The 111675-nt window shown below is 73.3% G+C and carries 110 protein-coding genes and 1 pseudogene (2 of these 111 only partly in view); 60 read left to right on the forward strand and 51 right to left on the reverse strand.

The genetic code is table 11. The features are described 5' to 3' along the window. On the forward strand, positions 1–606 hold the 3' portion of the coding sequence (locus AAEM63_RS17610; protein ID WP_341359511.1) for a response regulator transcription factor. 33 nt of this gene lie to the left of the window's left edge; the window shows 606 of its 639 coding nt (coding positions 34–639); the start codon falls outside the window, past its left edge; its stop codon occupies positions 604–606. Positions 607–688: 82 nt separating this feature from the next. After that, positions 689–2095 carry a hypothetical protein gene (locus AAEM63_RS17615; RefSeq protein ID WP_341359512.1) on the forward strand — a complete coding sequence of 469 codons (1407 nt, stop codon included), beginning with the start codon at positions 689–691 and terminating at the stop codon, positions 2093–2095. A gap of 3 nt (positions 2096–2098) precedes the next feature. Here the strand turns inward: AAEM63_RS17615 and AAEM63_RS17620 are convergent, their stop codons facing one another. Both AAEM63_RS17620 and AAEM63_RS17625 read right to left on the reverse strand, forming a co-directional pair. Beyond that, on the reverse strand, positions 2099–2947 hold the full coding sequence (locus tag AAEM63_RS17620; protein WP_341359513.1) for an N-acetylmuramoyl-L-alanine amidase: 849 nt from the start codon (positions 2945–2947) through the stop codon (positions 2099–2101). A gap of 146 nt (positions 2948–3093) precedes the next feature. Further along, the gene (locus AAEM63_RS17625) at positions 3094–3231 is read right to left on the reverse strand and encodes a hypothetical protein (protein ID WP_170175219.1); all 138 of its coding nucleotides are present in this window, start codon (positions 3229–3231) and stop codon (positions 3094–3096) included. A gap of 265 nt (positions 3232–3496) precedes the next feature. Between AAEM63_RS17625 and AAEM63_RS17630 the strand changes: the two genes are divergently transcribed. Next, entirely contained in the window at positions 3497–4471 is a 975-nt protein-coding gene (locus AAEM63_RS17630) for a LuxR C-terminal-related transcriptional regulator (protein WP_341359514.1), read from the forward strand. Here AAEM63_RS17630 and mpaM read toward each other — a convergent pair. From mpaM to pdhA, 5 genes are all read right to left on the reverse strand, one after another. Next, positions 4468–5349: a daptide-type RiPP biosynthesis methyltransferase gene (gene mpaM, locus AAEM63_RS17635; protein WP_341359515.1), complete on the reverse strand. Its 882-nt coding sequence runs from the start codon at positions 5347–5349 to the stop codon at positions 4468–4470. The genes AAEM63_RS17630 and mpaM overlap by 4 nt on opposite strands. Positions 5350–5390: 41 nt before the next feature. Then, positions 5391–6626 carry a hypothetical protein gene (locus AAEM63_RS17640; RefSeq protein WP_341359516.1) on the reverse strand — a complete coding sequence of 412 codons (1236 nt, stop codon included), beginning with the start codon at positions 6624–6626 and terminating at the stop codon, positions 5391–5393. A gap of 190 nt (positions 6627–6816) precedes the next feature. Continuing rightward, a complete protein-coding gene (locus AAEM63_RS17645; RefSeq protein ID WP_341359517.1) occupies positions 6817–8322 on the reverse strand; it encodes a dihydrolipoamide acetyltransferase family protein in 1506 nt (501 codons plus the stop codon). Positions 8323–8332: 10 nt separating this feature from the next. After that, on the reverse strand, positions 8333–9331 hold the full coding sequence (locus AAEM63_RS17650) for an alpha-ketoacid dehydrogenase subunit beta (RefSeq protein ID WP_341359518.1): 999 nt from the start codon (positions 9329–9331) through the stop codon (positions 8333–8335). Continuing rightward, positions 9328–10467, reverse strand: a complete 1140-nt coding sequence (gene pdhA / locus AAEM63_RS17655) for a pyruvate dehydrogenase (acetyl-transferring) E1 component subunit alpha (protein ID WP_341359519.1) — start codon at positions 10465–10467, stop codon at positions 9328–9330. Before pdhA ends, AAEM63_RS17650 begins: the two co-directional genes overlap by 4 nt. 329 nt (positions 10468–10796) lie before the next feature. On the opposite strand from pdhA, the gene AAEM63_RS17660 reads away from it, so the two are divergent. After that, a complete protein-coding gene (locus AAEM63_RS17660) occupies positions 10797–11723 on the forward strand; it encodes a YwiC-like family protein (RefSeq protein ID WP_341359520.1) in 927 nt (308 codons plus the stop codon). Positions 11724–11771: 48 nt separating this feature from the next. Here AAEM63_RS17660 and hisC read toward each other — a convergent pair whose 3' ends face one another. Next, the gene (gene hisC, locus AAEM63_RS17665) at positions 11772–12878 is read right to left on the reverse strand and encodes a histidinol-phosphate transaminase (RefSeq protein ID WP_341359521.1); all 1107 of its coding nucleotides are present in this window, start codon (positions 12876–12878) and stop codon (positions 11772–11774) included. A 63-nt stretch (positions 12879–12941) separates the two neighbouring features. Between hisC and AAEM63_RS17670 the strand changes: the two genes are divergently transcribed. Then, positions 12942–13322 (forward strand): phage holin family protein, encoded by a 381-nt coding sequence (locus AAEM63_RS17670; protein WP_341359522.1) that lies wholly within the window; start codon positions 12942–12944, stop codon positions 13320–13322. 4 nt (positions 13323–13326) lie between these two features. Here the strand turns inward: AAEM63_RS17670 and AAEM63_RS17675 are convergent, their stop codons facing one another. Together AAEM63_RS17675 and AAEM63_RS17680 are read right to left on the reverse strand one after the other, a co-directional pair. Continuing rightward, entirely contained in the window at positions 13327–14871 is a 1545-nt protein-coding gene (locus tag AAEM63_RS17675; RefSeq protein WP_341359523.1) for a hypothetical protein, read from the reverse strand. After that, positions 14872–15120, reverse strand: coding sequence for a hypothetical protein (locus tag AAEM63_RS17680; RefSeq protein ID WP_341359524.1), 249 nt, complete (start codon positions 15118–15120; stop codon positions 14872–14874). It lies immediately after the preceding gene. Between the two features lie 185 nt (positions 15121–15305). Between AAEM63_RS17680 and AAEM63_RS17685 the strand changes: the two genes are divergently transcribed. Then, positions 15306–16136, forward strand: a complete 831-nt coding sequence (locus AAEM63_RS17685; protein ID WP_341359525.1) for a fructosamine kinase family protein — start codon at positions 15306–15308, stop codon at positions 16134–16136. A gap of 36 nt (positions 16137–16172) precedes the next feature. Here AAEM63_RS17685 and hemQ read toward each other — a convergent pair whose 3' ends face one another. Genes hemQ through AAEM63_RS17700 form a run of 3 tightly spaced genes read right to left on the reverse strand, consistent with a single transcriptional unit; the run spans position 16173 to position 19515 of the window. Further along, entirely contained in the window at positions 16173–16895 is a 723-nt protein-coding gene (gene hemQ / locus AAEM63_RS17690) for a hydrogen peroxide-dependent heme synthase (protein ID WP_341359526.1), read from the reverse strand. A gap of 41 nt (positions 16896–16936) precedes the next feature. Beyond that, the gene (locus AAEM63_RS17695; protein WP_341359527.1) at positions 16937–18118 is read right to left on the reverse strand and encodes a ferrochelatase; all 1182 of its coding nucleotides are present in this window, start codon (positions 18116–18118) and stop codon (positions 16937–16939) included. Between the two features lie 11 nt (positions 18119–18129). After that, complete coding sequence (locus AAEM63_RS17700; protein WP_341359528.1) at positions 18130–19515, reverse strand: glutamyl-tRNA reductase; 1386 nt, start codon at positions 19513–19515, stop codon at positions 18130–18132. A gap of 98 nt (positions 19516–19613) precedes the next feature. Here AAEM63_RS17700 and hemE point away from each other — a divergent pair, with 98 nt between their 5' ends. The 6 genes from hemE to hemL all read left to right on the forward strand — a co-directional run bounded on the left by hemE (position 19614) and on the right by hemL (position 26537). Next, on the forward strand, positions 19614–20627 hold the full coding sequence (hemE, locus tag AAEM63_RS17705) for a uroporphyrinogen decarboxylase (RefSeq protein ID WP_341359529.1): 1014 nt from the start codon (positions 19614–19616) through the stop codon (positions 20625–20627). A gap of 8 nt (positions 20628–20635) precedes the next feature. Further along, on the forward strand, positions 20636–22081 hold the full coding sequence (locus AAEM63_RS17710) for an FAD-dependent oxidoreductase (protein WP_341359530.1): 1446 nt from the start codon (positions 20636–20638) through the stop codon (positions 22079–22081). Between the two features lie 156 nt (positions 22082–22237). Further along, the gene (gene hemC, locus AAEM63_RS17715; protein WP_341359531.1) at positions 22238–23188 is read left to right on the forward strand and encodes a hydroxymethylbilane synthase; all 951 of its coding nucleotides are present in this window, start codon (positions 22238–22240) and stop codon (positions 23186–23188) included. A gap of 10 nt (positions 23189–23198) precedes the next feature. Further along, positions 23199–24059, forward strand: coding sequence for a uroporphyrinogen-III synthase (locus AAEM63_RS17720; RefSeq protein WP_341359532.1), 861 nt, complete (start codon positions 23199–23201; stop codon positions 24057–24059). Then, the gene (hemB, locus tag AAEM63_RS17725) at positions 24056–25120 is read left to right on the forward strand and encodes a porphobilinogen synthase (RefSeq protein WP_341359533.1); all 1065 of its coding nucleotides are present in this window, start codon (positions 24056–24058) and stop codon (positions 25118–25120) included. Before AAEM63_RS17720 ends, hemB begins: the two co-directional genes overlap by 4 nt. Positions 25121–25178: 58 nt before the next feature. After that, positions 25179–26537 carry a glutamate-1-semialdehyde 2,1-aminomutase gene (hemL, locus tag AAEM63_RS17730; protein WP_341359534.1) on the forward strand — a complete coding sequence of 453 codons (1359 nt, stop codon included), beginning with the start codon at positions 25179–25181 and terminating at the stop codon, positions 26535–26537. An 8-nt stretch (positions 26538–26545) separates the two neighbouring features. On the opposite strand, the gene ligD is transcribed toward hemL, so the two are convergent. From ligD to AAEM63_RS17745, 3 genes are all read right to left on the reverse strand, one after another. Further along, positions 26546–27508: a non-homologous end-joining DNA ligase gene (gene ligD, locus AAEM63_RS17735; RefSeq protein ID WP_341359535.1), complete on the reverse strand. Its 963-nt coding sequence runs from the start codon at positions 27506–27508 to the stop codon at positions 26546–26548. Between the two features lie 149 nt (positions 27509–27657). Continuing rightward, positions 27658–28248: a histidine phosphatase family protein gene (locus AAEM63_RS17740; protein WP_341359536.1), complete on the reverse strand. Its 591-nt coding sequence runs from the start codon at positions 28246–28248 to the stop codon at positions 27658–27660. A gap of 452 nt (positions 28249–28700) precedes the next feature. Further along, the gene (locus AAEM63_RS17745; protein ID WP_341359537.1) at positions 28701–29246 is read right to left on the reverse strand and encodes an SRPBCC family protein; all 546 of its coding nucleotides are present in this window, start codon (positions 29244–29246) and stop codon (positions 28701–28703) included. 163 nt (positions 29247–29409) lie between these two features. On the opposite strand from AAEM63_RS17745, the gene purB reads away from it, so the two are divergent. The 4 genes from purB to AAEM63_RS17765 all read left to right on the forward strand — a co-directional run bounded on the left by purB (position 29410) and on the right by AAEM63_RS17765 (position 34301). Continuing rightward, positions 29410–30846 carry an adenylosuccinate lyase gene (purB, locus tag AAEM63_RS17750; protein WP_341359538.1) on the forward strand — a complete coding sequence of 479 codons (1437 nt, stop codon included), beginning with the start codon at positions 29410–29412 and terminating at the stop codon, positions 30844–30846. 162 nt (positions 30847–31008) lie between these two features. Continuing rightward, entirely contained in the window at positions 31009–31758 is a 750-nt protein-coding gene (locus AAEM63_RS17755; protein WP_341359539.1) for a glucose 1-dehydrogenase, read from the forward strand. Positions 31759–31949: 191 nt separating this feature from the next. Then, on the forward strand, positions 31950–32663 hold the full coding sequence (locus AAEM63_RS17760) for a DedA family protein (protein WP_341359540.1): 714 nt from the start codon (positions 31950–31952) through the stop codon (positions 32661–32663). Positions 32664–32684: 21 nt separating this feature from the next. Beyond that, on the forward strand, positions 32685–34301 hold the full coding sequence (locus AAEM63_RS17765) for a Na+/H+ antiporter NhaC family protein (RefSeq protein ID WP_341359541.1): 1617 nt from the start codon (positions 32685–32687) through the stop codon (positions 34299–34301). 5 nt (positions 34302–34306) lie between these two features. On the opposite strand, the gene AAEM63_RS17770 is transcribed toward AAEM63_RS17765, so the two are convergent. After that, entirely contained in the window at positions 34307–35230 is a 924-nt protein-coding gene (locus AAEM63_RS17770; protein WP_341359542.1) for a Ppx/GppA phosphatase family protein, read from the reverse strand. 144 nt (positions 35231–35374) lie between these two features. On the opposite strand from AAEM63_RS17770, the gene AAEM63_RS17775 reads away from it, so the two are divergent. From AAEM63_RS17775 to AAEM63_RS17790, 4 genes are all read left to right on the forward strand, one after another. After that, positions 35375–36940 (forward strand): hypothetical protein, encoded by a 1566-nt coding sequence (locus tag AAEM63_RS17775; protein ID WP_341359543.1) that lies wholly within the window; start codon positions 35375–35377, stop codon positions 36938–36940. A gap of 396 nt (positions 36941–37336) precedes the next feature. Then, on the forward strand, positions 37337–37618 hold the full coding sequence (locus AAEM63_RS17780; protein WP_123915486.1) for a metal-sensitive transcriptional regulator: 282 nt from the start codon (positions 37337–37339) through the stop codon (positions 37616–37618). An 85-nt stretch (positions 37619–37703) separates the two neighbouring features. Beyond that, positions 37704–37952, forward strand: coding sequence for a cation transporter (locus AAEM63_RS17785; RefSeq protein WP_341359544.1), 249 nt, complete (start codon positions 37704–37706; stop codon positions 37950–37952). 102 nt (positions 37953–38054) lie between these two features. After that, positions 38055–40796, forward strand: a complete 2742-nt coding sequence (locus tag AAEM63_RS17790) for a heavy metal translocating P-type ATPase (RefSeq protein WP_341359545.1) — start codon at positions 38055–38057, stop codon at positions 40794–40796. A gap of 62 nt (positions 40797–40858) precedes the next feature. Here the strand turns inward: AAEM63_RS17790 and AAEM63_RS17795 are convergent, their stop codons facing one another. Further along, on the reverse strand, positions 40859–41527 hold the full coding sequence (locus AAEM63_RS17795; protein ID WP_341359546.1) for an HAD family phosphatase: 669 nt from the start codon (positions 41525–41527) through the stop codon (positions 40859–40861). 68 nt (positions 41528–41595) lie between these two features. On the opposite strand from AAEM63_RS17795, the gene AAEM63_RS17800 reads away from it, so the two are divergent. Together AAEM63_RS17800 and AAEM63_RS17805 are read left to right on the forward strand one after the other, a co-directional pair. Next, positions 41596–42378 carry a CPBP family intramembrane glutamic endopeptidase gene (locus tag AAEM63_RS17800; protein ID WP_341359547.1) on the forward strand — a complete coding sequence of 261 codons (783 nt, stop codon included), beginning with the start codon at positions 41596–41598 and terminating at the stop codon, positions 42376–42378. A gap of 244 nt (positions 42379–42622) precedes the next feature. Then, entirely contained in the window at positions 42623–43090 is a 468-nt protein-coding gene (locus AAEM63_RS17805; protein WP_341359548.1) for a hypothetical protein, read from the forward strand. A 103-nt stretch (positions 43091–43193) separates the two neighbouring features. On the opposite strand, the gene AAEM63_RS17810 is transcribed toward AAEM63_RS17805, so the two are convergent. Continuing rightward, a complete protein-coding gene (locus AAEM63_RS17810; protein ID WP_341359549.1) occupies positions 43194–43781 on the reverse strand; it encodes a DUF308 domain-containing protein in 588 nt (195 codons plus the stop codon). Positions 43782–43901: 120 nt separating this feature from the next. Between AAEM63_RS17810 and AAEM63_RS17815 the strand changes: the two genes are divergently transcribed. Genes AAEM63_RS17815 through AAEM63_RS17825 form a run of 3 tightly spaced genes read left to right on the forward strand, consistent with a single transcriptional unit; the run spans position 43902 to position 48804 of the window. Further along, complete coding sequence (locus AAEM63_RS17815; RefSeq protein WP_341359550.1) at positions 43902–46607, forward strand: lysylphosphatidylglycerol synthase domain-containing protein; 2706 nt, start codon at positions 43902–43904, stop codon at positions 46605–46607. Between the two features lie 14 nt (positions 46608–46621). Next, positions 46622–48121: a DUF2079 domain-containing protein gene (locus AAEM63_RS17820; protein WP_341359551.1), complete on the forward strand. Its 1500-nt coding sequence runs from the start codon at positions 46622–46624 to the stop codon at positions 48119–48121. Positions 48122–48150: 29 nt separating this feature from the next. Continuing rightward, positions 48151–48804, forward strand: a complete 654-nt coding sequence (locus AAEM63_RS17825) for a copper resistance CopC family protein (protein WP_341359552.1) — start codon at positions 48151–48153, stop codon at positions 48802–48804. 65 nt (positions 48805–48869) lie between these two features. Here the strand turns inward: AAEM63_RS17825 and AAEM63_RS17830 are convergent, their stop codons facing one another. Together AAEM63_RS17830 and AAEM63_RS17835 are read right to left on the reverse strand one after the other, a co-directional pair. Further along, a complete protein-coding gene (locus AAEM63_RS17830; RefSeq protein WP_246005986.1) occupies positions 48870–49424 on the reverse strand; it encodes a gluconokinase in 555 nt (184 codons plus the stop codon). A gap of 86 nt (positions 49425–49510) precedes the next feature. After that, positions 49511–50251 carry a 2,3-bisphosphoglycerate-dependent phosphoglycerate mutase gene (locus AAEM63_RS17835; RefSeq protein ID WP_341359553.1) on the reverse strand — a complete coding sequence of 247 codons (741 nt, stop codon included), beginning with the start codon at positions 50249–50251 and terminating at the stop codon, positions 49511–49513. Between the two features lie 90 nt (positions 50252–50341). Here AAEM63_RS17835 and AAEM63_RS17840 point away from each other — a divergent pair, with 90 nt between their 5' ends. From AAEM63_RS17840 to AAEM63_RS17865, 6 genes are all read left to right on the forward strand, one after another. Next, complete coding sequence (locus AAEM63_RS17840; protein WP_341359554.1) at positions 50342–50779, forward strand: CrcB family protein; 438 nt, start codon at positions 50342–50344, stop codon at positions 50777–50779. After that, a complete protein-coding gene (locus AAEM63_RS17845) occupies positions 50776–51129 on the forward strand; it encodes a DUF190 domain-containing protein (RefSeq protein WP_341359555.1) in 354 nt (117 codons plus the stop codon). Before AAEM63_RS17840 ends, AAEM63_RS17845 begins: the two co-directional genes overlap by 4 nt. After that, positions 51126–51500, forward strand: a complete 375-nt coding sequence (gene crcB / locus AAEM63_RS17850; protein WP_341359556.1) for a fluoride efflux transporter CrcB — start codon at positions 51126–51128, stop codon at positions 51498–51500. Before AAEM63_RS17845 ends, crcB begins: the two co-directional genes overlap by 4 nt. A 138-nt stretch (positions 51501–51638) precedes the next feature. Further along, entirely contained in the window at positions 51639–52058 is a 420-nt protein-coding gene (locus tag AAEM63_RS17855; protein WP_123915514.1) for a CBS domain-containing protein, read from the forward strand. Positions 52059–52121: 63 nt separating this feature from the next. Beyond that, complete coding sequence (locus AAEM63_RS17860; RefSeq protein ID WP_341359557.1) at positions 52122–52604, forward strand: DUF4383 domain-containing protein; 483 nt, start codon at positions 52122–52124, stop codon at positions 52602–52604. After that, a complete protein-coding gene (locus AAEM63_RS17865) occupies positions 52601–53194 on the forward strand; it encodes a DUF488 domain-containing protein (protein ID WP_341359558.1) in 594 nt (197 codons plus the stop codon). Before AAEM63_RS17860 ends, AAEM63_RS17865 begins: the two co-directional genes overlap by 4 nt. 131 nt (positions 53195–53325) lie before the next feature. Here AAEM63_RS17865 and AAEM63_RS17870 read toward each other — a convergent pair whose 3' ends face one another. After that, positions 53326–54420: a Gfo/Idh/MocA family oxidoreductase gene (locus AAEM63_RS17870; RefSeq protein ID WP_341359559.1), complete on the reverse strand. Its 1095-nt coding sequence runs from the start codon at positions 54418–54420 to the stop codon at positions 53326–53328. Between the two features lie 23 nt (positions 54421–54443). Between AAEM63_RS17870 and AAEM63_RS17875 the strand changes: the two genes are divergently transcribed. Further along, positions 54444–55052, forward strand: a complete 609-nt coding sequence (locus AAEM63_RS17875) for a protein-L-isoaspartate O-methyltransferase (RefSeq protein WP_341359560.1) — start codon at positions 54444–54446, stop codon at positions 55050–55052. Between the two features lie 66 nt (positions 55053–55118). Here the strand turns inward: AAEM63_RS17875 and AAEM63_RS17880 are convergent, their stop codons facing one another. The 3 genes from AAEM63_RS17880 to AAEM63_RS17890 form a co-directional block, all read right to left on the reverse strand. Further along, entirely contained in the window at positions 55119–56147 is a 1029-nt protein-coding gene (locus AAEM63_RS17880; protein ID WP_341359561.1) for a glycine betaine ABC transporter substrate-binding protein, read from the reverse strand. Positions 56148–56281: 134 nt separating this feature from the next. Beyond that, positions 56282–56998, reverse strand: a complete 717-nt coding sequence (locus AAEM63_RS17885; RefSeq protein ID WP_341359562.1) for an ABC transporter permease — start codon at positions 56996–56998, stop codon at positions 56282–56284. Beyond that, positions 56995–57672, reverse strand: a complete 678-nt coding sequence (locus tag AAEM63_RS17890; protein WP_341359563.1) for an ABC transporter permease subunit — start codon at positions 57670–57672, stop codon at positions 56995–56997. Before AAEM63_RS17890 ends, AAEM63_RS17885 begins: the two co-directional genes overlap by 4 nt. Positions 57673–57806: 134 nt before the next feature. On the opposite strand from AAEM63_RS17890, the gene AAEM63_RS17895 reads away from it, so the two are divergent. Further along, positions 57807–58838, forward strand: coding sequence for an ATP-binding cassette domain-containing protein (locus tag AAEM63_RS17895; RefSeq protein WP_341359564.1), 1032 nt, complete (start codon positions 57807–57809; stop codon positions 58836–58838). A 53-nt stretch (positions 58839–58891) separates the two neighbouring features. On the opposite strand, the gene AAEM63_RS17900 is transcribed toward AAEM63_RS17895, so the two are convergent. Continuing rightward, positions 58892–60106, reverse strand: a complete 1215-nt coding sequence (locus AAEM63_RS17900) for an aminotransferase class I/II-fold pyridoxal phosphate-dependent enzyme (protein WP_341359565.1) — start codon at positions 60104–60106, stop codon at positions 58892–58894. Positions 60107–60190: 84 nt separating this feature from the next. Here AAEM63_RS17900 and AAEM63_RS17905 point away from each other — a divergent pair, with 84 nt between their 5' ends. The 6 genes from AAEM63_RS17905 (at position 60191) to AAEM63_RS17930 (ending at position 63786) form a co-directional block, all read left to right on the forward strand. Continuing rightward, entirely contained in the window at positions 60191–60862 is a 672-nt protein-coding gene (locus tag AAEM63_RS17905) for a helix-turn-helix domain-containing protein (RefSeq protein WP_341359566.1), read from the forward strand. Between the two features lie 74 nt (positions 60863–60936). After that, positions 60937–61356, forward strand: coding sequence for an arsenate reductase ArsC (locus AAEM63_RS17910; protein WP_341359567.1), 420 nt, complete (start codon positions 60937–60939; stop codon positions 61354–61356). A gap of 15 nt (positions 61357–61371) precedes the next feature. Next, positions 61372–62013 (forward strand): arsenate reductase ArsC, encoded by a 642-nt coding sequence (locus tag AAEM63_RS17915; protein ID WP_341359568.1) that lies wholly within the window; start codon positions 61372–61374, stop codon positions 62011–62013. An 88-nt stretch (positions 62014–62101) separates the two neighbouring features. Beyond that, positions 62102–62458, forward strand: coding sequence for a metalloregulator ArsR/SmtB family transcription factor (locus AAEM63_RS17920; protein WP_341359569.1), 357 nt, complete (start codon positions 62102–62104; stop codon positions 62456–62458). Continuing rightward, entirely contained in the window at positions 62455–63510 is a 1056-nt protein-coding gene (locus AAEM63_RS17925) for a permease (protein ID WP_341359570.1), read from the forward strand. The genes AAEM63_RS17920 and AAEM63_RS17925 overlap by 4 nt, the downstream gene beginning before the upstream one ends. Positions 63511–63543: 33 nt before the next feature. After that, complete coding sequence (locus AAEM63_RS17930; protein WP_341359571.1) at positions 63544–63786, forward strand: thioredoxin family protein; 243 nt, start codon at positions 63544–63546, stop codon at positions 63784–63786. A 60-nt stretch (positions 63787–63846) separates the two neighbouring features. Here the strand turns inward: AAEM63_RS17930 and AAEM63_RS17935 are convergent, their stop codons facing one another. Next, positions 63847–64965: an alkene reductase gene (locus tag AAEM63_RS17935; RefSeq protein ID WP_341359572.1), complete on the reverse strand. Its 1119-nt coding sequence runs from the start codon at positions 64963–64965 to the stop codon at positions 63847–63849. Positions 64966–65099: 134 nt separating this feature from the next. Between AAEM63_RS17935 and AAEM63_RS17940 the strand changes: the two genes are divergently transcribed. After that, positions 65100–66686 (forward strand): FAD-dependent oxidoreductase, encoded by a 1587-nt coding sequence (locus AAEM63_RS17940; RefSeq protein ID WP_341359573.1) that lies wholly within the window; start codon positions 65100–65102, stop codon positions 66684–66686. Positions 66687–66987: 301 nt separating this feature from the next. Here AAEM63_RS17940 and AAEM63_RS17945 read toward each other — a convergent pair whose 3' ends face one another. Both AAEM63_RS17945 and AAEM63_RS17950 read right to left on the reverse strand, forming a co-directional pair. Continuing rightward, entirely contained in the window at positions 66988–67389 is a 402-nt protein-coding gene (locus AAEM63_RS17945) for a hypothetical protein (protein WP_341359574.1), read from the reverse strand. An 85-nt stretch (positions 67390–67474) separates the two neighbouring features. After that, positions 67475–68428, reverse strand: a complete 954-nt coding sequence (locus AAEM63_RS17950) for an EamA family transporter (protein ID WP_341359575.1) — start codon at positions 68426–68428, stop codon at positions 67475–67477. 116 nt (positions 68429–68544) lie between these two features. Here AAEM63_RS17950 and AAEM63_RS17955 point away from each other — a divergent pair, with 116 nt between their 5' ends. Next, on the forward strand, positions 68545–69033 hold the full coding sequence (locus AAEM63_RS17955; protein WP_341359576.1) for a MarR family transcriptional regulator: 489 nt from the start codon (positions 68545–68547) through the stop codon (positions 69031–69033). Positions 69034–69113: 80 nt separating this feature from the next. Here AAEM63_RS17955 and AAEM63_RS17960 read toward each other — a convergent pair whose 3' ends face one another. Both AAEM63_RS17960 and AAEM63_RS17965 read right to left on the reverse strand, forming a co-directional pair. Then, on the reverse strand, positions 69114–69614 hold the full coding sequence (locus AAEM63_RS17960; RefSeq protein WP_341359577.1) for a DUF6326 family protein: 501 nt from the start codon (positions 69612–69614) through the stop codon (positions 69114–69116). A gap of 96 nt (positions 69615–69710) precedes the next feature. Then, on the reverse strand, positions 69711–70679 hold the full coding sequence (locus AAEM63_RS17965) for an NAD(P)-dependent alcohol dehydrogenase (RefSeq protein WP_341359578.1): 969 nt from the start codon (positions 70677–70679) through the stop codon (positions 69711–69713). Positions 70680–70869: 190 nt separating this feature from the next. Here AAEM63_RS17965 and AAEM63_RS17970 point away from each other — a divergent pair, with 190 nt between their 5' ends. The 5 genes and pseudogenes from AAEM63_RS17970 (at position 70870) to AAEM63_RS17990 (ending at position 74126) form a co-directional block, all read left to right on the forward strand. After that, on the forward strand, positions 70870–71544 hold the full coding sequence (locus AAEM63_RS17970; RefSeq protein WP_341359579.1) for a TetR/AcrR family transcriptional regulator: 675 nt from the start codon (positions 70870–70872) through the stop codon (positions 71542–71544). A 265-nt stretch (positions 71545–71809) separates the two neighbouring features. Next, a pseudogene (locus tag AAEM63_RS17975) lies at positions 71810–71971 on the forward strand (DUF255 domain-containing protein); the annotation flags it as partial. A 315-nt stretch (positions 71972–72286) separates the two neighbouring features. Next, a complete protein-coding gene (locus AAEM63_RS17980; RefSeq protein ID WP_341359580.1) occupies positions 72287–73048 on the forward strand; it encodes a helix-turn-helix transcriptional regulator in 762 nt (253 codons plus the stop codon). 69 nt (positions 73049–73117) lie between these two features. Continuing rightward, positions 73118–73573, forward strand: a complete 456-nt coding sequence (locus AAEM63_RS17985) for a helix-turn-helix domain-containing protein (protein ID WP_341359581.1) — start codon at positions 73118–73120, stop codon at positions 73571–73573. Between the two features lies 1 nt (position 73574). After that, on the forward strand, positions 73575–74126 hold the full coding sequence (locus AAEM63_RS17990; protein WP_341359582.1) for a PIN domain-containing protein: 552 nt from the start codon (positions 73575–73577) through the stop codon (positions 74124–74126). Positions 74127–74130: 4 nt separating this feature from the next. Here AAEM63_RS17990 and AAEM63_RS17995 read toward each other — a convergent pair whose 3' ends face one another. Together AAEM63_RS17995 and AAEM63_RS18000 are read right to left on the reverse strand one after the other, a co-directional pair. Beyond that, on the reverse strand, positions 74131–74409 hold the full coding sequence (locus tag AAEM63_RS17995; protein WP_341359583.1) for a hypothetical protein: 279 nt from the start codon (positions 74407–74409) through the stop codon (positions 74131–74133). Positions 74410–74414: 5 nt separating this feature from the next. Next, on the reverse strand, positions 74415–74663 hold the full coding sequence (locus AAEM63_RS18000; protein WP_123915579.1) for a helix-turn-helix domain-containing protein: 249 nt from the start codon (positions 74661–74663) through the stop codon (positions 74415–74417). A 104-nt stretch (positions 74664–74767) separates the two neighbouring features. On the opposite strand from AAEM63_RS18000, the gene AAEM63_RS18005 reads away from it, so the two are divergent. Next, positions 74768–75481 carry a helix-turn-helix transcriptional regulator gene (locus AAEM63_RS18005; RefSeq protein WP_341359584.1) on the forward strand — a complete coding sequence of 238 codons (714 nt, stop codon included), beginning with the start codon at positions 74768–74770 and terminating at the stop codon, positions 75479–75481. Here the strand turns inward: AAEM63_RS18005 and mobF are convergent. The 8 genes from mobF to AAEM63_RS18045 all read right to left on the reverse strand — a co-directional run bounded on the left by mobF (position 75430) and on the right by AAEM63_RS18045 (position 91281). Next, positions 75430–77991, reverse strand: a complete 2562-nt coding sequence (gene mobF / locus AAEM63_RS18010) for a MobF family relaxase (protein WP_341359585.1) — start codon at positions 77989–77991, stop codon at positions 75430–75432. The two genes, AAEM63_RS18005 and mobF, sit on opposite strands and share 52 nt — an antisense overlap. Before the next feature lie 302 nt (positions 77992–78293). Further along, complete coding sequence (locus AAEM63_RS18015; RefSeq protein WP_341359586.1) at positions 78294–79121, reverse strand: hypothetical protein; 828 nt, start codon at positions 79119–79121, stop codon at positions 78294–78296. A gap of 199 nt (positions 79122–79320) precedes the next feature. Continuing rightward, positions 79321–81957, reverse strand: a complete 2637-nt coding sequence (locus AAEM63_RS18020) for a hypothetical protein (RefSeq protein WP_341359587.1) — start codon at positions 81955–81957, stop codon at positions 79321–79323. A gap of 61 nt (positions 81958–82018) precedes the next feature. After that, positions 82019–85369 (reverse strand): DEAD/DEAH box helicase family protein, encoded by a 3351-nt coding sequence (locus AAEM63_RS18025; RefSeq protein WP_341359588.1) that lies wholly within the window; start codon positions 85367–85369, stop codon positions 82019–82021. Between the two features lie 9 nt (positions 85370–85378). After that, positions 85379–87142, reverse strand: coding sequence for an AAA family ATPase (locus AAEM63_RS18030; RefSeq protein ID WP_341359589.1), 1764 nt, complete (start codon positions 87140–87142; stop codon positions 85379–85381). Next, positions 87139–88308 (reverse strand): restriction endonuclease subunit S, encoded by a 1170-nt coding sequence (locus AAEM63_RS18035; protein WP_341359590.1) that lies wholly within the window; start codon positions 88306–88308, stop codon positions 87139–87141. Before AAEM63_RS18035 ends, AAEM63_RS18030 begins: the two co-directional genes overlap by 4 nt. Next, on the reverse strand, positions 88305–89759 hold the full coding sequence (locus AAEM63_RS18040; RefSeq protein WP_341359591.1) for a class I SAM-dependent DNA methyltransferase: 1455 nt from the start codon (positions 89757–89759) through the stop codon (positions 88305–88307). Before AAEM63_RS18040 ends, AAEM63_RS18035 begins: the two co-directional genes overlap by 4 nt. A 115-nt stretch (positions 89760–89874) precedes the next feature. Beyond that, entirely contained in the window at positions 89875–91281 is a 1407-nt protein-coding gene (locus AAEM63_RS18045; RefSeq protein ID WP_341359592.1) for a hypothetical protein, read from the reverse strand. A 126-nt stretch (positions 91282–91407) separates the two neighbouring features. On the opposite strand from AAEM63_RS18045, the gene AAEM63_RS18050 reads away from it, so the two are divergent. Then, the gene (locus AAEM63_RS18050) at positions 91408–93408 is read left to right on the forward strand and encodes a thioredoxin domain-containing protein (protein WP_341359593.1); all 2001 of its coding nucleotides are present in this window, start codon (positions 91408–91410) and stop codon (positions 93406–93408) included. An 80-nt stretch (positions 93409–93488) separates the two neighbouring features. On the opposite strand, the gene AAEM63_RS18055 is transcribed toward AAEM63_RS18050, so the two are convergent. After that, positions 93489–93887, reverse strand: coding sequence for a DUF6766 family protein (locus tag AAEM63_RS18055; protein WP_341359594.1), 399 nt, complete (start codon positions 93885–93887; stop codon positions 93489–93491). A 220-nt stretch (positions 93888–94107) separates the two neighbouring features. On the opposite strand from AAEM63_RS18055, the gene AAEM63_RS18060 reads away from it, so the two are divergent. After that, positions 94108–94425: an STAS domain-containing protein gene (locus AAEM63_RS18060; protein WP_341359595.1), complete on the forward strand. Its 318-nt coding sequence runs from the start codon at positions 94108–94110 to the stop codon at positions 94423–94425. Positions 94426–94466: 41 nt separating this feature from the next. On the opposite strand, the gene AAEM63_RS18065 is transcribed toward AAEM63_RS18060, so the two are convergent. Further along, positions 94467–95168 (reverse strand): GAF and ANTAR domain-containing protein, encoded by a 702-nt coding sequence (locus AAEM63_RS18065; RefSeq protein WP_341359596.1) that lies wholly within the window; start codon positions 95166–95168, stop codon positions 94467–94469. 189 nt (positions 95169–95357) lie between these two features. On the opposite strand from AAEM63_RS18065, the gene AAEM63_RS18070 reads away from it, so the two are divergent. Continuing rightward, entirely contained in the window at positions 95358–95837 is a 480-nt protein-coding gene (locus tag AAEM63_RS18070; protein ID WP_341361405.1) for a pyridoxamine 5'-phosphate oxidase family protein, read from the forward strand. On the opposite strand, the gene AAEM63_RS18075 is transcribed toward AAEM63_RS18070, so the two are convergent. Then, positions 95801–96787: a hypothetical protein gene (locus AAEM63_RS18075; protein ID WP_341359597.1), complete on the reverse strand. Its 987-nt coding sequence runs from the start codon at positions 96785–96787 to the stop codon at positions 95801–95803. The genes AAEM63_RS18070 and AAEM63_RS18075 overlap by 37 nt on opposite strands. Positions 96788–96969: 182 nt before the next feature. Between AAEM63_RS18075 and AAEM63_RS18080 the strand changes: the two genes are divergently transcribed. Further along, positions 96970–98091 (forward strand): YihY/virulence factor BrkB family protein, encoded by a 1122-nt coding sequence (locus AAEM63_RS18080; protein ID WP_341359598.1) that lies wholly within the window; start codon positions 96970–96972, stop codon positions 98089–98091. 115 nt (positions 98092–98206) lie between these two features. Here the strand turns inward: AAEM63_RS18080 and AAEM63_RS18085 are convergent, their stop codons facing one another. Together AAEM63_RS18085 and AAEM63_RS18090 are read right to left on the reverse strand one after the other, a co-directional pair. Continuing rightward, positions 98207–99364, reverse strand: coding sequence for a PQQ-dependent sugar dehydrogenase (locus AAEM63_RS18085; RefSeq protein ID WP_341359599.1), 1158 nt, complete (start codon positions 99362–99364; stop codon positions 98207–98209). A 5-nt stretch (positions 99365–99369) separates the two neighbouring features. Continuing rightward, complete coding sequence (locus AAEM63_RS18090) at positions 99370–99501, reverse strand: hypothetical protein (RefSeq protein ID WP_341359600.1); 132 nt, start codon at positions 99499–99501, stop codon at positions 99370–99372. Positions 99502–99564: 63 nt separating this feature from the next. Here AAEM63_RS18090 and AAEM63_RS18095 point away from each other — a divergent pair, with 63 nt between their 5' ends. Both AAEM63_RS18095 and AAEM63_RS18100 read left to right on the forward strand, forming a co-directional pair. After that, entirely contained in the window at positions 99565–100611 is a 1047-nt protein-coding gene (locus tag AAEM63_RS18095) for a zinc-dependent alcohol dehydrogenase family protein (protein ID WP_341359601.1), read from the forward strand. Beyond that, the gene (locus AAEM63_RS18100) at positions 100608–100994 is read left to right on the forward strand and encodes a DUF5655 domain-containing protein (protein ID WP_341359602.1); all 387 of its coding nucleotides are present in this window, start codon (positions 100608–100610) and stop codon (positions 100992–100994) included. The genes AAEM63_RS18095 and AAEM63_RS18100 overlap by 4 nt, the downstream gene beginning before the upstream one ends. Before the next feature lie 124 nt (positions 100995–101118). On the opposite strand, the gene AAEM63_RS18105 is transcribed toward AAEM63_RS18100, so the two are convergent. Continuing rightward, the gene (locus AAEM63_RS18105) at positions 101119–101958 is read right to left on the reverse strand and encodes a nucleotidyltransferase domain-containing protein (RefSeq protein ID WP_341359603.1); all 840 of its coding nucleotides are present in this window, start codon (positions 101956–101958) and stop codon (positions 101119–101121) included. 111 nt (positions 101959–102069) lie between these two features. Here AAEM63_RS18105 and AAEM63_RS18110 point away from each other — a divergent pair, with 111 nt between their 5' ends. The 5 genes from AAEM63_RS18110 to AAEM63_RS18130 all read left to right on the forward strand — a co-directional run bounded on the left by AAEM63_RS18110 (position 102070) and on the right by AAEM63_RS18130 (position 108186). Beyond that, a complete protein-coding gene (locus AAEM63_RS18110; RefSeq protein WP_341359604.1) occupies positions 102070–102840 on the forward strand; it encodes an alpha/beta fold hydrolase in 771 nt (256 codons plus the stop codon). Positions 102841–102852: 12 nt separating this feature from the next. Continuing rightward, positions 102853–103962, forward strand: a complete 1110-nt coding sequence (locus AAEM63_RS18115) for a glutamate--cysteine ligase (RefSeq protein ID WP_341359605.1) — start codon at positions 102853–102855, stop codon at positions 103960–103962. Positions 103963–104323: 361 nt separating this feature from the next. Next, entirely contained in the window at positions 104324–104794 is a 471-nt protein-coding gene (locus AAEM63_RS18120; RefSeq protein WP_341359606.1) for a sigma-70 family RNA polymerase sigma factor, read from the forward strand. Positions 104795–104929: 135 nt separating this feature from the next. Further along, positions 104930–106372 (forward strand): hypothetical protein, encoded by a 1443-nt coding sequence (locus tag AAEM63_RS18125; protein ID WP_341359607.1) that lies wholly within the window; start codon positions 104930–104932, stop codon positions 106370–106372. Positions 106373–106497: 125 nt separating this feature from the next. Further along, positions 106498–108186: a patatin-like phospholipase family protein gene (locus AAEM63_RS18130; protein ID WP_341359608.1), complete on the forward strand. Its 1689-nt coding sequence runs from the start codon at positions 106498–106500 to the stop codon at positions 108184–108186. Here the strand turns inward: AAEM63_RS18130 and AAEM63_RS18135 are convergent. From AAEM63_RS18135 to AAEM63_RS18145, 3 genes are all read right to left on the reverse strand, one after another. Next, entirely contained in the window at positions 108122–109018 is an 897-nt protein-coding gene (locus tag AAEM63_RS18135) for an SDR family oxidoreductase (protein ID WP_341359609.1), read from the reverse strand. The two genes, AAEM63_RS18130 and AAEM63_RS18135, sit on opposite strands and share 65 nt — an antisense overlap. Beyond that, positions 109015–109245, reverse strand: a complete 231-nt coding sequence (locus AAEM63_RS18140) for a hypothetical protein (protein WP_341359610.1) — start codon at positions 109243–109245, stop codon at positions 109015–109017. Before AAEM63_RS18140 ends, AAEM63_RS18135 begins: the two co-directional genes overlap by 4 nt. Positions 109246–109307: 62 nt before the next feature. Next, positions 109308–110297: a threo-3-hydroxy-L-aspartate ammonia-lyase gene (locus tag AAEM63_RS18145; protein WP_341359611.1), complete on the reverse strand. Its 990-nt coding sequence runs from the start codon at positions 110295–110297 to the stop codon at positions 109308–109310. Between the two features lie 89 nt (positions 110298–110386). Here AAEM63_RS18145 and AAEM63_RS18150 point away from each other — a divergent pair, with 89 nt between their 5' ends. Both AAEM63_RS18150 and AAEM63_RS18155 read left to right on the forward strand, forming a co-directional pair. Next, complete coding sequence (locus AAEM63_RS18150) at positions 110387–110515, forward strand: hypothetical protein (RefSeq protein WP_341359612.1); 129 nt, start codon at positions 110387–110389, stop codon at positions 110513–110515. A gap of 108 nt (positions 110516–110623) precedes the next feature. Continuing rightward, positions 110624–110770: a hypothetical protein gene (locus tag AAEM63_RS18155; protein WP_341359613.1), complete on the forward strand. Its 147-nt coding sequence runs from the start codon at positions 110624–110626 to the stop codon at positions 110768–110770. A gap of 591 nt (positions 110771–111361) precedes the next feature. On the opposite strand, the gene AAEM63_RS18160 is transcribed toward AAEM63_RS18155, so the two are convergent. Next, positions 111362–111675, reverse strand: partial view of an ATPase gene (locus tag AAEM63_RS18160; protein WP_341359614.1) — the 3' end only. Its footprint extends 1018 nt past the window's final position; only the last 314 of its 1332 coding nucleotides appear in the window; its start codon lies off the right edge, out of view — the gene reads right to left on this strand; it ends in the stop codon at positions 111362–111364.

Below are 111675 nucleotides of genomic sequence, written 5' to 3' on the forward strand. Positions count from 1 at the left end.
GTGTCCGTCGGGGTTCGCAGCGCCCTCGCGCACGAGCCCGGTTGTGACGTCGTAGGCACCGCGCGGACGGTGACCGAGTGGGAGGAGCGGGACCTGGACGCCGACGTCGTCGTCCTGGACCTCAGCCTCGCGGACCGCTCGGAGCCCGCGGAGAACGTCCGTACCCTGCGGGCCCGCGGCAGCCAGGTGCTCGTCTACACCGCCGGCGACGACGCCCACGCGATCCGCCAGGCGGCCCGCGCCGGCGTGGTCGGGGTGGTCCTCAAGACCGCGCCGCTGCGCGAGCTGGTGGCCGCGGTCCTCGCGGCGGGGAGCGGCCAGCCGGTCCCGACGGTGAGCTGGGCCGCCGCCCTGGACGCCGACCCGGGCCTGGACTCGGCGGGCCTCTCGCCGCGCGAGGCCGAGGTCCTCGCGCTGTACGCGGCGGGCGAGAAGACGGTCCGGGTGGCCCGCGAGCTGGGCATCAGCGAGCACACGGTCATCGAGCACCTCCGCTCGATCCGGGCCAAGTACGAGCGGGCCGGCCGCAGCGCCCCGACCAAGGTCGACCTGTACCAGCGGGCCGTCGAGGACGGCTTCCTGCCCGCCCCGCGCCGCCGGCAGTAGCGCCACCGTGCGGGCTGCCGGGACGCGACCTCGCGGACGGGCTGTGTAGGGTCGGGGCGCGGACCCAGGGAGGAGCACCGACGTGGTTGACGACGACGCGCTGGCCAGGCAGGCGGCCGACCCCGGCACCCCGCTGGCCACGCTCCAGGACCTCGCCGCGCACCACCCCCGCCTCCGGCCCACGATCGCCGCCAACCCCTCGACCTACCCCGACCTGCTCGAGTGGCTCGGACGCCTCGGCGACCCCGACGTCGACGAAGCCCTGGCCGCGCGGGGCGGACCGGCGACCGCCGAGTACCCCGCCGTCCCCGCGGCCGCGCCGGCCACGGTGGAGCAGCCCGCGATGGACGAGCTCGCGCAGGAAGAGCAGCCGGCGCAGGACGGGCCGCCGGCGCAGGAGGAGCCGTACACCGAGGTCCTGCCGGCACCGCGCGCTCCCACGGCGCCCCCGCCGGTCATCCCCCCGGCGACGGTGGCCCCGCGACCTGGGTCCCCCCGGCGCACCTCCGTCATGGGTCGCACGCCCGGGCCCGGTCATCCGCCCGCCGCTGCCCCCACCCGCGCAGCCCCGGCCGCGGGCACGAGCACCACCACGTCGGTCTCCACCCCCGCCGGCGCCGCCGCTCTCGGGGCCGACCGGGGGCCGGCCCGCGAGGCCCGGGGGCGGCCCGCGTGGGCCCTGGTGGCCCTCGCCGTCGTGCTCGCCCTCGCCCTGGTCTGGGCGCTGACGCAGCGGTCGCCGGACCCCGGGCCGACGTCCGCACCCACGGCCGGTGCCCCGTCGGGGCCCACCGCCCCGGACACGGCCGCCCCGGACACCGCCGAGCCCACCACGGCCGCCCCGGACGACGGCGCCCAGGAGCTCCAGGCGGCCCGCGAGGCCCTCACCTCGCTGCCCGCGGCCTCCGCCTGCACGGACCCCGGGGCGGACGCCGGCGTGTTCGACGCGTTCGCCGCCGCGGCGGCCCCCGACGGCGCATGGACCGACCCGGCGGACGGGGACGCCGTCCTGGCGGCGCTCACCGGGCTGCAGGACGCCTGCGGAGCGCCCCACGCCGTGGCGGTCAGCGACGCCCTGGCCGACGGCTCGCCGGCGATCGTCGCGACCCTCGCGGCCGCCCCCGACTGGGTCACCGTGGCGCGCCCGGCCCCGCCGGGCGCGCAGCAGCGCGCGAGCTTCGTCAGCCCGTCGGGGAACATCGCCTGCAGCCTCGGCGAGGGCTCGGCGACCTGCACGATCAACGACCGGACGTTCGCCGACCCGGCGACGTGCGGTCCGGGACCGGTCACCCTCGTGGTCGGGCTCGGCGGCGACGCCCGGAGCGACTGCGCGGCCGCCCCGGCGGCCGGCAACGGCACCCTGGAGTACGGCCAGTCGGCCACCTCCGGACGGTTCGCCTGCACGAGCGAGGAGAGCGGCGTGACGTGCTGGTCGACGCTGTCCGGCCGGGGGTTCACCGTGGCCCGTGCGGCCATCCAGACCTTCTGACGCTCAGCTCCCGGCGGCCCACTCGCGGATCCCCGCGGCGACGGCCTCGGCGTACCGGCGGCGCCCCTCCTCCGACTCGATGAGCGCGGCCTCCCCGGGGTTGCGCATCTCGGCGAGCTCGAGGAGCACGGCCGGGCGCTCGGCCCAGTTCAGCGTGCCGAGGTCCGCCCGTTCGCTCAGGGCACCGGGGTAGCTCGACGACGGCGCGAAGCCGGCGGCGCCGAGGGCGGCCAGCAGGTCGGCCGCGAGCGCACGGGAGGGCTCCGCCTGGGCGTCGTTGAGCGGGGGCTCGGAGACGATCGCGAAGTAGCCGCGCACTGCCGGGTCCGCGGCGCCGTCGGCGTGGATCGAGACCAGCACGTCGGCGCCGGCCGTCTGGGCCGCCTGCCCGCGCTCGTCGACGCACGGCCCGACGCCGGTGTCGTCCTCGCGGGTGAGGGTGACCGTGGCTCCGTCGGCGACCAGGATCTCGCGCGCACGCTGGGCGACGTCGAAGGTGAAGGCGTGCTCGGGGTAGCCCGACGTGGTGCTGGAGCCCACGGTGTTGCAGGCCTTGCTCCCGCCCCGGCCGTCACCGACGAGGGCGTTGATCTCGGCCGGCGCGGCCGCGTTGCCGCCGTTGTGGCCAGGGTCGAGCACCACGTGGAGGTCGGCCAGGGGGCCGGGCTCCTCGGTGGGGTCGGGCGTGGGCGTCGTGGGCGCGGGCGTGGAGGTCAGCGGCGGTTCGGTCGCCCGGACCACCGGTTCGTCCGGACCGAGCGGGCGCGCGCCGAGGACGAGACCGAGGGCGGCGACCGCCAGGACGGCGAGCGCGCCGAGGGCCACGAGCAGGGAGCGCGCACGAGCCGACACGCGGCCCATCCTCACACCGCGGCGGCCACCCGTGCGCGCGGGAGCGACGGGTCACCGCACGTGCGGGCGCTCAGAGAACGCGCGAACGTGGTGCGGGCGCTCAACGCACCCGCACCACGTGAACCGGTCCGGCCGTGGCCGGCTGACTACTTCGCGCCGGGCGTCGGCCAGCACATCACGCACATCGTGCGCATCGCACCGTCGGACGCCGCCGTGGCGGGCGCCACCGACACGCCGACGAGAGCCGCCGCCAGGAGCACGCTGGCACCGAGCTTCTTGATCATGTTGTCTCCCCTCCCCGAAACTGCATGAGGCCCACGGCCTCCTTCCCTGATCATCGGGCCAGAAGCGGCCGGGAGCCGCACCGGGGCGGTGGCAACTTCCGGTCATGGCACAAAGTTCCCGCACATCTCCGTATCTTGGCGGGACCTCCGGCCTCCGTCGGCGCCGCCGGAGCGGCCCGGGGACGCGCGGGTCGCCACCCGCCTGACCCCGGCCACGGACCGAGCCCCGTACCATCTCGACCAGAAGGCGCACGTCAGGAGAGCCATGTTCGAGCCACTCGGTCTCGATGAGACCGCGATCGCGGTCTACCGCGCGCTCCTCACCTCGCCGCGCCTCACCCCGCAGGGCCTCACGGTCGCCACCGGTCTCAACCCCGCCCAGGTGCTCGCCGTGCTGGACCTTCTGGAGGAGAAGGGCTTCCTCCGACGCTCGCACAACGACCCGGGCGAGCTGCGCACCGAGTCCCCCCTCGTCGCGTTCGAACGCCTCATCGGCCGCCACGAGGAGGTGCTGCACCGCTCCCAGGAGCAGCTGAGCTCGATGCGGGCGGGCTCGGCCGAGCTCGTGGAGGAGTACCACCGCGTGCTCGAGCGCACCCGCCTCGGCCAGATCGAGCACATCGTCGAGACCGACGAGATCGTCGCTCGGGTCCTCGAGCTCGGACAGAACGCGGAGCGGTCCGTCGATTCGCTGCTGACGACGTCGCCCACCCAGCACCAGATCGAGCAGGCGAAGAGCGATGAAGCCGCCATGCTCGCCCGCGGTATGCGTCTCCGCTCGATCATTCCGGCTGCCGGTCGGCACGTCGATGGCGTCGTCGAATACGCCGCTTGGCTGCAGGAGCGCGGCGGCGCCGCACGGACGGTGCTATCGGTGCCGAACCAAACTCTCCTCTACGACGGCGAGGTCGCCGTCCTCATGTTCAACCACGCCGACTTCACCCGAGGGGCCATCGTCCTGTCCGCGCCGGGAGCCGTGGTCGCGCTGCAATCCCTCTTCGACCTGCTGTGGGAGTCCGGCACGGACCTCGTCGAGCCGCCCAGCATGGACGAGCTCCGGCCGGAGGAGCGTGAGCTGCTCCAGCTCCTCGGCCGCGGGATGAAGGACGAGGCCGTGGCGCGCGCCCTCGGTATCTCCATCCGCACGGTCCGGCGGATGATCAACATCCTCAGCGAGCGCCTCGACGCACCGAGCCGGTTCACCCTCGGGGCCCGCGCCCACGAGCGCGGACTCATCTAGCCGCGCTCGCCGAGGAGCTCCTCCATCCGGTCACGCGGTCCCTCGGAGCGCGCCGCCTCGACGAGGACCTGCGGGTGGCGCGGGCCGGCGTCGGTGACGCGGTGGCGGGCGACGACGTCGAACCCGGCCGCACGGAGCTCACGCACGACGGTGGCGACGGTGACCACCCGCAGGCGCGAGGTGCACACCACGACGTCCTCGGCGCCCTGCTCGATCGGCAGCACGGTCAACCGCCAGGTCGGCGAGCCGGGCTCCCAGTACTCGTGGACGCGGAAGACCCGGCCGCTCGGTGCGACGACGACGCGCTCGACCTCCACCGGCAGGTCCTCGGCGCCGTGGTCGACGGCGCTCACGACGAGCCGGCCGTCGGGGAGGAGGTGGCGGCGGGCGCAGGCGAACATCGACGCGCGCGCCGCGGGCTCGTACGAGCCCAGGGTGGGCGAGGCCACGACGATCGCCCCGAAGCCCGCCTCGAGGGCGTAGGTCCAGGGGTCCGCCCGGACCACGTCGAAGGACGAGCGCAGCCGGGCCGGGCCGAGGGCCACCCGTCGGCGCACCGCGTCGAGGACGGCCTCCGACCGGTCGAGCGCGGTCACGCGGCGGCCGAGCGAGAGCAGGGGCACGCTGAGGCGGCCCGCACCGACGGCGAGGTCGAGCACGGGCCCGTCGACGCCGAGCACCACCCGCAGCAGGGCGTGGATCTCCCGGAGGTCGCCGTCGGCGACGTCGCCCAGGGTCAGCGCCCCCACGTCGTCGGTCAGCTCACGGACGTCGATGCTCCCGCCGAGGGAGGCGACGATGCGCCCGGCGTGGCCGGGGATGCCGTGCGCCGCCGCGCCGGGGTGGTGATAGGTACGAGCAACGGTCGGGACGGCCATGTCGGCACCTCCTCTCGGCCGGGCGGACCCGGCGGACGGCTCTACCAGAAGAAGGGGACGCGGCGCTCCTCGGGACCCAGGAGGGTCTCGAGGGCGATGAGGATCCCGGCGGCGCCGGAGCTGAGGTCGACCCCGGTGCGGGAGACGTCCAGGTCGGTGCCGCCCAGGAGTCCGAGCCGCTCCAGGTGGGGGCGCATGAGCGCGCGTCGCTGGACGGCGGTGTCCCACGGGGTGCGGCGCAGGTGCCACAGCGCGACGGCGGTGCCCGCCGCCCCGTCGAGGAGACCGGGCCGCTCGGGGACGTAGCACTCGCAGGCCGTGGCGATCCACTCCTGCGCGTCGCCGAGCCAACCGGCGTCCAGGTGGCCCGCGGCCTCGCGCAGCACCATGGCGAGCCCGGCGCTGCCGTTGCCGAGGAGCGGCTCCTGCCACCACAGCGGGGAGGCGTTCGCGTCGCTGAGCGGGCCCCAGCCCAGGAGGGCCAGGTCGTGCAGGAGCGCGACCTCGATGGGGGCGAGGAGCGACTCGTCCTCGGACACCTCGTACAGGTCGAGCAGGAACAGGGCGGCTCCGGCGCCACCGCGGAGCACTCCGGCACCGTGCCGGCCGGCGCCGAGCCGGACCGTGAGCTCGCCGGCGATCGAGGCCAGGCGGTCCATGAGGGCGCTCTCGTCCAGGATCGGGGCGCGCTCGAGCAGGGCGAGGCCGAGACCGGGCAGGCCCCGGGCCACCGAGACGTCCAGCGGCCCCAACGGTGCGGTGTCGACCGTGCGCCACAGCTCCTCGGCGGCGTCCGCGCGACCGAGACGGGACAGCGCCAGGGCCACGCCGCTCGCGCCGTCGAAGAGGCCGGGCCGACGCGGGTCCAGGCGGACGGCGGAGCGCTCGAGCCAGTCCACGAGCTCCGCCGGGACCTCGACGCCGGACTCGGCGAGGGCCCACAGCACGCCGGCGGCGCCGCGACCGAACGTCACCGCCGCCTCGCCCGACGGGCCGGGGAAGAGCCGGTCGGACCGTTCGGGGGTGGCGGTGGCGAGGATCTGCCGCACGAGGCGGTCCCGGGTCGAGCGGTAGGCGGGGGCACCGCGGTCGGTGAGGTCGACCACGGTGCCCCGCCCGCCCCGGCGGACCGGCGACCGGACCGGCTCACGCGTGAGCAGGTCGATCACCTCGCCGGAAGCAGCCCCGGACGGGACCACGAGATTCGCCATGCGGGTGCGCGACCCCGTCACCGCTGCACGGCGCTGCTCGAACGGGTGCGTCCTGGCCTCGATCATGGCGGGCCCCCTCTCGTGTTCCTCGTCCGGGTGATCGCCCCGGACCCCTCCAGATCAGGTGCGACACATCGAAACTACGAGGCGGGGAGAGCAGGTACCAGCCCTGGACGAGGCACGTCCGTGCCATGGCACGTTCATGCCACGGCCGGGCCCCCGCGGGAGGCCCGGCCGCGACCCGGCGAGGGGACCGTCAGCCCCAGACGAGAACCTGGGCGGGGTCCTCGAGGACGCGCGCGACGTCGGCGAGCAGCCGGGAGCCGAGGGCGCCGTCCACGAGGCGGTGGTCCATCGACAGCGCCAGCTGGGTGACCCAGCGGGGCCGGACCTTGCCCTTGTGGACCCACGGCTGGCGCCTGACCGAGCCGAACGCCAGGATCACCGACTCCCCCGGGTTGAGGATCGGGGTGCCGGTGTCGATGCCGAAGACGCCGACGTTGGTGATGGAGATCGTCCCGTCCGACATGTCCTGCGGCGTGGTCTTGCCGGCCCGGGCGGTCGCGGTGAGGTCGGCGAGCGCCACGGCGAGGTCGTGGAGCTTCATCCGGTTGGCGTTCTTGATGTTGGGCACGACCAGGCCCCGTGGCGTGGAGGCCGCGATCCCGAGGTTCATGTAGTGCTTGTAGACGATCTCCTTGGTCTGGTCGTCCCAGCTGGCGTTGACCTCCGGGTGGCGGCGGACCCCGTGGATGAACGCCTTCATGACGATGAGCAGCGGGGTGACCCGCACGTCGGCGAACTCCCGGTCGGCCCGCAGGCGCTCGACGAGCTTCATGGTCTTGGTGACGTCGACGGTCTGGAACACGGTCACGTGCGGGGCGGTGAAGGCGGAGGAGACCATCGCCTCGGCCGTGCGGCGCCGGACGGCCTTGGCCGGCACCCGGGTCTGCCGCCCGTCCTCGGAGACCGTCCCGCCCGCGAGCCACGGCTCCTCGTCGCCGGGGTAGGTGGCCAACGGCCTGGCCTCGGTCTTGGCCTGCTGGGCGACGACGTCCTCGCGGGTCACGATGCCGCCGGGCCCGGAGCCCCGGACCACCGTGAGGTCGACGCCGAGGTCCTTGGCGAGCTTGCGCACCGGCGGCTTCGCCAGGACGCGCAGCCCGGCGGGGCCGCCCGCCGCGGGCGGCGTGGCCGCGGTCCGCTGCGTGGCCGACGCCGGGCGTGCCGGGGCAGCCGGTGCGGCCTGCCCGGGCGCCGGTGCAGGAGTGGGTACCGGTGCAGGCGCCGGTGCTTGGGCCTGCGCAGGTGCCGGTGCCGGTGCCGGTGCCGGTGCAGGTGCCGCAACCGACTGGTCGGGGGCCGCCGCGCGACGGGGCCGTCGCGCCGCCGTCGCCCCCTTGGTGCCGTACCCGACCAGCACGCTGCCGGAGCCGTCCCCCGCCGCCTCGCCGGCCTGCGGGGTCCCGGACGTCTGCGCCGGCCGGTCGGTGGACGGCTCGCCCGGGGAACCCCCGGGGTCGGTGTCGATGACGATGATCGGCGTCCCGACGTCCACCGTCGCCCCCTCGGGGACGAGGAGCTCGTGGACGAGCCCGGCGTAGGGGCTGGGGAGCTCGACGACCGACTTGGCCGTCTCGATCTCGCACAGCTGCTGGTCGACGGCGACGGTGTCGCCCACCGCGACCGCCCAGGTGACCAGGTCGGCCTCGGTCAGGCCCTCACCGACGTCGGGGAGTCGGAACTGCTGGTAGCTCGGCACACGTGCTCCTTCAGTAGGCGAGGGCCCGGTCCACGGCGTCGAGGACGCGGTCCAGACCGGGGAGGTAGGCCTCCTCGTTCGCGCTCGCCGGGTAGGGGGTGTGGTACCCGCCCACCCGGAGCACGGGGGCCTCGAGGGAGTAGAAGCAGCGCTCGGCGACCCGGGCGGCGATCTCGGCGCCGGGGCCGAAGAACACCGGGGCCTCGTGGACGACCACGAGCCGGCCGGTGCGGGTGACCGAGGCCTCGACGGCGCCGAAGTCGACCGGCGAGATCGAGCGCAGGTCGATGACCTCGAGCTCGTGGCCCTCCTGCGCGGCCACCTCGGCGGCGGTGAGCATCGTGCGCACGGCAGGGCCGTACCCGACGAGGGTGAGGTCGCGTCCGGGCCGCACGGTCCGGGCGGAGTGGAGCCCGGTCGTCAGGGCCTCGCCGCCCAGGTCGACCTCGGCGTCGAGGTCGACCTCGCCCTTCTCCCAGTAGCGGGCCTTGGGCTCGAGGAAGAGCACCGGGTCGGGCGAGGCGATGGCCTGCTGGATCATCGTGTAGCCGTCCGCGGCGGTGGCGGGGCTGACGATCCGCAGGCCGGCGGTGTGCGCGAAGAGCGCCTCGGGCGACTCGCTGTGGTGCTCCACCGCGCCGATCCCGCCGCCGTAGGGCACGCGGATGACCACGGGCATGGACAGGTCCCCGCCCGAGCGGTACGTGAGCTTGGCCAGCTGGGTGGTGATCTGGTCGAAGGCGGGGAAGATGAAGCCGTCGAACTGGATCTCGCAGACCGGTCGGTACCCGGCCATGGCCAGCCCGATGGCGGTGCCGATGATCCCCGACTCGGCCAGGGGAGTGTCGACCACCCGGTCGGGCCCGAAGTCCTTCTGCAGGCCGTCGGTCACGCGGAAGACCCCGCCGAGGGGGCCAATGTCCTCACCCATGAGGAGGACCTTGTCGTCGCGCTCCAGGGCGCGGCGCAGGCCGGCGTTGATCGCCCTCGCCAGGACCGTCGTGCTCATCGGGTCTCCTCGAAGGCGGCCTCGAAGGCCTCCGCCTCGGCGCGCTCGGCCGCGACCAGGGGGTGGTCGGCGGTGTAGACGTGGTCGAACATCGCGCCCGTGGGCGGCGCCTCGAGCCCCCGGCAGAAGGCCCGGGCGGCGTCGGCCACGGCGTGGGCCTCGTCCTCGACGTCGGCGAGGAAGGCGTCGTCCGCCAGTCCCTCGGCGCGCAGGTGGACCCGCATCCGTGCGATCGGGTCACGCTCACGCCACAGGTCCTCCTCGGCGCGGTCGCGGTAGCGCGTGGGGTCGTCGGAGGTGGTGTGGGCGCCCATCCGGTAGGTGACCGCCTCGACGAAGGTCGGTCCCGAGCCCGAGCGGGCCCGCTCCAGGGCCGCGCGGGTCACGGCGTAGCAGGCGAGCACGTCGTTGCCGTCGACCCGCACCGACGGGATCCCGAACCCGGCGCCGCGCTGGACGAGCGGGACGCGGCTCTGGGTCGTGGTCGGCACGGAGATCGCCCAGTGGTTGTTCTGGAGGAAGAAGACCACCGGGGCGTTGTTCGAGGCCGCGAAGACCAGCGCCTCGTTCGTGTCGCCCTGGGACGTGGCGCCGTCGCCGAAGTAGACCACCGCCGCCCGGTCCCGGGCGGGGTCCCCGGTGCCGACGTCGCCGTCGCGCTGGATGCCCAGCGCGTAGCCGACGGCGTGCAGGGTGTGCGCGCCGATGACGAAGGTGTAGATGTTGAAGTTGTGCGCGGCGGGGTCCCAGCCGCCGTGCCGCACGCCGCGGAAGACCGGCAGGAGCTCGCCGAGGTCGAGCCCCCGGACCCGGGCGACCCCGTGCTCGCGGTAGGCCGGGAAGACGAAGTCGCGCGCGGCGAGGGCGTGGGCGGAACCGACCTGCGCACCCTCCTGCCCCAGGGAGGGGGGCCACAGCCCCAGCTCGCCCTGGCGCTGCAGCGCGGTGGCGGTGTTGTCGAAGGCGCGGGTGACGACCATGTCGCGGTACATGGTCCGCAGGGCCTCCGCGTCGAGGTCCGCGACGAGCGGCGAGTACGTGGGGTCCTCCACGCGTCGGCCACGGGGGTCGAGGAGCTGGACGGTGCCGGGTTCGGCCTCGTGGGCCCCGGCAAGGGCGGTGAGCGGCTCGGTCAAACGAAACCCTCCTCGAGCGACGGCGCACGGTGCGCCGCACGGTACACCGGGTCGGTCCGCCGCGCCCGCCCCAGGGGTGGCGGGTCGGGCGCGGCGGCGGTCCGGTACCGCATGGTGACGGTCCCCGGACGGACCTACGCCAGCGTAGGCTACGGAACCGTAACCTCGTCTTTGAGGAAACCTCCAACGATCCACCGCCTGGGCTGGTTACGACCCCCAAGAAGTGTGGAGTTCCACAGTGCCAGGGCGCCTGGGCGCGCACAGATCCCGCGGCCGGCCGGGACCAGGGTCCCGGACCGCAGCACCCGCGCAGCTGGTAGACGTGGCGCGTGCGCACCCCCCGTCCCGCCACCCGGCCCGCCGACCGCCCCGGGACGACCACCACCGACCCCGGCGGGCGACCACGACCGGCCCGCGGGCGGCGTCGCCCGCCCGGCTGGGTGCCGGACCAGCACGGCGCCTGGGCGATGATCGTCCTGCCCGTGGGGGTCGGCATCGCCCTGGCCGGCCCCACATGGACGCACGTCCCCCTCCTGGCGACCTGGTGGACCGGGTACTTCGCCTTCTACGCCACGGGCCTGTGGCTGCGCTCGCGGCGCCGGCCGCGCTACCTGCCGCCGGTGCGCGTGTACGGGACGGCGACGGCGGGGCTGGGGCTGGCCCTGCTGGTCCTCGCGCCTGACCTCGCGTGGTGGGCGCTGCCCTTCGCGCCGCTGGTCGCGGTGACCCTGTGGTCCTCGGCGCACCGGCGCGACCGCTCGCTGCTGAACGGCGCCGTCACCGTCCTGGCCGCCGGGCTGACGACGGCGGTGGCCTACGACGCCGGGACCTTCGGTTCCGGTGGCCTGTGGGGCACCGGGTGGCTCGCGGCGGGCGCGACGACGGCGCTGCCCGGCTCGTCCCCCGACGGCTCCCTCACCGGCTGGGCGTGGGCGTGGCTCGTCACGGCGCTGCTCACCGCGTACTTCCTCGGGACGGTCCTCTACGTCAAGACCAACATCCGCGAGCGCGGCAACCGGGCCTACCTCGTCGTCTCCGCCGGCTTCCACCTGCTGGGTGCGGCCGGGACGGCCGCGCTCGCCGCGGCCGGTTCCCTCACCGCCGCCCACGCGGCGGTGTGGGTCGCGCTCGCCATCCGGGCCGTCGCCGTGCCCGTGCTGGCGGCGCGCCGCGGACGTCCCGTGCGGCCGACGGCGCTCGGTCTGGGCGAGGTCGTCCTGTCCGTGCTGGTGGCGCTGACGCTGCTGCTGGGCTGACGCTGCTGCCGGCCCGGGTTGCCGGCCCGGTTTGCCGGGCCGAGCAGGTCAGCGCGCCGCCGGGACGGCGGCGTCGACGCCGAGGTCCGCGAGCCAGTGCCCCGCCACCCTGAGGAAGAGGTCGTTGCCCTCCGGCTCGCCGACGGAGACCCGCACGCCGTCGCCCGCGAACGCGCGCACGAGGACGCCCTGCTGCCGGGCGGCGTCGGCGAACGCGGCGGCCTGCCGGCCGAGCGGCAGCCAGACGAAGTTGCCCTGCGCGTCGGGCACGTGCCAGCCCTGCTCGGACAGCCCCGCCAGGACCCGCTCGCGCTCGCGGACGACGTGCTCGACGCGCTCGCGGACCTCGTCGGCGGCGCGCAGGCCCGCCAGGGCCGCCGCCATCCCCATGACGTTGACGCCGAACGGGGTGGAGGCCGCCCGGAAGCCGCGGGTCAGGCGGCGCCGGGCGAGGGCGTACCCGACCCTCAGTCCGGCGAGGCCGTACGCCTTGGAGAACGTGCGCAGCACGACGAGGTTGCGGTGCCGGGCGAGCAGCGCGGGACCGTCGGTCGGGTCGGGCGTGCGGACGAACTCGATGTAGGCCTCGTCCAGGACCACGAGCACCGAGGGCGGGACGATCTCGAGGAGCTCCTCCACCTCGGTGGCGGTCAGGGCGGGGCCGGTGGGGTTGTTCGGGCTGCAGAGGATCAGCGCCCTGGTCCGTTCGGTGACGGCGGCCGCCATCGCCTGCAGGTCGTGGCGGCCCTCGGCGTCGAGGGGCACGGCGACGGGCCGGGCCCCGGCGACCTGGACGGCGATGGGGTAGGCCTCGAAGGAGCGCCACGCGAAGACCACCTCGTCACCGGGGGCGCACACGGCGGCGAGCACGTGGGCCAGGACGGCGACCGAGCCGTTGCCCACCGTCACCCGCTCGGCGCCGACGCCGTGCGCGGCCCCGAGGGCCTCGGTGAGCTCGGTGGCGTACATGTCCGGGTAGCGGTTGACCTCGGCGGCGGCGTCGTCCAGGGCCGCCACGACGGACGGCAGCGGCGGGAAGGGGATCTCGTTGCTCGACAGCTTGAACACCTGGCGTCCGGCCGCCGGCCGGGCGCCGGGGACGTACGCGGGCAGGGATTCGATGTCCGGCCGCAGGCCCGGACGCGAGGGCGCCATGGCTCAAGGATGCACCACCGTGGCCCGCCCCGGCGGCACGCGTCCGGTGGCAGGATCGGTGCCATGACCTTCCTCGTGCGCCTCGTGGTCAACGGCCTCGCGATCTGGCTGACGACGTTCATCATCGACGGGATCGACCTGCCCGCCGCGTCCACGACCGGTGAGCAGGTGCTGACCGTCGCCGTCGTCGCGCTGGTGTTCACGCTGGTGAACATGGTCGTCCGGCCGGTCGTCGCCCTGCTGTCGCTGCCGTTCTACATCCTCACGCTCGGCCTGTTCTTCGTGGTCGTCAACGCCCTCATGCTCATGCTCACGGGGTGGATCACCGGGTTCACGGACTTCGGCCTCGTCGTCGACGGCTTCGTTCCCGCGCTCCTGGGCGGCATCGTCATCGCGGTCGCGGCCTGGATCCTGCACGCCCTCATCCCGGGCGACCACCGCTGAGGCCTCACCGCACGGTCCGCCAGGCCTCGAAGACGATCGACTCGGTCCGCGTCCCCGGCACCGCCACCGCACGGGCGGCCGCGTCCCGCTCCAGCCAGCGCCGGACCGCGGGGTCGTCGACCTCGTCGAGCCGCTCGGCCGAGCGCGCGTAGCCGTCCCGGTGGTGGGGCTCGTCCGCCCCGCCGTCGACGGCCACCGTGAGGTGGGCGTTGGGCTGGCCGTCGAGGCCGACGGTGATGTCGCGGACGTCCTCGAGGCTGAGCACCGACACCGCCTCGGGCACCCCCACCGGGCCGAGCGGGCTGCCTGCTGTGAGGACGGAGTCGACGGTGAACCGGGCCGTGACGAGCGGGTCCGCGGCGAGGCGGGCGGCCACGAGCCCGCCCTGGCTGTGTCCGACGAGGCTGACGGGCTCGCCGGGCGCGACGCCCGACCGGTCCAGGGCGGTGACGACGGCCCGCTCGACGTCGGTGCGCCGCCCGGCGAGCGCGAGGAGGTTCGTCGCGTTGTCCATGGGGTTCACCCCGCCGGCGAGGGGAGCCTGCGTGCCGGGGATGATGACCGTCCAGTGCCGGCGCCCAGCCGGCGTCGTGGTGCGCAGGACCTCGACGGCGCCGGTGCCACGACGGCGGACGTCACGCTCGAGGGCGGCGAGCCGTCCGAGCAGGTCGGCCGGCGTGCGGGGCGGCTGCACGGGGCGGGCGAGGGTCGTCAGGTGCGCGACCGCACCGAGCGTTCCCGGTGGCCCGACGGTGCCCCGTGGGCCGGGGGGCGCGGGGCCGCGCATCGGGACGACCGGTGCGGGAGCGACGGCGAGGCCGGACAGCCGCCGTCCGCCCTGGGCGACCAGGCCGACCGCGGAGAGCGGGCCGTAGGCGGCGAGCGCGGTCCGCTGGACCGGGGTGAGGCCGGCGACGGCCACCGGCTCGCCGTCGAGCAGCACGTGGCCGCGGGTGACGTCGTCGTCGAGGTACTGGGCGTACTGGGCGAACGCCGCCGTGTGGCGCTGCGCCACGACGGCGCCGGGGAGCGGGCCCGCCAGGGCCGCGGCCGCCGAGCCAGCATGGCCGACCAGGCGCAGCGCGTCGGCACCGACCACGACGGCGCCGGCCTGCCACGGCACGAGCCCGGGCGGCACGACCGCGCCGAGGACCCGCCACCAGGGCGGTGCGAGGAGCGTCGAGACCTCCCGCTCGGCCTCGGCGTACCAGACGCCCTGGAGGTCGAGGTCGGCGGCGAGCCCGCGCACCGCGCCGGCCAGCGCTGGGAGCGACCGGCCGACGCCGAGGACGTCCTCGAGGTGACGGCCGGCCTCGATCGCCGGGAGGACCGCGGCGGCGTGGTAGCGCATCACCTGCCCGGCGGCGACTGCGGCGTGCGCCCGGGACCGGTCGACCTCGGCCGCCGCGGAGCGCAGGAGCGCCGCTCGCTCCGCGAGCTCGTCGGTGTCCACGGCCACCCGCCCCCCGCCGGTGACCATGACCCGCGTGCGCCACGGGTGCGGGGTCCACGCCGGTGTGGTGTCGCCGTCGCGGGCGAGGACCCCCACCTAGGACCACCGCGCCGCGAGGTCCGCGTCGGCGGCGCCGGCCGCGCGCTCGGCGGCGTCGAGCACGTGCCGGAGGGACAGCGCCTCCAGCACCAGCCCCGTCACCGCCTCGGCGTAGGCCGCCGCACCCGGGCCCGTCCAGGCGGCCGGACCGGCGGCCCGGAGCAGGTCGATCGCCGCGTCGAGTGCGTCCCGGGCCAGGAGGATGTCGGTACGCAGCCCCGAGCCGGGGTCACAGACCAGCGCCATCGTCCCTCCTCGTCCCGCGGCGCCTCACGCCCGCCGCACGCCTGACCTCGGCCGCACGCCTGCCCCTCCGCCGCACGCTAGGTGGGGCGGGCCACCGGCCCGGTCCGCGGCCCGCCCGGCCTGTTGACGACGGCGACCGGCCCGCCCCTGTGCGGGGGCGGACCCCGGTGCGGGAGGATCCGGCGGTGGACACCTTCCTCAAGCGCGACCCCGGGCAGGCGGGAGCCACCGGCTTCGAGGCCGCCGGGCTCCGCTGGCTCACCGAGGCCCCGGGCGGCGCGGACGTCGTCACGATCGTCGACGAGGGGCCCGGGTGGCTCGAGACCCGGAGGCTCACCGAGTCCGCGCCCGGTGCCGCCGACGCGGAGGCGTTCGGCCGCGCCCTGGCCCGCACGCACGCGGCCGGCGCCCCGCACCTGGGCTGCCGCCCGCCGGGGTGGTCCGGGAACGGGTACATGGGCCGCGCGCCCCTGCCGCTCCGGGACGCCCCGTCAGGTTCCGACGCCGCGCGGGCGCCGAGCGGGAACTCGTCCGGCTCGTGGGGCGAGTTCTACGCCGCCGACCGGGTCCTGCCGTACCTGCCCGCCGCCGTCGCGAACGGGTCGGTGGACCGCGACGGCGAGCGAACGCTCACCGTCCTGGCCGAGCGACTGTCCGAGGGTGTGCTCGACCACCCGCAGCCGGCGCTCGTCACCGGGCCGGCGGCGCGCCTCCACGGGGATCTCTGGGGCGGGAACGTCCTGTGGGCGGCGGCCCCCGGGGGCCGGGTGCGCGGCACGCTCATCGACCCGGCCGCCCACGGTGGCCACGCGGAGTCCGACCTCGCCCAGCTGGCGGTCTTCGGGGTGCCGCACCGGGAGCGGATCGTCGCGGCCTACGAGGAGGTCTCCCCGTTCGCACCCGGCCGGGTCGAGCGGGTGGGCCTGCACCAGCTCCACATGCTGATCGTGCACGCCGCCCTCTTCGGCGGTGGGTACGGGCGCCGGACCGTCGCGGTGGCCGCCCGGTACCTGTGAGGCACCGGGCGGTCCGCGCTGTCAGGCGCGGGACCGTCAGGCGCGGGGCTGGCGCTCGGCCCAGTCGCCGAGCGCGACGCGCGGCCCGGTGTAGAACGGGATCTCCTCACGCACGTGCCGGCGCGCACCCACGGGCCGCAGGTCGCGCATGAGGTCGACGATGCGGTGCAGCTCGGCCGCCTCGAACGCCAGGATCCACTCGTAGTCGCCCAGCGCGAACGCGGAGACGGTGTTGGCGCGCACGTCCGGGTAGTCCCGGGCGGCCATGCCGTGCTCGCGGAGCATGTCGCGCCGCTCCTCCTCCGGCAGGAGGTACCACTCGTACGACCGCACGAACGGGTACACGCACAGGTAGGCGCCGGGGTCCTCGCCGGCCAGGTACGCCGGGACGTGCCGCTTGTTGAACTCGGCCGGCCGGTGCAGTCCCACGACGGACCACACCGGCGCGAGGTGCGCGCCGAGGCCGGAGGCGAGGAGCCGGTGGTAGGCGTCCTGGACGGCCTCGACGGTCGGGGCGTGCCACCACACCATGAGGTCGGCGTCCGCGCGGAGCCCCGCGACGTCGTAGAAGCCCCGCAGCACCACGCCGGCCCCGGCGACGGCGGCCTCGGCGTCGGCGACGAGCGCCGACCGCTCGGCCGCGTCGTCGGGCAGGGGCTCGGCCGTGGCGAAGACCGACCACATCGTGTAGTCGATGCCGGCGTTGATGGTCTCGACGTCGGCGCCCTCGCCGATCCGTGCGGGGCTGGGCTGGCTCATGGGTCGGGCTCCTCGGGAAGGGTCGTGGTGGTCGGGTCGCCTCAGACGGCGGCGCGGGTGTCGGCCGGCGCGTCGTCCTGGCAGGCGGCGGGGACGCCGCTGTCGACGCCGGCCCGCAGGCGGCAGCACCCCGGCCGGCAGACGTCGCGCCACGGGCCGAGCGCCCCGACGGCGACCCGCTCGGGTGCGTCGCCCCGCACGGAGGCCGCACGCTCGAGCAGGAGGTCGGCCAGGCCCGCGACGAACTCCGGCGCCGTGCCCACCGTGGCGGCGCGCTCCATGCGCAGCCCCAGCTCGTCGGCGGTCTCGCGCGCCTCGACGTCGAGGTCGTAGATGACCTCCATGTGGTCGGAGATGAAGCCGATCGGGGCCACGACCGCCGCCTCGGCGCCGTCGGCGTGCAGGGCGGTGAGCGTGCGGCTGACGTCGGGCTCGAGCCACGGTGTCACGGCGGTGCCGGAACGGGAGCAGTACGCCAGCTCCCAGGGCACCGGGCGGCCCAGCCGCTCGCCCACCTCCTTGGCGACGAGACCGGCGACGTCGAGGTGCTGAGCGGAATAGCTCGCGGCCGTCTCCACGCCCGAGCCCACCTCCATGGGGGTGGGGATGGAGTGGGTCACGAAGACCAGCGGTGCGGCCGGCCGGGGCCGTCGCCGCCCGTCACCGGCGGCGTCGCCCTCGCTGTCACCGCCACCGTCGCCATCGCCGAGGCGCTCGTACGCGGCGGCCACCGCCTCGACGTTCGCGGCGACGAAGCCCGGGTGGTTGAAGTAGGCGCGGACCTTGTCCACCTCGAGCTCGCGACCCTCCGCCGCGAGCGCGGCGAGCGAGGCGGCGATGTTCTCGCGGTACTGCCGGCAGCCCGAGTACGACCCGTAGGCGCTGGTGACGAGCGTGAGCACCCGGCGCGCGCCGGAGGCGTGCAGCTCACGCAGGGTGTCGGTGAGGAACGGGTCCCAGTTCCGGTTGCCCCAGACGACCGGGGTGTCGACGCCACGCCCGGCGAGATCCGCCTGCAACGCAGCCAGGAGCGCCTTGTTCTGGTCGTTGATGGGGCTGCGACCACCGAAGTGGTAGTAGTGCTCGCCCACCTCGGCGAGGCGCTCGTCAGGGATGCCGCGCCCCGCCGTGACGTTGCGCAGGAACGGCACGACGTCCTCCGGCTTCTCCGGTCCCCCGAAGGAGAGCAGCAGCACGGCGTCGTAGGGGGACAGGGAGGGCATGGCGCTCGCTCTCATACGTCAGCCGGCTGGGCCGGCAGGGGGAGGTGGGTGGCGGGCTCGTGCGGGTGTCCGGGGGCGTCCGCGACCGGGTGCACCGCGCCTGCGACCCCGGGCAGGCTCACGCCGAGGACCTGCTCGAGGGCGAGCAGGTACTCCTCGCCGCGACCCTGGCGCCCGGCGGTGCGCGCCCGGACCGTCGGCTCGTGGAGCAGGCGCGCGGCGAGGCGGCGCAGGGCCTGGGCGGCCTTGTCCGCGGGGATGGCACCGTCGGCGGGCAGACGCTCGATCTCGGCGGCGACGGCGTCCGCCACCGACTCGCGCAGGGCCACCACCGCCTGGTCCATGCGCCGGCCGGCGTGGTCCTCGAGGAGCTCGCGCACCGCGTCGTCGACGATCTGGCGGGCGCGGTCGATCTCGGCGGCGGTCGCGGCCGGGGCGTGCTCGCGCACGGTCGGCAGGTCGACGAGGAGGACGCCGTCGAGGTCGGCGACCTCCTCCTCGACGTCGCGGTGCAGGGCGAGGTCGACGACGACGAGCGGCCCGTCCTCCGGCCGGCGGGCGGCGACCACGGCGGCGACGAGGTCGACCCGCAGGACCGGGGTGCCCGTGCCGCGCACGGTCACGACGAGGTCGACGCCGGTCAGCGCGGCGGCCAGGTCCTCCTCTGCGACGACGACGCCGTGGCCGGCGGCGAAGTCCCGCGCCCGCCCGGAGGCCGACCACACCGCGACATCGGTGACGCCGCGCTCGCGCAGCGCGGCGAGGGAGGCGCCGGCGTAGGAGCCGGTGCCGACGAGCAGGGTGCGACGCCCGGCCAGGGAGGCGCGCGGGACGGCGGGGTCGTGGGGGTCGACGGGTGCCGCCTGCTCATGCTCGAGCGCGGCGGCGCGGGCGGCGGCGAGGTCGAGGGCGACCGAGACGACCGACAGCCCGGCCCGGGCCAGGTCCGTGGCGACCGCCACCTGGCGGGACGTGCGGGTGGCGCGCTGGAGGGTCTTCTCGAGCAGCGGCGAGGTCGTGCCCGCCTCGCGGGCGGCGCGCAGGGCCCGGCGCACCTGACCGGTGATCTCCCGCTCCCCCACCACCATCGAGTCCAGCCCGGCGGCGACCTCGAAGAGGTGACGGACCGCGGCATCGTCGGTCTCGGCCCGCATGAGCCGGGCGACCTCGGCCAGGTCGGTTCCCGAGGTGCGCGCCACCGCCTCCTGGGCGGCCCGGGCGGCCTCCTCGGGGCTCTCGGCCTCGACGTAGACCTCGAGCCGGTTGCACGTGGCCAGGACCACGGCGCCGGTCACGGCAGGGGAGGACGCCACGACCTGGGGGCCGACCTCGTGGGCACCCGTGCTCAACCGCTCGACGTCGGTGAGGTTCAGGTCGTGGTGATTCGCCGAGAGCATCAGGAGTACCACGTCCCCCCTAGTGAACCATTTCCCCGGGGGGCGGGCACAATGGTCCGGTGACGGATTCGACGACCACGGCCCCCGCCCAGGAAATGATGACACCCGCCCTGCTCGAGGCCTATTCCGGACGACGCCCGGAGCGTCTGCCGGTGTGGTTCATGCGCCAGGCCGGCCGCTCCCTCCCGGAGTACCGCGCCCTGCGCGAGGGGGTGGGGATGATCGAGTCGTGCCTGCGCCCGGACCTCGCGGCGGAGATCACGCTGCAGCCGGTGCGCCGTCACGGGGTGGACGCCGCGATCTTCTTCTCCGACATCATGGTGCCGCTGCACCTGGCCGGCGTCGACGTGACCATCCAGCCCGGGGTGGGGCCGGTCGTGGCCGAGCCGGTCCGCTCGGCGGCCGACGTCGACCGGCTCGTCGCCCACCAGCCCGGTGACGCCTCCGCCGTGGCCGAGGCCGTCAGGATCGTCGTGGCCGAGCTCGGCGAGACCCCGCTCATCGGCTTCGCGGGCGCCCCCTTCACCCTGGCGGCGTACCTCGTCGAGGGACGGCCATCGCGCGACCACCTCGCGGCCCGCACCCTCATGCACGCCGACCCCGAGTCCTGGCGGCGCCTCATGCGGTGGGCGGCGGACATCAGCGCCGACTTCGTGCGCACCCAGGTCCGCGCCGGCGCCCGCGCCGCCCAGCTGTTCGACTCCTGGGCGGGCGCGCTCTCCCTGGACGACTACGCCTCCCACGCGGCGCCGTTCAGCGCCCGCACCCTGGCCCAGATCCGCTCCCTCGGTGTGCCGGTCGTGCACTTCGGCACCGGCACCGGTGAGCTGCTCGGGGCCATGCGGGACGCCGGCGCGGACGTCGTCGGGGTCGACTACCGCATCCCGCTGGACGAGGCGAGCCGCCGCCTCGGCGGCACCACGGTGCTGCAGGGCAACATCGACCCGGCGCTCCTCGACGCCCCGTGGGACGTCCTCGAGGCGCACGTGCGCGACGTCGTCGAACGCGGCCGCTCGGCGCCCGCCCACGTGGTCAACCTCGGCCACGGCGTGCCGCCGGGCACCGACCCCGACGTCCTGACCCGCCTCGTGGCCCTGGTCCACTCGCTGTGAGGCGGGCGGTGCGCGGCGCCGCGGCCGGCCCGCCCGCCCGCCCGGACGAGCGCGCGGACGTCGTCGTCGTCGGCGGGGGGATGGCGGGGCTGAGCGCGGCGCACGCGTTCCTCGCCGAGGGCCTGCGCCCGGTGGTGCTCGAGGCGTCGTCCGCGGTCGGGGGTCTCGTGGGCTCCGGAGTCGTCGGCGGGTACGAGCTCGACCTCGGCGCCGAGGCCTTCGCCACCCGCCGGCCCGAGGTGGGCGACCTCGTCCGGTCCCTCGGGCTGGAGGTCGTCGAGCCCGGCGCCGGGTCCTGGGTGTGGACCCCCGAGCGGGCCTTCCGCATCCCCGTGCGGACCCTGCTCGGCGTACCGGCGGACCTCGGTGCGGCCGACGTCGTCGCCGCGCTCGGCCCCGAGGCCGCGGCGGCCGCGGCCGTGCGGGACCCCGGCCTGCCCGCCCACGTGGGCGCCGACGCCGCCGACCTCGCCACCCTCGTACGCACCCGGATGGGGCAGGTGGTCCTCGACCGGCTCGTCACCCCGGTGGCGGGCGGCATCCACTCGGCCGACCCCGCCGACCTCGCCGTCGACTCCGTCATGCCCGGCCTGCGGGCCGCCCTCACCGAGCACGGCACCCTGGCCGCCGCCGTGGCGGCGCTCGTCGACGCCACCCCCGGCGCGGCCGCGGCCAGCACCGCCGGCGGGCTGTTCCGCCTGCCCCGCGCCCTCGCCGCGGCGGTGAGGGCCGGCGGTGGTGAGGTCCGCACCGGGGCCACCGTCACCGGTCTCCACGCGGTCGAGGGCGGGTGGACCGTCGATGTCGACGAGGCGGGTGGACGGTCCCGCACCACCGCGGCCCACGTGGTCCTCGCCCTGCCCGAGGGCCCGGCACGGGAGCTCCTCGACGGTGTCCTGACCCTGCCCGACGCCCCCGCGGCGGGCGGGTCGACGATCACCCACGTCACCCTCGTCGTCGAGGCGCCGGCGCTCGACGCCGCCCCCCGCGGCTCCGGCCTGCTCGTGCCGCCGGGCGCGACGGGCGTGCGCGCGAAGGCGCTCACCCACGTCAGCGCGAAGTGGCCGTGGCTGCGTGAGGTCACCGGCCCGGGCGTCCACGTCCTGCGGGTCTCCTACGGCCGGCACGGCGAGCGCACCGACGACGTCGGTGCCGCGGCCGCGCTGGCCGACGCCACCACGCTCCTCGGCGTGCCCCTGGGCCGGGTCCTCGACCACCGGGTCGTGCGACGGACCGGGGTCCTCGCTGCCGCCACACCGGCCCACCGCGCGTACGTCACCACGGTCCGCGCCAGGGTCGCCGAGCGGCCGGGCCTGCACCTCGCCGGCGCCTGGGTCGCCGGCACGGGCCTGGCGGCGGTCGTCGCGCAGGCGCAGTCCCTGGCGCGGTCGGTCGCGACCGACCCGACGGGGCCGGTCGGCGTCGGGCGAGCGTCCGGCGGGGCCGAGGAATGACGTGCTGAACGGCATTTCCTGGAACGTCCCGGACGCCGTGGAGAAATGTGACGGAGGCCGCACATCAAAGGGTCGTGACAATCCGTCAGAAAACGAGATGACACCGTGCCAGAAAACCGCCTCGACAATTCCCCCGGCCCTGGTGACACTGGGGCGGTGAGCACGACCCTGCGCCTCGGCACCCGGGGCAGCGACCTCGCCCTCACCCAGTCCACGACGGTCGCGGAGGCGCTCGCCGCGAGCTCCGGTCTGGACGTGCGGCTCGTGCGCATCCGCACCGAGGGTGACCGCTCCACCGCGTCGCTGACCACCCTCGGGGGCACCGGCGTGTTCGCCGCGGCCCTGCGCGAGGCGCTCCTCGCCGGCGACATCGACGTCGCCGTCCACTCCCTCAAGGACCTGCCCTCCGCCCCCCTGCCCGGGCTGGAGATCGCCGCGGTCCCCGTGCGCGAGGACCCTCGCGACGCCCTGTGCGCCCGCGAGGGCTGGACGCTGACGACCCTGCCCGTCGGCGCCCGGGTCGGCACCGGGTCCCCCCGCCGGGCCGCCCAGCTGCGCCTGGCCCGCCCGGACCTCGACGTCGTCGACATCCGCGGCAACGTGCCCACCCGGCTGGCCCGCGTGGCGCCGGGCGACCTCGACGCCGTCGTCCTGGCCGCCGCGGGGCTGAGCCGCCTCGGGCTCCTGGCCCATGTCACCGACCTGCTGCCCACCGACGTCATGCTCCCCGCCCCCGGCCAGGGGGCCCTGGCGGTCGAGTGCCGGGCCGAGGAGCACGCGCCGCCGCTCGCCGCCGCCCTGCGCGAGGTCGAGGACCCCGCCACCCGCCTGGCGGTCGTGGCCGAGCGGGAGGTGCTGCGCGTCCTCGAGGCCGGCTGCACCGCCCCCGTCGCCGCCCACGCCCGGGTCGACGACGCCGGCCGCCTCCTGCTGACCGCCGGCGTGTTCGGTGGTGACGGGCTCGTCCGGTCCGGTGCCGCGGACGCGGACGACCTGACCACCGCGCGCGAGCTCGGCGCCGCCCTCGCCCACGAGCTCCTCGACGCCGGGGCGGTCGAGCTCGCGGGCCTGCCCCCGCGCAGCGACGCCTCCTCGGGCCGGCTGTGAGACACCGCTGATGACCGACCTCGCCGGCGCGGTCGTCCTCGTGCCCCGCCCGGCGGTCGACGACCCGTTCGTCCTGGCGGTGCGGGCGGCGGGCGGCCGGCCGCTGCCCACGCTCCTCGTCCGCACCGTCCCGACCCCGTCGACCGCGCTCGACGACGCCCTGCGGGCCCTGGCAACCGGCGCCCACACCTGGCTCGCGGTCACCTCGGCGGTGACCGTGGACGTGATCGCCGAGCGGGCCAGAGCCCTGGGGACCACCCCCGCGGAGCTCACCGCCGGCGCCCGCGTCGCCGCCGTCGGGCCGGCCACCGCGGAAGCGCTCGCGGCGGTGGGTGTCCGGACCGACCTCGTCCCCTCCCGCACCGCGAGCGCCGACGCGCTCGTGGCAGCGTGGCCGGAGCCGGACGGCGGCTCCGTGCTGCTCCCCCGGTCCGCGCTCGCCGCGCCCACCCTCGTGCACGGGCTGCGGGCGCGCGGCTGGCGCGTCACCGACGTCGTCGCGTACACCACCGTCCCCACGTCCGAGCCGGACCCTGCCGTCGCCGCCGCCCTCACCGCGGAGCAGGTCGACGCCGTCCTGCTCACCTCGGGGTCGGTCGCCCGGGCGCTCGTGAGCCTGTACGGCCTCCCGCCGGCGCGGACGCTGATCTGCGCGATCGGCGCGAGCACGGCCGCCGCGGCCGCCGCCGCCGGCCTCACGGTCGCCGCCGTCGCCTCGGCGCAGACCCCGGCCGGGCTCGTCGACGCCGTCGCGGCCGCCCTGCACCCGACGCCCCCGACTGCCCCGCCGGCCCCGATGGCCCCGATAGCCCCGACAGCCCCCATTTCCCCGACCAGCCCTACCACCCCTACCCAGGAGGAGCCCCGGTGACCACCCGCGAGGACCCCGCCCGTCCCCGGCCGCCCGCACCGGCACCGGACCCGGCCGCCGCTCACGCCGGCCGGCCGGCTGAGCCGCCCTACCGTCCGGTCGAGCGGCCCCGGCGCCTGCGCGCGACGCCGGCCCTGCGGCGGCTCGTCGCCGAGACCCGGGTCGCCCCCGCCGACCTGGTCCTGCCGATGTTCGTCCGTGAGGGGGTCACCGAGCCGGTGCCCATCGGGTCCATGCCCGGTGTCGTCCAGCACACGACGGACACGCTGCGGCGGGCCGCGGTCGAGGCGGCCGAGGCCGGCGTGGGCGGGGTCATGCTCTTCGGCGTCCCCGCGACCCGCGACGCCACGGGCACCTGCGCGACCGACGAGGACGGCATCCTCAACGCCGGACTGCGGGCGCTCGTGGCGGAGGTCGGCGACGCCGTCGTCGTCATGTCCGACCTGTGCCTCGACGAGTTCACCGACCACGGGCACTGCGGGGTGCTGGACGCCGCGGGGCGGGTGGACAACGACGCGACCCTCGTGCGGTACCAGGAGATGGCGCTCGCGCAGGCCGCGACCGGTGCCCACGTGCTGGGCCTCAGCGGGATGATGGACGGCCAGGTCGGCGCCGTACGTGAGGTGCTCGAGGGGGCCGGGTACACCGACACCGCGATCCTGGCCTACTCGGCCAAGTACGCCTCGGCGTTCTACGGCCCGTTCCGCGAGGCCGTCGACTCCCAGCTCCGCGGGGACCGCAAGACCTATCAGATGGACGTGGCCAACCGGCGGGAGGGCCTGCGCGAGGCCACGCTCGACCTCGCCGAGGGCGCCGACGTCGTCATGGTCAAGCCCGCGCTGGCCTACCTCGACGTCCTGGCCGAGGTCGCGGCGCTCTCCGAGGTGCCAGTGGCCGCCTACCAGGTCTCCGGGGAGTACGCGATGGTCGAGGCCGCCGCGGCTCAGGGCTGGCTCGACCGCCGGCGCACCATCGAGGAGACGGTCCTGTCCATCCGCCGCGCGGGCGCCGACGTCGTGCTGACCTACTGGGCCACCGAGCTGGCCCGCTGGCTACGGTGAGCCCGAGCACCGAGCACCGCCGCACCACCACCACACACCCGTCCCGAGGAGCACGACCATGACCGCCGACCCCACCCACGAGCTCTTCGAGCGGGCCCGCGCCGTCATCCCCGGCGGCGTGGACTCGCCCGTGCGCGCCTACGGATCGGTGGGGGGCGACCCGCGCTTCCTCGCCTCCGCGCGGGGCCCGTACGTCACCGACACCGAGGGACGCGAGTACGTCGACCTCGTCATGTCGTGGGGCCCGGCGCTCCTGGGCCACGCCCACCCCGAGGTCGTGGCCGCCGTGACCGCGGCGGCCGGCCGCGGCCTGTCCTTCGGCGCCCCTACGCTCGCCGAGGTCGAGCTCGCGGAGGCGGTGCGCGGCCGGGTGCCCGCCGCGGCCAAGGTGCGGTTCGTCTCCACCGGGACCGAGGCGACGATGACGGCGGTCCGCCTGGCCCGCGGCGCCACCGGCCGCGACCTCATCGTGAAGTTCGCCGGCTGCTACCACGGGCACGTCGACGCCCTCCTCGCCGAGGCGGGCTCCGGCGTCGCGACCTTCGCCCTGCCGGGCTCGGCCGGGGTGACCGCGGCCAGCGCCGCGGAGACGCTCGTCCTGCCCTACAACGACGTCGCGGCCCTGGAGACGGCCTTCGCCGAGCGCGGCAGCGAGATCGCCGCGGTCATCACCGAGGCCGCCCCGGCGAACATGGGCGTCGTGCCGCCGGTGCCCGGGTTCAACGCCGAGCTGCGCCGCATCACCGCCGACCACGGCTCCCTCATGATCCTCGACGAGGTCCTCACGGGCTTCCGCGTGGGCGCGTCGGGCTGGTGGGGCCTCGACGGCGTCCCGGCGGACGGCGGTCTGGGGGCGACGCTGCTCGGCGGGGAGGGCTGGGTGCCGGACCTGTTCACCTTCGGCAAGGTCGTCGGCGGCGGGATGCCCCTCGCCGCGCTGGGCGGTCGGGCGGACCTCATGGACCTCCTCGCGCCCGTCGGGCCGGTCTACCAGGCGGGCACCCTCTCGGGGAACCCGCTGGCGACCGCCGCCGGCCTGGCCACCCTGCGCCTGGCCGACGACGCCGTCTACGCCCACGTCGACGAGGCGGCCCGGGTGGTCGGCGAGGCCGCTAGCGCGGCCCTGACCGAGGCGGGTGTCGCGCACCGCCTCCAGCGGGCGGGCAACCTCTTCTCGGTGATGTTCGGCGAGGACGCCGCCACGGACGGGGTGCGGACGTACGCGCAGGCCCAGGCGCAGGACACGTTCCGGTACCCGCCGTTCTTCCACGCCATGCTCGACGCCGGGGTGGCCCTCCCGCCGAGCGTGTACGAGGCGTGGTTCCTCTCCGCCGCGCACGACGACGACGCGATCGGCCGCATCCTCGCGGCGCTGCCCGGTGCCGCGCGGGCGGCGGCCGCCGCCACCCCGGCCTGAGCCGCGGGTCAGTCCGGTTCCGGTGGCGCGTCCGCGCCCTCGGCCTCGTCACGCTCCGCCCACGACAGGAGCGGGGCGAGGTCGAAGACGGCCTCGTCGATGCCCGCGTGGAGGTCGCCGCGCTCGGCGTAGCGAGCCGGCATCGTCGCGACCGTGAAGTCCCCCGGGTCGCAGTCGGGCACCTCGTCCCAGGCGAGCGGGGCGGAGACGGTGGCCTGCGGCGTGCCCCGCACCGAGTAGGCGCAGGCGATGGTGTGGTCGCGGGCGTTCTGGTTGAAGTCGACGAACACCTTCGCCGGGTCGCGGTCCTTGCGCCACCACGTGGTGGTCGCATCGCTCGGGGTGCGCCGCTCGACCTCGCGCGCGAAGGCCAGCGCCGCGCGGCGCACGTCGGTGAAGCCGTGCTCGGGCCTGATCCGCACGTAGACGTGCAGACCGTCCCCGCCGGTGGTCTTGGGGAACCCGGTGGCGCCGAGCTCGTCGAGCACCTCGTGGGCGACGGCTGCCACCCGCCGGACGGTCGCGAATTCGCACGCCTCGCCCGGGTCGAGGTCGACGCGCCACTCGTCCGGCCTCTCGACGTCGGCCCGCCGGCTGTTCCATGGGTGGAACTCGACGGTCGACATCTGCACGGCCCAGATCACCTGGGCGAGCTCGGTGACGCACAGCTCGTCCGCGTCGCGGTCGTAGCGGGGGAAGTGCACGCGCACGGTCTCGACCCACGGCGGCGCGCCGTGCGGCAGCCGCTTCTGGTGCACCTTCTCCCCCTCGATCCCCTCGGGGAAGCGGTGCAGCATGCAGGGCCGCTCACGCAGGGCGTTCACCACGCCGTCGCCGACGGCGATGTCGTAGCGCGCGAGATCGAGCTTGGTGTGCCCGGGCCCCGGGAAGTACACGCGGTCGGGGTTGGAGATCCGTACCGTGCGACCGCCGACCTCGAGCTCGGTCGCGGGCGCCGTCGCCTTGGCCATGCACTCACTCCACCACGGACCGCGTCCGCCGTCGACCGTCCCGACGCCGTCGCCATCCCGCCCGTCGACCGTCCCGACGCCGTCGCCATCCCGCCCGTCGACCGTCCCGACGCCGTCGCCATCCCGCCCGTCGACCGGCGCCGCCACGCTCAGGCGTGCGGCGGCACGCCCCAGTGCTTGACGACCGGCGCGCCGCGCTTGTGGCCGAGGACCGCCCAGTGGGCGGCGTCGAGGAGGAAGTTCTCCCCGTACCGGGCGGGCAGCCCGAGCCATCGGACGACGAGCATGCGGGAGAGGTGGCTGTGCCCGACGACGAGCACGTCGCCGGAGTCGAGCAGCCGCTCGGCCCGCGCGATCACCCGGTCGACCCTGGCCGCGACGTCCTCGGCGCTCTCCCCGCCCGGGGCACCGTCGGTCCACAGGTTCCAGCTGCCGCGGCCCTCGGCCTCGCGCCGCTCGTTGTACTCGGCGGTCGTGACCCCCTCGAGCTCGCCGTAGTCCCACTCCACGAGGTCCTCGTCGATCTCGAAGTCGTCGATGCCGGCGAGCTCGGCGGTCCGACGTGCCCGCTGGTGCGGGCTGACGAGCACCTTGGCGAACTCCCGCTCGCCGAAGTTGTCCAGCAGCTCCCGCGCCTGCCGCTCGCCGCGCTCGGTGAGCGGGATGTCGGTGGTGCCGGTGTGCTGGCCGGAGAGGCTCCACTCCGTCTCCCCGTGCCGGACGACGATGAGGTCTGACATGCCGCGCTCCTTCCGGACGTCCCGCCGACGAGCATGCCGCTCCCACCGGCCGGGCGCACCACGGGCGCGGGTTACCGTCCAGGCGTACGGGTGCGGGTGGCCGTCCTGGCGTCGCGCACCACGACCGTGGCCGCCCGAGGTCGCGCACCACGCCGATGGCGTCCTCGCGTCACCGCGTCACCGCGTCGTGCCGCGCCGGAGAGCTCCGTGCCCACTGAGCCCGGGGGTGTTGTTTCGGTGCCTGTTGGCCGCTCGGGAATCGTGCTCGCCCTGGTGATCGCGCGGCTCGTTCCGGTTGCAGGCGTTCGCTGCAGCTGCATGCGTTCGCTGTGGTTGCCCGCGTTCGATGTGCCGACGGGTGCGCATGGACCGGACGCGGATGGCGCCGGGTCGAACGGGACGTCCGGTTTGCCAACAGTGCTCACACAAGGCTCGTGCCGGAGGCCTCGCCCTCACTGCCCCGCGGGCGACCGCCAGCGGCGCTTCTGGCGTGTCCAACGCTTCCGGCGCCATCGGTTCTGGCGCTCCAGGTGTCTCGCGAGCGCCCGCCACGTGGCGCGCTCCTGGCGCCGGCCGAGGACGAGGAGCACGGGCGCCAGTGCGGCCGCGCGGCCGTGGAGGCGGACGTCCCAGTCCCAGCTCAGCCGGGTGCCGCCCTCGGCCGGGGTGAAGGTCAGGGCGCCCGACGTGTCCATCCAGCTCAGGTGCGCCCGCACGGCCAGCGACCGCAGAGGGTCGTACCCGGTGATCTCCGACGACATGTGCGCGGCCCGGCCGGGCATCCGCATCCGCTGGTGGAAGCGCGTTCCCGTGCCGACCGGTCCGGGGGTGACCTTCTCCGCCGACGCCATCCGGCGGTTGTACCTCGGCTCGTTCCGCATGTCGGCGACGAACGCGAAGACCTCCACGAGCGGCCTGCGGACGACGACCTCGCCGGTCATCGTGCCGCCTCGCGGGGCGTCCGCCGTCCGTGCAGGTGTCCTCACGCTGGTGGGCACGACGACCTCCTCCTCGACCGGCCGCGGGCACCCAGTGTCCCCCCGTGGTGACCCACCCCGCCAGGGCCCACGGTCCTCGACGGACGTGACCGACGGACGTGACCGACGGGCCACGGGTGGACGTCGCGGACGCCCGGCGTGATCGGCTGGGATGATGGCGCCCATGACCGACCGCGTCGACCTCGCCACGCTCACCCCGCCCGTCGCCCTCGGCGCCCTCGACGGCCGCTACCGCCGTGCCGTCGCCCCGCTGACGAACCACCTCTCCGAGGCGGCGCTGAACCGGGCACGGGTGCACGTCGAGGTCGAGTGGCTCATCCACCTGACGGACGAGGCCGTGCTGCCCGGCGCGCCCCGGCTGAGCGAGGACGACAAGGCGTACCTGCGCGGCGTGGTCGCCACGTTCGGTGCCGACGAGATCGCCGAGCTGGCCGAGATCGAGCGGGAGACGCTCCACGACGTCAAGGCCGTGGAGTACTTCCTCAAGCGCCGCCTCGACGCCGCGCCGGACGTGCTCGGCGAGGGCACCGTCCTGCCGCGGGTGCACGAGATCGTGCACATCTTCTGCACGAGCGAGGACATCAACAACCTGTCCTACGCGCTCACCGTCAAGGACGCGGTCACCGAGGTGTGGCTGCCCGCGGCCTCGGGCATGGTCGACGAGGTCGCCGACCTGGCCCGCGAGCACGCCGGCGCCGCCATGCTCTCCCGGACCCACGGCCAGCCGGCGACGCCGACCACGCTCGGCAAGGAGCTCGCCGTCCTGGCGCACCGCCTGCGCCGCCAGCTCCGACGGGTCACGTCGGCGGAGTACCTGGGGAAGATCAACGGCGCCACCGGCACCTACGGCGCCCACGCCGTCTCCGTCCCGGGCGCGGACTGGGAGGCGGTCGCCCGCTCCTTCGTCCAGCACCTCGGGCTGACCTGGAACCCCCTGACCACCCAGATCGAGTCCCACGACTGGCAGGCCGAGCTCTACGCCGACGTCGCCCGGTTCAACCGGGTCCTGCACAACCTCGCCACCGACGTGTGGACGTACATCTCGCTGGGGTACTTCCGCCAGCGGCTCTCGGCGCAGGGCTCGACCGGGTCCTCGACCATGCCGCACAAGGTCAACCCCATCCGCTTCGAGAACGCCGAGGCCAACCTCGAGATCTCCAGCGCGCTGCTCGACACCCTCGGCTCGACCCTGGTGACCTCCCGCCTCCAGCGAGACCTCACCGACTCCTCCACCCAGCGCAACATCGGCACCGCCTTCGGCCACTCGCTGCTGGCGATCGACAACGTCCGCCGGGGCCTGGCCGGCCTCGACGTCGACGGCGACGCGCTGGCGCGCGACCTCGACGGCAACTGGGAGGTGCTCGGCGAGGCGGTGCAGCAGGCGATGCGCGCGGCGTCGATCGCCGGTGCGACCGGCATGGAGGACCCCTACGAGCGGCTCAAGGACCTCACCCGCGGGCGCCGCGTGGACGGGCCGGGCATGCGCGAGTTCGTCGCGGGCCTGGGCCTCCCGGGCGACGTCGAGGCGCGGCTGCTCGCGCTCGAGCCGGGCACCTACACCGGCCTCGCCGAGCGCCTGGTGCGCCACCTCGACGCCTGATCCAAGGCTCACCGAGCCGGTCGTGTCCTGAGGCCGCCACGGTCTCCCGCCCTTGTGGCCGGGTGTCGTCGGGAATTCTCCGAGCGTCGACCTTGTTCATGCAAACACATGAACATGGGGGCCGCCACCAGGACGTCCCCCGCGCGAGAGGGAAGTCCGAGAATGTCTACGTTCGACAGCAAGGTCGCAATCGTCACCGGCGCAGGCTCCGGCCTCGGCGCCGCCATCGCCGAGGAGCTCGCCGCCGGCGGGGCTCGGGTGGTCGCCTCCGACATCAACCTGGCGGCGGCCGAGGCCACCGTCGCGCGCATCGCCGAGGCCGGCGGGACGGCCACCGCGGTCGCGCAGGACACGGCCGTCGCCGCCGACTCCGAGAAGGTCGTACGGACCGCGCTCGAGACCTACGGGCGCCTCGACCTGGCGGTGAACAACGCCGGCATCGGCGGCAAGGCTGCACCGACCGGGGAGATCGACCTCGAGGACTGGGCCCGGGTGATCGACATCAACCTCAACGGCGTCCTGTACGGGCTGCGGCACCAGATCCCGGCCATGCTCGCCTCGGGCGGCGGCTCGATCGTCAACATGGCCTCGGTCCACGGCTCGGTCGCCGCACCCGGCAACACCGCCTACACCACCGCCAAGCACGGCGTCGTGGGGATGACCCGCAACGCCGCGGTCGAGTACGGGACCCAGAACGTGCGCATCAACGCCGTCGGCCCCGGCTACATCGCGACCCCCCTGCTCGAGAACCTCCCGGCCGAGCACCGCGAGGCCCTCGCCGCCAAGCACGCGCTCGGCCGCCTCGGCCGCGCCGAGGAGGTCGCCCACCTGGTCGCCTTCCTGCTCAGCGACGACGCGTCGTTCCTCACCGGCGGCTACTACCTCGCCGACGGCGGCTACACCGCGAGCTGACCGCTCGCCCGCGAGTCGACCTCAGCCGGGTGGTCGCTCCCACTGTCCGGCTCCCGGCCCAGGTCCCGCTCCGCCCGTCCCGCGGGTGGGGCGGGACCGACTCGGTGGCACCGCACCTCCTCGCCGCGATGGGCAGCCTCACACCTCTCCACCGACGACAGACCTTCGGCTCCCACGTACCGTTGGGGACCGTGACCTTCCTGCCGCTGAGCTCCGCTGCCGCCTCCGACGCCCCCCTCGAGGGCGTCGCCGCCTGGGCGGTCAGCGTCATGGAGAGCCTCGGCGGCCTCGGCGCCGCGCTGCTCATCGGGCTGGAGAACCTCTTCCCCCCGCTGCCGAGCGAGATCATCCTGCCCCTGGCCGGGTTCACCGCGTCGCAGGGCACCCTCGGCCTGGTCGAGGTGATCATCTGGTGCACCGCCGGCTCCGTCGTCGGCGCCTGGGTCCTCTACGGCATCGGCGCCCTGCTGGGCCGGACCCGGACGCGGGCGCTCATGAGCTGGCTGCCGCTGGTCAAGATCGAGGACGTCGACCGCACGGAGGCGTGGTTCGACCGCCACGGTCGCGGGACGGTCTTCCTCGGGCGCATGATCCCGATCTTCCGCTCGCTCATCTCCATCCCGGCCGGCGTCACCCGCATGCCGTTGCCGCTGTTCACGGCGCTGACCCTGACCGGCTCGCTCATCTGGAACACCGTGCTCATCCTCGCCGGCTACTGGCTCGGCGAGCAGTGGCACGTGGTCGAGACCTACGTCGGCACGTTCTCCCGCATCGTCATCGTCGCCGTGCTGGCCGCTTTGGCGTGGTTCGTGGTCTCCCGCGTGCGGACGATGCGCATCGAGCGCCGCGCCGGGCGCGAGGCCGGTCGCGAGACCGGGCGCGAGCTGGGCGACGACGCCGCCTGACCGACCGGAAGTGAGCAAGACATGACCGACACCGTCCTCGGACTGCCGTTCCTGCCGGTGGTGCCACCGCTGCTGGCCATCGCCATGGTGATGCTCACCCGCAAGGTGCTGCTGAGCCTCGGCGTCGGGATCGTCACGGCGGCGCTGGTGGTCGCCGACCTCGACGTGGCCGGCGCGCTCCGCCTGGTGGCGGAGTCGTTCGCCGGCATCTTCTGGGCGGACGGCGGCGTCAACACCTGGAACGTCTACATCATCGCGTTCCTGCTGATCCTCGGCGTGCTCGCCGCGTTCATCCTGATGTCCGGCGGCAGCCGCGCGTTCGGGCGCTGGGCGATGGCCCGCGTCTCCACCCGCCGCGGCTCGCAGCTGCTGGCGGCCGCTCTCGGCATCGTGATCTTCATCGACGACTACTTCAACGCCCTCGCCGTCGGTCAGGTGGCCAAGCCGGTGACCGACCGCAACCGCGTGTCCCGGGCGAAGCTGGCCTACATCATCGACTCGACGTCGGCGCCCGTGTGCGTGGTGGCCCCGTTCTCCAGCTGGGGCGCGAGCATCATCGGGATCATCGCGCCGATCCTGCTGGCCGCGGGCATCAGCGAGGTCACGGCGTTCCAGGCGTTCGTGGCGATGATGCCGATGAACTACTACGTCTGGGCGGCCCTCGCCATGGTCCTCGCCGTCGCGGTGCTGCGGGTCGACGTCGGACCCATGCGACGCGAGGAGGTCCGCGCCCTCGCCGCGGGCCGGCCGTTCGACCCCACCAAGACGATCCCGGGCGAGCTCTCCGCGGACCTGCCCGTCCACCGGCCGGGCTCGATCAGCGCCATGGTGGTGCCGTTCGTCGCCCTGGTGGCAGGCGTCGTCGGCGCGATCGTGTGGACCGGGCACAGCCAGTCCGGCTCGTGGGACCTGATCGAGATCTTCGCGAGCACGCTCGTGACCGAGTCGCTGGTGATCGGCGGCCTGCTGGGGCTCGGCGCGGCGCTGGTGTACTACGTCAAGGACACGCGGAGCAACGAGCGGTTCGGCTCCGGCACGTTCCGGGACGGCTGGGTCCAGGGCGTGCGCTCCATGCTCCCGGCCGTCTACATCCTCGTGCTGGCGTGGATGACCGTGTCCCTCATCGAGCAGCTGGGGACCGGCGAGTACCTCGCCGGCCTGGTGTCCGACGCCGGGCTCGAGCCGCGGTTCCTCATCCCGACGATGTTCGTCGTCGCCTCCCTCATGGCGTTCGCGACGGGCACCTCGTGGGGCTCCTTCGGCATCCTCCTGCCGATCGCCGGGCAGATCATGACCGAGGTGGGCAGCGCCGAGCTGCTCCTGCCGGCGCTCGCGGCGGTGCTGGGCGGCGCCGTCGTCGGCGACCACGTCTCCCCGATCTCGGACACCACGATCCTGTCCTCGACCGGCGCGGGCGCCAACCTCATGGACCACGTGCTGACCCAGCTGCCCTACGCCGCGGCCGCGGCAGCGGCGGCACTGGTGGGCTACGTCGTGCTGGCGGTGAGCGGCAGCACGTGGCTCGGCCTGCTCACGACCCTGGCCGGGGTGGCCGTGCTGGTGGCCGCCGCCCGGGCGGGGCGGCCGCCGGTGGAGGAGCACCCCGAGGTCGTGGAGAGCGTACGGGTCGCGGCCTGAGGCCCTCAGCCCATGTGGTCCAGGCGCCGCAGCAGGACCCCCTCGCGCAGCGCCCACGGGCAGATCTCGAGCTCCTCGATCCCGAGGTCCTTCATCGCCCGCTGGGCCACGAGCCCGCCCGCGACGATCTGGTAGGTCCGCTCGGGGGTGATCCCGGGCAGCTCCATGCGCTGCTCGGCGGGGATCTTCGCCAGGCGCGGGGTCCAGTCCTTGAGGTCGGCGAGCTGCATGCGCCGGCGCTCCTGCGCCCCGACGACGGCGAACCGCTGGCCGGCCAGCCGCGCGAGCGAGCGGAACGTCTTGGAGGTCGCGACCACCCGGTCGGGCGAGGGCAGCTTCCCCAGCTCCTTCACCAGCGGGGCGAGGGTCTTCTTGATGTGGGACCTCAGGTCGTCGATCTCGTCGGGCTCGGGCGGGTCGGAGCGCAGGAACTCCTTCGTCAGCCGGCCCGCGCCGAGCGGCACCGACGCCGCGAACTCGGGCTTCTCGTCGATGCCCATGGCGATCTCGAGCGAGCCGCCACCGATGTCGAGGACGAGGAGGCGCCCGGCGGCCCAGCCGTGCCAGCGCCGGGCGGCGAGGAACGTCAGCTCCGCCTCCTGCTGCCCCGAGAGCACGCGCAGCGGCACGCCGGCGATCTCCTCGAGGTGGGCGAGCACCTCCGCACCGTTCGTCGCCTCACGGATGGCCGAGGTCGCGATGCCCATCATCTCCTCGGCGCCGTGCTTGCGGGCGGCCTTGGTGGCCCTCGCGACGGCGTCACCGAGCGCCTCCACCCCCTCGCTGGTGATCTCGCCGTCGTCGAGGTAGCGCATGAGACGCACCGTGGTGCGCTCGTCGACGGCGGGCGCCGGCCGTGCGTCCGGCTCGGCGTCGACGATGAGCAGGTGCACGGTGTTCGAGCCGATGTCCAGGACGCCCAGTCGCATGCCGGTCACGGTAGTGCCGTCCCCGGACCCGCGCCCGGGCGCCGCCGTCGCCCCCGCCGTCGCCGTCGCCGGCTTAGGCACCCGGGCGCCGACGACCTAGGCTCGTGACCGACCAGGCGACCCCCACCGGAGATACCCCACCTCATGAGCACCATGCTGCAGAAGGCCGTCACCCCGCAGATGTCCGCCGCCTACCTCGACCGGGGGCTGGACCGCGTCGCGGGCTACGTCGTCCCGGCGGCTGACGTCGCCGAGGTCACGACCACGCAGGGACTGTTCGAGCTCCACGGGCTCGGGTTCGCGGGCACGCCGTTCTCCCCGGACCGCCCGATCGACGTCCTGCACGTCCCCACGGCCCCCACGGCCGTCCTCGTCCCGGCCACCGGCGGCACGGACGAGGCCGGGCGACGCGCCACGGGCGGCACCTTCCTGGAGCGGCCGCCGTTCAACGGCACCGGGTTCGCCGGCACCGGCGACGTCGTCGCCCCCCTGTCCTGGCTCGAGCACACCCGCCTCACGCCCGGCGCGCGGCTGTGGCGCTTCCACCCCGGCGGCGCCGAGCCCGAGCTCATCGGATCCTACCACGGCGTCGCGTTCGGGTGGCAGAACCACCTCTCCGACGACTCCTTCCACGCGCTCCTGCCGTCGAAGTACGTCGGGCCCGTGGCCAAGCTCGCCCTGGGCACGTTCGCGGCGGACGTGCGCGCCGACGACGACGGCGCACCCACCGTCGTCACGATCGTCACGGTCGCGAAGGACCCCGAGAAGCACGGCTTCAGCCGGACGAAGGCGGGCACCTGGGCCAAGCAGCTCGCCGCCGCCGAGGTGCCCGAGCTGTTCGAGATCCACGCCAGCGCCCGCTGGCACGGCATCCCGGTCCGGATCGTCGACCAGGGACCCGACAAGGACGGCCAGCAGATGTGCCGGGTCACCTCCCTCGCCCACGACGCCGACGTCGCCGAGCGGCTGGGGATGGACAAGGTCGACGTCGGCGTCTACGAGACGACCGTGCCGCTCTCGGTCCTCACCGACGTCGTGTACGCCCAGCGCGTGCCGCGTGCCTGGGCAAAGGAGGGCCAGCTCGCGCAGGCCTCCTCGGCCGGGCCGGCGGACCCCGCGGGCGCTCCTGCCCGCACCGCGTCGGCGCCGCGGGTCAACGTCGGCACGCCCGTCGTCACCGTCGCGCCCGGGTCGCCCGAGGCGGACCACCCCATGGCGAAGTTCGCCGCGGAGCTCCAGCGCGTCGCCCAGGGGCTGGTCTCGGTCGCCCCCACCGGGTGGACGCGTGCACGGGTCCTGTGCCGCATGGTCGGCAGCCGCGGGGAGGTCATGGCCGCCGCCACCGGCGCCGAGGGCAAGGAGGTGCCGCTGCCTGGCCTGCCCGGCGACGTCGCGCGCGCCATGTCGGAGATGCGGCACAAGGCCTTCGAACCGGGCAAGGGGACGTGGTTCACCGCCCTGGTCACCCTCGAGCGCAGCGGCAAGCTCTCCCTCAACCTCGACTACAACAACGAGCAGAAGTGGGGACGCCCGCTCGAGCCCGGGCAGTTCGCCGAGGACCTGCGGCGCTACCCCCGCGACGACGAGCACACGCCCGCCTGGCTGCGCGAGCGCCTCGCCGCGGACGCCGCCGCCCAGGCCGCCGACCAGCCCGGCACCGACGACGACGGCCCCACGGATCCGGCAGGCGACGCGACGCCGCGATCCTGACCCCGGCGGCGCTACGCCGCGGCACCGATCCTGACCACAGCGGCGCGACGCCGCGGCACCGATCCTGACCCGGCCGGCGGGACGCCCCCGGCCAGCGGAGCGCCCACGACCAGCAGCCGGCGTCCCGGAGCGCCCACGACCAGCGGCACGCCCCCGACCACCACTCGCCGAAGATTCCGTCTGGATATCCCTGACAGATCTTTCGGCCAGTGGGGGCTGCGGGGGCCGCTGCAGGCGCACGGCCCACCGCCCGCCGCCCGCAGGACCTTGGTCCCGGAGAGGAATACCCCGGGCAGGTACTGTTCTCGGGTAGACGTCGATACCCCCTAGGGGTACGCTCTCGTACTGAGGCAGGAACGAGACCGGCCCGCGAGGGTCGACCGGAGGAGGTCCGTCATGGCCGGCTACAGCGGGACGAAGGACCAGTACGCCAAGCGGTTGCGCCGCATCGAGGGCCAGGTGCGCGGTATCGCGCGCATGGTCGACGAGGACGTGTACTGCATCGACGTGCTGACCCAGATCTCTGCGGTCACCAAGGCCCTCCAGGCGGTCGGCATCGGGCTGGTCGAGGACCACCTCAACCACTGCGTCGTCGACGCCGCCAAGGCCTCGGACGAGGAGGGCCGGGAGAAGGTCACCGAGGCCGCAGAGGCCATCGCCCGTCTCGTCCGGTCCTGAGACATCGTCCGGTCCTGACCCAGCGCACCGCACCGCCCCCTGCCGGACCGCGGCAGGGCCCACGACCCACCACGAGGAGCACAGCATGAGCACCACCGAGATCGAGCGCACCACCGTCATCGACGTCGAGGGCATGACCTGCGGGCACTGCGTCCACGCCGTCACCACCGAGCTCTCGGGCCTCGAGGGCGTCCGGAGCGTCTCCGTCGACCTCAACGCCGGCGGCGTCTCCCCGGTGACGGTCGTCTCCGGCTCCACCATCGACGACGACGCTCTCCGCGCCGCCGTGGACGAGGCCGGCTACGCCGTCACCGCCGTCCGCCGCGACGCCTGAGACACCCCGGTCCGCGGCCGCCGCGGGCGGCCGCGGACCACCAGCGGCGCACCCTTGCGCCGCCGCGCCGGCACCGGTCGGCATGAGAACGGGAAGGCACCAATGACCACCGCCACCGAGCGCACCCCGCTGCCGATCGAGCCGATCGGCGAGGTCGACCTGACCGTCGAGGGCATGACCTGCTCCTCGTGCGTCAGCCGCGTCGAGAAGCGCCTCAACAAGGTCCCGGGCGTCCGGGCGACCGTCAACCTCGCCACCGAGACCGCCCACGTGAGCCTCGCGTCGGACGTCCCCGACACCGATCTCGTTGCCGCCGTCGAGGCCGCCGGATACACGGCGTCCGTGACCCGCCGGAAGGTGGCGACCGCACCCGTGGCACCAACCGGCGCAGCCGAGGCGGCCACCGCCGCGGCCCCGACGTTCCTGCGCGAGCTGGACCTCGCCGTCGAGGGCATGACGTGCTCCTCCTGCGTCGCGCGGGTGGAGAAGAAGCTCAACAAGCTCCCCGGCGCGAGCGCGACGGTCAACCTCGCCACCGAGACGGCACACGTCACCCTCGCCGAGGACGTCCCCGAGGCGGACCTGCTCGCAGCCATCTCCGCGGCCGGCTACTCCGGGCGGGTCACCAAGGTCCGTGGCGGGACGCCCGAGGCGACCACCACCGGCCCGGCCGCGGCACCCGGCGCGGACGTGCCGGTCGCCCCGGGGAGCGACGCCACCACCGTCCCCACCGCCGCGCCCACCGCCGACGAGGCCGCCGACACCTCCTCCCCCGCCGAGCGGCGTGCGGCGGACCTGCTGCGCCGCCTGCGCGTCTCCGCCGTCCTGACCGTCCCGGTCGCGGCGCTGTCGATGGTCCCGGCCCTGCAGTTCCCCGGGTGGCAGTGGGTCGTCCTGGCCCTGGCCCTGCCCGTGGTCACGTGGGGCGCGTGGCCCTTCCACCTCGCCGCGTTCCGCGCCGGCCGCCACGGCTCCTCGACGATGGACACCCTCGTCTCGCTCGGCGTCATCGCCGCGACCCTGTGGTCGCTGTGGGCGATCACGCTCGGCGGCGCCGGCGAGATCGGCATGCGGATGCAGTTCCAGCTCTTCCCCGCCGCCGACGCCCCCCGGTCCCACATGCCCGAGCTCTACCTCGAGGTCGCGGCCGTCGTCACGACGTTCCTCCTCGCGGGCCGCTACGCCGAGTCCCGCTCGCGCCGCAGCGCCGGGGACGCCCTGCGCGCCCTGCTCTCCCTCGGTGCGAAGGACGTCGCCAGGGTGCGCCTCGACGCCGCGGGCAACCGCACCGAGACCCGCGTGCCCGTCGAGGCCCTCGTGACCGGCGACCTCTTCGCGGTGCGGCCCGGTGAGAAGGTCGCCACCGACGGCGTCGTCGTCGAGGGCACCTCGGCCCTGGACACCTCCCTGCTGACCGGCGAGCCGGTGCCCGTCGACGTCGGCCCCGGCGACGCCGTCACCGGCGCCACCGTCAACACCTCCGGCAGCCTGCTCGTGCGCGCCACCCGGGTCGGCGACGAGACGACGCTGGCCCAGATCGCCCGGCTCGTCACCCAGGCGCAGGCCGGCAAGGCCCCCGTCCAGCGCCTCGCGGACCGGATCTCGGCCGTCTTCGTCCCGATCGTCATCACGCTCGCCGTGGCGACCTTCGTGACATGGCTGGCGCTGGGCAACCCCCTGCAGTCGGCGTTCACCGCCGCCGTCGCCGTCCTCATCATCGCCTGCCCGTGCGCGCTCGGCCTGGCCACGCCGACCGCCCTGCTCGTGGGCACCGGCCGCGCCGCCCAGCTCGGCATCGTCATCAAGGGCCCCGAGATCCTCGAGTCCACCCGCCGGGTGGACACGATGGTCCTGGACAAGACCGGGACCGTGACCGAGGGACGCATGCGCCTGGCCGACGTCCTCGCCCCCGCGGCGGCGGACGGCTCGGGCTACACCGACGGCACCCGCGCCGACGTCCTGCGCCTGGCCGGGTCGGTCGAGGCCGGCAGCGAGCACCCCATCGCCCGCGCCGTCGCGGACGCCGCCCAGGAGGCGGCCCGGACAGCCGGCACCACCCTGCCGCAGGCCCGGGACTTCTCCAACCACGCCGGGCGCGGGGTCTCGGCCACGGTGGACGACGGCGGCACCGCCCGCGACGTCCTCGTCGGCCGTCCCTCCTGGCTGGCCGGGCAGGGCGTCGCGGGCACCGGCCCGGACGACGACGTCACCCGTGCCCACGCCCACGCCGAGACCGACGGCGCGACCGCCGTCGTCGTCGCCTGGGAGGGCCGGGCCCGTGGCGTCCTCGTCCTGCGCGACGAGGTCAAGGCCACCTCGGCGCAGGCCGTCGCCCAGATCAAGGAGCTGGGCATCACCCCCTACCTCCTCACCGGCGACAACCGCGCCGCGGCCGAGCGGGTGGCCGGCGAGGTCGGGATCGCGCCCGAGCACGTCATCGCCGAGGTCCTCCCCGAGGACAAGCTCGACGTCGTGCGGTCGCTGCAGGACCGCGGCCGTGTCGTCGGGGTGGTCGGCGACGGCGTCAACGACGCCGCCGCTCTCGCCCAGGCGGGCCGGCAGGGCCTGGGCCTGGCCATGGGCACCGGCACCGACGCGGCGATCGAGGCCTCGGACATCACACTCGTGCGCGGCGACCTGCGCTCGGCCCCCACGGCGATCCGCATCTCCCGCAAGACCCTGCGGATCATCAAGCAGAACCTGTTCTGGGCGTTCGCGTACAACGTCGCGGCGATCCCGCTGGCGGCGTCCGGCCTGCTCAACCCGATGATCGCCGGGGCCGCGATGGCGGCGAGCTCGGTCATCGTCGTGACGAACTCGCTGCGGCTGCGCCGCGCCGGCTGACGGGGTCACGGCGCGGCCGCGCCGGGTCCCCGCGCCGCTGACAAGAGTGGGGGCGCCCGCCCCTACCGGGCGAGCGCCTCCACCCGCTCGACCGTCACCTCGTCCAGGCTGCCCAGGCGCACGGCGGCGAGCTCGAGGGCGTCCGGGGCGACGTCGTAGGCGTCGTGCGGGATGGCGATCACGCGCATCCCTGCCGCCGCGGCCGACCGGACGCCGTTGGAGGAGTCCTCGATGGCGACGGCGGCGGCGGGCTCGACGCCGAGGAGCTCGCACGCGCGCAGGTACCCGTCCGGGGAGGGCTTGCCTGCCGCGACCTCCTCGGTGGAGACCGTCGCGGCGAAGCGGTCGGTCACCCCCAGCTCGGCCAGGACGGTGTCGATCAGCCGCCGCGGGCTGGACGAGGCCAGCCCGAGCGGCCACCGGGCGGAGAGGCGGTGGATCGCCTCGACCGCGCCGGGCATGAGCGGGACGCCGGCACGGTAGTGGGCGGCCATGCCGTCGATCGTGCGGCCGGCGAGCTCGCCGGGCTCACCCCGAAGACCGACCTCGCGCGCGAGGAACGTGGACCACTCCGGGGTGGACATGCCCATCATCGCCTCGGTGGCCCCCGCGGGCCACGGGACGCCGTCCTCGGCGGCCATGCCCCGGCGGACCTCGTCCCAGAGCGTCTCGGTGTCGGTGATGATGCCGTCCATGTCCAGGACGACGGCGGCGATGGCGGCTGCGGTCATGGCACCCATCATCCCGCGCACCACCGGCGCCGCTCGGTGACCGGCGCCCGGTCGGCGAGACTGGGGCGGTGGACACGACGACAACGACCGCACCGACGACGCGCCGACGCCTGCGTGGCGAGATCCTCATCGTCCTGGGCCTCTCCCTGGGCGAGGCGGCCGTCTACGCGGTGGTCAACATCCTCGCCCGCCTCACCCTCACCACGCCGCTCGGCGAGCAGACCACCGCCCTGAACCCCTCCCGCTCGCCGCGGCCGTACCTCGACCTCACCTACCAGCTCCTCGGCATCGGGTTCGCCCTCGTCCCCGTGGCCCTGGCCCTGTTCCTCCTGTCCGAGCCCGGCCGGCGGGCCACGGCGCGCATCGGCCTCGACGGCGCCCGGCCGTGGCGCGACCTCGCCGCGGGCGCGGGCCTCGCCGCCCTCATCGGTGTCCCGGGCCTCGGTCTGTACCTGCTCGGCCGCGCCCTGGGCGTGACCGTGGAGGTCCAGGCCTCGGCGCTCGCGGAGCACTGGTGGACCGTGCCCGTCCTGGTCCTCGCGGCGCTGAAGAACGCCCTCCTCGAGGAGGTCGTCGTGGCCGGGTACCTCATCGAGCGGCTCGAGCAGCTCGGCTGGGGGCCGCGCGCCGTTGTCGCCACGAGCGCGCTGGTGCGCGGGGCGTACCACCTGTACCAGGGCTTCGGACCGCTGCTGGGCAACGTCGTCATGGGCGTCGTGTTCGGCGAGTACTACCGCCGCCGACGGCGCACCATGCCGCTCGTCGTCGCGCACACCCTCATCGACGTGGTCGCCTTCGTCGGCTACGCCCTGCTCCCGGCCGCGGCGCTCGCCGCCCTCGGACTGGCCTGACTGTGGACGGGCCCGACCGCCGCCGAGGTGGACCGCCCGGACTGCCCGTCTGCCGCCCCGGGGAGCAACGCAGGAGCGGGTCCTGAGCAACGCCCCCGGGGAGCAACGCCGGAGCGGGGCCTGAGCAACGCCCCGGCGCGCTTCTGAGCAACCGTTCCCCTGTCCGGTGCCGGTCGCGCCGCCCTACCGTTCGTGGCGGCCCGCCGACGGCGGCGGGTCCCGCCCGAGCAGAAGAGGTTGCCCCATGACCGCCGCCCTCCGCGCCCTCGCCGGGGCCGCCGCCGCCCTCATGATCGGGGTTCTGGCCGGCGTCACCGCGCGTGTGCTCATGCGTCTCGTCGCCGTGGTCGCCGGCGGCGAGACGGGCTTCTCCCTCAGCGGCAGCCTCGCCATCGTCGCGCTCTTCGTCGTGGCCATGCTCCCCGGGGCGGTCGCCCTCGGGCTCGGCCGGCGCCGCACCGGTGCGGTCCTGCTGTGGACGGGCGCCGCCCTCCTGCTCTTCCAGAGCGCGGTGATCCCGCTCCAGGAGGACCGGGCGGCCCTGTTCGGGGCGGGCACCGTGACGACCGTCCTCGCCGTCGTGCTCCTCCTCTCCTTCCCCGCCCTCGTCCTCGCCCAGACGGTGGCGACCGCCCGGGCCGCCCGGCTGCTCGCGGCGCGGCTGGTCCCGGCCGCACCGAGGGCCGAGGCCACGGTCGGCGCGGCACGCTGAACGGGGCGTGCCGGCGGGGGGCAACCGGCGCCACGGGGGCAACCGGCGCAACGCCGCCTACGGTCCAGCGGGGTCACCACGGGCCCCACCGCTGCCACGCCGCCTACCGTCGCAGCCCGACCCACATCCGCCGCAGGCGCAGCCCCTCGGCGAGGTTCACGGCACCGACGACGATCGCGAAGACCCCCACGAGCGCCGCCAGGGTCCCCACGACGGCGGCGGGCACGAGCAGCAGGACCACCCCGAAGACCGCGACGACGACGACGCCGGCCGCCGACCACGTCCACACGGGCGAGAGGTCGCGTTGGCCCGTGGCGAGGACCACCGTGACCACGCCCACGACCACGGCCCCGAGCCCCGCGAGCACGAGCACCGCCTGGGCGGTCAGCGCCGGCTGGAGCAGGAGCAGCAGCCCGGCGCCCAGCCCGCCGACACCCTGCACGAGGAGCAGCCCGGCGCCGGGCCACCCCCAGGACCGCGCCGCACGCAGCACGCCGAGGACGCCGTCGAGCAGGACGAAGACCCCGAGGAGACGGACGAGGGCGACGACCGTGCCCAGCGGCGCGGCGACCGCGACGACGCCGAGGCCGACAGCCAGGAGCCCGCGCAGCACGGGGAACCACCACCGACGCGCGGTGTGGACCGCGAGCTCCTGGACGAGCCGCCGCCGGGGGTCCACCACCCGCACCATGACGCCTGCCTCGCGGTCCGTCCCATCGCCTCGGACCCACGATAGGCCCGCGCTGGCGCGGCCGCAGGCCACCGCCCCACCTGCCCGGCTGCGCGGGGGCCCGCACGTAGACTCCGAGCCATGAGCCAGCACCCGGGGGAGAGCGGGTCAGCCGCGCCCTCGCGGCCCGACGACGCCTCCCCACGTCGCCAGGTGCTCCTCGTCGACGCCCCCCTGACGCGGGTGCGCCGGCCCGCGGACCTCGTCGCGCTCGTCATCGCCGTCCTCGCGATCGTCTTCGTGCTCCTGCTCGCCGTCTACGGCAACGCCACCACCCAGGGCGTCACCGAGGACGTCCAGTCCGCCGTCGCCAACGTCCTGCGCCAGGTCCTGCTCCTGCCCGTGACCGTCCTCGAGGGCCTGGTCACGTTCTTCCTGCCGATCGTGGTGCTGGTGGACCGTGTGATGCGCCGGAGCTGGCGCTCCGCCCTCGAGGCGCTCGCGACCGGGCTCGTCGCCGCACTCCTCGCGCAGGGGGCGCTGCTCGTCCTCGACACGATCGGCCCGAGCCCGCTCTCCTCCGGCCTGACGATCACGAGCGAGGGCTCGCGCGTCATCGCGATGAACCCCTACGCCGCGGGCCTCGCCGGGCTCCTCACCGCCGTGGGCGACCGCTCCCACCACCGGCTCCTGCGCTGGTCGTGGTCGCTGCTGTGGGTCGTGCTGGGCCTGGCGATCGTCCAGGGCGACCAGACCCTGCCCGGCGCGCTGGTGGCGGTCCTCCTCGGGCGGGTGGCCGGCCTGGCGATGCGGTACGCCTCGGGGGTCCTCCACGAGCGCGCCACCGGGCTCGCCCTCGTCCGGGGGCTGCGCCGGGCGGGCATCGACGCCGTCACGGTGGTGCGGGTGGACCACCTGCCCGGCGACACCGCCGCCCGGTCGTGGCTGGTGACCACCTCCTCCCCCATCGGCTACACCGAGCAGCTGCGCGAGTCCTCGCACGCGGCGGCCGCCCTCGCGGAGCAGGACGAGCCCGCCCGGGCCGCCCACCACCCGCACCCGACCACCCCCGCCGACCTGCTGGCCGCCGTCGACCGTGAGGGCGAAAAGGGCGACGTCCTCGTCCCGGACCCGCTCACCGAGCCCGACGAGGCGATCGCCGGCGCCCGGGCGGGCCTGGCCGACATGCCGGACGGCGAGAGCGCCCACCGCCTCTACGCCGTCTGGGACGCGGCCGGGGCGCGGCGCGACCTCACCGTCCTCGACGGCGACCGGCACGTCGTCGGCGTGCTCGCCAGCCTCTGGGACAGCGCGCGGATGCGCGGGCTCGACCGGCGTCCGGCCACCAACCTGCGCGAGGCCGCCAACCGCGCGGTCCTCATGTCCCTCTCGGCCCGCTCGGCGGGGGTGCGGGTCCCCGAGCTCGTCGGCGTCACGGAGTCGCGCGACTCGGTCCTCATCGTCACCGAGCACGTCGACGGCGCCCGCCGCCTCGACCAGCTCGCACCGGAGGAGCTCGACGACGAGATGCTCGACCAGGTGTGGGCGCAGGTCCGTGCCGCGCACGCGGCGGGCCTGGCCCACCGGGACCTCCACGCCGCCGCCGTGCTGGTCGACCCCGCCCGCCGGGTGTGGGTGCGCGACTGGGAGAACGGCGAGATCGTCTCCTCCGAGCTGAGCCGGCGCATCGACCTCGCCCAGCTCCTCGCCCTGGTGGCGGTCCTCGTGGGGACGGAGCGGGCCCTGTCGTCCGCGGGGCGGGTCCTCAGCCGCGACCAGCTCGCCTCCATCGCGCCCCTGCTGCAGCCCGTCGCCCTGCCGAACCGGACGCGGGGCGCGGCGGCGAACCTCAAGGACCTCCTCGGCGACCTGCGTGAGGAGCTCATCGAGGTGGTGCCGACCGCCGACGTCGCCCCGGTGCAGCTGACCCGGTTCTCCGCCCGCACGGTCATCACCGCGACCCTGCTGGTGGTGGCCCTGTGGGTGCTGCTCTCCACCCTGAACTTCGAGGAGGTGGCCACGGCCATCGCGGGGGCCAGCCCCTGGCTCATGCTCGCCGCGTTCGCCGTCGGGCTCCTCACCTACGTCGGCTCGGGCCTGACGCTGGTGGCGTTCTCCCCGGAGAAGGTCGGGCTGTGGCAGGCCACGCTCGTCCAGGTCTCGGCGTCGGTCGTCGCCCTCGTCGCACCCGCGGGCATCGGGTACACCGCGCTGAACCTGCGCTTCCTCACCAAGAAGAAGGTCAGCACCCCCCTGGCCGTCGCCACCGTCGGCCTCACCCAGGTGACGCAGTTCGTCACGACCATCGTCATGCTCGTCGTGCTGGCCCTGGTGACCGGCTCCGCCGGAACCCTCAGCGCCCCCTCGGGCGCGGTGCTCGGGGCGGTCGCCGCCACCGTCGTCGCCCTCGGTGCGCTCATGCTCGTCCCGCGCCTGCGGACCTGGGTGTGGCACAAGCTCGCGCCGACCCTGCGCCAGGTGTGGCCACGCCTGGTGTGGGTGGCCTCCAGCCCGCGGCGCCTGCTCGTCGGCGTCGGCGGGGCCCTGCTCCTCACGGCCGGCTACGTCGCCGCGTTCGGGCTCTCGCTCGCGGCCTTCGGGCAGAGCCTGCCCCTGACCGCGCTGGCGATCACCTACCTCGCGTCGAACTCCATCGGCTCGGTCGTCCCGTCCCCGGGCGGCATCGGCCCCGTCGAGGCGGCCCTGACCGGCGGTCTGGCGCTGGCCGGCGTGCCGGCCGCCACAGCGGCGTCCGTCGCCGTGCTGTACCGCCTGCTCACCTTCTGGGGTCGGGTGCCGCTGGGGTGGGCGGCCCTGCACGTCCTCCAGCGCCGCGACGTCCTCTGACCGTGGTCGCCGCCGTGCCGACGACCACCCGGGCACGGGCGGACACGGTCGTGCCCTGGGCCCTGGCGGCGGGCACGGCGGCGGTCTACACCTTGTTCGCCGTCCTGCAGTGGCGGCTGCTGGAGTCGCCCTCCTGGGACCTCGGGATCTTCACCCAGCTCGCCAAGGCCTACGCCGAGCCGGCCGCCCCGGTCGTGACGATCAAGGGCGAGGGGTTCAACCTGCTCGGCGACCACTTCCACCCCCTGCTGGTGGTCCTCGGTCCGGTCTACCGACTCTTCCCCTCCGGCCTGACGCTCCTCGTCCTCCAGGCGCTGCTGCTGGGCCTGTCCGTGCAACCGGTGACGTCGGTGGCCCGCGAGCTGCTGGGGCGGGCCCGCGGCACGGCGCTCGGCGTGGCCTACGGGTTGAGCTGGGGGCTGCAGGGCGCGGTCGGGGCGCAGTTCCACGAGATCGCCCTGGCGGTCCCGCTGCTCGCCGCGGCGCTGGCCGCGTTCCTGCGCGGGCGGTGGCGCGCCGCGGCGCTGTGGGCGGCGCCGCTGGTGCTCGTCAAGGAGGACCTCGGCCTGACCGCCGCGGCGCTCGGCGCGGTGATGGTGTGGCGGTCGGTGCGCGGCCGCCACCCGGACCGGTCGCGCGGCGGCCCGCGGCGCCTCGTGTGGCGCTCGGCGCAGGGCCGCGCGGGTGTGCTCCTGCTGGCGTGGGGGGTGGCCTGGTCCGTCCTGGCCATCGTGGTGATCCTGCCCGCCCTCAACCCGGGTGGGACGTGGGACTACTACGACCGGCTCGACCCCGCGGCCGACGCGTCGCTGCTCGTGCGGGTCCTCACGCCCGGCGAGAAGTGGGTGACGCTGCTGCTCCTCGTCGGCTCGGCCGGGGTGGTCGGTGCGACCTCGCCCCTGGTGTGGCTGTGGCTGCCCACCCTCGCGTGGCGCTTCGTCGGCAACGTGCCCTTCTACTGGGGCTGGGACTGGCACTACTCCGCGGTGCTCATGCCCGTCGCCGCCGCTGCGCTCGTCGACGTCGTCGCCGGGCGCGGGGAACGGACGGCCGGTGGGCCGGCCCCACCCACCGACCGGGACCCGGCGGCCCGGGCGGCTCCGTCCCGGGCCGGTGCGGGCGGCTGGGCCGGCCTCGGCGTCGCCGCCGCGCTGGCGACCACGGTGCTCATGACGCCGGTCATGCCGCTGGGCCGCCTGGCCGAGCCGGTCACCTACGCCCTGCCCGAGCGCCACGACGCCGCCATGGCCGCCGTCGAGGCGGTGCCGCCCGGCGCCACCGTCGAGACCGACATCTACCTCATGGCGTACCTGGTCCCGCGCGCCCAGGTGTACTGGGTGGGGAACCCGGGCAACCCGGCGCCGGACTACATCCAGCTCGACACCCTGCGCCGGACCTGGCCGGACCGGGACATCACGGACGCCGCCGACTTCGCGGAGGAGCGGCACCCGGGCACCGACTACGCCCTCGTCCTGGACTCCGGCGGCTTCCAGGTGGCCCGGCGGGTCGGCTGAGCGGGGCTCGCCGTGCCTACACTGACGCGGTGATCCGCGCCGTGCTCGCCGTTGTGGCCGCCCTCGTCCTCGCGACGGCGCCCGCCGCCACCGCGCACGACGTCCTCCTGGAGAGCTCCCCCGCCGACGGCGCCCGGCTCGCGTCGTCCCCCCGGGAGATCACGCTGACCTTCAGCGCCGACCTCCTCGCCACCGGGGCGGCCATGGCGGTCTCCGACGACGCGGCGGCCACGGTCGCGGAGGCCCCGGCCGAGGTCGACGGCCGCGTCGCAGCGGTGTCGCTGGAGGAGGAGCTGCCCGCCGGGGGCTACACCGTGACGTGGTCGGTGGTGTCCTCCGACGGGCACCGCATCGACGGCGACCTGACGTTCACCGTCGAGGGTCCCGCGGAGGGCACCGGTTCGGCTGGGAGCGCCGGGACCGCGACCGATGCTGCGGACCCGGCCGGGGAAGGCACCGATGTCCGGGCCGCCGCACCGGCGGACCCTGACGCCTCCGCCGACGGCGCGGACGTCTCGGCGAAGGTCGGGAACGGCGGCGACGGCGGGGGGAACGACCCCGGCGGGGACCAGGTGAACAACCCCACCGGTGGGCTCGACGTGCCCGGCTGGGTCGTGCTCGTCCTGGCGATCGGGGCCCTCGGGGGCGCCGTGGCGATCGCGGTGCGCCGCTGGCGCGGCTGACGCCTGCTGCTGCTCACGGCTTCGCGGCTGACGCCTGCCGCTGACGGCTGCGGCGAGCCGCGGCCTCAGTAGTCCTTGAGCTGGGCGAGGACGGCGGCGAGGACCTCGGTGGGCGCGCCGGTGGAGGTGACCTTGAACCCCGCCTCGTCGTCCTCGAGCTCCTCGAGGGTCTGCACCTGCGAGGTGAGCAGGCTCGGGGGCATGTAGTGGCCCTCGCGGACCTTCATCCGCTCCAGGGTGAGGTCGACCGGGGGGGCCATGTGGACGAAGACGGCGTGGCCCTCGGCCCCGCGCAGGACGTCGCGGTACCTCTTGCGCAGGGCGGAGCAGGTGACGACGGTGGAGTGCCCGGCGCGGGCCTCGGCCGTCATCCAGTCCTGGATGGACTGCAGCCACGGAGCCCGGTCGTCGTCGTCGAGCGGGGTGCCGGACCCCATCTTCTCGCGGTTGGCCTGGCTGTGGAACTCGTCGCCCTCGGCGAAGACGTAGCCCAGCTTGCCCGCGAGCATCATCGCGAGCGTGGTCTTGCCACCGCCGGAGACGCCCATGACGACGACGTGCCGCGGCCCCCGCGACCGCTTGGGCAGGGGGGACATCTCGGTGGTGGGGACCTCGGTCATCGTGTACTCCGCTCGTCGGGCCGGTTCTCCCACGAAAGTACCCCCACCGGCGTAGGACCCACACGCCTTGCCACGAGTTGCTCCGCTCAGGTCCCGCCCTCCAGGGCGATCGCCCTGGCCTCGGCGTGGGCGAGGTCGGGGTCGAGGTACCGGCCGCCGCGGCGCACGGGGCGGGCGTCGTCGTCGAGCTCGTACAGCAGCGGCCGCGCGTTGGGGAGGTTGAGCGCCCGCAGCTCGTCGGGCGTGAGGTCGTCCAGCACGGCGGCGAGCGCCCGCAGGGTGTTGCCGTGCGCGGCGACGAGGACGTGCCGGCCGGCGCGGAGCCGGGCCGTCAGCTCACCCGTCCAGGGCCGCAGCCGCTCGACGACGTCGGCCAGGGACTCGGTGGCGGTGAGGGCCTCGGCGGGCAGCCGGTCGAACGGGCTCAGGGAGCGCCAGGTGTGCAGGGTGGCCTCGTCGAGCGGGGGCGGCCGCCCCTCGTACGACCGGCGCCAGTGCAGGAAGCTCTCGATGCCGTGCCGCTGGGCCACCTCGGCCTTGAGATGACCCGACAGGGCGCCGTAGTTGCGCTCGTTCAGCCGCCAGGTCCGCTCGACCGGCACGTCGACGTCCAGCGCCCGGCGGACCAGCTCGGCGGTGCGCCGGCCGCGCCAGAGCTCGGAGGTGACGATGACGTCCGGCGTCCACCCCGTGCCCCGCAGGCGGGCGCCGGCCTCCTCGCACGCGCTCTCCCCCGCGGCGGTGAGGTCGACGTCGAGGACGCCGGTGAACAGCGCACGCGCGTTGCCCACGGACTCGCCGTGGCGCAGGAGCACGAGGGTTCCCATCCGGTCGTGGTGCACCGTCCCACTCTGGCACCGCCGTCGCACCCGCGCCGCCGGGACCGGCGTACGCTCGCCCCGACCAGGGAGGACGCCATGCCGGACGATGCCGCAGCCCGCCGCGCCGCCGGCCGGGGCCGGTCCGCGGACGTCGGGCTGGTGATCGCCGCCGGCGGGGCCCTCGGCGCCCTGGCGCGGTACGCGGTGGCGCTGGCGCTGCCCGTGGCGGGTCTGCCCTGGGCGACCCTGCTCGTCAACGTCTCCGGCTCGCTCGCGATCGGGGTGCTCATGGTGCTGCTCACCGAGGTCGCCGGGCGGCCGCACCGGCTCGCGCGGCCGTTCGTGGGCGTGGGTCTCCTCGGGGGGTACACCACGTTCTCCACCTACGCCGTCGACGCGCACCTGCTCGCCGGGTCCGGCGCGCTCGGCGCGGCGGCCCTGTACGTCATCGGCACCGTCGTCGGTGCCCTCCTCGCCGTCGAGGCCGGCATGGCGCTGACCCGGCTGCTCACCCGGACGAAGGGAACCCCGTGAGAGAAGGCTCCACGCACCTGCGCCTGACCGTGCTCGTCGGCGAGTCCGACCAGTGGCACCACCGGCCCGTGTACGCCGAGATCGTCCGGCGGGCCCGGGACGCCGGCCTCGCCGGCGCCTCGGTCTTCCGCGGGCTCGAGGGGTTCGGCCGCTACCAGAAGATCCACACCAGCCGCATCCTCAGCCTCAGCGAGGACCTCCCGCTCGCCGTCGTCGTCATCGACGAGGCCGAGAAGATCCGCGCGTTCCTGCCCCAGCTCGACGGGATCGTCTCCCAGGGGGTGGCCGTCGTCGACGAGGTCGAGGTGGTGCGCCACTTCGGTCACGAGGAGGCGGGCGAGCCGGCGTGAGCGCACTGCTCGTGGCGCTGGGCGCGGCCGTCGGCGCGCCCCTGCGGTACTACACCGACCGGTCGGTGCAGTCCCGGACCGGCTCCGTCCTGCCGTGGGGCACCCTCACCGTCAACGTCGCGGGCTCCCTCCTGCTCGGCCTGGTCGTCGGCGGTGCGCGGGCGGGCGGCGTCGGCGAGGAGGTGCTGGCCGCCGTCGGCGTGGGGTTCTGCGGGGCGCTGACCACCTACAGCACCTTCGGGTACGAGACGGTGCGCCTGGTGGAGGACGGCTCGCGGCTGTACGCCCTGGCCAACGTGGTGGGCAGCGTCGTCGCGGGCCTCGCGGCCGCGGGGCTGGGCCTGCTCCTCGCCGGCGTCGTCTGGGCCTGACCACCCCCGTCGCCCCGGGGTCCGCACCGCGTGGCGGGCCCCGCACGGGGTACCGGGCGGACGGGTCGCTCCGGATGCAGGGTGCCCGGTGCGTGCCTACCGTGGTCGGAGCAGCACCCTACGAGGAAAGGAATCACGATGGCGACGACAGCTCGAGACATCATGACCCGCGACCCCCAGTGCGTGCGCGAGACCCAGACCCTGCTCGAGGCCGCCCGGCTCATGCGCGACCTCGACGTCGGTGCCCTGCCGATCTGCGGTGAGGACGGCCGCCTGCACGGGATGCTCACCGACCGCGACATCGTCGTGCGGTGCATCGCCGAGGGTGGCGACTGCTCGACGATGACGGCCTCCTCCCTCGCGCAGGGCAAGCCGGTGACCATCGGTGCCGACGACTCGGTCGACGAGGCGATGGCCACCATGGCCAAGCACCAGGTGCGCCGTCTGCCGGTCATCGACGGCCACCAGCTGGTCGGCATCATCTCGGAGCAGAACATCGCCCAGGCGGGCCGCGACCGCAAGGTCGGCGACACGATCGAAGAGGTCACCCGCGCCTGACCGGCGCGTCGGTACGACGGGGCCGCACCGCACCGGTGCGGCCCCGTCCGTCTGGAGGACACCATGGCCACCGACCCCACCCTCGCCCGGCACCACCCGGAGCGACCCCGCGCGCTCGTCCAGATCGCGGCCGCCGTCGTCGGCGCGGCCTTCCTGCTCGTCGGGATCCTCGGGATGATCCCCGGCGTGACGACCAGCTACGACGAGATGACCTTCGCCGGCCACGAGTCCGGCGCCATGCTCCTCGGCACCTTCCAGGTCTCCTGGCTGCACAACCTCGTGCACCTGCTCTTCGGCCTCGTGGGCCTCCTCATGGCCAGGACCGCGCGTGGCGCACGCACGTACCTCCTCGCCGGCGGCGCGGTCTACCTCGTGCTGTGGCTCTACGGGCTCCTCGTCGACAAGGACTCCGGGGCGAACGTCGTCCCGGTCAACGTCGCGGACGACTGGCTCCACCTCGTGCTCGGGGCGGCCATGGTCGCGCTCGGGCTGCTCCTGCGCGAGCGGCCGGTGACCTTCGACGCGGCCGGCCGCGCACATCCGTGAGCCGGGCGGCGGACGCGCCGGCCGATCCGGGCGGCGCTCCCCCCGGCCTCGCCCGGCCCGGTGTGCTCACCGTCGGGCACGGGACGCTCGACCGCACGGCTCTGGCCGCCCTGCTCCGCACGGCCGGGGTCGCCGAGGTCGTGGACGTGCGCCGGTTCCCCGGCTCCCGCACCCATCCCGACGTCCGGCGGGAGGCTCTGGAGGAGTGGGTGCCCGCCGCCGGGGTGGCCTACCGGTGGGAGCCGAGGCTGGGCGGCCGCCGGCACATCCCCGCGGCGCAGCGGGCGGCCTCACCCGACACCTGGTGGCGGGTCGAGGCCTTCCGTGCGTACGCGGCCTGGACCCGCTCCGCCGACTTCGCGGATGCGCTCACAGCGGTCCTGAGCGACGCCGCCGAGCGGCGGGTGGCGCTGATGTGCTCGGAGTCGCTGTGGTGGCGCTGCCACCGGCGTGTCATCGCCGACGTCGTCGTGCTGCGCCACGGCGTGGGGGTGGGCCACCTCATGCATGACGGCACGGTCCGGGTGCACGAGCCGGCCGCCGGAGCCCGGGTGGCGACCGACGGGCTCGTCTGGGACGGCGCGCCATGACGGCCCGCGGCCGGTCCGCCGCCGCCGGGTCACCTAGCACCCACCACCGAGCACCCGGCACCGAACACCCGCCGGCCCGCCGCCGGCACCCGGCACGGTGAGGTCGCCCCCGGCTCGACCTGGCCCGTGGCTCAGAACGTGATGCCGCGCTCCGCGCGGTAGCCGGCGAGCACCGCGTCGACGGCCCGCGCGGTGCGCACGGCGCTGCGGCCGGTGCTGGGTGCGCTGCCCCTCCCGGTGAGTTCGTCCACGACGGCCTGGATGAGCGGCTGCTGGACGACGTCGGGGTAGGGCGCCGCGACGCTGCGCTCGCCGTCGGCCGTGCGCACCCGCAGCGGCTCGGTGCTGAAGCTCGAGAACGCCAGGGAGCCGGCCGTCCCGAGGATCTCGACCTCGTCGCGCCGCTCGCCCGCGGCGTAGCACCACAGGCCACTGCCCTGGACGCCGTCGCCCAGGGTGAACGCGGCGGTGACCGTGTCCTCCGCGTCGTGCCCGCCCCCCTGGTTCGACGCGGTGCCGCTCACGGCGGAGATCGGGCCGAGCAGGTGGTCGAGGAGGTCGAGTGTGTGGGAGGCCAGGTCCACGAAGAGGCCACCGCCGGAGGTCTCCGGCCGCACCCGCCAGGGCAGGTGCTGCGGCTCCCACGCCTCCCCCGGCGAGGTCCCGAGCACCCGGACGGCGCGGACCGTCCCGATCGCGCCGTCGGCGAGCATGCGGCCCACGGTGACGAACCGTGGCATCGCCCGGCGGTAGTACGCGACGAACAGGGCCACCCCGGCGTCGTCGCAGGCGGCGATCATCTCCTCGCACTCCGCGGCGGTGCGCGCCATGGGCTTCTCGACGTAGACCGGCTTGCCGGCGGCGGCGACCCGCAGGACGTGGTCGCGGTGGCTGTCCGGCGGCGTGGCGACGTAGACGGCGTCCACCTCCGGGTCGGCGATGAGGGCGTCGGCGTCGTCGTACCAGCGCGGGACGCCGTGGCGGCGGGCGTAGTCGGCGGCCTTCGCACCGTCGCGCCGCATGACCGCGACCAACGAGGACCGCTCGGCCCGCTGGAGGCCGGGGCCGGACTTGCGCTCGGTGACGTCACCGACGCCGATGATGCCCCAGCGGACCTCCGTGAGCGGCGGCCGGCGGGCGGCCGGGGCGGCCGGGGCGGCCGCCGCGGGTGCGGCGGGTGCGGCGGGTCGCGCCGACGGTTCGGGTGGGAGGCCGGGGACGGTCATGGACCGACCGTACCCGCGGCACGATGGGTGACGTGGACGACCGGGTACGGGCAGCGATGCGGGCCGTGGACCGGCGCGGCTTCCTCCCCCGCGGGCAGCGCCGGCTCGCCGGGTCGGACCAGGCCGTGCTCATCGGCCACGGCGCCACGTGCTCCCAGCCCAGCACGGTCGAGACCATGCTGACGATGCTCGCCCCCCGACCGGGCGACCGGTGCCTCGACGTCGGGGCCGGCTCGGGCTGGACCACGGCACTGCTGGCGCACCTCGTGGCTCCGGGTGGCTCGGTGGTCGGGGTGGAGATCGAGCCGGCCCTCGTCGGCTCCGCCCGGGCGAACCTCGTGGCCGCCGGCTACCCGGACGTCCGGGTCACGCAGGCCGACCCGGACCGGCTCGGGCTGCCCGGCGAGGCGCCGTTCGACCGGATCCTCGTCTCGGCCGAGGCACGAGAGCTACCCCACGAGCTGCTCGCCCAGCTCACCGACGGGGGCCTCATGGTCGTGCCCGTGCGAGGAGACCTGCTCGCCGTCGACGCGCGCGGCGACGTCCTCGACCGGCACGGCACCTACTCGTTCGTCCGGCTCAGGGACGGCGCACGCGACCGGGCCCGGCGAGGTCGCCGATCTGGTCGCTGATCACGACCAGATCGGCAACCTGGCGAACCTCGCGTCTGGAGGTGTCCCGCCCGACCGGCGCTCGGGCTACTCCTCGGCGAGCGCCGCGTCGGAGGAGAAGACCATGCCGAGGGAGACCTCACCGGAGGTCAGCGCCTGCTTGGTCAGCGGACCGCCGGCGTCGAGGGAGACGAACTCGCTGATCGTCAGGCCGTAGGTCTCCTCCAGGCCCGGCTGGCAGAACGGGCGGTCCGGGCACTCCGGCGGACCACCGAGCACGACGCCCCCGCCGCAGGTCTCGGCCAGCTCGGAGAGGGTGGTCACGGCGTACTCGTCGGCGAACGCCGTCGTGACGGCGTAGGCGTTCTGGTCGGCGGCCTCGGACGGCTCGCCGAAGGTGAGGCCCACCTCCTCGCCCAGCTCGCGCAGCGCCTCGGTGGTGGCCTCGAGGTCCGAGCTCGCCCGGGCCTCGGCGTCGGCCCCGTTGACCTTGAGGTTGAGGAACTCGGTGAGGGTGCCGACGTACTCGGGCACCACGGTCAGCTCGCCGCTCTCCAGGGCGGGCTCGTAGGTCTCGCGGTTACCGATCGTCCGCACCTCGGTGGTGTACCCCGCCTCGGTCAGTGCCAGCGCGTAGAGCTCGGCAAGGGTCGCGGACTCGGAGAAGTTGCCCGCCCCGACGACGACGTCGCCCGAGCCGGAGGTGTCCTCCACCTCGATGCCGGCCTCCTCGAAGTAGGCAGCGGCCGCCTCGGAGGAGGTGGAGCGCTCGACGTCGACCTGCCGGTTGAGCTCGATGAGCGCCTCGGTGTCCAGGCTCGCCGAGACGGCGTCGAGCGCGGCGATCATCGCCGGCTCCGCGTCGGAGGCGTGCACAGCCGGGATGACGTTGTCGACGGTCTGCAGGTCCTGGTCGTCCTCGAGGACCACGAGCTGGTCACCGGCGATCGGCTCGCACGCCGCCGCCGCCGCGGAGGTTCCGCCGTCCGCCGGGGCGCTCGTCGCGGCGGACCCGCCGTCGGCCGTCCCGCCGTCCGCGGACCCTGGGTCCCCGCAGGCGGCGAGGGTGAGCACGAGGGCGGCGCCCAGGGCGGTGAGGGTTCTCGGGTGGCGCACGGTGACCTCGCAGGATCGAAGGGGACGTCGTGGGACATTCGATCCTGCCGTGCGGGCACCCGCAACCGCTCGCCCGAGAGCGAGACGAGATCGTGACCTGCGGCTTCCTGGCGGGCGCCGCCGTCGGGCAGGCCCTACCCGCGGACCGCGGCGCCGCTGCCACGTCGGCGCCGTCGCCCGGCGACGCGCATGGGCGCCGGCGTCAGCACCCGCTGCCCCACCGCGAGCAGCGCCTCCACGCCCAGGGCGAGCACGACCACCAGCAGCGCGCCGGCCATCGCCTGGCCGAACCGCTGGGTGAAGATGCCGTTGGAGATGATGAGCCCCAGGCCCCCTCCTCCGACGAGCGACGCCAGGGAGACGGTGGCGATGACCTGCACGACGGCGGTGCGCAGGCCGGCACCGATCAGTGGGAGCGCCAGCGGGAGCTCGACCGAGGTGAGGAGCCGTCCGCGTGACATCCCCATGCCGCGGCCGGCGTCGCGGGCGGCCGGGTCGACCTCCTGCAGGCCGGTGAAGGTGTTCGACAGGATGGGCGGGACGGCGAAGATCGCGACGGCGAGGATCGTGGGCCGCTGACCGAACCCGATCGCCGCGGTGAAGATGTAGAGCAGCGCCAAGGTCGGCAGGGCGCGGGTGAGGTTCGCCGCGGTGACCACGACGGCGGAGCCGCGGCGCAGCCGCGCGAGCAGGACCCCGAGGGGCAGGGCGACGACGGCCGCGAGCGCCACGGCCACCAGGGTCATCCACAGGTGGTCGGCGAGGAGGTCGAGGATGCCGCCGCGCCGGGTCCAGCTGAGCGGGTCGTTGAGGTACCGGACGGCGTCGCCCAGCGCCGAGCCGCCGCTCATGCGACCCGCCGCCGGGACCAGGGCGCCAAGGCGCGGCCGAGGGCGAGGAGGACCACGTCCGCGACGAGGGCGATCGCCAGGCACAGCAGCGTCGCGGTCATGATCTCCGCGCGGTAGGAGGAGCTGAACCCGCGGAACATCAGCTGCCCCAGCCCGCCGTACCCGACGACGACGCCGACGGTCACCAGCGCCACCGTCGTCACCGTGGCGAGGCGGACGCCGGTGATGATCGCGGGCAGGGCGAGGGGCAGCTCGACGGCGAGGAGCTGCCGGCCCCCGGAGTAGCCCATGCCGCGGGCGGCGTCGACGACGTCGGGCGGCACGCCCTGGAGGCCGACGAGGATGTTGCGCACGAGCACGAGCATCGCGTAGGCGACGAGGCCGATGAGGACCGTGGTGCGGCCGATCCCGGTGAACGGCGCGAGGAGACCGAAGAGCGCGAGCGAGGGCACCGTGTACAGGACGGCGGAGGTGCCGAGCAGGGCGCCGGCGACGGCCGGGCGGGCGCGGGCGAGCAGCGCGAGGGGCAGAGCGATCGCCAGCGCGATGAGCACCGCCTGGACGGTGAGGCTGACGTGCTGCCCGGTGAGCCGGGCGAGGTCGTCCCAGTTGCTCTCGACGTAGCCCCAGGAGAGCCAGGGGTTCTCCACGGCGACCGACGCGGGCAGGATCACACGCCCGACCGTAACCGCTCGCGCCGACGACGGCACGAGGTCACGCGGCGCCGGGCCACGACCTCGGCCGTCGACGCGCGGCCGTCGTGCACCGTGGGGTCGTGACCGCGGGGCTGCGCCGGTAGCGTCGGGCCGTGGCCACCGCACCCAGCCAGGCGCTCATCCGCTTCGACGGCGTGGGCAAGACCTACCCCGACGGCACCGTCGCGGTGGCCGAGCTGGACCTCGACGTCGCCGAGCACGAGCTCCTCACCCTCGTCGGGCCCTCCGGGTCGGGCAAGTCCACGCTCCTGCGGATGGTCAACCGCCTGGTGGAGCCCACGAGCGGCCGGGTGCTCCTCGACGGCGAGGACGTCGCGGCCACCGACCCCGTCCGGCTGCGCCGGGGCATCGGCTACGTCATCCAGAACGTGGGGCTCTTCCCCCACCGCACGGTGGCGCAGAACGTCGCCACCGTCCCGGGTCTGCTCGGGTGGGACCGGGGCCGCACGCGCGAGCGCGTCGACGAGCTGCTCACGCTCGTCCGCCTGGACCCCGCCCTGCACGGGCCCCGCTACCCCCACGAGCTCTCCGGGGGTCAGCGTCAGCGCGTGGGCGTCGCCCGCGCACTGGCGACCGACCCGCGCGTCATGCTCATGGACGAGCCCTTCGGCGCGGTCGACCCCGAGGGCCGGCGCGGGCTGCAGCAGGAGTTCCGGCGCATCCACGACGAGCTCGGCACGACGGTGCTGCTCGTGACCCACGACATCGACGAGGCGGTCCTGCTCGGGGACCGGGTGGCCGTCTTCAGCCAGGGCGGCCGGCTCGAGCAGGTCGCCGACCCCGTCACCGTCCTCACCCGTCCCGCGACGCCGTTCGTCGAGGGGTTCATCGGCGACTCCCGGGCCGTGCGGCTCATGTCCGTGGCCCACCTCGAGGCCGGCGACGTCGACGGCGCACCGGTCACCACCGGCGCGGACGCCCCGGCCCCCCCGGCCGACGGCGCCCCCCGGGAGCCGCTACGGGTGGGTCAGAGCCTGGACGTCGCCTTCTCCGCCCTGGCGGCCAGCCCCGACGGGACGGTGCCGGTGCACCGGACCGACGGCACCGCCCTGGGTGTCCTGACCTTCGCGGGGCTCCACGCGGCCCTGCGACGAGCCGGCTCGCCCGCCTCATCGGCCGGATAGACCAGTCGGCTCGCCCGCCTCGTCCGGGAGGTAGACCAGCCGGCTCGCCCGCCTCAGCGGCGGGACAGCCGCGCCAGACCGGCCGCGGCGGCCTCGAGCACCGCCGGCGACTTGACGAAGGTGAACCGGACGTAGGAGCGCAGCGCCCGTTCCGTCTCGCCGCCGGTGACGCAGAACGCGCTGACCGGTATGGCCACCACGCCCGCGAGCGCCGGCAGGTCGCGGCACAGGGCGACGGCGTCGGGGTGCCCCAGGGGTGCGGCGTCGGCGAGCACGAAGTACGTCCCCTGCGGCACGACCGGCACCAGGCCGGCGGAGGTGAGGGCGTCGCACAGGAGGTCGCGGCGGTCCTGCAGGGACCGCGCCAGGCCGGCGACGTAGTCCGCGGTGCGCGGGTCCGGCAGCGCGTCGGCCACGGCGTGCTGGAACGGGCCCGAGGCGACGTAGGTGAGGAACTGCTTGACCGTCCGCACCGCGGTGACCAGCTCCGCGGGGCCGTGCAGCCAGCCCACCTTCCACCCCGTCAGGGACAGCGTCTTGCCGGCCGAGGAGATGGTGAGCGTCCGCTCCGCCAGCCCGGGGAGGGTCGCCATGGGCACGTGCGCGGCGCCGTCGAACGTGAGGTGCTCGTACACCTCGTCGGTGACGACGACGGCGTCGTGGGCCACGGCCGCCCGCCCGAGCAGCTCGAGCTCGGCCCGGGTCAGGACGGTGCCGGTGGGGTTGTGCGGGGTGTTGACGAGGACGAGGCGCGTGCGGGGCGAGAAGGCGGCGTCGACGTCGGCGGGGTGGAGGCGGAACCCGTCGGGTCCGGGCCGGAGCGGGATCGTCCGGTGGGACGCGCCGCTCATGGCGATGGTCGCGGCGTAGGAGTCGTAGTACGGCTCGAGGGTCACCACCTCGTCCCCCGGCCCGGTCAGCGCCAGCACCGTCGCGGCGATGGCCTCGGTGGCACCGGCGGTGACGAGGACGGTCTCCGGGTCCACGTCCAGCCCGTAGTGCGCGCGCTGGTGGTCGGCCACGGCGCGCCGCAGCTGCGGGATCCCGGGCCCGGGCGGGTACTGGTTGTCCCCCCGCTCGATCGCCGCGACGGCCGCCGCCCTGACATGGTCGGGACCGTCGGCGTCCGGGAAGCCCTGGCCGAGGTTCGCCGCTCCGGTCCGCACCGCGAGCGCCGACATCTCGGCGAACACCGTCGCGGCGACCGTCCCGTCGGGGCCGATGAGGCCCACCGACCGGGCGACCTGTTCCCAGCGTCGTTCGCTCATGCGCCCCATTGTCCGCCCGGCGGCCCACCCCTCCGGTGGACCGCCGCTTGACGCCGAGCACATTGCTCAGTGACGATTGAGGCAATGGACACTGAGCGAGATGGCGCAGACCTGGTCCGGCGGGCGGCCCTGCACGCCGCCCTGGCCGACCCCGCCCGGTTGCGGATCGTCGACACCCTCACCCTCGGCGACGCCTCGCCGTCGGAGCTGGCGCGCCTGCTCGAGATGCCGTCGAACCTCCTCGCCCACCACCTCAGGGTGCTCGAGCGTGAGGGCGTCGTCGACCGGCGCCGGTCGGAGGGCGACGGGCGCCGCACCTACCTGCGGCTCGTGCGCGGTGCGCTCGACGCCCTCGGCCCGCCCGCCCTCCGGCCGGCCCCGCGCGTGCTCTTCGTCTGCACGGCCAACTCCGCGCGCTCCCACCTCGCCGCCGCCCTGTGGCGCCGCGCGAGCGAGATCCCGGCGGCGTCCGCCGGCACGCACCCGGCCGAGCGGATCAACCCCGGGGCGGTCGCCGCCGCGACCCGCCACCACCTCCCCCTCCCGCGGGTCCGGCCCCGCCACGTGAGCGAGGTGCGCGGCCGGGAGGACCTCGTCGTCACCGTCTGCGACCGCGCACACGAGGAGCTCGACCTCGGCGCGGACATCCACTGGTCCGTACCCGACCCCGTCCCCGCCGGCACCACCGAGGCGTTCGACGACGCGCTCGAGGAGATCGGTCGCCGCGTGGACGACCTCGCCCGCCTCCTCACCTGACCGGAACCACCCCACCACCCACCCGCCGCCCGACGCCCGACCCCGACCCCCACCACACCCCAGGAGGAGCAACCATGTCCGACCGCCCCAGCGCGATGTTCGTCTGCGTCCACAACGCCGGCCGTTCCCAGATGGCCGCCGGCTTCATGCGCGAGCTCTCCGGCGGGCAGGTGGAGGTCCGCTCCGCCGGCTCGATGCCCGCCGACCAGATCAACCCGGTCGCGGTCGAGGCCATGCGCGAGGTGGGCATCGACATCACCGCGGAGAGGCCCAAGGTCCTCACCCCGGAGGCCGTCGAGGTCTCCGACGTCGTCATCACCATGGGCTGCGGGGACGTCTGCCCGTACTTCCCCGGGGTCCGCTACGAGGACTGGGTCCTCGAGGACCCCGCGGGCCAGGGCATCGAGAAGGTCCGCGAGGTGCGTGACGAGATCCGCGGGCGCATCGAGAAGCTCCTCGCCGAGCTCCTCCCGGCGCCCGCCGAGCAGGCCTGAGACGGCCGGCGCGCCGTGACCTCGTCGACGGGGATGCCCGGGCTGCTGAGCCCCGACCACGTCCTCCACACCATCGCCGACGAGCTCGCCGCCCGGTTCGCCGGGGTGTTCGCGGCCGAGACCGTCGAGCGGTACGTCTTCGAGTCCTATGCGGCCCTCGGCCGTTCCGCCAAGGTGACCGCGCACCTGCCGGCCCTGACCAGCCGCTTCGCGGGCGACCGGCTCACCGCCCTGGCGCAGTCGAAGGGCCGCCTGCCCCACGACGTGCCCGAGGTGCTGTTCGTGTGCGTGCAGAACGCCGGGCGCTCGCAGATGGCCGCCGCGCTGCTGCACCACCACGCACAGGGCCGGGTGCACGTGCGCTCCGCGGGCTCGGCACCGGCCGAGCGGATCCACCCGGCCGTCACCGAGGTGATGGGCGAGCTCGGGGTCGACCTCGCCCGGGAGTTCCCCAAGCCGCTGACGGACGACGTCGTGCGGGCCGCCGACGTCGTCATCACCATGGGCTGCGGCGACGCGTGCCCGATCTACCCGGGCAAGCGGTACGAGGACTGGTCGCTCGCGGACCCGGCCGACGCCTCGCCCGCCGAGGCCCGGCGCATCCGCGACGAGATCGACGCCCGGGTGCGGGCCCTGCTCACCCAGCTCGTCCCCTGACCGCATGGCTGCCCGCCACCCGGGGGGACGATCGTCCCCGCCCGGGGCGGACCGACGGACGTACGTTTCGATCGTGACTGCATCAACCGTGACTGAAGCGAGGGGCGCGCCGGCTGCCGGCAGCGGCCCCGGCGCGGCCGTCGCGCTCCTCCAGGCGGTGTCGGACCCGGTGCGCTGGTCGGTCCTGGACGTCCTCGCGGGCGGCCCGGCGTGCGTGTGCACCATCCAGGAGCAGGTTCCCGTCGCGGCCAACCTGCTCAGCTACCACCTCCGGGCGCTGCGCGAGGCCGGGCTGGTCACCGCGAGCCGCCGCGGCCGCTGGGTGGACTACCGCCTCGCCGACGACGCCGCCGAGCGGATGCGCCGCGCCCTGCCGGGCGCCGTGGCGGGCACCGACGCAGCCCACCTCGGGGCCGGCCGCCGGCTCGAGGTGAGCGTCCCGTGAGCGCGCCGACCACCGGGACCACCGGGACCACCGGCCGGGGCACGAGGCGGCTCGCGGGCCTCCTGGCCGTCGCGGCGCTGGCCTGGACGGGCCTCTACGCCCTCAACGAGGTCCTCTGGGACGCCGGCTTCGCGGCGCTCGGCCTGGACCTCGGCGCCCGGGTGTGGGGGTCGCTGCACTTCTTCCTCTACGACGTCAGCAAGATCCTCCTGCTGCTCGTGGGGATGATCTTCGCCATCGGCATGCTGCGCACCACCCTGCGGCCCGAGCGGGTGCGCGAGTTCCTCCAGGGTCGCTCGCTCGCGGTCGCGCTCCTGCTGGCCGCCCTGCTCGGCGCGGTCACCCCGTTCTGCTCCTGCAGCTCGATCCCGCTGTTCATCGGTTTCGTCGGCGCCGGGGTCCCGCTCGGGGTCACCTTCGCCTTCCTCGTGGCCTCGCCGCTGGTCAACGAGGTCGCGGTGGTCATGCTCGCCGACACCTTCGGCGCCGCACTCACCGCCACGTACGTCGCCGCCGGCCTCACGATCGCCGTCGTCGTGGGGTGGGTCTTCTCCCACCTGCACCTCGAGCGGTGGGTCGAGGACTTCGTGTTCACCACCCCCACCGCGACGCTCCTGCGCAGCGGCCGGCGCCCGACCCTGCGCGACCGGGTCGACGCCGCACTGGAGGAGACCCGCGACATCCTCGGGCGGGTGTGGAAGTGGGTCATCCTCGGCGTGGCCGTCGGCGCGGGCATCCACGGCTGGGTCCCGGCGGACTTCTTCGCCACCTACGCGGGCGAGGACAACCCGTTCGCCGTCGTCGTCGCCACCGTCCTGGGCATCCCGTTGTACTCCAACGCCGCCGGGGTCATCCCCATCGCGGAGGCGCTGTGGACCAAGGGCATGGCCACCGGCACCGTCATGGCCTTCATGATGGGCAGCGTCGCGCTCTCGCTGCCCGAGGCCGTGCTGCTGCGCCGCGTCCTCAAGCCACCCCTGCTCGGCATCTTCTTCGGCACGGTCGCCGTCGCGATCATGGCCGTCGGCTTCCTCGTCAACGCGGTCTTCTGACCGTCCCCGCCACCACCTCGGAAGGACCCCACCATGCAGATCAAGATCCTCGGCCCCGGCTGCAAGAACTGCGTCACGCTTGAGCGCGTCACGCGCGACGCCGTCACCGAGCTCGGCATCGACGCGCAGATCACCAAGGTCACCGACTACGCCGACATCGCCGCCTACGGGATCCTCGCCACCCCGGGCCTCGTCGTCGACGAGCAGGTCGTGCTCTCCGGGCGCGTCCCGACCAAGGGGCACGTCAAGGAGCTCCTCACCCCGCTGGCGGGCTGAGCGCCCGGCTGCCCGGATGCCCAGCCGGCGAGCGGCTGTCGGTGGCCGCTCGGCCGGCGCTCAGTCCAGGAACGGGTAGTCGTTGTAGCCCCGCTCGCCGCCGGTGTAGAAGCTCTCCTGGTCGGGGGAGGTGAGCGGGTGCCCCTCGCGCCAGCGACGCACGAGGTCGGGGTTGGCCAGCGCCGCCCGGCCCACGACGACGGCGTCGCCGAGGTCGTCGGCGAGCAGGGCCGCGGCGATCTCCCGGGTGGTGACGACCTCGAAGCCGTTGTTGACCAGCAGCGGTCCGCCGAAGCGGCGGCGCAGCTCCTGCACGAGGTCGCAGCCCGGGTGGTCGCTCAGGACGCTGAGGTACGCCATGCCGAGGTCGGCCACCTGGTCCACGAGGGCGCCGTAGGTCTCGAGGATCTCCGGCGCGTGGGTCTCGTCCAGTCCCGAGCGAGCCTGCCGCGGGGAGATGCGCAGGCCGGTGCGGTCGGCCCCGACGGCGTCGGCGACGGCGCGCACGACCTCGACGACGAGGCGGGCCCGGTTCTCCGGGCTGCCGCCGTAGGCGTCGGTGCGCCGGTTCGTGCCCGGGGCGAGGAACTGGTTGAGGAGGTAGCCGTTCGCCCCGTGCAGCTCGACGCCGTCGAACCCGGCGTCGATCGCGCGCCGGGAGGCGGCGACGAGCTCCTCGACCACCTCGGGCATCTCCTCGGTCCGCAGCTCGCGCGGGGTGACGAAGGGCCGCGGCGCCTGCCCGGGGAGGCGCAGCTCCCCCTCGACGGCGATCGGGCTCGGCGCGACGACGTCACGCTCGGCGGCGTCGGGCAGGTGGACCACCCGGCCGCCGTGCATGACCTGCAGGACGATCCGCCCGCCCCGCTCGTGCACGGCGTCGGTGACCGCGCGCCAGCCGGCAGCCTGCTCCTCGGTGGCGATGCCCGGCTGACCCAGGTAGGTCTTCCCGCGCTCGCTCGGGTAGGTGCCCTCGGCGACGATGAGGCCCGTCGATGCGCGGTCGGCGTAGTAGCGGGCCATGGCGGCCGTGGGGACACCCGCGGCGGTGGCGCGGCGCCGGGTGAGCGGGGCCATGACGACCCGGTTGGGGAGGGTGAGGCGGCCCAGGGTCAGCGGGGCGAAGAGGTCCACCTCGGCGACGACGGCACCGGACGGTGTTGTCTGGGATTCGGTCATGCAGCGATGCTAAGCCGCTCCGGCGGCGCAAGCGCGTGGCGAACGTCCCCCGACGGCCCTACCGTGGGTGACGTCCGCAGCACCTCGCGGGCGGCGGGGCGACCCGCAGGCCCCGCGACCACGAGGGGAACGCGATGGACCTGGACGGGCACACCTCGCTCTGGCTCGACCGGCCGGACCGGCCGGCTTTCCCGCCGCTGCCGCCCGGCCGCAGCGTGGACGTGCTGGTCGTCGGCGGCGGGCTCACCGGCCTGACGACGGCTCTGCTGCTCGCCCGGGCGGGCGCCGACGTCGCCGTGGTCGAGGCGCGCCGGCTCGGCGTCGTCACGACCGGCAACAGCACCGGCAAGGTGACGCTCCTGCAGGGCACGAAGCTCTCGCGCCTCGCGCGACGGCACTCCACCGCCACGATCCAGGCCTACGTCGACGCCAACACGGAGGGCCAGCAGTGGCTGCTGCGCTACTGCGCGGACCACGACGTCGCCGTCGAGCGGCGCGCCGCCCTGACCTTCGCGTGGGGCGAGGAGGGGCGCGACGCCGCCGCCGCCGAGTACGACGCCGCGCACAACGCCGGTCTGGCGGTGCAGTGGGTGGAGGAGCCCGACCTGCCGTTCGCCACGAACGGGTCGGTCCGGCTGGGCGACCAGGCGCAGCTCGACACCATGGACGTCGTCGAGGCGCTCGCGCGTGACGTCGAGCGGCACGGCGGCGAGATCTTCGAGGGCTCGCGGGTGACGGGCGTCAGCAGCGGGTCACCCTGCGAGGTCACGGTCACCACCGACGACGGCGACGGCGGCACCCGGGAGGTGCGGATCACCGCGGGCCGGGTGGTCCTCGCCACCGGCACCCCGATCCTCGACCGCGGCGGCTTCTTCGCCCGCCTGGAGCCGCTGCGGTCCTACGCCCTGGCGCTGGACGTGCCCGGGCCGCTGCCCGAGGACATGGCCATCTCCGCCGAGGAGCCGACCCGGTCGCTGCGCACCGCGCCGGTCACGGGCGGCCGCAAGCTCGTCGTCGGCGGCCAGGGGCACCCGGTCGGGCGGGCCGTCTCACCCCGGGAGCACGTCCTGGAGCTCACCCGGTGGGCGGCGGAGCACTTCCCGGGGGCCCGGCCCACGCACGTGTGGTCGGCGCAGGACTACCGCAGCGCCGACCTCCTGCCCTCGGTCGGACCGCTCCTGCCCGGCTCCGACCGCGTGCTCGTCGCGACCGGTTACGACAAGTGGGGTCTGGCGACGGCGGTCGCCGCGGGGCTCGCGATCTCCGGCACGATCCTGGGCGGGCACCTGCCGTGGGCGCACACCGTGCGCACGTGGCGCGGGGCGGAGATCTTCGGCGTCGACCGGGCGGTCCGGCTCAACGCCTCGGTCGCGGCCCGGTTCACCGCGGACTGGTTCAGCCCGCGCGTGCACTCCTCGGCGGTGCGGCCACCGGAGGGGCAGGGCCGCGTCGAGCTCGACGGCGTGCGGCGGGTGGCCTCGAGCACGGTCGGGGGGCGCACGCGCCGGGTGTCGGCGGTGTGCACGCACCGCGGCGGCGTGGTGACGTGGAACGATGCCGACTGCACCTGGGACTGCCCGCTGCACGGCTCGCGGTTCGACGCGGCCGGTCGGGTCCTCGAGGGTCCGGCCACCGAGCCGCTGCCCGAGCGCAGCGTCGTCGCGGGGGAACAGGCCCTGCCGGCCGGTTCGGGCGGACCCGGCGTGCCCGGCGACCGCTGAACGTCCCGGAGCCCAGGCTTGGCTCTCCCGAGGGCACGGGCTTCGCTCCCCCGAGTGCCTGGGTGCCCGGCGAGCGCTGAGCGTCCCAGGGTCCGGCCCGACCGAGAACCTGCGCGGTACGTGACTGAGGCGGGACCTGAATGCACCGTCCGGACGGCCGGCTCCCAGCCGTGCGTCGCGCGCCCTCGATCAGGTTGCGCATCTGGTCGCGATCAGCAGCCAGATCGGCAACCTCGCCTGCCGGCCGCCCGGTCAGAGGTCCGTCGCGAGTCAGCCTGGGTGTCTGGGCGTGCCCTCGGGGTCAGGCAGGGTCGGTGGACGGGGCGTCAGGTTGTCGCTCGAGGGCATGTGGCTCGAGCGCCGGTGGCAGCGGCGCCCGCCCGGGACCGCCGGCGCGCAACCACGACTCCAGCTCTGCGGTCGCGTCGTCCCCGGCGAGCCGCTCGAACCACACAGGGGTCGCGCCGGACCGGCGGCAGCCGGCTGTCGGGCGCGCGACCACGACGTCGCCACGTTCGCACTCGTCCAGGCAGTCGACGAACGTCAGCCTGGCCACGCCGTCATCGGCCAGTAGGCGCAGCCGCTCCGCCTGCCCGCCGGGAAGCGGGTCGCGGTGGCCGAGGGTCTCCCCGGCGCACAGCGCGCACGCCGTCAGCCCCGGGGGGTCAGGGGTCGGCTCGACGGTCGCGGGGTCGGTGCGCACCGGAGGACAGTACGCGCTTGGGGGACGACGCCGCGGCCGCCCGGCCGCCGCACCGGCCTGGCGGACGGGCATGTCGTCGAGGTCCTCAGCAGGCTGCGCCGACCGGGCGTACGACGGACGACGCCGTCGGCGCCGGCAGCGGGTCGCGGCGCAGGTCGGGGACCAGGTCGGTGACCGCGTCCGGCGCCACCGGTGTCCTGGGCGTCGTCGCGCCGACCGCCAGGCCGGCGAGGGCGAGCACCATCCCGGCGAGCTGGCCGGCCGTGAGCCCCTCACCCAGGGCGATCCAGCCGACGACCGTCGCGACGACCGGGCTGAGGAGCCCGAGGAAGGACACCGCGGCGACCGGGAGCCGCTCGAGCCCGCGGAACCACAGTGCGTACGCCGCGGCCGTGCCGACCACCCCGAGGTAGGCGAAACCACCGACGTTCTGGGCCGTGAGGCCCGCGGGGAGGCCCTCCACCGCGAGCACCACCGGCACGAGGACGAGACCGCCCGCGGCGAGCTGCCACCCCGTGAAGGTCAGCAGCGGGACGGGCCGGCCCCACCGGCGGGTGAGCACCATGCCCAGCGCCACGCAGACCGTGCCGGCGAGACCGGCCGCGAGTCCCGCGCCATCGAGGCGCGCGTCGGCACGCAGCACGAGCAGGGCGATGCCCGTCACGCCGGCCAGTCCGGCCAGGGCGGTGCGCAGGCGCACCCGCTCGGCGAGAAGGGCGGCGGCGAGCCCCGCCACCACCAGCGGCTGGACGGCGCCGAGGGTGGCGGCCACCCCGCCCGGCAGTCGGTAGGCGGAGACGAAGAGGAGCGCGAAGAACGCCCCGATGTTGAGCGTGCCGAGCACGGCCGCGCGCCACCACCACGACCCGCGCGGGAGCCGGTGCCCGACGGCGAGGAGGACGAGCCCCGCGGGCAGCGCCCGCAGCATCGCGGCCAGGAGTGGTCGGTCCTCGGGCAGCCACTGGGTGGTCACCGCATAGGTCGTCCCCCAGACGGCCGGCGCCAGGGCGGTGAGGAGGGCGGTGCGAACGGTGGACACGCCACTCCTCCTCTCTTGCTGCTCTCCGCGAGGTGACACCTCGTGCGTCAGTTCTCTTACAACTAAGATACTTAGAACTAAGCGACTGTCAAGAGTGCTCGTGGAAGACTGTCGCCATGGCGGGCGACGGGGTGGACCGGATACTCGAGCAGTGGGCACGGGAACGGCCTGAGCTCGACACCGAGGCGATGGGGATCTTCGGCCGCATCTACCGGATCGCTCGTGCGTCCGGTGACGCGATGGAGGCGACGTACGGGCGCTTCGGGATCACCCGGGCCGACTTCGACGTCCTCGCCACCCTGCGCCGGTCCGGCGAGCCGTTCGCGCTGACCCCGTCGGCCCTCACCGGTGCGCTCATGCTCACCTCCGGTGGCATCACCGGCCGGGTGGACCGGCTCGAGCGGGCCGGGCTGGTGGCCCGCTCCCCCTCCCCCACGGACCGCCGCGCCCTGCTGGTCACCCTCACACCGGCCGGCCAGGAGATCGTCGACAAGGCGGTCGTGGCGGGGCTGGAGACCCAGCGGTCGCTGCTCGCCGCCCTGCCCCCCGCGCGCCGCCGCGAGCTCGACGGGCTGCTGCGCGACCTCCTCGCCGCGACGGGCTGACCACCTGGCCTCACCCCACGGGCTGACCACCTGACCTCACCCCGCGGGCCGCCGCGCGAGCCGGCACGCGGAAAGGGGAGTCACGCGTGATGCTGCGTCTGAAGAGGCTCCTCGTACACGCTGGCTGCCGTGGCCGCCGGCGATGCGGCGCGGCGGGGCCAGGCCCAGGCGGAGCGAAGGATGAAGGCCAGGATCAGCACCTCGATGCCGATGTGGAAGCCGTAGTAGAAGGCCCAGTCCCCGGACGCCCCTGCCGCGTTGAACACCATGACGGGGATGTAGAGCGATGCCACGACGAGGTTCGTGGCGCGGTTCACCCGGGCGGGCAGCGCCATGGAGAGCATCACCATCAGGGCCGGGATCCCGATGACCACGACGAAGATGGTCATCAACGTCGGGGTGATGTCGAACTCGTAGATGCCGCCACCCCGGATCTGGTCGATGGCGCCGGGCTGGTAGAGGTGGAAGTAGTCGATGTAGATGACGAAGAACATCAGGCTGGTCCAGGCCGCCGCGAGCTTGGCCTGCAAGGGGACCGGCGGGTTGTCGAGCAGGTTCGGGGTCGTCGTTGGGATGGTCATCGGTTCTTCCTTCGAGAGGAGCGGTCCGTCCGCCGGAGTGGCGGCAGGTCTGGGCGTGCATGAGCACGGGTGGTGTCGTTCTCGTCGGTCCGGTTCTCAGACGGTGACGACGACCTTCCCTCGGGTGTGGCCGGCCCCGACGTGGCGGAGGGCGTCGGCTGCCCCGTCGAGGGGGTAGGTGCGGTCGATGACGGGCGTGACCTGCCCGGTCGCGAGGAGGTCGGCCAGGGTGAGCAGGTCCTGACGCTTCCCGATCGACGTGAAGGGCCTCAGCTGCTGTCGGGTGAAGCCGGACAGCACGCGCGCCTTGACGATCCGACCGATGGGGCCGAGCCAGCGGCCACCGCGTCCGCTGTTGGGGATGAGGGTGCCGGTGGGCGACAGCGCTCGGCGGACACCCGCCAGAGGCTGGGCTTCCACGTTGTCGAGGATGACGTCGTAGCGCTTCCCGGTGCTGGTGAAGTCGGTCCTCGTGTAGTCGACGACGTGGTCGGCGCCGAGCGACCGGACCAGGTCGACGTTGCGGGTGCTGCACACACCGGTCACCTCGGCGCCGAACGCCTTGGCGATCTGTACGGCGAAGGAGCCCACGCCGCCCGACGCGCCCGTGACCAGCACCGTCTGGCCCGGCCGGACGTTCGCGATGTCGCGCAGTGCCTGCAGCGCCGTCATCGCCGACGTGGGGACCGCTGCTGCGGCCACGACCGACAGGTTGGCAGGCACGGGCACGAGGTGGTCCGCCGGGACGCAGGCGTACTCCGCGAGCGCTCCAGCGGCGCTCCAGCCGAACACCTCCTCGCCGGGGCGCGGAGCGGTGACATCCTTCCCGACCGCTGCCACCACGCCGGCGACGTCCATGCCAGGGATGCCGTGGCGCGGCCGGCGGAGCCCGAACACCAGACGCACCACGTACGGCTCCCCGGTCATGACGAAGTAGTCGCCGGGATGTACCGAGGCCGCACCCACCTGGACGAGCACATCACCTCGACCGGGCAGCGGTCGCCCGACCTCGCCGGACTCGAGCACCGAGGGCGGGCCGTAGCGGTACTGGACGACTGCCCGCATCGTCGCCGTCCCGCCAGGGCCGGCCCCCGGCACGAGGGGTCCTGCGGCCTTCGATCGCTGTTCGGTTCCCACTGGAGCCTCCTCACGCCCGAGCAGCGACCCTCGCCGTCTCGTACACCGTACGTCGTACGCTGTACTGTGGGCGTACGCTGTACGATTGTCAAGCACTTCGAGAGAGTGGGAGGGGTCCGTGCCGGCGAGGGGACAACGCCAGGTCGCGTCGGACGCGGGGCTGAGTAAGCAGCGGGTGGTGGTCGAGGCGGTCCGGCTCGCCGACCGCGAGGGGGTCGACGGGCTGAGCATGCGCCGGCTGGCCGGCGCGCTCGGTGCGGGCGCGATGTCGCTCTACCACTACGTGGCGAACAAGGAGGAGCTGCTGGACGCCATGATCGACGTGGTGTTCGCGGAGATCGAGCTCCCGCCGGAGGAGCCCGACTGGCAGTCGGCGATGCGACGGCGGGCGGTCTCCGCCCGACGGGTTCTCGCACGCCACCCGTGGGCGATCGGCCTGCTGGAGTCGCGGACGTCGCCGGGGCCCGCAAACCTCCGCCACCACGAGGCGGTCACCGCATGCCTTCGGAGGGCCGGCTTCCCGGTGCTGATGGCGACGCACGCCAACTGGTTGCTCGACAGCTATGTCTACGGGTTCGCCCTGCAGGCGGCCAGCCTGCCTTTCGACACCCCCGATGAGTTCGCGGACGCGGCCGAGGACGTCTACCTGCCCCAGCTCCCCCCTGACGAGTTCCCCTACCTCAACGAGTCCGCCGCGGCGCTCGTCGCTGCCGGCTACGACCCAGAGGAGGAATTCATGTTCGGCCTCGACCTCGTCCTGGCCGCCCTCGAGCCCCTGAGAACCTCCGCATAGCAGCGCTCACGGACCGTCGACGACGAGGGCGTGCCCGAGACGGGCGCGTAGAGCCGCACCTACCAATCACGTGTCGCGCCGCCCAGCGTGTGGCGCTTGCCCCGGGCGAGCAACATCGGTTCTAGGCGGGTGGCCGCGAGACCGCCTGCCTAGGCTGGTGACTCCGGGCCACCGTGAGGCCCGCTGTCGATCCATCGAAGCAGCCCTACCGTGCGTCACCCACAGAAGAACCTGATGCGCGTGCCACTCGTGAGGAGTCGAAGGAATGGCCAACCGTCTCGCCACCGCGACCAGCCCTTACCTGCTCCAACACGCTGAAAATCCAGTGGATTGGCGGGAGTGGGGACCCGAGGCGTTCGCCGAGGCGAAGCGCCGTGACGTACCGATCCTCCTCTCAGTCGGCTACGCCGCCTGCCACTGGTGCCACGAGGTTGAGCCTTCAACGGCCGTTGGTGGCATCTGACGAAAGCGCAGGTCAGGCCGGGTGCGACGAGCCGCCCCGGTTCAGCCAAGACCGCCCTGGGACACCAATTCCGGAGCTTCGTGTATCACTCTCGTGCATCACTCGGGCACACCTCTGCCGCTCGTAGTGGCGCCGGGCTGGACCTGGGCTGGACCCTCACGAGTCTTCTCGACAATGGCCGAGTTCCGTGCGTCGCGGAAGACGGGTGTTTTCGGGAAGTCCCGCGGCTACACCTGCGACCTGTGTTGCATATCTGCAACACATTCCTAGACTTGTCTCATGGACCTTGCGGAGCGCATCTCGACGCTGCGCCGCGTGAACGGGCTCAGTGCCCGTCAGCTCGCGGCGCTCGTCGACGTCGCCCCAACGACGGTCACTCGGATCGAGTCCGGCGTAGTCAGCCCATCGTTCGATCTTGCACAGGAGCTCCTCGCCGTCCTGGGAGAGCCGATCGGCTTCACGGGCGTCGCCGACATTGCGGCGATTGCGGCAGCGCGGTCCGCTCTCGATTCCTCGCTCGCCGTCACGGTCACGCCGGAAGTCGAAGCATGGCGACTGCGTTGGGGGCGGATTGGACTCGTCGATGAGATGGGTCAGGTCGTTGCCGGCAAGGAGGCCGACCTGCTGTTCCGTGCCGGCCGGGCCGCCCGACTCACTCGCCGTCCCAGTGCCGTGGACTTCAAGGCCGGGCCCAGCGCGTATGACGTCGCCGAAGCACTCGGCAAGGCAGGCATCGAGCACGCATTGACAGGCGATGCTGGTGCGAACCTCTACCGCTCCAGTGCGGGAGAGGCCTGGCCGGTGCTCTACGTCGAGGACGCCGCACGCGCCGCCGCAGCGGCCAGCCTCGTGCCGAAGGGGCCGGGCTCCTTCGGGATGCGGGTCACCTTGATCCCGTTCGACGGCGTGAGCGAGCTTGGCCGGACGGTGATCAACGACATCACCGTCGCCGCACGTGATCAGGTGATCCTTGATGCCTACGGCGGCATCGACCGCATGGCCGAGCAGGCCGACATCCTCTTGGGGCTCGAGCTGGAGTGACGGGACGTGCAGACTATTGCGTTTGCTTCGAATATTGCGAATAATGGTGGGCCGGAGAGAAGGGACATCATGACCGCGTTGGCACTCATGCCCGTCCAGCCCGACGAGTCCGACATCCACACGGCCGTCGAGGCGCTGCCTCACATCAAGAGCTACCTGGCCGAACACGCCGACAGCACTATCCGGCTCGTCGTCGCTGACGATCCCGAGGAGGCGCTCGTCGTCCCGCGCGGTGCCGTGGAACTCCTCGCCCGGGTGCTCGCCCACATGGCTATGGGCCAAGGGGTGTCGGTCGTGCCCGCTCACGCCGAGCTGACCACCCAGCAGGCCGCAGACCTCCTCAACGTCAGCAGGCCGTTCCTCATTGGTCTGCTCGATGCTGGCGAGATCCAATACCGGAAAGTTGGCAAGCATCGCCGGATCAAGGCGCAGTCGGTGCTGGCCTACATGGCACGAGATGACCAGGACCGGCGTGCGGCTGCCGACGAGCTGACCCGGCTCAACCAAGACATGGGCCTACTCTGAGGTGTCGTTCGTCGTCCTCTATGACGCCAACGTGCTCTACCCGAGCACGCTTCGGGACCTGCTGATCCGCGTTGCCCAAGCCGGACTGGTGCAGGCGAAGTGGACCGATCAGATTCTCGATGAGGTCTTCGACAACCTCGCTTCCAACCGGCCTGACCTCGAACCACAGAGACTGGCACGCACCCGGGAGCTCATGAATCTCGCGGTCCGCGACTGCCTGGTGAAGGGCTATGAGCCTCTCATCGATGCCATCGACCTGCCGGACCCCGATGACCGCCACGTGCTCGCGGCGGCGATCAAGGCGCGCGCCCAGGTGATCGTCACCCACAACCTGAAAGACTTCCCGTCCACCGTGCTTGAGGGGTGGGACATGGAGGCGAAGGCGGCCGACGACTTCATCCTCGATCAGATCGACCTCAACCGCGACGCGGTTTACGGGGCCGTGCAGCGTATCGCCGACTCCCGTGACAACCCGCCGGCAACGTTCTCCGACGTCCTTGCGATGCTCGAACGTGACGGCCTCGTCGAGTCAGTTGCCGCTCTTCGCCCCTGAGGGGTTATGCGGAGCGGCGTCGCTTGGGCTGCGGAAGCAGATCCGTAATGTTGACCTCCCTCCGGTCGGGTACGACAAGCGCGTCCATCGCGGCCTCGGCCAGCGCCATGCGCCTCTCCTCCCACGCCAGGAGCTGGTCGAGCCTCCAGCGGTCGGGGTGGGTCATCACCGGCGGCGGCACCAGTTCCCGGTCTTTGAGGTTCTGATACCCCTTCGTCTTGCCCCAGCCGTAGCGCGCGAGCACATCGTGAGCGCAGAGGAACACATGGCGCGGGTCGTCCATGGCCCTCACACCGCCTTGGGCCGGGCGAGGACAGGCCGGGCGGCAAGGCGTTGTTCGCGGATGAAGCGACGCAGGTCTGCGACGCTCGTGTAGAGCCGCCGTCCGATCTTGAAGAACTCCGGACCAGTCCCGATCTGACGCCACCAGCGGACGGTGTTCGGTGAGGTCCTCAGGATCTGGGCGACGTCCTCGAGCGTGAGCAGCTCGTCGTCGTGGCGCTCGTGAAAGGGGACGTCGTTGGGGTGACTGTTCATGGTTCCTCCTGCTCGGCGTGGACCGCGAGAACTGCGGTCAACAGGTAGGTGTGCAAGCCGCGCCAAACCGGAGCCAAATACGTCCGATCGGATATCGTGAGCAGATGGACCGCTCCTTCTTGCTGGAGAGGGCGCGCCGGGCACGCGGCCTGACGCAGGCACGCCTAGCGGCCCTGTCGGGCACCTCGCAGGCGACGCTGTCGGCGTACGAGCGTGGCGTGAAGTCGCCGTCGCTGAAGGTTGCGTCGCGGATCCTGGCCGCGACGGACCACGAGCTGGCGTTGCGCACGCGCGTCGACTGGGTGGAGTACCACCCGAAGGGAATCGTGGCGTTCTGGGCGCCCAGCATCCTGTGGTCGGTGGAGCCGCCCATGTGCTTCGCGACGCTGCGCATCCCGGACCTGATCCGCGACACCGGGATGCGCACGTGGAACATGCGCGAGCGCGACGAGCGCCGGGGTGTGTACGAGCAGCTCATCCGCCGTGGGCTGCCACAGCAGATGATCCGGTGGATCGACGGCGGCCTGCTCATCGACCTCTGGGACGAGCTTGATCTCCCCGACCCGGTGCGGGACGCATGGGCACCGGCGATCCGGCTGGCCACCATGCCCTTCGAGGTGGAAGGGCTGAACTTCTTCTTCTACGAGAACCCGGAGCTCGCGCCGGGCGCACGGGTTCGGGGATGGGAGGCGTTGCCGCCCCCGCCTCCCCCATTACCGCCAGGACGTTGGAGATACGTCCAACACCCAGTTCCTCCGCCCGACCGTCAGAGCCCAAGGCTCCGGCCACGTGGGGAGGCCGGCGACCGGCGGCCGTAGCGGTCCGCGTGACGTGAACCGGCCACGCGGGGCGGGGCAGGGTGCATCGGTGCGTTGGGGCCATACCGGTCGATGGCGTCGGCCGCGGCGCCCCGCGCGTGCGCCGGTCCGAGGTCGGCGCGGTCGCGACCGAAGGCGGCGACCCACTGGCTGCGCGCCTCCTGCACCGACTCGGCCACGACGTGGGCGACGTTGCGCTCACGGCCTCGGGTCATGCCGACATACGCCGACGCGGCCCCGGTGTGCTCGCCGATCAAGACGTGCGAGACCGGCACCGTCGCTCCTTGTGCGCCGTAGGCCGTGGTGGCATAGGCGAGCTCGACGTTGGCACGCACGTACTCGGGCGGCAGCACCCGCTTGCCCGCCTCGCCGTGAACGGTCAGGGCGCCGCCGTCGCAGGCGATCACGGTCCAGGTCTCCCGGTTGGCGACGTCGGCGTCGTGGTCGTTGCGGCGGGTGGCGATCCGGTCGCCGACCCCGATCCGCTCGCCCGAGGCGGTGACCACTCGGTCGGTCACCTCCCCCATGGCCTTGCGGACCTGATGAGCGAGGCCGTTGATCTTGGCGACCTGCTCGCGGGTGTCGGCGACCACGAGCTCGCCGTACGTCGTGCGCACTGCGAGCGCCTGCTGTCGCTCGACGTCGCTGGCGTGGATCACCACGTCGCCACGGCGCACGAGTTCGTCGAAGACGTCCCCGGGTCTCTCTCCCGTCCGCATCCGCAACGACAGCTCGGCGTAGGCGGGGTCGGCGAAGCGGCGGACGGTGTCGAGCTGCGTGACTCGGTCGGGCGCGTACCGGATGACGAGGTCGAGGACACCGCCACGCCCGACGGCGGGAAGCTGGTGACGATCCCCCACCAGCATGACCCTGGCCCGGGTCTCGTCGGCGAGACACAAGAGTGCACATGCGGTGTCCTGGTCGAGCATCCCCGCTTCGTCGACCACCAACACGTCACCTCGATCCAGACGCGCCGCGGCTGACGGGGTTGCTGTCACGCGGTTCCACCTCCCGTCGTCATCCCAGCGGAAGCCGTGCTGGTGCAGCAGCCACGCCACCGAGTGCGCGGACGTGCCGACCTCGCTGGCGGCGACCTGGGCGGCCTTGCGGGTCGGCGTCACGATGAGCATTCGGTACCCCTGGGCCTCGATCGCCTCCCGTGTCGCGGCGAGCCGCGTGGTCTTGCCGGCGCCGGCTGCACCTTCCACGACGGTGATCCAATTGGTCTCGGTCCGCCGGGCGATCCGGTCGACGATCTCGTGCTCGACGGCCAGCACGTCCGTCGACGTGAGTGCGCGTACGTGCTCGGGCACGTCGGTGCGGTCGAGCAGAGGTCGTGATGCGGCGACGATCCGGGAGGTCAGGTCCTCGGCCAGCTCGCGTCGGACCGTGCCGTCGATGGCACCGCCGGTGGCGGCGATCAGCCGCTCGGCCTCCCCTCGCGCGTCGGCGGCATTCCAGGCCGAGCGTCGCGCTCCGAGCCGGACGACGGCGAGGTCGACCAGCGCGTTGCGGTTGAGCGGCCCGGGGCGCAACATCGCAGGGTGACCGGCAGCTGATGATGCTGAAGCCGCGACACCGGGTGTGCGGCAGCCCAGCTCGTGCAACTCCTCCACCCACCGTTGCCGCAGTTCCTCGCCCGAGGTCGGTACGACCTTGTCGGGGCGGGCGTCGGCCCACGCGCGGCGATCCCATGCCTGTCGCATCGCCGGCCCGGGTTCTTCACCAGGGTGATCGCCGCGCCAATGGGCTTCGTAGGTGTCGACGTTGGTCTCGATCTGACGCGCCCGCGCACTGAATGCACCGGCGTACGGCGCGAGCTCGGCCACCTCGCCGGTCTCGGCGTCGAGGGTGAGTCCTTGCGCGGCGAGTGCTGTCCGGAACGCCGTGTTGGTCATCACGGCTGCGTGCCCGATGCCGTTGATCGCCTCGAGGCTGTCGCGCACACCGACGGTGTGGATGCCTCGCCACGCGCCGTCGGCGAACACCCTGGCGTTGATCTGGAGATGCAGGTGCCGGTGGGGGTCGCCAGCCCGGGACGTGAAGTGGCGGACGACGGCGGCCTCGATCTGCTCGACCGGCACCTGCAACTGCCGGCCCCGGGACCCCACCCTGGTCGTCGCGTGCGAGGCAAGCCAGCCGATGATCTCCTCTGCTGCCTTCATCTGGGCGGCGTCGTAGGCTGCCGCTACCTCTGGGTGAAGCGCCGCAGCGAGCGACCAGGTCTTCGGCCCGTTGACGGTGACCTCGACGAAGCGCACCGCGTGATCATCCGTACGCAGCCGTCCCTTCACCGCGCCGGTCTCGACGTCGATTCCGGCGACCCACTTCTCGTAGGTCTCGCAGTCCATGTCGTCTCGACGGTCAACACCATCGGGTGAGGCCACGAACCGCATCGCGACACCGCTGCCCTCGGCGAGGTAGTAGTCGTCCGCACGCGACCGGTCGGCCTCGACGTAGTGCCGTGCCGCTGCAGCTGCGCCGCGGTAGACCTTCATGCCACCGTGCATCGAGACCAACCCCTCGACAACCGTCAACAACCGCGAACCCGCTGGTCAGGGGGCACACTTGCGTCCGCCCCGCTACGTACTTTCGTAGCATGCGTGCCGGGTTCCGGGGTGGGCGAGACCGCCGATCTGATGGGCAGATTCGGGAGCCAGCAAGGACCGTCGATGAGCGTTGAGGTCGTTCAATACGCACAGTCGTCAGGCGGCGGAGTGTTACTGGGTGTCGAGCACGACGGAACGGGCATGAAGTCCTTCGGAAGGGGGCTGCTCGTTCAGAGCAGCAGGTTGGCCAGGCCAGACAGTCGTCAGCTTTGCTCGCCCCCGTCGGCCGATGCGACCCGACGAGTCGCGTACTTCGGGAAGAAGTACCTGTTGTGTGCTTGCTCAACGGTCAGCGAGCCGCTTCGGATGTCGCGCATCGCGTCCGTGAGGTCGCGGGGAGCCGGCAGTCCTGAGAGCGAGAACGTGAATGCATCAGAACCATACAGCGATTCGTTACTAGTGAACTGGTTGAGAAACGCGACTGAGTCCTGGACCGTCTCAGCCCAGAATCGGACGAACCGAAGTCGCCGGAACGCCAAGTACGGCGAGGTGACCAACTCCGAGAAGGTTCCGCGACCATCCCAACCGATGGGCGCCGTCGTGGCAGCAACGGCGAGGTTCTGAGTTTCTACAACCTTGGAGAAGGAGTAACCCTCCCACGACAGCCGGTCGATATCTGTCCCGATCGCCTTGGTGGCATCTACTTGCCTGAGTTCCCTGACTACTTGCGTCCAGTGGCCGAGATTCGGACTCCGAAGGCGAAGTCGATGAACGCGGGATCCCGGGATGATCACCGCTGGTTGGGCAGCATCAGGTGACACTTGGGAGAGACTGGAACGCGCCTGTCTCACCGACCAATTGGGGATAAACCCCAGGGTAGGCAGGGATTTATCCTGCCCCTCAGAAGGTTCTGGCCGGCCGAAACGACGCGACTTCGAACGGTTTACCTGCTCGGGCAGTAAGTGCAGTTCCAGAAGCAAGTCCTCGCCGCCCGCTGACTCCTCAAGTAGGCCATCGACAAAATCGCAAAGAATGGCGGCCGGGTCGCGGTCGTAGCCCGTGTGGTTGAAGTCGTTCAGCAGGGCGAACATCACCTCGGACGCTCGGGACCACTCGGTACCCACTGGGACCAACGAAATCTCGTACGCGTAGCGCTGTTTCCGAAGATCGTCCTTGAGCATGCCTGTGTAGAAGCCGCCGCGCTCAAGGGCGGACCGTCTCCGAGCGAGGTGTTTTGCCTGATACAGACTCCAGGGATGTGCGCTGAGTCTTGGCTGAGGGCACTCGCCGCTAAGCATCGCTATCCTCCTCGTCGATGTCGAGTAGGCGGAGATACTGTTCGATCTCAGTTGGCGCTTCGGCACCTGCGGAAATAGCGCGCGGCCGTAGCCAGCGTGCGTAGAACATCCCCTCAAAGTGGCCCGATCGCACCGACCGCAGGATCCTGCTCGCTTCCTCCGTTAGGGACTCTGGTTGCGGGTTGTCGTCGTCATACCCGAACCCGCCGAGATCGAAGAGTCCCCTCGGCACGCCCAACTCATCGAGAGTCTGGTTGGCGCGGATCTCGATGTTGGATCGCTCGATGCCGCCCGGGGTGAGTGCGAATAGTGCCGACTCTGAGGACAAGGTGGCCGCCGCCCGCCCCAACAGCTGTGTAGGCCGCTCGGCGTCCTTGAAGAGCCCGACCCAAAGCGACTCGAACGGAGCGAAGATCGCGGGCTCGCGCGTGACCTCGGACATGGCGAGAGCGATGCCGCACAGTTGGAGGAACCTGACGTAGGGCTCCGCGACGTAGGAGATGATCACGCTCTGGTCGTGACGGCGAACCGTTGCGAGCAGGCGCTGGGTCGCGACATCTCCGGCCCAGTAGAGGAGCCCCACCTTCTGACGCAGTTCGTCTGGGTCGCCAGGTTCGCGCGTGAGTACTTTTCTCAAGATGTTCTCGTGGGCTCGGTAGTAGGCCCACCCAAAGTGATCTGGCCGGTCGGAATCAGGAGCCGAGTCGACGGTCGCCGCGAGACGTGCAACCGGCAGTTCCAGTCGGTCTGTGAGCGACACTGCGCGTCTGTCAATGGCGGCCGTATCGGTGTCGGGCCAGCGATCGTCCTTCTCGATGTGAACGGATTCGCACGCGTCTAGAAGTTGGCGTTCAAACCGAAGCATCGTTCCGAGCTTCTCAGTCAGCTCCGTCGCGCGGCTGAGCGCGGACCCAGCTGCCCAAGACCGGGTTCCTCCGACCTCGATCACCCAGGGCCAGATTTCGTTCTCCAGGAACGAAACGAGGTGCTCCACTTCATCGATTGCCTCGGTGGCCAATGCGCGGGCGACGAACTGAGTCAGCGCGTTATCCGGGGTCACGCGTTCGCCCTCGATGTCGACTTCGGTTGCGAGTGCCTCGCGGAGATTGGCAGTGATCTCAAAGACCAACTTTCCTGCCACGATGCGCTTCGAGGCGTCAGCAACGAGCGCGCCCACGCCCGGTAGCAATTGGCGCATGCGTTCGAAGTAGTCCATGTACCCGAGGCAGGCACTGAGCAACTCCAAGAGGACATGGTCGACGAGATTGTGTGCACTTGCCTCGCCGGGGAGCGCAAAGTGCTGCTCTCGTGACAGATGTGACCCAGACTGCCCAGCCTCGCTCGGGACGTCTATGGCTCCCTGCTCACGCGTGTACTCGCCCACTGATGCCATGGCAGCGAACGTCGTCGAGGTCAGCCACAGTCGAAGTTCTTCGAACTGTCCCCTATTGGCTAGGGCTCGCGACAGGGGTGGTAACTCACGGAGGGCGCTCTCGATTGACCGCAGGTCTCGCCCAGCCAACAGACGCTCGGCGAGGTCAGCGATCCACCGCTCGAACCACAGGTCGTCCACGACCTCTGTGCCGACGAGCGTGGTGCCCGTCGCCAGAGCGACGCTCACCTCCGAATGGGACGACAGGAACCAGTCCTTCGATTGGGTACGCGTCGGGTTCCATCCAGGAAGAGTCCGTATCGTGTGCTTGCGCTGGGAGTAGGACTCCCAGATGAACAGGAGGTTCGTTGAAGCGGACTTGACCCGGGGGTCGTAGCTAGCAGAGATTCCGCGATCCCCGACCCTCTCGTACTCCCTGTCGAGAATGAGTGTGACCAGGTCGCTGAGCGTCTCCAGATTGCTTCGGATGCGGGCATTGGCCCGCCGCACCGCAACGGCCGAAGGAGCCTTGCGCTTACCGAGTTTGTAGGCGCGGTGCACCCAACGATTGAGGTCGCGCTGAATCTGGGGGAATAGAGACGTCGGCTCCAGCAGCACGAACAACGTAATCCAAATGCGTCCGAAGGAGAGCACGACGAGCGCGGCAGACAGACCTGCGGCCACGAGAGTCAGGTGGGTTGCCGTTTGGCCGATAACAGGGAGTGCCAGGACCACCGCAATGTACACAACGGCCTGAGTGAAGAAGACCGCGTACCAGCGTGACTCGGGCTGGCGAACGATCTGATCTCGCAGGCTTCTTGTCGCATCCTTGTATGTGGTCGAGACAACGAAGGTGACCGTTGCGAAGTAGACCGCGACGAACACCCCGGCCACTCCGATCGCCGCTGTTGGCAAGGCGACTGAATCGAAAGTGTCTGAAACGTGCGACGTGAGCCACGCCGAACTCCGCTCGATCCAGTTGGGGAGTGAGCTGAGCCAGCCTGGCAAGCGTCCATGGGCACGAGCGACCGTTTGCGTAAGGACCAGAGCGAGTAGCGGCGGGACGATCAGCGCCAGGGACTTCGCGAGCGCGCGCCCACCGATACGGACGAGAGACGAGAAATCTGCCGCACGAGAGACGGTGGCAATCCGTGCAGAACTGAGGCGACTTCCAAGCTTCTGGCTCCGTGAACGCAGGCGCCAGTAGCGACGAGTCTCCATCGCCCGCAGCCTCAGTCGCATCTTGCGGGCACTCATCTCAGCGCTCCAGCGGTGCCGCAACGCGCATGGGTAGGAGGCACGGGTCGGCGGCGCTTGATCACGCCACCTCTTCGGGAAGAGCGGTCTGCTTGATGTGTTGGAGAGTGTCGACGATGACGTCTACGTCGGCGTCGGGAAAGAAGTAGTCGGGGCCAGTCGGAGCGTGGTCGGTGTACGGCGACTCGAACAGGCGAGCCGGCTCCATGACGCCGTTCTTCGTCAGCTCGTCGACGATGAGGTTGACGAACCGAATCTGGTCGGTGGAGAACGTGGTGCCATCCAGGTACCTCTCGAACGCCTCGATGGCGGCAGAGCGATCGAGGCCCACGAGGTGACGGACGAAGAGGCCCAAGCCGCCATCGCGCTCGGTCACCCATGCGATGTCGACGTGCTGGCCACCGGCGTCGATCAGCATCCGCTCGAGCTCAGCCAGGTCGTCGGTCGTGAGCTGTCTGTTGCGGCGCAGCCGCTGGAGGGCGAGGTTGTCCACGTGCTCGCGTAGGTAGGCCTCGGCCTTGGCACGGAAGCGCTCGAAGTTGGTACCCGGAGTGACGCCGGGGAGCACTATTTCGACGCCTTCGCTCAGCGTGTCCTCGAAGTCGGTGTAGACGGGGTTGCGGGTCGTCTTCTCGATGAATCGCGCCAGGCTGCGTAACTTGCGCCGGGCCTCCTCGAGCATCGGCAGCGTCACGTCAACCCACCACTCGTCACCCGCGACGGACTCCAGGAGGACGGCCTGCTCGGCGACCGAAGGGATCGTGGTCTTGCCGAGGAGCGCTGCAGCGATCCGCTGTACGGTCTCGCGCAGCCGCTCGGCCAGCGCGACATCGCCCTCGAGCTGGGCCAACTGGCGGCGCAGGATGAGCATGTCGAAGCGCTTGGCGTCCTCGTCGTCGTCCCGGACCGAAGACGGCAGACCGGCGAGAGTGGACAGCGGTTCGGAGTCCTCGGGCTGGATCCTCGTCCAGGCGTCCGCGGAGGCGTACTTCTCGACAGCCCTGCGGTGGGGGCGTACGACGAAGTTTTCCAGGTTCATCCCGGCGACGATCTGGTGCAGCGTCGCCACGGTCGACGCCCGCAGATCCGGCTCGCTGTCGTCAAGCGCGTTGACCAGCCCGAGCCTCACCTCAAACAGGCGCTGCGAGAGCGACTTCTGGATCTGCCCCTGCGAGCCCGGAAGGTCCTGGCTGAAGTACTCAAGGTTGCCGCAGAAGTCGAAGACGAGGAAGTCCTGCTTGTCCTCGCCGGGGCCAAAGAGGTCTGGACAGAGTCGCGTGCCGCGGCCGATCATCTGCCAGAACTTCGACTTCGACCGCACCATCTTGAAGAAGACGAGGTTCACGACCTCGGGGACGTCGATGCCGGTGTCAAGCATGTCGACGCTGATTGCGATATGGGGCGCCTTGTCCTTGATCGAAAAGTCGTCGATCAGGGATTGCGCGTAGGGCGTGCCGTGGGTGATGACGCGGGCGAAGTGGCCGGCGAGCTCGGGGTAGGCGAGGTTGAAGCGCTTCTCGATGAACTCAGCGTGCTTCTGCGACTTGGCAAAGATGATCGTCTTGCCGAGGCGGTCACCGCTGGCGACCTTGTAGCCCTGAGTGATCTGCGTTTCCAGGACCTTGTCGACGGTGTCCTCGTTGAACAGGAACCGGTTCAGCTCCTCGGCCCCGACCTCGTCGGGCGGACCGTCCTCACCCCAGTCGAGCGCGTCCCACTGACCTTTCTCCTCCTCGGTCAGGTCGTCGTACTTGATTCCTGAGCGCAGGAACTGCGTGCCGACGCTAATTGCCTTCGGAGGCACCAGATAGTTCTGTTCGACAGCCTCGTCCAGCGAGTAGTTGTCGGTGGGCACCCCGTCCTCGAGGTGGAACAGCCGATAGGTGTTGTGGTCGACCTCGTCCTTGGGCGTCGCGGTCAGGCCGATGAGCAGCGCATCGAAGTAGTCAAAGATCGCGCCGTACTTCGCGTACACCGAGCGGTGGGCCTCGTCGATCACGATGAGGTCGAAGTAGCCCGGTCCGAAACGGCGCTTGCCCCCGTCGATCTCGTTGATGAGATTCATCATCGTCGGGTACGTCGAGACGTAGACGCGGCCTTCGGTGACTTTCTCCGTCACCAGGTTAACCGTTGTCGAGCCGGGTAGGTGTGCCTTGAACGTGTTCGCCGCCTGGTTGACCAGCGCCGTGCGGTCGGCCAGGAACAGCACTCGCTTGACCCAGTTGGCCTTCTGCAGCAGGGCGACCAGCGCTACCGTGGTGCGGGTCTTGCCCGAGCCGGTGGCCATTACTAGCAGGGCCTCGCGCTGCTTGCGGTCGAAGGCGTCACCAACTGCCTTGATCGCCCGGATCTGATAGGGCCGTCCGGCAATCTCGGTGTTCACGGCGGCCGCGGAGAGCGGCAACTTGGTCCGGCGACGCTGGATGAGCAGTTCCAGCTCGCCGCGGGTGTAGAAGCCCTGCGTCTCTCGGGGTGGGTAGCCGCCGGCGTCGTCCCAGATCCGATGTTCGTAGCCGTTGGTGTAGAAGATGACGGGTCGACGACCGAACTGTTTCTCGAGGCAGTCGGCATAGAGCTTGGCCTGCTGCTGCCCGATCTCGGGGGACTTCGACGTTCGCTTGGCCTCCACCACAGCGAGCGGGAGTCCGTCGGCGCCCCAGAGCACGTAGTCCACGAAGCCCCTGCCCTCGGTGTTGGGCATGCCGGTGACCTCGAATTCGCGGTCACGCGTATCGGCCAGCTCCCACCCTGCTTCGTTTAGCAGTACGTCGATGAACAAATCGCGTGCGGCGGCTTCGTCATAGTCCCGAGTGTCGGGCGCCGCTGCTGCCTGAGCCGCAGCGATCTGTGCCTTGAGCTCGGTGATCTCGGCCTCGTGCGCGGCGAGCCGCTCGTCCTTCTCGGCCAATTCCCGCGCGTGTGCCTCGTCCTGCTCCTTGAACTTCGCGGCGAGGCGGGCGACCTCCTCGCGAGAGAGGGGAGCCGCCTTCGAGGCGAGGGCCGGGTCGAACTGCGCCTGCAGCGGGACCGAGCTGGGTTGCGGAGAGTGGTGATATGACGTCCACACGACGACGTTGAACAGCTCCCGCAACACCGCCAACGAGACGTCGGGACGGATCTGCCGGTTCTCGTGGACCGCGGTGTTAGCGATTCGTCGGATCGCGGTCAGCTTCTGGGTGATCCCTTGCGGCACCTTGGCTTTGAAGACGGCATCGTTAATCTTCGCGGCGAGATCGTCGCGGTAGGGGAGCGGCAGGGAGAGGACGTCGTACAGGTAGCCGACCAGTTCCTCGACAACGCGGCGACTATAGAAGCAAGCCGAGCGCGGATCCGACGCGAGATGCGACTCAGCTCGGGCGCAGTCGTCGTGAATCGACGGAAGCGTCTGACGGACGAAGTCGAAATTGCCCATAGCGGTCGATCACTCGGTTCCAGAGTTTGAGTCGTCGGTGGCGTCCGGATCGACCTCGCTCGGGGAGGCCACGGACGACTTCGCTGCCTGGAGGTCCTGCAAGGCTTGCACTTCCAGCGCGTTTGAGACTGTGAAGAGGCTCCTGGCCTTGCCAAACCGTTCCTGTGCGAGGGCGTTCAACCGTTTCAGGACCTTCTTGCCGTGTCGGTATCTCTCGGGGTCCGCGTCGAGGTCACTCTGAGCTCGGACGGCGATCTCGCCGGCATCGGGCTGCTTCTCACCGTCCTTGCGCTTGCGGTTTGCTGTCGTCACCCGAGCGTTGATGAGGGCCTTCAGGGAGTCGTCCCGTGTCTCGATCGTCGCGTCGGTGACCAACTTGCGAACATCTTCTGGATCCTTGTCGGAATAGACGGCAAGTAGGTGTTCGATCGCCAAGAAGAAGGACTCGATGTCGGTGCCGGGGGTCGTGAAGGAACACAGACCTGCCTTCCTCAGCCGACCGAAGATGTCGTGTAGTTCGTCATCACAGAGATAATCGCGGTCGCGGTGAACGAGCACGCGCGTGCCCGGGGCGTGTTCGGTGATGAAACGGCCTAGGGCCGTCGCTGCCGGGACCTGGGAACTGGATGCATAACTCCAGACATCGACCGATCTGTCTGGAAAGCCGTTGGCCCGCAGGATCGTCTTGACGGGTTCCGTGTTCGAGTCCTCGGTCAGCACCACCCAGTCGGTCGCTCCGGCTCGAAGTCGATCGCCCGCATCCAAAGCTCCAAGTGCCATCAGAGAGTCAACGACATCGAAAGGCGCCTCCGATATACCGCCGGAGCTCACCCAGTGGACCGCGGCATCGACCGCTACGCCCTCGTCGAGCATATGGCGTGAATGGGTCGACATCAGGACCTGAACGCCATCGTCTTGGGCCACCTCGTTAAGCAAACGAACCAGCTTGCGTTGATTGTCAGGATGAAGGTGGGCGTCTGGCTCGTCGAGAATCAGCAGCCGCGGGGAGTACACGCCGATGTAGGCGAGCACCTGCGCAGCCTGCAGGATCCCGGTGCCGCTGGCGTCGATCGGGAGTACGGTGCCATCGCGGGTGATCGTCGCGCGTAAGTGTTCGTCGCTGGACGCATCGAAGGTGACGTCGATATGCACGTCTGGGAAGACCTGGTGTAGTCGGTCCTGGAAATGCTTCCAGCCTGCGGCATCGTTCCGAAGGATCCAGAGGACGTTTCGGAACACGTTATTCGCGTCTCCTCGCGCGGCCGCGCGTCGCACAATCCCTTCTGACTTGAATTCCTCGTACGACGGGATACCGGCCAGGCCGGGGGCGATGACGCTGAAGGGGTTCTCTAGTTGCTGGATCTGCCTACCAAGATCCTTGCCGTGACATCGGACCGCGATGTTCTTGTTCTTGCCGCGTCGGACCGAGATCTCGGCCGCCCCGTCTTCGGCAGCGACGGTGATGACAATTGCTTTGTCTTTGTCTTGACGTAGCGCTCCACCCTTGGCGAGCATGTGGATGTCGCGCAGCGGCGTGTACACCAACTGATCCGTCGCAAGAGTTGCCGACAGCGCTTCTCCGGTCCATCGCGCAGCACCATCCATTCCTGCACTCTGCACTACCGATACTCCGAATTGAATCGCCTGCAGCAGACTGCTCTTGCCGGCATTATTCGGCCCGACGAGGACCGTGAGACGATCACCGAGCTCGAGGGTCACGTGCTCCAGACTCTTGAAACGCTGGACAGCGATGGAGTTGATCGAGCGGCTCACCCGAGTTCACCTCGAAATGCTCGGGACCGGAGCGACCAGAAGAGTTCATCACCAGCAGTGAGCGCACGTAGGAGCGTTACTCGATCCTCCTCTATCTGGGCGGAGCGGTCCGCGAATTCGCGTTGCCGCTCCAACTTGATGTGAGGTACCGGCATGACCTCGAGCTTTGCCTTGGCGACATTCTTCATCGAGCCTCCAGTGCCGCTCGCCAGGCGGCTGATGCGGCGGCGGATGGCAGGGGTACTCAACAGCGCGTGCCAGTAGGTCGGCTCGACCTCTGACCTCCATGAGAAGCGCCAGACCTTGTCCGGAAGTGCGAGGTTCGACGGAGTGCTTGTAACGAACGCAACTGCGCCGACAAGTTCTGTCGTGTTTGCGCGACTCATCAGCAGGTCCCCCTGACGGACCAAATGGTCCTTCGGGGGCACATAGCCCGGAGGCAGAGGCTTCGACTCGTCAGGCTTGAACCGCCCGGTGGTCACTGCGCTGATCTTCAGCACCCGATATTCGCTATAGGCCGCGGAGTCGTCTCCCACCAGGTTGCGACCACCCGCCAACGTAGCCACGTCACCGAACGGGACGTTTTCGGTGGCGGCATCCGGGTCGCCGAACATGTCGTGAAACATCGACTGGGCGAGTGCGTCAAGGTTGGTGAGGACCTGGCGGCGTTTGGTTCGGATGGCGTCGGCTTGGTCGAGGATCGAGGCGATGCGGCGCTGCTCTGGGAGGGGTGGGAAGGGGATATCAATCTGCTCAGTTGTCTTCTTCGACAACTCCTTGAACGTCGCGCCATTGCCAAGCGACTGGAGGTAGTCCGTCTTGGACTTCAGCCAGTGGTACAAGTACTTCGCGTCAAGGTCAGGCCCAGGCACCAGGCTCTTGAAGCCTTGGTTGGTCGCCATCGGAACGGTGTTGATGGCCACGTGTCCGATCGGTGCTCGGGAGGACAGAAGGACTGAGCCAATGGGGAGAATGGTCGTCGCACAACTCCTCACGCCCGCCTCAGTCAGGGTGCGAGGTGTGCTGCTGATGTATGGGCCGACGAGCTTACTCAAGTCCGAGGGCGTGGCCCACTGAACATCGCCATCCCAATACTCACCGACACCCGTCTTCGGAGTGGCACCCGAGACTATGTCGGCAATCTCGCCGAGTGGGGCCGTCTTCACGAGAGCATCGACTTCAGCTCGGCGAGGCCCTTGGCGATCTCGTCTTCGAGGGTCTCGATTTCAGCAATGATATCGAGCGGGGCGCGGTGTTCGATCTCGTCGCGGACACTCTCTCTGTAGCGGTTCAGCGATAGGTCGTAGCCCTGGGCGACGATGTCGGCCTTTTGGACGAGGAATGACTGTTCGGTGCGGGCGCGCTCCTTCTCGTCGGCGCGTGACTGCCAGCGGGTGAGCACGTCGGGTAGGTCGTTGGCTTCGACGGGGTTGCGCTTGTCGTCGAGGCTGAAGCCGTCGGCGCGGACGTCGTAGAACCAGACGTCGTCGGTGTCGCCGGAGTTGGTCTTGGTGAAGAACAGGATCGCGGTGGAGACGCCGGCGTACGGACGGAAGACGCCCGAAGGTAGCTTCACGACGGCGTCGAGTTTCTGGTCCTCGACCAGGATCCTGCGCATCACCTTGTGAGCGGTGCTCGACCCGAACAGCACGCCGTCGGGGACGATGACCGCTGCGCGGCCGCCGGGCTTGAGCAGTTTGAGGAACAGTGCGAGAAAGAGCAGTTCGGTCTTCTTCGTCTTGACGATGCGCTGGAGGTCCTTGGCGGTGGCCTCGTGGTCCAGTGAGCCGGCAAAGGGCGGATTGGCGAGGATGAGGGTGTACTTGTCGGTGTCGCTGGCAGCGCCCTCGGAGAGGGAGTCGCGGTAGCGGATGTCCGGGGACTCGATCCCGTGCAGAAGCATGTTCATGCTGCCGATGCGGAGCATGGTGGAGTCGAAGTCGTAGCCGTGGAACATCGAGGCGTGGAAGTGCCTGCGCTGCACTGAGTCGAGTAGCGCCTGGCTGTGGGTGTCGCGGACGTACTCGCTCGCGGCGACCAGGAAGCCAGCAGTGCCGCACGCCGGGTCGCAGATCTCGTCGGACGGCTGCGGGGCGGTCATCTTCACCATCAGTTCGATGATGTGGCGCGGGGTGCGGAACTGGCCGTTCGTGCCGGCCGAGGCGATCTTGGAGAGCATGTACTCGTACAGGTCGCCGTTGGTGTCGCGGTCGGCCATCGGGAGGTCGTCGAGCATGTCGACGACCTTGGACAGCAGCGCAGGGGTCGGGATGGTGAAACGAGCGTCCTTCATATGCTCGCTGTAGGTGGTGCCGTCGCCGAGGGAACGGAGGAACGGGAAGACCTCGTCGGCGATGGTCTTGTGCATGACGTCGGGCGCGGTGTTCTTGAACTGGCTCCAGCGCAGGTGCGCCTGGCCGGGCAGGAAGACCGGGTTTTCGATCCCGGCCTTAGTGATGCGGGCCTTCCTCTCGGCCAGCGTCTGGATGTCGTCGAGGCGGTGGATGAACAGCAGGTAGGTGATCTGCTCGATGACCTCCAGCGGGTTGCTGATGCCGCCCGACCAGAAGGCGTCCCAGACGCGGTCGATCTTGTTCTTCAGCACTCCCGTGATCACTCTTGCAACCTTACTGATGGAATCCGACCGCTGATGGCGACCTTGCCCGAGATTCCTTCCTGACCGCCCGGTATCTCCGCAGCAGCCGAGTGCGATTTCGAACAGCGCCGACACATCACCGCTCAGCCAGCTTGTTGACCGAGTCTCGGAGGGCGTCCTCGCCGGCGCGGACGTAGTGGTTGAGGACTGTGGTCAGTTTGTCGCCGAGGTACTGGGCGACGACCTCCCACGGCTCGCCAAGCTCCTCGTGGAACCACCTCGTCGCGGCGTGGTGGCGGAGGTTGCGGTAGACGATGGTGCTCGGCCAGGCGTTGTCGGGGTCGTTCTCTTCGACCCAGGCGCGCACGCGGTGCCAGCGTGCGTTGTGCATCTCAGGCTTCACGGGCAGGCCGGTGACGGTGTCGATGAACAACCACAGCTCGTCCTCGGGCGGGACGGGGTAGTTCCACCAGGCGAGGTTCTTGTCCTTCTCCCGCGCGGCCAGTGACGCACGACGTTGCCGCTCCGCTTCCTGCGCGTTGACGACCTGCTGGAACGACGCCCCCGCCGGAAGGCCGAGCAGCTCCTTGACGCGAGGCAGGAGCTCGCCGTGCATCAGCGACCTCGGCAGCGGCACCTCGTGCAGGGAGTGGTTCTTCACCGGACCTCGGAACCCCGCCTCACCGCGCGGTGCGATCCACGCCCCGTTCACGTGAACGTAGCCGCGGTCGAAGAAGACGTCGATCGCGCGGAGCGCGTTCTGCTCGCCGAGCCGCAGACCACCGAATCCTGCGACGCGGATCTTGGTGCCGAACAAGGGGAGGCGAGTCATCTGCGGGTCGGTGCCGTCGGCGCCGCACAACTCGTCCGCCGCGGCGGCCATCGCACGTACCTGCCGGGTCTCCGGGCGCAGGCGCGAGTCGACGTACTGCGCCGTCGCACCGTGGAGCACGTTGGCCCGCGCGATCTCCAGGCCGTCGAGTGGGTCAAAGCTGCGGTCGAGCCAGCCCAGCCGCCAGGCAAGCTTCCGCATCGCGGCGAGCTGACCGCGGAGGTCCTCGCGGCCGCGCTGGGAGAAGAGCGTCCTCGACCCCTTCTCCATCACCTTACGGCTGTGCTCCACGCGCCACTTCGCTACGGGCACGTCGCCGACGGTCGGCAGGATATGCGCGTTGAGCCGGGACACCCGCTGTTCCATCGTGCGCGGCTGCTTGCCGCGCTCGAGGCTGTCCTTGACGTACTCCTCGCCGAGCATCCGGATGGTCCGGGCTGCCCGGACGTCGGCGCCGACAGGGGTCTCCCTCTCCGAATCAAGCGCGGCCTCGGCCTGGGCGAAGATCTTGCGCGCCTCCGCTTCGGAACTCGCCCGCCGCAGCACGCGCTTCCACGGCTCGCCCTCACCGCTGGGCGCCCGGAACATCACCTGGTACTTCGAGCCGCCGGCTTCGGGCGCGTACAGGCGCACCCGCCACGGACGCGCGCTGCCGCCCAGTGTGCGCGGCTTGCCCTGCGCGAGAAGCGTGGGCTTCCTGCGAGGCGGCATCGGGCGCCCCTTCCTACGCTGGACGGTGGGACTCGCATGGAGCTCCCTGGACCGCGCTTCGTGTATCACTCTCGTGTATCACTCAGCCTCAAACGATACACGTGCCACTCGTGAGGAGTCACAGGAATGGCCAACCATCTCGCCGGATCGACCAGCCCCTACCTGCTCCAACACGCTGAAAATCCAGTGGATTGGTGGGAGTGGGGACCCGAGGCGTTCGCCGAGGCGAAGCGCCGTGATGCACCAATCCTGCTGTCCGTCGGGTACGCGGCCTGCCACTGGTGCCACGTCATGGCGCACGAGTCCTTCGAGGACGCCACCGTGGCCGAGGCCGTCAACACCTCCTTCGTCGCCGTCAAGGTCGACCGGGAGGAGCGCCCCGATGTCGACGCCGTCTACATGGCCGCCACGACCGCGCTGACCGGCCACGGTGGGTGGCCCATGACGTGCTTCCTCACCCCCGACGGCGAGCCCTTCTACTGCGGCACCTACTACCCGCGCCAGACCTTCCTGCAGATCCTCGACGCCGTCTCCCGCGCCTGGACGGATCGGCGCGAGGAGGTGCTCGACGCCGGCGGGCGGATCGTCGCGGCACTGTCCGAGGGGGTGAGCACGGGCCGGCCCGTCGCGCTGGACGCCGCCGCCCTCGACGCTGCCGCCGCCACGCTGGAGGAGAGCTTCGACCGCACCAACGGGGGCTTCGGCCGGGCCCCGAAGTTCCCGCCGTCGATGGTCCTGGAGTTCCTCCTGCGCCACCACGCCCGCACCGGCGACCCCCGCTCGCGGCGCATGGTCGACGTCACCGCCGACGCCATGGCGCGCGGCGGCATGTACGACCAGCTCGCCGGGGGCTTCGCCCGGTACAGCGTGGACGCCTCGTGGGTGGTGCCGCACTTCGAGAAGATGCTCTACGACAACGCCCAGCTGCTGCGCCTCTACCTCCGTCTCCACCGGGCCACCGGCTCGGCCCTGGCCGAGCGGGTGGTGCGCGAGACGGCCGAGTTCCTCCTGCGTGACCTGCGCACTGCCGAGGGTGGGTTCGCCTCCTCCCTCGACGCCGACGCCGCCGGCCACGAGGGCCTCACCTACGCCTGGACGCCAGCCGAGCTGGCGGCGGTCCTCGGCCCCGACGACGGCGCCCGTGCCGCCGACCTGATGGCCGTGACGGAGGTTGGCACGTTCGAGAAGGGCACGTCGACCCTGCAGATGCGCCGCGACCCGGCCGACCCGCGGTGGTGGGCCGACGTCCGCGACCGTCTCCTGCGTGCCCGCGCCGACCGGCCGCAGCCGGCCCGCGACGACAAGGTCGTCACGGCCTGGAACGGTCTCGCCGTCGCCGCGCTCGCGGAGGCCGGGGCACTCCTCGGCGAGCCGGGCTGGGTGGCCGCCGCGCGCACCTGCGCCGAGCTGGTCATGGACCGGCACGTCGTCGACGGCCGGCTGCGTCGCGCGTCCCGGGACGGCCGGGTGGGCACGGCCGCCGCCGTCGCCGCCGACCACGGCGACCTCGCCGAGGGTCTCCTCGCCCTGCACCAGGCCACCGGCGAGGCGCGGTGGCTCGAGGACGCGGGCTGGGTCCTCGACGTCGCGCTCGAGCACTTCGCCGCCGACGGTGGCGGTTTCCACGACGTCGCCGACGACGCCGAGCAGCTGCTCTCCCGGCCACGCGACCTCGCGGACAACGCCGAGCCGGCCGGCACCTCGGCCCTGAGCGGCGCCCTCCTGACGTACGCGGCCCTGACCGGCTCGGACCGGCACCGTCAGGCCGCCGAGCAGGCGGTCGCCGCGGCCGGGGCGCTGGCGGCGGCGGAGCCACGGTTCGCGGGCTGGACCCTGGCGGTCGCCGAGGCGGCGCTCGCCGGCCCCCTGCAGGTGGCCGTCGTCGGCGACGACGACGCAGCCGCCGAGATGGTCGCCGCCGCCCGGGCGAGCAGCTCCCCCGGCCTCGTCATCGCGTTCGGTGCGCCGGACCTCCCCGGCGTCCCCCTGCTCGCCGACCGGCCGCTGCTTCGCGGCGCGGCGACCGCCTACGTGTGCCGCGGGTTCGTCTGCGACCTGCCGGTCACCGACGTCCCCGCCCTGCTGGCCCAGCTGGGCGGGCGGGTGCCGATCGACGGGGCGGGCTGAGCTCAGGCCGACGACGATCGCCGGCGGGCGCCACCCGACTGCGGCGCCCCGGCCACGGGGTGCTCGCAGGCAGCGTCCGTCTACGGCCGGCCCACCTGTCCCTCCGCGCGAAGGTCCTCCGCGAGCTCGAACTCGGCCGGGTCGATGCCTCGGTCCATGAGGAGCCGGTCGATCTTCGCCTCCATCCGGTCGTCGCCCTCCCGGGACTGGGAGGAGCCCCAGAAGTAGAAGAGGGCGAGGCCGGCCGCCTGCCAGACGAGCTGGAGGAACTCGGACTGCCAGTTCTCGAACGTCGACGAGAGGAACTGGGGCCAGAACTGTGCCCACTCGAAGGCCTGCCCGTGCTCGGCGCTGTCGTTGCGGACCTCGATGAGCTGGAAGACGAGCTGCCCGACCCACGAGAGGACGAACAACGCGCCGGTGACGATCGCGAAGGAGTAGGCCGTGAAGAACCTCGGCCGGGGATGAGTCGAACCCATGGCTGCTCTCCTCTGTCCGGGCGGCCGGGCGGCGCCCTCGTGACGTGCCCGACCTGCACGCCGACCAGGATCGACCCTCGGGCCCTCGTTCGCTCGGCGAACCATGGTGGCCGAGCACGACCGCCCCGGTTGCGGGGGTCGGTCCCTCGGTCTAGCGTCGATGCACAGTCCCGCCCCTGCCCCCGGTGGAGTCTCCACCGCGCCGTTGCAGGGAGGACCCGTGACAGACCTCGTCGAACGCCCCCTCGTCGGCTCGGTCGAGCTGCACCCAGGGGCCGGACGCACCACCGTCGTCCTCCTGGGTGTCGTCGACGTCTCGCTCACGGAGCAGCTCGCCGCCGCCGTGGCCCGGGCCGCGGACGCCGGCGTCCCGGTGGTCGTGGACGCCTCCGCGGCCACCACGATCGACACGGCGGTCGCGGCGAGCCTGGCTTGGCTCGCGGTCAGCTGCCCACGGCCCGTCCGCCTCGTCGGCGCCACCGGTGCCGTGCGGGCGGTGCTGGACTCGACCGGCGTCGCCGAGCTGCTGGACGGCTGACGGCGCCCCGTCCGGCAGCCCCGCGCCCCGACGCCTGACAGTTAGGGGCGCAGCCCGAGGGTCACGACCGCCGTGGCGACGTCGTGCACCTTGACGTTGTGGTTGCGGGCGTGGCGCCGCAGACGCTCGAACGCGGCGTCGACGTCGGTGCCGTTGGCCTCGGCGAGGACACCCTTGGCCTGCTCGATGACGACCCGGGTGTCGAGCGCCCGCTGGAGCTGCTCGCTGAGCTGGGCCTGCTTGTTGTAGGACGAGGCGTTGATGAGGTACGCCGTCGCCATGTTCGCCAGGACCCGCGCGGCGGCGAGCTCGTCCTCCTGCCACTGCCGCGGGTCCGCCTGGTACATGTTGAGCGCGCCGACGCTCTGCTCACCGAGCTTCATCGGCACCCCCACCACCGACCGCATCCCCACCTCCGCGGCGACCGCACCGTAACCCGGCCAGCGGGGCCCGACCCCGGTGAGGTCGGCGACGGCGACGACCTCGCCGGTCCGGTACGCCTCCACGCACGGTCCGTCCTGGTGCTCCTCCTGGTACTTCTCCAGCGGGGTGAGGTGGGGCGGGACGGTGACCGCCACCTGCAGACGCCCCTCGACGCCGACGGTGACGCCGCTGCCCGCCAGCGCGAACAGTCCGGTGAGCCGCTCGGCGAGGTCACAGAGCACCTCGTCGACCTCGTAGTGGGTCAGCAGCTTGGCGGTGAACTCCGACAGTGTGCGGACGAACAGCTCGTGGTCGTACATGACGGCTCCTCAGGGGAGCCGCTGGGGCGCCCGGGTCACTCCGGCGAGGGGTGCCGGGGTCGCGACCAGCCTAACGCCGCCCGGAGCGCCCCTGCCCCTGCCCGGTCGCCCTCGACACGGCCGGGAAGGGGGAGGAGAATCGGGAGTGACCCGTTCTCGCACGCGTCCGAGGTGATCGCCGTGACCGAGATGGAGACCCTGTCCCGAGACACCTGCCTCCGGCTCCTCCCCGGCGAGGGGACCGGGTGGGTGACGTGCGCCGATCGGCATGACCGGCCGGCACTGCGACCTGTCGACTTCGTCGTCCACGAGGGCGAGGTCGTCTTCCGGACCTGCTACCACGACGAGGTCGCGGAGGTCCTCCAGGAGACCTGGGTGACGGTGGGCTTCTCCGCGCTCGACGAACGGCACCGCAGCGGCTGGTGGGTCACGGTCACCGGTCAGGCCCGCCTCGTCGGGGACGACCTCGTCAACCCCGGGCTGCCGCACCGCGAGTGCTGGATCGAGCCGGGTGCCGGGCTGCTCGTGGGGGTGCCCCTGACCGACGTCCGCGGCCACCGGCTCGAGCCGTCGTCGCAGGGCTGGACGTCGCGCGGTCGCTGGTCGTCGGGCCGACGGCGGCCGCTGCGTCGTCACCGGCCGGAGCCGACCTCCGTCGGCGCAGCCTGACCGGACCGCCCCGCCCGACGCGCGGGGGCCCGCTCGGTCCGACCCGCACCGGTCGCAGCCGCCTGACGTGCCCCGACCTGCCGAGACCGGCCGCGCCGGCGCCCGAGCCGGCGGGCCCACCGGTACGGCCGGATCCTCAGCTCGGCCGCCCAGCCGTACGTCGCCAGGCCGTCGGGGCAGTGCTCGACCGGGTCGAACCGCAGGTCGTCGTCGTCGCCCGCCCCGTCGAGGGAGGCGGCGAGCTCGAGGGTGCCGAATGTTCGCCACGCGCCCCGTGGCGGTGCCCAGACGAGTCGCCACGCCTGCGGGGTCGGGTCCGTGGCGGCGCCGGTCTGCACCGCTCGGGCCGGCGCTGCTCCCGCCGGTGCCGCTTCGGCCTGCGCCCCTCCGGCGTGCACGCCCTGACCTCGGCGCGTGTCGGGGGGCAGGGCCGCCACGAGCACGGGACCCGCCGGGCCGGCAAAGGGCATGATCGATGACAGGGCCCCACCGGAGGGCGACCGTCGCGGGACGAGCACGAAGCGGCCCGCCGGACCGGTGCCCGTGGAGGCGAGGAGCAGGTCGTTCGGCCCCGCCGTCCCGGACCAGCGCACGGCGAGGCCCTGGATGTCGGGCAGCGGCGGCGGGACGCCCACGGCACGGGAGAGCCGGACGACGGCGTCGAGCGTGCCGGCACGTCCCAGACCGCCCAGGGCGGGGCCGGCGCCGTCGAGACGCAGCCGGGCGGGCACCACCACCCCGCGCGGGTGGAGCGGCCGGCCCCCTCGAAGAGCCGCGACCCCGGCGAGGACCGCGCCGAGGGCGGCACCGGTCACCGCCCCGACCAGCCCGGCGGTCCGTCCGACGGGCCCGGCATCACGAACGGCGGGCCGGTCGGCGTGCCTCCCGCCGCGTCGCCGCCGGACCGGACCGACCGGTGGCGAGGAGGGGATCCATCGTGCGGCTGACATGCACTCCACGGTGGGCGCAGCGCCGCGGCCCGGCAACCCGGGACCGCCTTCCCGAGGCCGTCAGCCGGCCGCCGCCTCCGGTTGCCGAACCCGTCACCACAGCACACGCTTGCTGGCAGACACCGTAAACATCGAGACGTCAGCAGGGATCTCCAGGGGGTCCCCGTCCGGCAGGAGAGACCATGGCGACCGACCAGAAGAGCCGTCCGCACGAGGACCACCCGGCCAAGCCGGACTCACCGAGCGACATCCGCAAGCCGTCGTGGAAGTACATCGCCGGCAGGAGCGCCAAGGAGTTCGTCAAGGACCAGTCGCCCGACCTCGCCGCCGCGCTGACGTACTACGCGGTGCTCTCCATCTTCCCCGCACTCATTGCGCTGGTGTCCATCCTCGGCCTCGTGGGGGAGGCGGAGTCGACGACAAACCGGCTCCTCGACATCATGGGCTCGTTCGTCCCGGCGGACGCCATGGAACAGCTCCAGCCGATCGTGAGCGACCTCGCCTCGAACCAGGGCGCCGGCCTCGGCCTCGTCCTCGGTCTCCTCACGGCCCTGTGGACGGCGTCGAACTACGTCAACGCGTTCTCCCGCGCGACCAACCGCATCTACGAGGTCGAGGAGGGGCGGCCGTTCTGGAAGCTCCGCCCGGTCATGTACCTCCTCACCCTCGTCCTGCTCGTGCTCGTCGCACTCGTCGGCCTCCTGCTCGTGGTGTCCGGCCCGGTGGCCCAGGCGATCGGAGACGCCATCGGACTGGGCGCCACCGCACTCACCGTCTGGAACATCGCGAAATGGCCCGTCATCCTGCTCGCGATCATCGTGATCGTCGCCCTGCTGTACTACTTCACGCCCAACATCAGGCAGCCGAAGTTCCGCTGGATCAGCATCGGCGCCGTCATCGCCATCGTCGTGGCCATCCTGGCGTCCATCGGCTTCGGCCTGTACCTCAGCTGGGCGGGCGGGGGCGAGAGCTACCAGGCAACGTACGGCGCCCTCGCCGGCGTCATCATCTTCCTGCTGTGGCTCTGGATCATGAACGTCGCCCTGCTCTTCGGCGCCGAGGTCGACGCCGAGCTGGAGCGCGGCCGTCAGCTCCAGGCGGGCATCCCGGCCGAGGAGGAGATCAAGCTTCCCGTGCGCGACGACACGGCGATCAAGAAGAAGGCTGCGAAGGAGGAGGAGAGCCTCGCCAAGGCCCGCGCCATTCGTGAGTCCGCCGGCCGGACCGACGGCCAGAACACGGACGACGGCGACAACGGCCACCGGACCGGCGACGACGAGCGGGCCGGGACCCACCGCCGGTAGCCCACCCCACCGGTCGGCCTGCCAGCCTGGACCAGCGCCGGCCGGCCAGTCCGGGGCGTCCGCGGCCAGGCCCGGCCGGCCACGATGGGGCCCGGCGGGCCCGGCGCGGCTCGGCTCACGGCAGACCGGCGGGGTCCAGCCGGACCAGCCGGTCGTCGTCGGGCGCCGGTTCGCCGCGGAAGGTGTTCGACGTCAGCAGCCACAGCCGGCCGTCGCCGTCCGCCACGACGGTGCGCAGCCGGCCGTACTCGCCCTCGAGCAGCCGCTCGGGCTCGCCGACCGCCTCATCGCCGCCGTCGACGGGGACCCGCCACAGCGACTCCCCACGCAGTGCGGCGAGCCACACGGCGTCGTCGGCCACGGCGATGCCGCTGGGTGAGGCGTCCGCCGTCGGCCACTGTACGAGAGGGTCGGTGAAGCCCGCCTGCCCGCCGATCCCCTCGACGGTCGGCCACCCGTAGTTCCCACCCCTGGTGATGAGGTTGAGCTCGTCCCACGTGTTCTGCCCGAACTCGGAGGCGAACAGCCGTCCGTCCGGCGCCCAGGCCAGGCCCTGGACGTTGCGGTGCCCGAGGGACCACACCGGCGAGCCGGGGTCGGGGTTGTCGGGCGGGACGCCGCCGTCGCCGTCGACCCGCAGGATCTTCCCGCCGAGCGACGCCGGGTCCTGGGCGTGGCGGGCCTGGCCGGCGTCACCGGTGCTGACGTAGAGGTAGCCGTCGGGGCCGAAGGCGAGCCGCCCGCCGTTGTGGTTCTGCCCGCGCGGGATCCCCTCGAGGATCACCCGGTCCTCGACCAGGGCGTCGCCCTCCAGCCGCATCCGGAGCACCCGGTTGTCCCGCTGGGTGGTGAGGTAGAGGTAGACGAGCAGGTCCGCGTCATCGTCGCCGGGCGCGACGGCGACACCGAGGAGGCCGCCCTCGCCGCCCGGGAAGACACCCGGCACCTCGCCCAGGGAGACCGGCTCGGCCCCCTCGCGCACGCGCAGCACCTCCCCCCGGTCGCGCAGCGTCACCAGTGCCGAGCCGTCCGGGAGCAGCGCGAGCCCCCACGGCACGTGCAGGCCGCTCGCGAGGACGACGGGCCCGTCCGGCGCGTCGTCGCTCGTGGCGGTGGGCGGCTCGGTGGAGGCGCCCGCACTCGGCACCGCGGTCGCCTCACCGGTCCCCGCGGTCGCCGCGCTCGTCGCTGTCGGGACGGCCGTCCCGGGGCCGGAGGGTGCGCACGCGCCGAGCGCCAGCGCCGGCACGAGGAGCCAGACGGCCCGGCGCACCTGCCTCACGCGTGCGGGTCGGGCTCGGCGCGCAGCAGGTCGGCGGCCTCCTCCTCGGGGCGCGGGGGGATGGTCTCGTCCTCCTCGAGGAGGACGGGCTCGTCGTAACGGGGGTCGTGACCCGGCTGCTCGCTCATCGTGGCCTCCAGTGACGGTGGGGCCCAGCGTATCCCCGGCCTCCCCGCGCGTACGATCGCGGCGTGCTCGCGACCACCATCCACGCCCCCTTCGACATCCGCCTCGAGGACGTCCCGGACCCGCGGATCCTCCGCCCCACCGACGCGGTGGTGCGGGTCACCGCCGCCTGCGTGTGCGGGTCGGACCTGTGGCGCTACCGCGGGGTCGTCCCGGTGGCCGACCCCTCCCGCATCGGCCACGAGTTCGTCGGGGTCGTCGAGGAGGTCGGGTCGGAGGTCGGGACGGTCCGCCCGGGCGACTTCGTCGTCGCGCCGTTCGCGTACAGCTGCGGGGTGTGCGCGAGCTGCCGCAACGACGTCCAGACCTCGTGCGTCGTCGGCGGCTACTGGGCCGGCCCCGACCGCGAGGGGAACATGGTCGACGGCGGCCAGGGCGAGGCGGTCCGGGTGCCGCTCGCCGACGGCACCCTCGTCGCCCTCCCCGAGGCCCCCTCCGAGGACCTCCTGCCCTCCGTCCTGACCCTCACCGACGTCATGGGCACCGGTCACCATGCCGCCGCACGTGGCGGCGTCCGCCCCGGCTCGACCGTTGCCGTCGTGGGCGACGGCGCCGTCGGGCTCTGCGCCGTCATCGCCGCCCGCCGCCTCGGGGCCGAGCGCGTGGTCGCCTTCTCCCGGCACCCCGACCGGCAGGCCCTGGCGCGGCGCTTCGGGGCCGACGACGTCGTCGCCGCCCGCGGGGACGAGGGCGTCGCCGAGCTGCGCGACCTGCTCGGCGGAGGCGCCGACGTCGTCCTCGAGGCCGTCGGCAACCTCGACGCCATGGAGCAGGCGATCGCGGCGACCCGGCCCGGCGGCACCGTCGGCTACGTCGGGGTCCCCAACGGGATCCCGCACCTCTCCCTGCGCCCGCTGTTCGGGAACAACATCGCCCTCGCCGGCGGCGTCGCCCCCGTGCGCGCGTACCTCGACGAGCTCCTGCCGGAGGTGCTGGCCGGCTCGATCGAGCCCGGCCTCGTCTTCGACCTCAGCCTGCCGCTCACCGAGGTCGCCCGGGCGTACGAGGCGATGGACCGCCGTGAGGCGGTCAAGGTCATGCTCCGACCGTGAGCCACGGCTCCCCCGGCCTCCCGGCCGACCCGCGCACGCCCGAGGAGCTCTTCGCCGGCTCGGCGACCGGCCAGGAGATCCACGACGCCGTGGCCGCCGCCGTCGCCGCCCTGGGCCCGCACGAGGTGCGGGTCTCCCGCAGCCAGGTGGCGTTCCGCCGTCGCCGCGGCTTCGCCTACCTCTGGCGGCCCGACCGGTACCTGCGCTCCGACGTGCCGGCGGTGCTGTCGGTGGCCGCCCCCGAGCGGTCGGACTCCCCGAGGTTCAAGGAGTCGGTCAGGCCGGCGCACCTGTGGATGCACCACCTCGAGGTGCACTCGCCGGCCGAGATCGACGACGAGGTGCGCGGCTGGCTGCGCGCGGCCTACGACGCCGCAGGCTGAGCCGGTCCCGTACCGCGCCGCGAGTCGCACGGCACGTCGAGGCACTGCACCGCGAGTCGCACGGCACCTCGTGGCACTGCACCGCGAGTCGCGCGGCACCTCGTGGCGCAGCGCGCCGCACGCGCTACCGGCTGCGGCGGTGGACGTTCTTGACGACGTCGCGGACCACCACGGTCGCGGTGTCGAGGGCCTGCTCGAGCGTCTCGGTGCCCGTGCCGAGCTCGGCGAGGACGCCGTGGCAGCGCGCCGAGAACCCCTCGGGGGCGCCGGGCAGCCGGTCCGCCGCGGTGATGGCGCCCTTCTCGTTGACCAGCCACCGGCCCGCGTGACCGTGGATGGCGTGCGCGCAGAGGAGGAACGCGCGGAACAGGCAGCCCGCCACGTAGGTGGTGTCCCGCCGGGCCACGGCCTTGTGCGCGACGTCGACGAGGAAGCTCGCCTCCCACAGCCCCTCGCGCAGGGCGACGGCGAGGGCCGGCGGGTACTCCGCGAGCTCGGCCTTGAGCGCGGCGAGCTCGCCGGTCGGGTCGGCGAGCACGACGCCGAGCGCCACCTCCCCCGCGTAGGCGAAGTCGGGCACACCCAGGGGGTGACCGGCCTGGGTGTGGAAGGCGTACCGGCCTCCGCGGGCGTCCGACCAGGCCCGGTGCACCCGGTCGAGGTCACGGTAGATGAGGTCCACGGCGCCGCCGGCGAGGCGGAGCCACGCCCCGCCGTCGACCCACGGCCCCCACTCCCCCGGCCGGCTGACCGTCGCCCCGGCGCCGGCCACCTCGCGCACGACCGCTCCCAGCGCCGCCACGTCGAGGGGAGCGCGGTAGTACAGGCCGAGATCGACGTCGGAGCCCGGCAGCTGCTCGTCGCGCGCGTGACTGCCCCCGAGCATCACCCCGACGACACCGCCGACGCCGGTGACGCGCGTGGCGAGCCCGGTGATCAGCTCGTCCAGCTCGGGCTCGCCCACGTGGTCGATCCTCCCGCAGCGCGGCGGCCGCGTCGAGACCGTCCGGCGGTCGCGGGGAGCCGCGGGACGACGACCACGTCGGGACCGGTCGCCGGGCTCTACGGTGGTGGCGTGGACCTCGCGCACGACGTGACCGGGACCGGCCCCGCCGTCCTCCTCCTGCACGCCGGTGTCGCCGACCGGCGCATGTGGGACCGCCAGCGCGACGTGCTGGTTGCGGCCGGGCTGCGGGTGGTCCGCGCCGACCTGCCCGGGTTCGGCGGGACCCCGGCAGCGGCGGAGGACTACGACGAGGCCGCCGAGGTCCTGGGCCTCATGGACGCGGTCGTCGGGCGGGGCACGCGGTTCGCCGTCGTCGGCTCGTCGTACGGCGGGTCCGTGGCCCTCGCGCTGGCCGCCCGCCGGCCCGAGCGGGTCGGCGCCCTGGTGCTCGTGTGCCCGGCCGCCGGCCTCCTCGAACCCGGACCGGACCTGCGGCTGGTGTGGCGGCGTGAGGCCGAGCTGCTCCAGGCCGGGGACGTCGACGGTGCGGTCGCGCTGAACGTGGCCACCTGGCTCGGGCCGGAGGCCGGCGACGACGCCCGCACCCTCCTCGCGGCGATGCAGCGGCGCGCCTTCGACCTGCAGGCCCTCGGGGGGGCCGAGCCGGTCGAGGTGCCGGTCGACCTCGCCTCCGTCACCGCGGCGACGCTCGTCGTCGCCGGCGGCCACGACCTGCCGGAGTTCCGCGCCGTCGCCCGGGCGGTGACGGCCGCCGTCCCCGGCGCCGAGCTCGTCGAGCTGCCGTGGGCCGGGCACCTGCCCTCGCTGGAGCGGCCGGACGAGGCCGCCGTCGTCGTCCGGGACTTCCTCATCGGACGGATGGTGGACGCGCACCGCTGACACACTGGCCTGGTGCGCACCGTGGGGGTGGAGGAGGAGCTGCTGCTCGTCGCGCCGGACGGCGGGTCCGCGATGGCGGTCGCCGCGGAGGCGCTGGGGCACGCCGACGCGCTCGGCCTGCGCCGGACGCCCGGCGACGAGCCCGGCGGGGTCATCGAGCACGAGATGACGCGCCAGCAGCTCGAGGTCGACACCCGGCCCCGGGCCGCTCTGGACGCCCTCGAGGAGGAGGTCCGCGCCCTGCGCGCGCGGGCCGCGACCGTGGCCCGGGCGGCCGGGGCCGAGGTCGCCGCGCTCGCGACGTTCCCGCTGCCGGCCCAGCCCCTCGTCGTGGCGAAGCCGCGCTACGAGGCTATGGCGGCGCGCTTCGGCGAGACCGCCCGGGAGTACCTCGCCTGCGGCTGCCACGTGCACGTCGGCGTCACGGACCGCCAGGAGGCGGTAGGGGTCCTGGACCGGGTACGCGGCTGGCTGCCCCCGCTGCTGGCGCTGAGCGCCAACTCGCCCTACTGGCAGGGCCGCGACACCGACTACCACAGCTTCCGGAGCCAGCTCATGGGTCGCTGGCCCTCGGCGGGCCCGCCGGACCTGTACGGCTCGGCGGCCGCCTACGACGCGGCGGTGACCGCCATGATCGGCTCGGGGGTGCTGCTCGACCCCGGGATGGTCTACTTCGACGCCCGCCCCTCCCACCGCTACCCCACGCTCGAGATCCGGGTCGCGGACGTGTGCCTCGACCCCGAGGACACGGTGCTCGTCGCAGGCCTGGTGCGCGCTCTTGTCGAGACCGCCGCGCAGGCGTGGGCACGCCACGAGCCGCCACCCGCGACCCCGACGGCGTTCCTGCGGCTGCAGGACTGGCAGGCGGCCCGCGACGGGCTCTCGGCAGACCTCGTCGACCCGCGCACCGGCCGGCCGGCCCCGGCCGCGGACGTGCTCGCCGCGCTCGTCGACCACGTGGCCTCGGCCCTGGAGGCGAGCGGGGACACGGATCTGGTGCACGGCGGGCTCGACCGGGTGCTCGCCCGCGGGTCCGGGGCCACCCGCCAGCGTGAGGTCCTCGCCCGGACCGGGTCCCTGGCCGACGTCGTCCGCGACGCGGTGGCGGTCACGACCGGCTGAGAACGCCCGCCGGACCCACCACACGACCGGCTGAGAACGCCCGCCGGACCCACCACACGACCGGCTGAGAACGCCCGCCGGACCCACCACACGACCGGCTGAGAACGCCCGCCGGACCCACCACACGACCGGCTGAGAACACGCCCGCCGGGCCCCACCAACCCGGGGTGTCGTCGGCTCCACGGGCCCGCGGGCCGTGAGCCTCACGGCCGCCGGTCCCGGCAGGGAGCAAGATGTGGCCAGGTGGCGACACAGAAGGGCGAGGGCACCGTCGCGGCAGCGTTGTCGCGAGGTGCCGGGGACGGGCAGTGCCGGCGGACCGCCACCGGGCCGGTCCGGCCGGCGGAGCGAGGGAGCGCACGTGGACGAGCGGGACGAGGCATGGTTCGACGCGCTGTTCCGTGCCCACGCCGCGGCCGTCTACCGCTACCTCTACCGGCGCGCGCCCCGCGACGCCGAGGACCTCGCCGCCGAGGTCATGACGGTGGCCTGGCGCCGCCGGGCCGACGTGCCCGAGGGCGCGGAGCTCCCCTGGCTCTACCGCACCGCCGGCTTCGTCCTGGCGAACCACCGGCGCAGGCACACGGCCGTGCCGATCGCCGACGCCTCGGGCGAGGTCGACGACGGCGACCCCGCGGACGTGGTCGTCGCCGACGACGAGGTGCGCGCCGCCCTGGCGACGCTGAGCCCACGCGACCGCCGCATCCTGCTGCTCCACGCCTGGGAGGGCGTCGGCGGTGAGGAGCTCGCCGCCGTGCTCGGCATCTCCCGGGGCGGTGCGGACGCGGCGCTGTCCCGGGCGCGCGCCCGCCTCGCCGCGGCCTGGGCGTGAGGGAATCTGCGCATCGTGTGAGGACGGCGTGCGGGACCGGTGAGGTCGCCGCGCAAGATCCTTCCTCGTCGGCACACATGCCGTGGTGACAGACCGTTTCCGCGGACGACCCGCGGCGGGTCCGAGGAGGTTGTCATGAGCGAACGACACGACGCGATCGACCGGCTGCGGGCCGCCGACCCCGCCCGCGGCGTCGAGCCGGACCTCACGGCCCTGCGCGCACGGGTCGACGCCGGCCGGACGGCCACACCGGCGGCCGCGCCGGCGGAGGCGCGGCACGACGACCCGGCCCGGGCCGGCTCGACCGGCGGGACGGTCGTCGACCTGGCCGAGCGTCGTCGCCGTCGTGGCCTCCGCCTGGGGGCCGCCGCCGCCGGGGTGGCTCTCCTCGCCGGGGCCTTCGGCCTCGGGCGGACATTCGGGGCCCCGGAGGGCGGCGCGCCGTCGGCCGCGCCGGCGATCTCGCTCGACCGCGCGCAGTCCGAGGCCGCCTCGTCCGGCGGGCTGGACGCCTCGACGGCGATCTACCCCGCGCCCAGCTCGAGGCACACCACCTTCCGGTCGGAGGGCCTGAGCGACGACGGCGGGAGCGCCGTGGCGTGGGCCTACGACGCGACCGCCCGCTTCGGCCCCGACCAGGTCCGGGAGCTGGGCGCCGCCGTGGGGCTGTCCGGCGAGCCGCGCCAGGAGTTCGGGGCCTGGGTGCTCGGTCCCCAGGACGGCACCGGCCCCTCCCTCTCGGTGGCCCCGGACGGCATGACGTCGGTGAGCTTCTACGACCCGACGAAGGAGCCGTTCCGCTGCGCCGCCGTCGGGGGTGGCACCGAACCGGGCGCCGTGACCGAGCTCGCCCCGGCCACCGAGCCGGACGCTTCCGCCGAGCCCGGCGCCGCCGGCGAGGATCCCGCGACCTCCGACATGGTCGAGCCGCTGCCCGCGGAGAGCTGCGGACCGGTCGACCTCGGACCGGCGCCCACGGGTGAGGCCGCCCGCGCGCAGGCGGCGGACGTCCTCACCGCCGCCGGCCTCGACCCCGCGGACTTCGAGCTCGTCGACACCGCGCTCGGCGACACGACGATGACCGAGGTCCTCGCCCACCACGTCGTCGACGGCCGGCGCACCGGCGCGAGCTGGTACATCATGCTCACCGGCGCCGGCGTGCAGAGCTTCAGCGGCCCCGTGGCCCCCCTCGTCGAGCTCGGCGACTACCCCGTCATCGGCGCCGCGAGCGCCGTCGAGCGCCTGACGGACCCGCGCTTCAGCGACCTCGGCACGTTGAGCATCATGCGTGAGCCCGACCCCGCCGCGGCCGAGGGCGGCGCCGACGACACCGTGACCAGCGACATCGCACCCGACGACGCGTTCCCGACCGAGCCGCCGGCGCCCGTGACGGCCGGGCAGCCCGTGCCGTGGCCGGTGGAGGAGGTCGCCATCACCGGCGCGACGCTCGGGGTGGCCCAGTACACGACACCCTCCGGCGCGGCCATGCTCCTGCCGGCGTACGCCCTCACGTCCGACGACGGCCGCACCTGGTCGGTCCTCGCCGTCGCGGAGGACGCGCTCGACCTGGCGTCCTGACGGCGCTGCGGTGGTGCGGCGGCGCCACGGCGGCGGCGGCGCCACGGCGGCGGCGGCGCACCAGTCGGACACCACCGCGAGCAGTCCCGGGCACCACGCCCGGGACTGCTCCTAGCCTGGTGTCCATGCGACGGATCCTGCAGCTGCCCTGGCGCGCCCGGCCCGAGGTCGTCGGCCTCGTCCTCAGCGGCGCCGGCGCCCGGTCGAGCTTCCAGATCGGGGCCCTGCGCTACCTCTACGACGAGGTCGGCATCACCCCGCAGGTCATCAGCGGCACCTCGGCGGGTGCGATTCTCGGCTCGGTGCTGGCCCAGTCCGGCGACCACGCCGGCCAACGGCGCGCCCTGGCCCACCTCGAGCGCCTGTGGCTGGGCATGCAGGACGACTCGGACATGTTCACCGAGCTCGACTGGTACGCCAGGCTCCGCGTGCGGGGCCCGGGCCTGATGAACGCCTTCACCCGCCGCGAGCGCCGGCAGGGCCCGCTCGGCCGGTCCTTCACCCGGGCGGCGTCCCTCACCTCGCAGCGCCTGGGCCTGGGCCGGGACGAGCCGGGCGTCGGTCCGGCAGACCCCGCCACCAGCACGGTCGCGGGTGCCGCCTCGCCGGCCGCCGGTGCCGCCTCTCCCGCCACCGGCGCCACCTCGCCCGCCGCCGGCGCCACCTCTCCGGGCCGCGCCCGCACAGCCGCACCCGTCGGCGGCGGCGCGCGTGCCGCGGTGGCCCCGGAGGAGCCCGCGGCGGGCAGCGACTGGAACCCGATCAGCGTCGTGGACGTCATCTCCGCCATCCGCGAGGTGGGCCGCGCCCGGCCGGACCTGGAGATCATCGTCCGCGGTGCCGAGCACGCCCGGTCGATGTACCGGCCCGGACCGATCGTGGACCGGCTGCTCGACCCCGAGGTGTTCGACCCCGCCCGGGTGGCGACGTCGGGCGTCACCTTGCGCGTCGCCGTCGTCGGGCTCGAGTCCGGCGAGCTGCGCTACGTCACCGAGTCGGGCCGGCTCGTGGACCGGGAGAACGAGCCGGTGCCGGACGAGCCCGTCGTCGACCTCGCCGAGGCGATCCGCGCCTCGTGCGCGATCCCTGCGGTCTTCCCACCGGTCCGGCTGGGCTCGGAGCACTACGTCGACGGCGGGGTGCGCGAGACGCTGCCCACCGAGGTCGCCGTCGAGCACCTCGGCGCCACGAAGGTCTACGCCGTCGTCGCCCCGCCGGCGGGCGTGCCCCGGCAGGAGAGCTACGCCCAGAAGGACATGCTCTCCATCGTGCTGCGCTCCACCGCGGGGATCATGTCCGACGAGGAGCTGCGTGACGAGGTCGAGTACGCCCGGGCGGTGGGCGCCGTCGTCATCACCCCCGACCTCGACGTCCACGACGCCCTGACGATCGACCCCGGGCTCACCGCGATCGCGATGGCCTACGGGTGGTTGCGCGCCGCCGAGGTCGTCGAGGGGGCGTCGCCCGCGGAGGAGCAGCTGACGCGCGACATCATCCAGCTGCGCCGGGACGCGTGGGCGCTCGAGGACGCCCTGCTCGCCCCCCGCGAGGCGGACGACGACGTGGCCCGGCAGCGCGTCCCGTGGAGCCTGGGGACCGTGCGCCGGCCCGAGCCCGTCGCCGCCGAGCCCGACCTCACCGAGCTCGCCGGGCTCAAGCACCGGCTGCGGGCGATGGTCAGCCAGGCGTCACGCCGCCCGCCGGGCGCCGAGGAGTGGTGGCGCAGCTTTGAGGCGCACCCGTTCGAGATCACCCGGACGCCGGACTGGACCGGCGGAGCAGCTCGCGAAGGCTCGTCGCGGGTCGGCCGGTGAGCCGGGCGACGTCGTCGCTGACCCGCTCCATCTCCCCGGCCGCGATGGCCGTGTAGGTGCTGACCCAGGCGTCCACCTCCCACCGCGGGGCGCCGAGGTGGGCCCGGGAGGCGTACGCCTCCTCGAGCGTCTCGTCGTGGTACCGCACGGGGCGGCCGGGGGCGGTGAGCTCGGCGGCGACCTCGCCCAGGGTGAGGGCCTCGGGACCCGTGAGCTCGTAGGTCGCGCCGTCGTGCCGGGCGGGGTCGCGGAGCACGGCGACGGCGGCGTCCGCCACGTCGTCCAGGGCGACGGCGGACACCCGGCCCTGACCGGCCGGGCCGCGGATCACCCCGTCGTCGCCGGCCAGGAGCGGCAGGAAGTCGGCGTAGAGGTTGTCACGCAGGATGACCGTCGCGACACCGCTCGCCCTCAGGTGCTGCTCCGTCGCGTTGTGGAGGCGCGCGTGGGCGAAGGTCGCGTCGGGCGCGGCGCCGAAGTACGACGTGTAGACCACCCGCCGGACGCCGGCCGCCACCGCCGCGTCGACGAAGGTCCGGTGCTCGGTCTCCCGGTCGGGGGACTCCGACGCCGAGACCATGAAGAGGGTCTCGACGCCGTCGAGCGCGGCCCGGGCCGCCCCGTGGTCGCCGTAGGTGGCCGCACGGACCTCGGTACGGGGCAGCTCCGGGGCACGCGCGGGGTCGCGGACCACGAGCAGCTGCTCCACCCCGGCGTCGGCGAGCCGCCGGGCGACCCGCCCGCCGAGCTGGCCGGTCGAGCCGGTGACCGCGATCCGCCCGCCGGCGGCGCGGACGGCACCTGCGCCGTCGGCAGCCACGGGGCGACTCACACGCCCGGCGTCCGCGGCTCGTCGGTGGCAGCGTCAGCGGCACCGGGCGCACCGGTGCCACCGGCGGAGTCGGCGTCCTCGGGCTCCTCGGTGTCGGCGGGCACGCGCGGCGTCTCACCCTCGACGCCGAAACCCGGTGCGGTCTCCGGGGCCCCGGTACCGGGGTCGGCCGCGGGGATGCCGTCCTCGTCCGCCGGGTGGAGGTTGGGCTGGAAGGGCTGCGCCATCGACATGGTCCCTGCCTACCACCAGCCTACGACGCGCGCACGCCCACCGACGTGCGGGCGGGTCAGCCCTGACGGCCCGCGTCGGGCCCGACGAGACGGGCGTAGCGGTCGAGGTCGACGTTGCCGCCGGACACGACCACCCCGACCCTGGCACCGGGGAGGTCGGCGGCGATCTGGCGGAGACCGGCGAGGCCCAGGCCCGCCGTCGGTTCGACGACGATCTTCATCGTGGCCGCGAAGGTGCGCATCGCGTCCACCAGATGGTCGTCAGAGGCGGTGAGGACGTCCTCCACCTCGCGCCGGACGATGGGGAAGGTGAGCTCGCCGAGGTGGGTCGTCTGGGCGCCGTCGGCGATGGTCACGGGCGTGTCGATGTGCACGACCCGGCCGCTGCGCAGCGACTGCCGGCCGTCGTCCCCGGCTGCGGGCTCGACGCCGAGGATCCGGGCCGCGGGGCTCAGGGCCCGCACGCTCAGGGCCGTGCCGGCGAGGAGCCCGCCGCCACCGAGCGGCGTGAGGACGACGTCGAGCTCGCCCACCTCCTCGATGAGCTCCTTGGCGGCGGTGCCCTGGCCGGCGATGACGTCGGGGTGGTCGTAGGGCGGGACGAGTGTCAGGCCACCCTCGGCGGCCAGGGCCCGGCCGATCTCCTCCCGGTCCTCGGTGTACCGGTCGTAGGTGACCACCTCGGCGCCGTAGCCACGCGTGGCGGCGACCTTGCTCGCCGGAGCGTCGAGCGGCATGACGATGGTGGCCGGGACGTCGAGCAGCCGGGCCGCGAGCGCGACGGCCTGGGCGTGGTTCCCGGAGGAGTACGCGACGACGCCCGCCCGGCGCTGCACCGCGTCGAAGCGGGACAGGGCGTTGAAGGCGCCCCGGAACTTGAACGCCCCGACCCGCTGGAAGTTCTCGCACTTGAAGTACGCCCGCAGACCCAGCTCGGCGTCCACCCGGGAGGACGTCAGGACGGGGGTGCGGTGCGCGTGGCCGAGGATGCGTTGCGCGGCCGCGGCGACGTCGTCGAAGGTCGGCAGGTGGGCGGTGTGGTCCATGGGTCCTTCCCGGGTTGCTTTCCCGCAGTCAACCACCCGGAGCGAATAATCCGTTGCGCGCCGGTCGCCGTCGGTGGTGCGATGTCTCCATGTTCATCGACCGCCCCGCCACGGAGCGCCGGACCACCGGCGTGCCGCTCGTGCGTGAGGTCGGCGAGGCGTTCGCCCCGGGGGCCTTCCCCGCCGGCGTCGCAGAGCGCGGCACGGCCCGCGCCTGAGACGGGGCGCCGCCGACGGCGACCCCGCACCTCCCCACTCCGTCCGCTCCCCGCGGCACGGCACCGGCGCGCCGCCGCGCCCCCCGACCGACCCGAAGGAGGCATCCCATGGACCCCGTCCTGGACTCGTACACCGCGCGGCACCTCCAGGGTGCCCTGGACCGGAGGCTCACCCGGCTCGGCGCGGTCCCGACCCGGCGCTCGACCGGCACCCCGGCCGTCCCGGCCTTCCCCGGTCACGGGAGGAGCCTGTGACGACACCGATGCCCCGCGCGCCCAGAAGCACCTCGGCGCCTGCCGCACCTACCTGCGAGCACCCCACCACGACCCCACGAGAGGAGGAGAGCTGATGGACACCTGGCTCGAGCTGCACAGGCTCCGCTCGGCGGAGCTCATCAACGAGGCCCAAGCGGCACACGTCCGCCGCGAGCGGTCTCGAGGCGTGCGCGTCTGGAGCCGCTGAGCTCTCCGCACGTCCACCTCGGCCCGGGCCGACCGGATCTCCTCCGGTCGGCCCGGGTCCTTCGCGTGTGTCTCACCCGCCGCAGACCTCCCACCCCTCACCCGGCGCCGCCCTTCCCCCACCTCACCCGGCGCAGCCCTTCCGTCGCCTCACCCACACCGCAGCCCTTCGCGGGCCTCACGCCCGGAGCCCTTTGGCCGCGCTGGCCTCTACGGCGGCGCGGACCTCACGGTGGGGTCGGCTGTAGAGCACGACCCGGTCGCCCTTGCTGGGCCGTCCGATGCGTCCACTCATGCTGGACACCTTTGCAGGCGTGCTTGCAGAAAGGCGGCACCGTCGTCGGTGTGTCGCGCGATGGCTGGGGCAGTGGTCATCGCGGGGCCTCAGAGCCCTCGGGCGACGGCTGCGGCGGCGTGGAGCCACGCGCGACGGGTGCGCTCGTTGAGCGCGCCCAGCCGCAGCAGTCCGTCGACCATGGCGGTATCGAAGGGGACGGTGACGGCCTCGCGGGCGAGGGGTTCGAATCCGGTCGCGATGCGCTGGACCTGGGCTGGGGTGGCTTTGGGATCGGCCTGGCTGACGATGACCACTGCGCCGGCGGCCAGCTCGGCTCCGCGGTGGTCGCGTTCGGCCAGGGCTTCGAGCAAGAGGGCGCCGGCCTCGGCGTGGTCATCGCGGGTGGTGGTGGCCACGACGA

Source organism: Georgenia sp. M64 (genome assembly GCF_038049925.1).
GTDB lineage: Bacteria > Actinomycetota > Actinomycetes > Actinomycetales > Actinomycetaceae > Georgenia.

Excerpts from the sequence above, each read along its gene's own strand:
- AAEM63_RS17625 (WP_170175219.1), bottom strand. The coding sequence starts at position 3,231 with ATGATCAAGAAGCTCGGTGCCAGCGTGCTCCTGGCGGCGGCTCTCGTC.
- AAEM63_RS17630 (WP_341359514.1), top strand. The coding sequence starts at position 3,497 with ATGTTCGAGCCACTCGGTCTCGATGAGACCGCGATCGCGGTCTACCGC.
- mpaM (WP_341359515.1), bottom strand. The coding sequence starts at position 5,349 with ATGGCCGTCCCGACCGTTGCTCGTACCTATCACCACCCCGGCGCGGCG.
- AAEM63_RS17640 (WP_341359516.1), bottom strand. The coding sequence starts at position 6,626 with ATGATCGAGGCCAGGACGCACCCGTTCGAGCAGCGCCGTGCAGCGGTG.
- AAEM63_RS17650 (WP_341359518.1), bottom strand. The coding sequence starts at position 9,331 with ATGAGCACGACGGTCCTGGCGAGGGCGATCAACGCCGGCCTGCGCCGC.
- hisC (WP_341359521.1), bottom strand. The coding sequence starts at position 12,878 with ATGGCGCCCTCGCGTCCGGGCCTGCGGCCGGACATCGAATCCCTGCCC.
- AAEM63_RS17670 (WP_341359522.1), top strand. The coding sequence starts at position 12,942 with ATGACCTTCCTCGTGCGCCTCGTGGTCAACGGCCTCGCGATCTGGCTG.
- AAEM63_RS17680 (WP_341359524.1), bottom strand. The coding sequence starts at position 15,120 with ATGGCGCTGGTCTGTGACCCCGGCTCGGGGCTGCGTACCGACATCCTC.
- hemQ (WP_341359526.1), bottom strand. The coding sequence starts at position 16,895 with ATGAGCCAGCCCAGCCCCGCACGGATCGGCGAGGGCGCCGACGTCGAG.
- AAEM63_RS17695 (WP_341359527.1), bottom strand. The coding sequence starts at position 18,118 with ATGCCCTCCCTGTCCCCCTACGACGCCGTGCTGCTGCTCTCCTTCGGG.
- AAEM63_RS17700 (WP_341359528.1), bottom strand. The coding sequence starts at position 19,515 with ATGCTCTCGGCGAATCACCACGACCTGAACCTCACCGACGTCGAGCGG.
- hemE (WP_341359529.1), top strand. The coding sequence starts at position 19,614 with ATGACACCCGCCCTGCTCGAGGCCTATTCCGGACGACGCCCGGAGCGT.
- AAEM63_RS17720 (WP_341359532.1), top strand. The coding sequence starts at position 23,199 with ATGACCGACCTCGCCGGCGCGGTCGTCCTCGTGCCCCGCCCGGCGGTC.
- hemL (WP_341359534.1), top strand. The coding sequence starts at position 25,179 with ATGACCGCCGACCCCACCCACGAGCTCTTCGAGCGGGCCCGCGCCGTC.
- ligD (WP_341359535.1), bottom strand. The coding sequence starts at position 27,508 with ATGGCCAAGGCGACGGCGCCCGCGACCGAGCTCGAGGTCGGCGGTCGC.
- AAEM63_RS17740 (WP_341359536.1), bottom strand. The coding sequence starts at position 28,248 with ATGTCAGACCTCATCGTCGTCCGGCACGGGGAGACGGAGTGGAGCCTC.
- purB (WP_341359538.1), top strand. The coding sequence starts at position 29,410 with ATGACCGACCGCGTCGACCTCGCCACGCTCACCCCGCCCGTCGCCCTC.
- AAEM63_RS17755 (WP_341359539.1), top strand. The coding sequence starts at position 31,009 with ATGTCTACGTTCGACAGCAAGGTCGCAATCGTCACCGGCGCAGGCTCC.
- AAEM63_RS17765 (WP_341359541.1), top strand. The coding sequence starts at position 32,685 with ATGACCGACACCGTCCTCGGACTGCCGTTCCTGCCGGTGGTGCCACCG.
- AAEM63_RS17770 (WP_341359542.1), bottom strand. The coding sequence starts at position 35,230 with ATGCGACTGGGCGTCCTGGACATCGGCTCGAACACCGTGCACCTGCTC.
- AAEM63_RS17775 (WP_341359543.1), top strand. The coding sequence starts at position 35,375 with ATGAGCACCATGCTGCAGAAGGCCGTCACCCCGCAGATGTCCGCCGCC.
- AAEM63_RS17780 (WP_123915486.1), top strand. The coding sequence starts at position 37,337 with ATGGCCGGCTACAGCGGGACGAAGGACCAGTACGCCAAGCGGTTGCGC.
- AAEM63_RS17785 (WP_341359544.1), top strand. The coding sequence starts at position 37,704 with ATGAGCACCACCGAGATCGAGCGCACCACCGTCATCGACGTCGAGGGC.
- AAEM63_RS17790 (WP_341359545.1), top strand. The coding sequence starts at position 38,055 with ATGACCACCGCCACCGAGCGCACCCCGCTGCCGATCGAGCCGATCGGC.
- AAEM63_RS17795 (WP_341359546.1), bottom strand. The coding sequence starts at position 41,527 with ATGACCGCAGCCGCCATCGCCGCCGTCGTCCTGGACATGGACGGCATC.
- AAEM63_RS17805 (WP_341359548.1), top strand. The coding sequence starts at position 42,623 with ATGACCGCCGCCCTCCGCGCCCTCGCCGGGGCCGCCGCCGCCCTCATG.
- AAEM63_RS17810 (WP_341359549.1), bottom strand. The coding sequence starts at position 43,781 with ATGGTGCGGGTGGTGGACCCCCGGCGGCGGCTCGTCCAGGAGCTCGCG.
- AAEM63_RS17815 (WP_341359550.1), top strand. The coding sequence starts at position 43,902 with ATGAGCCAGCACCCGGGGGAGAGCGGGTCAGCCGCGCCCTCGCGGCCC.
- AAEM63_RS17830 (WP_246005986.1), bottom strand. The coding sequence starts at position 49,424 with ATGACCGAGGTCCCCACCACCGAGATGTCCCCCCTGCCCAAGCGGTCG.
- AAEM63_RS17835 (WP_341359553.1), bottom strand. The coding sequence starts at position 50,251 with ATGGGAACCCTCGTGCTCCTGCGCCACGGCGAGTCCGTGGGCAACGCG.
- AAEM63_RS17840 (WP_341359554.1), top strand. The coding sequence starts at position 50,342 with ATGCCGGACGATGCCGCAGCCCGCCGCGCCGCCGGCCGGGGCCGGTCC.
- AAEM63_RS17855 (WP_123915514.1), top strand. The coding sequence starts at position 51,639 with ATGGCGACGACAGCTCGAGACATCATGACCCGCGACCCCCAGTGCGTG.
- AAEM63_RS17860 (WP_341359557.1), top strand. The coding sequence starts at position 52,122 with ATGGCCACCGACCCCACCCTCGCCCGGCACCACCCGGAGCGACCCCGC.
- AAEM63_RS17870 (WP_341359559.1), bottom strand. The coding sequence starts at position 54,420 with ATGACCGTCCCCGGCCTCCCACCCGAACCGTCGGCGCGACCCGCCGCA.
- AAEM63_RS17875 (WP_341359560.1), top strand. The coding sequence starts at position 54,444 with ATGGGTGACGTGGACGACCGGGTACGGGCAGCGATGCGGGCCGTGGAC.
- AAEM63_RS17885 (WP_341359562.1), bottom strand. The coding sequence starts at position 56,998 with ATGAGCGGCGGCTCGGCGCTGGGCGACGCCGTCCGGTACCTCAACGAC.
- AAEM63_RS17900 (WP_341359565.1), bottom strand. The coding sequence starts at position 60,106 with ATGAGCGAACGACGCTGGGAACAGGTCGCCCGGTCGGTGGGCCTCATC.
- AAEM63_RS17905 (WP_341359566.1), top strand. The coding sequence starts at position 60,191 with ATGGACACTGAGCGAGATGGCGCAGACCTGGTCCGGCGGGCGGCCCTG.
- AAEM63_RS17910 (WP_341359567.1), top strand. The coding sequence starts at position 60,937 with ATGTCCGACCGCCCCAGCGCGATGTTCGTCTGCGTCCACAACGCCGGC.
- AAEM63_RS17930 (WP_341359571.1), top strand. The coding sequence starts at position 63,544 with ATGCAGATCAAGATCCTCGGCCCCGGCTGCAAGAACTGCGTCACGCTT.
- AAEM63_RS17935 (WP_341359572.1), bottom strand. The coding sequence starts at position 64,965 with ATGACCGAATCCCAGACAACACCGTCCGGTGCCGTCGTCGCCGAGGTG.
- AAEM63_RS17940 (WP_341359573.1), top strand. The coding sequence starts at position 65,100 with ATGGACCTGGACGGGCACACCTCGCTCTGGCTCGACCGGCCGGACCGG.
- AAEM63_RS17955 (WP_341359576.1), top strand. The coding sequence starts at position 68,545 with ATGGCGGGCGACGGGGTGGACCGGATACTCGAGCAGTGGGCACGGGAA.
- AAEM63_RS17960 (WP_341359577.1), bottom strand. The coding sequence starts at position 69,614 with ATGACCATCCCAACGACGACCCCGAACCTGCTCGACAACCCGCCGGTC.
- AAEM63_RS17965 (WP_341359578.1), bottom strand. The coding sequence starts at position 70,679 with ATGCGGGCAGTCGTCCAGTACCGCTACGGCCCGCCCTCGGTGCTCGAG.
- AAEM63_RS17980 (WP_341359580.1), top strand. The coding sequence starts at position 72,287 with ATGGACCTTGCGGAGCGCATCTCGACGCTGCGCCGCGTGAACGGGCTC.
- AAEM63_RS17985 (WP_341359581.1), top strand. The coding sequence starts at position 73,118 with ATGACCGCGTTGGCACTCATGCCCGTCCAGCCCGACGAGTCCGACATC.
- AAEM63_RS17995 (WP_341359583.1), bottom strand. The coding sequence starts at position 74,409 with ATGGACGACCCGCGCCATGTGTTCCTCTGCGCTCACGATGTGCTCGCG.
- AAEM63_RS18000 (WP_123915579.1), bottom strand. The coding sequence starts at position 74,663 with ATGAACAGTCACCCCAACGACGTCCCCTTTCACGAGCGCCACGACGAC.
- AAEM63_RS18005 (WP_341359584.1), top strand. The coding sequence starts at position 74,768 with ATGGACCGCTCCTTCTTGCTGGAGAGGGCGCGCCGGGCACGCGGCCTG.
- mobF (WP_341359585.1), bottom strand. The coding sequence starts at position 77,991 with ATGCACGGTGGCATGAAGGTCTACCGCGGCGCAGCTGCAGCGGCACGG.
- AAEM63_RS18015 (WP_341359586.1), bottom strand. The coding sequence starts at position 79,121 with ATGTTCGCCCTGCTGAACGACTTCAACCACACGGGCTACGACCGCGAC.
- AAEM63_RS18020 (WP_341359587.1), bottom strand. The coding sequence starts at position 81,957 with ATGAGTGCCCGCAAGATGCGACTGAGGCTGCGGGCGATGGAGACTCGT.
- AAEM63_RS18025 (WP_341359588.1), bottom strand. The coding sequence starts at position 85,369 with ATGGGCAATTTCGACTTCGTCCGTCAGACGCTTCCGTCGATTCACGAC.
- AAEM63_RS18045 (WP_341359592.1), bottom strand. The coding sequence starts at position 91,281 with ATGCCGCCTCGCAGGAAGCCCACGCTTCTCGCGCAGGGCAAGCCGCGC.
- AAEM63_RS18050 (WP_341359593.1), top strand. The coding sequence starts at position 91,408 with ATGGCCAACCATCTCGCCGGATCGACCAGCCCCTACCTGCTCCAACAC.
- AAEM63_RS18055 (WP_341359594.1), bottom strand. The coding sequence starts at position 93,887 with ATGGGTTCGACTCATCCCCGGCCGAGGTTCTTCACGGCCTACTCCTTC.
- AAEM63_RS18065 (WP_341359596.1), bottom strand. The coding sequence starts at position 95,168 with ATGTACGACCACGAGCTGTTCGTCCGCACACTGTCGGAGTTCACCGCC.
- AAEM63_RS18070 (WP_341361405.1), top strand. The coding sequence starts at position 95,358 with ATGGAGACCCTGTCCCGAGACACCTGCCTCCGGCTCCTCCCCGGCGAG.
- AAEM63_RS18075 (WP_341359597.1), bottom strand. The coding sequence starts at position 96,787 with ATGTCAGCCGCACGATGGATCCCCTCCTCGCCACCGGTCGGTCCGGTC.
- AAEM63_RS18080 (WP_341359598.1), top strand. The coding sequence starts at position 96,970 with ATGGCGACCGACCAGAAGAGCCGTCCGCACGAGGACCACCCGGCCAAG.
- AAEM63_RS18090 (WP_341359600.1), bottom strand. The coding sequence starts at position 99,501 with ATGAGCGAGCAGCCGGGTCACGACCCCCGTTACGACGAGCCCGTCCTC.
- AAEM63_RS18125 (WP_341359607.1), top strand. The coding sequence starts at position 104,930 with ATGAGCGAACGACACGACGCGATCGACCGGCTGCGGGCCGCCGACCCC.
- AAEM63_RS18130 (WP_341359608.1), top strand. The coding sequence starts at position 106,498 with ATGCGACGGATCCTGCAGCTGCCCTGGCGCGCCCGGCCCGAGGTCGTC.
- AAEM63_RS18140 (WP_341359610.1), bottom strand. The coding sequence starts at position 109,245 with ATGGCGCAGCCCTTCCAGCCCAACCTCCACCCGGCGGACGAGGACGGC.
- AAEM63_RS18145 (WP_341359611.1), bottom strand. The coding sequence starts at position 110,297 with ATGGACCACACCGCCCACCTGCCGACCTTCGACGACGTCGCCGCGGCC.
- AAEM63_RS18150 (WP_341359612.1), top strand. The coding sequence starts at position 110,387 with ATGTTCATCGACCGCCCCGCCACGGAGCGCCGGACCACCGGCGTGCCG.
- AAEM63_RS18155 (WP_341359613.1), top strand. The coding sequence starts at position 110,624 with ATGGACCCCGTCCTGGACTCGTACACCGCGCGGCACCTCCAGGGTGCC.